103 protein-coding genes, 2 tRNA genes and 1 riboswitch (2 of these 106 cut by a window edge) are annotated in these 115,343 nt (G+C 56.3%); of the genes, 47 read left to right on the forward strand and 58 right to left on the reverse strand.

From position 1 onward, the window contains the following. The 6 genes from CRO33_RS13210 to CRO33_RS13235 form a co-directional block, all read left to right on the forward strand. Positions 1-124 carry the end of a FadR/GntR family transcriptional regulator gene (locus CRO33_RS13210; RefSeq protein ID WP_034829999.1) on the forward strand. 575 nt of this gene lie to the left of the window's left edge, so only the last 124 of its 699 coding nucleotides appear in the window; its start codon lies off the left edge, out of view; the stop codon is at positions 122-124. Then, complete coding sequence (locus CRO33_RS13215; RefSeq protein ID WP_097118429.1) at positions 121-996, forward strand: 2-dehydro-3-deoxygalactonokinase; 876 nt, start codon at positions 121-123, stop codon at positions 994-996. Before CRO33_RS13210 ends, CRO33_RS13215 begins: the two co-directional genes overlap by 4 nt. Then, positions 980-1,597 (forward strand): 2-dehydro-3-deoxy-6-phosphogalactonate aldolase, encoded by a 618-nt coding sequence (locus tag CRO33_RS13220; RefSeq protein WP_045833469.1) that lies wholly within the window; start codon positions 980-982, stop codon positions 1,595-1,597. The genes CRO33_RS13215 and CRO33_RS13220 overlap by 17 nt, the downstream gene beginning before the upstream one ends. Further along, complete coding sequence (dgoD, locus tag CRO33_RS13225; RefSeq protein WP_034829995.1) at positions 1,594-2,742, forward strand: galactonate dehydratase; 1,149 nt, start codon at positions 1,594-1,596, stop codon at positions 2,740-2,742. Before CRO33_RS13220 ends, dgoD begins: the two co-directional genes overlap by 4 nt. Positions 2,743-3,039: 297 nt before the next feature. After that, on the forward strand, positions 3,040-4,332 hold the full coding sequence (locus CRO33_RS13230; protein ID WP_097118430.1) for an MFS transporter: 1,293 nt from the start codon (positions 3,040-3,042) through the stop codon (positions 4,330-4,332). 272 nt (positions 4,333-4,604) lie between these two features. Then, on the forward strand, positions 4,605-5,867 hold the full coding sequence (locus tag CRO33_RS13235) for a DUF3748 domain-containing protein (protein WP_097118431.1): 1,263 nt from the start codon (positions 4,605-4,607) through the stop codon (positions 5,865-5,867). On the opposite strand, the gene CRO33_RS13240 is transcribed toward CRO33_RS13235, so the two are convergent. Further along, complete coding sequence (locus CRO33_RS13240; RefSeq protein WP_097118432.1) at positions 5,845-6,192, reverse strand: YceK/YidQ family lipoprotein; 348 nt, start codon at positions 6,190-6,192, stop codon at positions 5,845-5,847. The two genes, CRO33_RS13235 and CRO33_RS13240, sit on opposite strands and share 23 nt — an antisense overlap. Positions 6,193-6,469: 277 nt before the next feature. On the opposite strand from CRO33_RS13240, the gene ibpA reads away from it, so the two are divergent. Then, on the forward strand, positions 6,470-6,886 hold the full coding sequence (gene ibpA, locus CRO33_RS13245; RefSeq protein WP_034830093.1) for a small heat shock chaperone IbpA: 417 nt from the start codon (positions 6,470-6,472) through the stop codon (positions 6,884-6,886). Between the two features lie 56 nt (positions 6,887-6,942). Here the strand turns inward: ibpA and CRO33_RS13250 are convergent, their stop codons facing one another. The 6 genes from CRO33_RS13250 to CRO33_RS13275 are packed head-to-tail and all read right to left on the reverse strand — an operon-like array spanning position 6,943 to position 12,665. Beyond that, the gene (locus tag CRO33_RS13250; RefSeq protein ID WP_097118433.1) at positions 6,943-7,848 is read right to left on the reverse strand and encodes an EamA family transporter; all 906 of its coding nucleotides are present in this window, start codon (positions 7,846-7,848) and stop codon (positions 6,943-6,945) included. A gap of 23 nt (positions 7,849-7,871) precedes the next feature. Continuing rightward, positions 7,872-8,372 carry a YbaK/EbsC family protein gene (locus CRO33_RS13255; protein WP_097118434.1) on the reverse strand — a complete coding sequence of 167 codons (501 nt, stop codon included), beginning with the start codon at positions 8,370-8,372 and terminating at the stop codon, positions 7,872-7,874. Positions 8,373-8,399: 27 nt separating this feature from the next. Then, the gene (locus tag CRO33_RS13260) at positions 8,400-9,200 is read right to left on the reverse strand and encodes a 2OG-Fe(II)-dependent halogenase WelO5 family protein (protein ID WP_097118435.1); all 801 of its coding nucleotides are present in this window, start codon (positions 9,198-9,200) and stop codon (positions 8,400-8,402) included. Positions 9,201-9,205: 5 nt separating this feature from the next. Then, positions 9,206-9,916 (reverse strand): class II glutamine amidotransferase, encoded by a 711-nt coding sequence (locus CRO33_RS13265; RefSeq protein ID WP_097118436.1) that lies wholly within the window; start codon positions 9,914-9,916, stop codon positions 9,206-9,208. Next, complete coding sequence (locus CRO33_RS13270; protein WP_097118437.1) at positions 9,904-11,181, reverse strand: ATP-grasp domain-containing protein; 1,278 nt, start codon at positions 11,179-11,181, stop codon at positions 9,904-9,906. The genes CRO33_RS13265 and CRO33_RS13270 overlap by 13 nt, the downstream gene beginning before the upstream one ends. Positions 11,182-11,198: 17 nt before the next feature. Then, a complete protein-coding gene (locus CRO33_RS13275) occupies positions 11,199-12,665 on the reverse strand; it encodes a hypothetical protein (protein ID WP_097118438.1) in 1,467 nt (488 codons plus the stop codon). Positions 12,666-12,847: 182 nt separating this feature from the next. Here CRO33_RS13275 and CRO33_RS13280 point away from each other — a divergent pair, with 182 nt between their 5' ends. Continuing rightward, positions 12,848-14,299: an aminotransferase-like domain-containing protein gene (locus tag CRO33_RS13280; protein WP_058961173.1), complete on the forward strand. Its 1,452-nt coding sequence runs from the start codon at positions 12,848-12,850 to the stop codon at positions 14,297-14,299. 408 nt (positions 14,300-14,707) lie between these two features. On the opposite strand, the gene CRO33_RS13290 is transcribed toward CRO33_RS13280, so the two are convergent. The 9 genes from CRO33_RS13290 to CRO33_RS13330 all read right to left on the reverse strand — a co-directional run bounded on the left by CRO33_RS13290 (position 14,708) and on the right by CRO33_RS13330 (position 23,931). After that, the gene (locus tag CRO33_RS13290) at positions 14,708-15,949 is read right to left on the reverse strand and encodes a valine--pyruvate transaminase (RefSeq protein WP_097118439.1); all 1,242 of its coding nucleotides are present in this window, start codon (positions 15,947-15,949) and stop codon (positions 14,708-14,710) included. 82 nt (positions 15,950-16,031) lie between these two features. Next, positions 16,032-17,006, reverse strand: coding sequence for a glyoxylate/hydroxypyruvate reductase GhrB (gene ghrB / locus CRO33_RS13295; RefSeq protein WP_097118440.1), 975 nt, complete (start codon positions 17,004-17,006; stop codon positions 16,032-16,034). 66 nt (positions 17,007-17,072) lie between these two features. Continuing rightward, positions 17,073-18,353, reverse strand: a complete 1,281-nt coding sequence (locus tag CRO33_RS13300; protein ID WP_097118441.1) for an MFS transporter — start codon at positions 18,351-18,353, stop codon at positions 17,073-17,075. A gap of 140 nt (positions 18,354-18,493) precedes the next feature. Next, a complete protein-coding gene (locus CRO33_RS13305; protein ID WP_034829978.1) occupies positions 18,494-19,435 on the reverse strand; it encodes a sugar kinase in 942 nt (313 codons plus the stop codon). A gap of 7 nt (positions 19,436-19,442) precedes the next feature. Next, a complete protein-coding gene (locus tag CRO33_RS13310) occupies positions 19,443-20,192 on the reverse strand; it encodes a sugar phosphate isomerase/epimerase family protein (protein WP_097118442.1) in 750 nt (249 codons plus the stop codon). Positions 20,193-20,347: 155 nt separating this feature from the next. Then, positions 20,348-21,373, reverse strand: a complete 1,026-nt coding sequence (locus tag CRO33_RS13315) for a LacI family DNA-binding transcriptional regulator (protein ID WP_097118443.1) — start codon at positions 21,371-21,373, stop codon at positions 20,348-20,350. A gap of 58 nt (positions 21,374-21,431) precedes the next feature. Further along, positions 21,432-22,436: a LacI family DNA-binding transcriptional regulator gene (locus tag CRO33_RS13320; RefSeq protein WP_097118444.1), complete on the reverse strand. Its 1,005-nt coding sequence runs from the start codon at positions 22,434-22,436 to the stop codon at positions 21,432-21,434. A gap of 161 nt (positions 22,437-22,597) precedes the next feature. Next, positions 22,598-23,260: an OmpA family lipoprotein gene (locus CRO33_RS13325; RefSeq protein ID WP_045815063.1), complete on the reverse strand. Its 663-nt coding sequence runs from the start codon at positions 23,258-23,260 to the stop codon at positions 22,598-22,600. Between the two features lie 110 nt (positions 23,261-23,370). Beyond that, the gene (locus CRO33_RS13330) at positions 23,371-23,931 is read right to left on the reverse strand and encodes a DNA-3-methyladenine glycosylase I (protein ID WP_097118445.1); all 561 of its coding nucleotides are present in this window, start codon (positions 23,929-23,931) and stop codon (positions 23,371-23,373) included. Between the two features lie 142 nt (positions 23,932-24,073). Between CRO33_RS13330 and CRO33_RS13335 the strand changes: the two genes are divergently transcribed. The 4 genes from CRO33_RS13335 to CRO33_RS13350 all read left to right on the forward strand — a co-directional run bounded on the left by CRO33_RS13335 (position 24,074) and on the right by CRO33_RS13350 (position 27,285). Beyond that, complete coding sequence (locus CRO33_RS13335) at positions 24,074-24,766, forward strand: autotransporter domain-containing protein (RefSeq protein ID WP_097118446.1); 693 nt, start codon at positions 24,074-24,076, stop codon at positions 24,764-24,766. 92 nt (positions 24,767-24,858) lie between these two features. Further along, positions 24,859-25,395, forward strand: a complete 537-nt coding sequence (gene dnaT / locus CRO33_RS13340) for a primosomal protein DnaT (RefSeq protein ID WP_097118447.1) — start codon at positions 24,859-24,861, stop codon at positions 25,393-25,395. Next, positions 25,395-26,135, forward strand: a complete 741-nt coding sequence (gene dnaC / locus CRO33_RS13345) for a DNA replication protein DnaC (RefSeq protein WP_097118448.1) — start codon at positions 25,395-25,397, stop codon at positions 26,133-26,135. Before dnaT ends, dnaC begins: the two co-directional genes overlap by 1 nt. Before the next feature lie 16 nt (positions 26,136-26,151). Beyond that, positions 26,152-27,285: an ROK family protein gene (locus CRO33_RS13350; protein WP_058961153.1), complete on the forward strand. Its 1,134-nt coding sequence runs from the start codon at positions 26,152-26,154 to the stop codon at positions 27,283-27,285. A gap of 15 nt (positions 27,286-27,300) precedes the next feature. On the opposite strand, the gene CRO33_RS13355 is transcribed toward CRO33_RS13350, so the two are convergent. Next, on the reverse strand, positions 27,301-28,764 hold the full coding sequence (locus CRO33_RS13355) for a sugar porter family MFS transporter (RefSeq protein ID WP_097118449.1): 1,464 nt from the start codon (positions 28,762-28,764) through the stop codon (positions 27,301-27,303). A gap of 403 nt (positions 28,765-29,167) precedes the next feature. Between CRO33_RS13355 and CRO33_RS13360 the strand changes: the two genes are divergently transcribed. Both CRO33_RS13360 and CRO33_RS13365 read left to right on the forward strand, forming a co-directional pair. Next, on the forward strand, positions 29,168-30,160 hold the full coding sequence (locus CRO33_RS13360) for a LacI family DNA-binding transcriptional regulator (protein WP_034829964.1): 993 nt from the start codon (positions 29,168-29,170) through the stop codon (positions 30,158-30,160). 67 nt (positions 30,161-30,227) lie between these two features. Further along, the gene (locus CRO33_RS13365) at positions 30,228-30,692 is read left to right on the forward strand and encodes an Rrf2 family transcriptional regulator (RefSeq protein ID WP_034829963.1); all 465 of its coding nucleotides are present in this window, start codon (positions 30,228-30,230) and stop codon (positions 30,690-30,692) included. 2 nt (positions 30,693-30,694) lie between these two features. On the opposite strand, the gene CRO33_RS13370 is transcribed toward CRO33_RS13365, so the two are convergent. Further along, positions 30,695-31,072, reverse strand: a complete 378-nt coding sequence (locus CRO33_RS13370) for a DUF1360 domain-containing protein (RefSeq protein WP_176505772.1) — start codon at positions 31,070-31,072, stop codon at positions 30,695-30,697. Between the two features lie 192 nt (positions 31,073-31,264). On the opposite strand from CRO33_RS13370, the gene CRO33_RS13375 reads away from it, so the two are divergent. Continuing rightward, on the forward strand, positions 31,265-31,663 hold the full coding sequence (locus tag CRO33_RS13375) for a helix-turn-helix domain-containing protein (protein WP_097118450.1): 399 nt from the start codon (positions 31,265-31,267) through the stop codon (positions 31,661-31,663). On the opposite strand, the gene CRO33_RS13380 is transcribed toward CRO33_RS13375, so the two are convergent. After that, positions 31,617-32,468 carry a helix-turn-helix domain-containing protein gene (locus CRO33_RS13380; RefSeq protein ID WP_097118539.1) on the reverse strand — a complete coding sequence of 284 codons (852 nt, stop codon included), beginning with the start codon at positions 32,466-32,468 and terminating at the stop codon, positions 31,617-31,619. The genes CRO33_RS13375 and CRO33_RS13380 overlap by 47 nt on opposite strands. A gap of 263 nt (positions 32,469-32,731) precedes the next feature. After that, a tRNA-Sec gene (locus CRO33_RS13385) sits at positions 32,732-32,826 on the reverse strand. Positions 32,827-32,993: 167 nt separating this feature from the next. Here CRO33_RS13385 and xylB point away from each other — a divergent pair. Together xylB and CRO33_RS13395 are read left to right on the forward strand one after the other, a co-directional pair. After that, positions 32,994-34,436 (forward strand): xylulokinase, encoded by a 1,443-nt coding sequence (gene xylB, locus CRO33_RS13390; RefSeq protein WP_097118540.1) that lies wholly within the window; start codon positions 32,994-32,996, stop codon positions 34,434-34,436. A 227-nt stretch (positions 34,437-34,663) separates the two neighbouring features. Continuing rightward, positions 34,664-35,596, forward strand: coding sequence for a GlxA family transcriptional regulator (locus tag CRO33_RS13395; RefSeq protein ID WP_097118451.1), 933 nt, complete (start codon positions 34,664-34,666; stop codon positions 35,594-35,596). Here the strand turns inward: CRO33_RS13395 and CRO33_RS13400 are convergent. The 10 genes from CRO33_RS13400 to CRO33_RS13445 all read right to left on the reverse strand — a co-directional run bounded on the left by CRO33_RS13400 (position 35,581) and on the right by CRO33_RS13445 (position 46,095). Then, positions 35,581-36,576: an acyltransferase gene (locus CRO33_RS13400; RefSeq protein WP_097118452.1), complete on the reverse strand. Its 996-nt coding sequence runs from the start codon at positions 36,574-36,576 to the stop codon at positions 35,581-35,583. The genes CRO33_RS13395 and CRO33_RS13400 overlap by 16 nt on opposite strands. Before the next feature lie 315 nt (positions 36,577-36,891). Then, positions 36,892-38,007, reverse strand: coding sequence for a mandelate racemase/muconate lactonizing enzyme family protein (locus tag CRO33_RS13405; protein ID WP_097118453.1), 1,116 nt, complete (start codon positions 38,005-38,007; stop codon positions 36,892-36,894). A 36-nt stretch (positions 38,008-38,043) separates the two neighbouring features. Then, positions 38,044-38,805 (reverse strand): GntR family transcriptional regulator, encoded by a 762-nt coding sequence (locus tag CRO33_RS13410; RefSeq protein WP_097118454.1) that lies wholly within the window; start codon positions 38,803-38,805, stop codon positions 38,044-38,046. 14 nt (positions 38,806-38,819) lie between these two features. Further along, positions 38,820-40,196: a dihydroorotase gene (locus CRO33_RS13415; RefSeq protein ID WP_097118455.1), complete on the reverse strand. Its 1,377-nt coding sequence runs from the start codon at positions 40,194-40,196 to the stop codon at positions 38,820-38,822. Continuing rightward, positions 40,196-41,122, reverse strand: a complete 927-nt coding sequence (locus tag CRO33_RS13420) for an ABC transporter substrate-binding protein (RefSeq protein ID WP_369682976.1) — start codon at positions 41,120-41,122, stop codon at positions 40,196-40,198. The genes CRO33_RS13415 and CRO33_RS13420 overlap by 1 nt, the downstream gene beginning before the upstream one ends. Then, positions 41,119-42,159: an alpha-hydroxy acid oxidase gene (locus tag CRO33_RS13425; protein ID WP_097118456.1), complete on the reverse strand. Its 1,041-nt coding sequence runs from the start codon at positions 42,157-42,159 to the stop codon at positions 41,119-41,121. The genes CRO33_RS13420 and CRO33_RS13425 overlap by 4 nt, the downstream gene beginning before the upstream one ends. After that, positions 42,146-43,672, reverse strand: a complete 1,527-nt coding sequence (locus CRO33_RS13430) for an amino acid ABC transporter permease/ATP-binding protein (RefSeq protein ID WP_097118457.1) — start codon at positions 43,670-43,672, stop codon at positions 42,146-42,148. The genes CRO33_RS13425 and CRO33_RS13430 overlap by 14 nt, the downstream gene beginning before the upstream one ends. Positions 43,673-43,748: 76 nt before the next feature. Next, positions 43,749-44,645, reverse strand: coding sequence for a transporter substrate-binding domain-containing protein (locus CRO33_RS13435; RefSeq protein WP_097118458.1), 897 nt, complete (start codon positions 44,643-44,645; stop codon positions 43,749-43,751). Positions 44,646-44,731: 86 nt separating this feature from the next. After that, complete coding sequence (locus tag CRO33_RS13440; RefSeq protein WP_097118459.1) at positions 44,732-45,703, reverse strand: D-2-hydroxyacid dehydrogenase; 972 nt, start codon at positions 45,701-45,703, stop codon at positions 44,732-44,734. Then, entirely contained in the window at positions 45,703-46,095 is a 393-nt protein-coding gene (locus CRO33_RS13445) for a RidA family protein (RefSeq protein WP_038643895.1), read from the reverse strand. The genes CRO33_RS13440 and CRO33_RS13445 overlap by 1 nt, the downstream gene beginning before the upstream one ends. Positions 46,096-46,437: 342 nt before the next feature. On the opposite strand from CRO33_RS13445, the gene glyQ reads away from it, so the two are divergent. Together glyQ and glyS are read left to right on the forward strand one after the other, a co-directional pair. After that, complete coding sequence (glyQ, locus tag CRO33_RS13450) at positions 46,438-47,349, forward strand: glycine--tRNA ligase subunit alpha (RefSeq protein ID WP_034827699.1); 912 nt, start codon at positions 46,438-46,440, stop codon at positions 47,347-47,349. A 9-nt stretch (positions 47,350-47,358) separates the two neighbouring features. Further along, the gene (gene glyS / locus CRO33_RS13455) at positions 47,359-49,428 is read left to right on the forward strand and encodes a glycine--tRNA ligase subunit beta (protein ID WP_097118460.1); all 2,070 of its coding nucleotides are present in this window, start codon (positions 47,359-47,361) and stop codon (positions 49,426-49,428) included. A 50-nt stretch (positions 49,429-49,478) separates the two neighbouring features. On the opposite strand, the gene CRO33_RS13460 is transcribed toward glyS, so the two are convergent. The 9 genes from CRO33_RS13460 to fdnG form a co-directional block, all read right to left on the reverse strand. Then, entirely contained in the window at positions 49,479-49,769 is a 291-nt protein-coding gene (locus CRO33_RS13460; RefSeq protein WP_097118461.1) for a type II toxin-antitoxin system RelE/ParE family toxin, read from the reverse strand. Beyond that, complete coding sequence (locus CRO33_RS13465) at positions 49,735-50,019, reverse strand: type II toxin-antitoxin system ParD family antitoxin (RefSeq protein WP_097118542.1); 285 nt, start codon at positions 50,017-50,019, stop codon at positions 49,735-49,737. Before CRO33_RS13465 ends, CRO33_RS13460 begins: the two co-directional genes overlap by 35 nt. Before the next feature lie 109 nt (positions 50,020-50,128). Then, positions 50,129-51,979, reverse strand: coding sequence for a selenocysteine-specific translation elongation factor (gene selB, locus CRO33_RS13470; protein ID WP_097118462.1), 1,851 nt, complete (start codon positions 51,977-51,979; stop codon positions 50,129-50,131). Next, positions 51,976-53,355 carry an L-seryl-tRNA(Sec) selenium transferase gene (selA, locus tag CRO33_RS13475; protein ID WP_097118463.1) on the reverse strand — a complete coding sequence of 460 codons (1,380 nt, stop codon included), beginning with the start codon at positions 53,353-53,355 and terminating at the stop codon, positions 51,976-51,978. Before selA ends, selB begins: the two co-directional genes overlap by 4 nt. A 13-nt stretch (positions 53,356-53,368) precedes the next feature. After that, positions 53,369-53,980: a glutathione S-transferase gene (locus CRO33_RS13480; RefSeq protein ID WP_034827706.1), complete on the reverse strand. Its 612-nt coding sequence runs from the start codon at positions 53,978-53,980 to the stop codon at positions 53,369-53,371. Positions 53,981-54,109: 129 nt separating this feature from the next. Then, entirely contained in the window at positions 54,110-55,036 is a 927-nt protein-coding gene (fdhE, locus tag CRO33_RS13485) for a formate dehydrogenase accessory protein FdhE (RefSeq protein ID WP_034827709.1), read from the reverse strand. Continuing rightward, the gene (gene fdoI, locus CRO33_RS13490) at positions 55,036-55,677 is read right to left on the reverse strand and encodes a formate dehydrogenase cytochrome b556 subunit (protein WP_097118543.1); all 642 of its coding nucleotides are present in this window, start codon (positions 55,675-55,677) and stop codon (positions 55,036-55,038) included. The genes fdhE and fdoI overlap by 1 nt, the downstream gene beginning before the upstream one ends. Continuing rightward, on the reverse strand, positions 55,677-56,576 hold the full coding sequence (gene fdxH, locus CRO33_RS13495; RefSeq protein WP_097118464.1) for a formate dehydrogenase subunit beta: 900 nt from the start codon (positions 56,574-56,576) through the stop codon (positions 55,677-55,679). The genes fdoI and fdxH overlap by 1 nt, the downstream gene beginning before the upstream one ends. Before the next feature lie 10 nt (positions 56,577-56,586). Beyond that, on the reverse strand, positions 56,587-59,634 hold the full coding sequence (gene fdnG, locus CRO33_RS13500) for a formate dehydrogenase-N subunit alpha (RefSeq protein ID WP_097118465.1): 3,048 nt from the start codon (positions 59,632-59,634) through the stop codon (positions 56,587-56,589). A 304-nt stretch (positions 59,635-59,938) separates the two neighbouring features. On the opposite strand from fdnG, the gene fdhD reads away from it, so the two are divergent. Beyond that, positions 59,939-60,721 (forward strand): formate dehydrogenase accessory sulfurtransferase FdhD, encoded by a 783-nt coding sequence (fdhD, locus tag CRO33_RS13505; protein WP_255253273.1) that lies wholly within the window; start codon positions 59,939-59,941, stop codon positions 60,719-60,721. Here the strand turns inward: fdhD and CRO33_RS13510 are convergent. Beyond that, a complete protein-coding gene (locus CRO33_RS13510) occupies positions 60,718-61,494 on the reverse strand; it encodes a DeoR/GlpR family DNA-binding transcription regulator (RefSeq protein ID WP_097118467.1) in 777 nt (258 codons plus the stop codon). The two genes, fdhD and CRO33_RS13510, sit on opposite strands and share 4 nt — an antisense overlap. 172 nt (positions 61,495-61,666) lie before the next feature. On the opposite strand from CRO33_RS13510, the gene CRO33_RS13515 reads away from it, so the two are divergent. Continuing rightward, positions 61,667-63,007 (forward strand): aspartate aminotransferase family protein, encoded by a 1,341-nt coding sequence (locus tag CRO33_RS13515; protein WP_034827718.1) that lies wholly within the window; start codon positions 61,667-61,669, stop codon positions 63,005-63,007. A gap of 119 nt (positions 63,008-63,126) precedes the next feature. Here CRO33_RS13515 and alsE read toward each other — a convergent pair whose 3' ends face one another. From alsE to CRO33_RS13535, 4 genes are read right to left on the reverse strand one after another with little or no spacing between them, the layout of a single operon-like run. Further along, complete coding sequence (alsE, locus tag CRO33_RS13520; protein WP_097118468.1) at positions 63,127-63,807, reverse strand: D-allulose 6-phosphate 3-epimerase; 681 nt, start codon at positions 63,805-63,807, stop codon at positions 63,127-63,129. A 50-nt stretch (positions 63,808-63,857) separates the two neighbouring features. Continuing rightward, positions 63,858-65,120, reverse strand: coding sequence for a PTS ascorbate transporter subunit IIC (locus CRO33_RS13525; RefSeq protein WP_034827723.1), 1,263 nt, complete (start codon positions 65,118-65,120; stop codon positions 63,858-63,860). Between the two features lie 29 nt (positions 65,121-65,149). Further along, positions 65,150-65,416: a PTS sugar transporter subunit IIB gene (locus CRO33_RS13530; RefSeq protein ID WP_097118469.1), complete on the reverse strand. Its 267-nt coding sequence runs from the start codon at positions 65,414-65,416 to the stop codon at positions 65,150-65,152. An 18-nt stretch (positions 65,417-65,434) separates the two neighbouring features. Then, on the reverse strand, positions 65,435-65,875 hold the full coding sequence (locus CRO33_RS13535; RefSeq protein WP_034827726.1) for a PTS sugar transporter subunit IIA: 441 nt from the start codon (positions 65,873-65,875) through the stop codon (positions 65,435-65,437). Positions 65,876-66,169: 294 nt separating this feature from the next. Between CRO33_RS13535 and CRO33_RS13540 the strand changes: the two genes are divergently transcribed. From CRO33_RS13540 to CRO33_RS13550, 3 genes are all read left to right on the forward strand, one after another. Then, positions 66,170-67,195 carry a LacI family DNA-binding transcriptional regulator gene (locus CRO33_RS13540; RefSeq protein WP_097118470.1) on the forward strand — a complete coding sequence of 342 codons (1,026 nt, stop codon included), beginning with the start codon at positions 66,170-66,172 and terminating at the stop codon, positions 67,193-67,195. A 187-nt stretch (positions 67,196-67,382) separates the two neighbouring features. Beyond that, positions 67,383-68,000, forward strand: coding sequence for a superoxide dismutase [Mn] (sodA, locus tag CRO33_RS13545; RefSeq protein ID WP_034827730.1), 618 nt, complete (start codon positions 67,383-67,385; stop codon positions 67,998-68,000). A gap of 191 nt (positions 68,001-68,191) precedes the next feature. Next, positions 68,192-69,196, forward strand: a complete 1,005-nt coding sequence (locus tag CRO33_RS13550; RefSeq protein ID WP_097118471.1) for a VirK/YbjX family protein — start codon at positions 68,192-68,194, stop codon at positions 69,194-69,196. Positions 69,197-69,203: 7 nt separating this feature from the next. On the opposite strand, the gene CRO33_RS13555 is transcribed toward CRO33_RS13550, so the two are convergent. From CRO33_RS13555 to CRO33_RS13610, 12 genes are all read right to left on the reverse strand, one after another. Then, positions 69,204-69,566 (reverse strand): YibL family ribosome-associated protein, encoded by a 363-nt coding sequence (locus CRO33_RS13555; RefSeq protein WP_097118472.1) that lies wholly within the window; start codon positions 69,564-69,566, stop codon positions 69,204-69,206. A gap of 88 nt (positions 69,567-69,654) precedes the next feature. Further along, positions 69,655-70,188: an MltR family transcriptional regulator gene (locus CRO33_RS13560; RefSeq protein ID WP_034827734.1), complete on the reverse strand. Its 534-nt coding sequence runs from the start codon at positions 70,186-70,188 to the stop codon at positions 69,655-69,657. 76 nt (positions 70,189-70,264) lie between these two features. Beyond that, positions 70,265-71,413, reverse strand: a complete 1,149-nt coding sequence (mtlD, locus tag CRO33_RS13565) for a mannitol-1-phosphate 5-dehydrogenase (RefSeq protein WP_034827736.1) — start codon at positions 71,411-71,413, stop codon at positions 70,265-70,267. A gap of 94 nt (positions 71,414-71,507) precedes the next feature. Then, positions 71,508-73,442, reverse strand: coding sequence for a PTS mannitol transporter subunit IICBA (locus tag CRO33_RS13570; protein WP_097118473.1), 1,935 nt, complete (start codon positions 73,440-73,442; stop codon positions 71,508-71,510). Positions 73,443-73,921: 479 nt separating this feature from the next. After that, positions 73,922-74,635, reverse strand: a complete 714-nt coding sequence (locus CRO33_RS13575; protein WP_097118474.1) for a DUF3053 domain-containing protein — start codon at positions 74,633-74,635, stop codon at positions 73,922-73,924. Positions 74,636-74,908: 273 nt separating this feature from the next. Continuing rightward, the gene (locus CRO33_RS13580; protein ID WP_097118475.1) at positions 74,909-76,507 is read right to left on the reverse strand and encodes a gamma-glutamyltransferase family protein; all 1,599 of its coding nucleotides are present in this window, start codon (positions 76,505-76,507) and stop codon (positions 74,909-74,911) included. 9 nt (positions 76,508-76,516) lie between these two features. After that, complete coding sequence (locus CRO33_RS13585; RefSeq protein ID WP_097118476.1) at positions 76,517-77,398, reverse strand: ABC transporter permease; 882 nt, start codon at positions 77,396-77,398, stop codon at positions 76,517-76,519. A gap of 2 nt (positions 77,399-77,400) precedes the next feature. Further along, on the reverse strand, positions 77,401-78,342 hold the full coding sequence (locus CRO33_RS13590; protein WP_034827746.1) for an ABC transporter permease: 942 nt from the start codon (positions 78,340-78,342) through the stop codon (positions 77,401-77,403). Between the two features lie 17 nt (positions 78,343-78,359). Then, on the reverse strand, positions 78,360-79,877 hold the full coding sequence (locus CRO33_RS13595) for an ABC transporter substrate-binding protein (RefSeq protein WP_097118477.1): 1,518 nt from the start codon (positions 79,875-79,877) through the stop codon (positions 78,360-78,362). A gap of 18 nt (positions 79,878-79,895) precedes the next feature. After that, positions 79,896-80,957 (reverse strand): ABC transporter ATP-binding protein, encoded by a 1,062-nt coding sequence (locus tag CRO33_RS13600; protein WP_058961107.1) that lies wholly within the window; start codon positions 80,955-80,957, stop codon positions 79,896-79,898. Then, a complete protein-coding gene (locus CRO33_RS13605; protein WP_097118478.1) occupies positions 80,954-81,949 on the reverse strand; it encodes an ABC transporter ATP-binding protein in 996 nt (331 codons plus the stop codon). Before CRO33_RS13605 ends, CRO33_RS13600 begins: the two co-directional genes overlap by 4 nt. Further along, positions 81,946-82,668, reverse strand: a complete 723-nt coding sequence (locus tag CRO33_RS13610) for a FadR/GntR family transcriptional regulator (protein WP_097118479.1) — start codon at positions 82,666-82,668, stop codon at positions 81,946-81,948. Before CRO33_RS13610 ends, CRO33_RS13605 begins: the two co-directional genes overlap by 4 nt. Before the next feature lie 408 nt (positions 82,669-83,076). Beyond that, a riboswitch (guanidine-I (ykkC/yxkD leader) is annotated at positions 83,077-83,171 on the forward strand. A 63-nt stretch (positions 83,172-83,234) separates the two neighbouring features. Here CRO33_RS13610 and CRO33_RS13615 point away from each other — a divergent pair. From CRO33_RS13615 to CRO33_RS13645, 7 genes are all read left to right on the forward strand, one after another. Continuing rightward, positions 83,235-84,293: a putative urea ABC transporter substrate-binding protein gene (locus CRO33_RS13615; protein WP_058961101.1), complete on the forward strand. Its 1,059-nt coding sequence runs from the start codon at positions 83,235-83,237 to the stop codon at positions 84,291-84,293. A 14-nt stretch (positions 84,294-84,307) separates the two neighbouring features. Then, a complete protein-coding gene (locus CRO33_RS13620; protein WP_097118544.1) occupies positions 84,308-85,120 on the forward strand; it encodes an ABC transporter permease in 813 nt (270 codons plus the stop codon). A 14-nt stretch (positions 85,121-85,134) separates the two neighbouring features. Then, a complete protein-coding gene (locus CRO33_RS13625; protein WP_097118480.1) occupies positions 85,135-85,896 on the forward strand; it encodes an ABC transporter ATP-binding protein in 762 nt (253 codons plus the stop codon). Between the two features lie 11 nt (positions 85,897-85,907). After that, entirely contained in the window at positions 85,908-86,615 is a 708-nt protein-coding gene (locus tag CRO33_RS13630) for an urea amidolyase associated protein UAAP1 (protein WP_097118481.1), read from the forward strand. Next, positions 86,615-87,250, forward strand: a complete 636-nt coding sequence (locus tag CRO33_RS13635) for an urea amidolyase associated protein UAAP2 (protein WP_097118482.1) — start codon at positions 86,615-86,617, stop codon at positions 87,248-87,250. Before CRO33_RS13630 ends, CRO33_RS13635 begins: the two co-directional genes overlap by 1 nt. A gap of 81 nt (positions 87,251-87,331) precedes the next feature. Continuing rightward, a complete protein-coding gene (gene uca, locus CRO33_RS13640) occupies positions 87,332-90,931 on the forward strand; it encodes an urea carboxylase (RefSeq protein ID WP_097118483.1) in 3,600 nt (1,199 codons plus the stop codon). A 249-nt stretch (positions 90,932-91,180) separates the two neighbouring features. Beyond that, a complete protein-coding gene (locus tag CRO33_RS13645) occupies positions 91,181-91,477 on the forward strand; it encodes an HTH-type transcriptional regulator (RefSeq protein ID WP_034827767.1) in 297 nt (98 codons plus the stop codon). Between the two features lie 43 nt (positions 91,478-91,520). Here the strand turns inward: CRO33_RS13645 and CRO33_RS13650 are convergent, their stop codons facing one another. Next, entirely contained in the window at positions 91,521-92,114 is a 594-nt protein-coding gene (locus tag CRO33_RS13650) for an HD domain-containing protein (protein WP_045815024.1), read from the reverse strand. Between the two features lie 61 nt (positions 92,115-92,175). Between CRO33_RS13650 and CRO33_RS13655 the strand changes: the two genes are divergently transcribed. From CRO33_RS13655 to CRO33_RS13730, 16 genes are all read left to right on the forward strand, one after another. Further along, positions 92,176-92,640 (forward strand): MarR family winged helix-turn-helix transcriptional regulator, encoded by a 465-nt coding sequence (locus CRO33_RS13655; protein WP_097118484.1) that lies wholly within the window; start codon positions 92,176-92,178, stop codon positions 92,638-92,640. Positions 92,641-92,738: 98 nt separating this feature from the next. After that, entirely contained in the window at positions 92,739-93,167 is a 429-nt protein-coding gene (locus tag CRO33_RS13660; protein ID WP_097118485.1) for an organic hydroperoxide resistance protein, read from the forward strand. Between the two features lie 258 nt (positions 93,168-93,425). Then, positions 93,426-95,117, forward strand: coding sequence for a kdo(2)-lipid A phosphoethanolamine 7''-transferase (gene eptB / locus CRO33_RS13665; protein WP_097118486.1), 1,692 nt, complete (start codon positions 93,426-93,428; stop codon positions 95,115-95,117). A gap of 125 nt (positions 95,118-95,242) precedes the next feature. Next, positions 95,243-95,319 (forward strand) — tRNA-Pro (locus CRO33_RS13670). A 1,460-nt stretch (positions 95,320-96,779) separates the two neighbouring features. Next, positions 96,780-98,390 carry a dipeptide ABC transporter periplasmic-binding protein DppA gene (dppA, locus tag CRO33_RS13675; protein WP_034827775.1) on the forward strand — a complete coding sequence of 537 codons (1,611 nt, stop codon included), beginning with the start codon at positions 96,780-96,782 and terminating at the stop codon, positions 98,388-98,390. 198 nt (positions 98,391-98,588) lie between these two features. Beyond that, complete coding sequence (gene dppB, locus CRO33_RS13680; RefSeq protein WP_034827777.1) at positions 98,589-99,608, forward strand: dipeptide ABC transporter permease DppB; 1,020 nt, start codon at positions 98,589-98,591, stop codon at positions 99,606-99,608. Positions 99,609-99,617: 9 nt separating this feature from the next. Then, positions 99,618-100,520 (forward strand): dipeptide ABC transporter permease DppC, encoded by a 903-nt coding sequence (gene dppC, locus CRO33_RS13685; RefSeq protein ID WP_034827779.1) that lies wholly within the window; start codon positions 99,618-99,620, stop codon positions 100,518-100,520. A 12-nt stretch (positions 100,521-100,532) separates the two neighbouring features. Further along, positions 100,533-101,519: a dipeptide ABC transporter ATP-binding protein gene (gene dppD / locus CRO33_RS13690; RefSeq protein ID WP_038643846.1), complete on the forward strand. Its 987-nt coding sequence runs from the start codon at positions 100,533-100,535 to the stop codon at positions 101,517-101,519. Next, positions 101,509-102,516: a dipeptide ABC transporter ATP-binding subunit DppF gene (gene dppF, locus CRO33_RS13695; protein WP_097118487.1), complete on the forward strand. Its 1,008-nt coding sequence runs from the start codon at positions 101,509-101,511 to the stop codon at positions 102,514-102,516. Before dppD ends, dppF begins: the two co-directional genes overlap by 11 nt. A 475-nt stretch (positions 102,517-102,991) precedes the next feature. Next, positions 102,992-103,768, forward strand: coding sequence for a cellulose biosynthesis protein BcsO (bcsO, locus tag CRO33_RS13700; RefSeq protein ID WP_097118488.1), 777 nt, complete (start codon positions 102,992-102,994; stop codon positions 103,766-103,768). Beyond that, on the forward strand, positions 103,759-104,559 hold the full coding sequence (bcsQ, locus tag CRO33_RS13705) for a cellulose biosynthesis protein BcsQ (protein WP_034827788.1): 801 nt from the start codon (positions 103,759-103,761) through the stop codon (positions 104,557-104,559). Before bcsO ends, bcsQ begins: the two co-directional genes overlap by 10 nt. A gap of 62 nt (positions 104,560-104,621) precedes the next feature. Beyond that, a complete protein-coding gene (bcsA, locus tag CRO33_RS13710; protein WP_097118489.1) occupies positions 104,622-106,727 on the forward strand; it encodes a UDP-forming cellulose synthase catalytic subunit in 2,106 nt (701 codons plus the stop codon). Next, positions 106,724-109,267: a cellulose biosynthesis cyclic di-GMP-binding regulatory protein BcsB gene (bcsB, locus tag CRO33_RS13715; RefSeq protein WP_097118490.1), complete on the forward strand. Its 2,544-nt coding sequence runs from the start codon at positions 106,724-106,726 to the stop codon at positions 109,265-109,267. The genes bcsA and bcsB overlap by 4 nt, the downstream gene beginning before the upstream one ends. 11 nt (positions 109,268-109,278) lie before the next feature. Continuing rightward, positions 109,279-113,082, forward strand: a complete 3,804-nt coding sequence (locus tag CRO33_RS13720) for a cellulose biosynthesis protein BcsC (RefSeq protein WP_097118491.1) — start codon at positions 109,279-109,281, stop codon at positions 113,080-113,082. Further along, the gene (gene bcsD / locus CRO33_RS13725; RefSeq protein ID WP_097118492.1) at positions 113,083-113,529 is read left to right on the forward strand and encodes a cellulose biosynthesis protein BcsD; all 447 of its coding nucleotides are present in this window, start codon (positions 113,083-113,085) and stop codon (positions 113,527-113,529) included. Positions 113,530-113,538: 9 nt separating this feature from the next. Then, positions 113,539-114,543 carry a glycosyl hydrolase family 8 gene (locus CRO33_RS13730; RefSeq protein WP_097118493.1) on the forward strand — a complete coding sequence of 335 codons (1,005 nt, stop codon included), beginning with the start codon at positions 113,539-113,541 and terminating at the stop codon, positions 114,541-114,543. A gap of 107 nt (positions 114,544-114,650) precedes the next feature. Here CRO33_RS13730 and bcsC read toward each other — a convergent pair whose 3' ends face one another. Next, positions 114,651-115,343 carry the 3' end of a cellulose synthase complex outer membrane protein BcsC gene (gene bcsC / locus CRO33_RS13735; protein WP_097118494.1) on the reverse strand. It continues 2,781 nt past the right edge of the window, so 693 of the gene's 3,474 nt are visible here — the last part of the coding sequence; its start codon lies off the right edge, out of view; its stop codon occupies positions 114,651-114,653.

Raw genomic sequence — 115,343 nt, forward strand, 5'->3', positions numbered from 1 at the left:
GCGCACCTTAGCCGAACACAAGGCGCTGTTTGATGCCATCCGACATCAGGATGGTGATGCGGCGGAGCAGGCGGCAAAAGCGATGATCGCCAGCTCCACCGCCCGACTCAAGGAGATTATGTGACCAGCTATATCGCGATTGATTGGGGTTCAACCAATCTGCGTGCCTGGCATTATCAGCAGGGTAACTGCGTTGATGAGCGCCGGTCAGAAGCGGGCGTCACGCGTCTTGGCGGACGCACGCCTGCAGAGGTCTTTGCCAGTGTGACAGACGGCTGGCCAGTGAATGATGTGCCGGTGGTGATGGCGGGCATGGTCGGTAGCAATGCAGGCTGGCTTACGGTGCCTTATCTGGCCTGTCCTGTGGCACTGGATCAACTCAGCAGCCGCCTGACCCGCGTTGAAGATAAAGCGTGGATCGTGCCGGGATTGAGCGTCGAACGTGCTGACAACTACAACGTGATGCGCGGTGAAGAGACACAGTTGCTAGGTGCCTCCGCGCTGCAACCCGCTATGCAGTATGTGATGCCTGGCACGCATGCCAAATGGGTGCAGGTGGAGCAGCAGCGTGTGCAGGATTTCCGCACGGTGATGACGGGCGAACTGCATCATCTGCTGCTGAAACAGTCGCTAATCGGTGCGGGTTTACCCGAACAGGAAGAGAATGCCGCCGCTTTCCGTGAGGGCTTAGCGGTCGGCAGCCACGACGCATCGATCCTTTCCCGGCTGTTTGAAGTGCGTGCTTCTCATGTATTGGGCGCACGCGATCGCCGCCATATCAGCGATTTCCTATCCGGCCTGCTGATTGGTCATGAAGTGGCGCTGATGACGCAACACGCGGATCGCCGCCAACCGATCATCATTATTGCTGGAAATGCGCTGGCGCAGCGTTATCAGCAGGCGCTGCAATTTATCGGCATGGATTCAGTCACCCTGGAAGGCGACCGCGCGTTCCAGCATGGAATAAGGAGTATTGCAGATGACCTGGCACACTAAATTGCCATTGATCGCCATCCTGCGTGGCATCACGCCAGACGAGGCCGAAGCGCACGTGGGTGCCCTAATCGAAGCGGGTTTCGATGCCATTGAGATCCCGCTGAATTCCCCGGAATGGGCCAAAAGCATCGGCGCGATGGTGCAGACTTTCGGCGATAAAGCGCTGATCGGTGCGGGCACCGTGTTGCATCCGGCACAGGTCGATGAACTGGCCACGCTTAACAGCAAGCTGGTGGTGACGCCGAATACCGATGCGGCAGTCATCCGTCAGGCCGTGGCGAAAGGGATGATTGTTGCAGCGGGTTGCGCCACCGCCACCGAAGCCTTCACCGCACTGCAAGCGGGCGCCCAGGCGCTGAAAATCTTCCCATCGTCGGCGTTTGGTCCGGGCTACATCAAGGCCTTGAAAGCGGTGCTGCCGCCGGAAGTGCCGGTGTTTGCGGTGGGCGGCGTGACGCCAGAAAACCTGCATGAATTTTTGGCCGCGGGCTGCATTGGCGCAGGTTTGGGCAGCGATCTCTATCGCGCTGGCCAGCCGCTGTCGCGCACTGTGGAGAAAGCTCGCGCATTTATTGCTGCTTATAAGGATGCTGTACGATGAAAATTACCAAACTGACCACTTATCGCCTGCCGCCGCGCTGGATGTTCCTGAAAATCGAAACCGACGAAGGCATCGTTGGCTGGGGCGAACCGGTGATTGAAGGGCGCGCGCGCAGCGTCGAAGCGGCTGTGCATGAGCTGTCGGAATATCTGATTGGTCAGGACCCGGCACGCATCAACGATTTGTGGCAGGTGATGTATCGCGGTGGATTCTATCGCGGTGGTCCGATTTTGATGAGCGCCATCGCCGGTATCGATCAGGCATTGTGGGATATCAAAGGCAAAGCGCTGGGCGTGCCGGTGTATCAACTGCTTGGCGGTCTGGTGCGTGACAGCATCAAGGCTTACAGCTGGGTGGGGGGCGATCGTCCGGAAGAAGTGGTCGACGGCATCAAGAAACTGCGCAAGATTGGCTTCGACACCTTCAAGCTGAATGGATGCGAAGAGATGGGCATTATCGACAACTCGCGCAAAGTGGATGCAGCGGTGAATACCGTGGCACAGATTCGCGAAGCCTTTGGCAAAGAGATTGAGTTCGGCCTCGATTTCCATGGCCGCGTCAGTGCGCCAATGGCGAAAGTGCTGATCAAAGAGCTGGAGCCTTATCGTCCGCTGTTCATTGAAGAGCCGGTGCTGGCGGAACAGGCGGAATATTATCCGCGTCTGGCGGCGCAAACTCATATTCCGATTGCCGCAGGCGAACGTATGTTCTCGCGCTTCGAGTTCAAACGCGTGCTGGAAGCGGGTGGCCTGGCGATTCTGCAACCGGATCTGTCGCATGCGGGCGGTATCACTGAGTGCTACAAAATTGCCGCGATGGCAGAGTCTTACGATGTAGCGCTGGCACCACACTGTCCGCTCGGCCCAATCGCGCTGGCTGCCTGCCTGCATGTCGATTTCGTTTCACGCAACGCGGTGTTCCAGGAGCAGAGCATGGGCATTCACTATAATCAGGGTGCTGAACTGCTGGATTACGTCATCAATAAAGATGATTTCAAAATGGATGATGGTCACTTCTATCCACTGAATAAACCGGGTCTCGGCGTGGAAATTAACGAAGAGCTGGTGATTGAAAGAAGTAAGAATGCACCAGACTGGCGTAATCCATTATGGCGTTTCCCAGACGGAACGGTCGCTGAGTGGTAATACTCGTCATAATTTAAGCGACAGATGCGTTGGCTGTGCTTACTCACCTTAAGTAAGCTCTTGGGAGTGTATTCCCATGCCACCATTCTGCACGTCGAATTATTTAGGGTATAAGAATTTATAAAATCTTTTAGATAAAGATATGCCGGTGAAATAAGGCATAGGGCCTCGCTCAGCCTTTTTCCCGGCAAATGACATTTACCGCCTGTGCGGTTTTACCTTCACTATCCTTACCCTGCATTTGTAGCGGCGGGCATCTTCGCGCCTCAACTACAAATATGATTACGGAGACACACCATGGATCTCTCTGCTGTTCAGGCCAAACCCACCCGGCGTCGTTATATTACGCTGCTGATGATCTTTATTACGGTGGTGATTTGCTATGTCGACCGCGCTAATTTAGCGGTGGCCTCTGCGCATATTCAGGAAGAGTTCGGCATCAGTAAAGCGGAGATGGGATATGTCTTCTCTGCCTTTGCCTGGTTATATACGCTATGCCAGATTCCCGGCGGCTGGTTCCTCGATCGCGTCGGTTCCCGCCTGACCTATTTTATTGCCATCTTCGGCTGGTCGGTCGCCACGTTATTCCAGGGTTTTGCCAGCGGATTATTATCGCTGATTGGCTTGCGTGCCATCACCGGCATCTTTGAAGCACCCGCGTTCCCGACCAACAATCGTCTGGTCACCAGCTGGTTCCCGGAGCAGGAGCGTGCCTCTGCCGTGGGCTTTTATACCTCGGGTCAGTTTGTCGGTCTCGCTTTTCTCACACCGTTGCTGATCTGGATTCAGGAACTGTTGAGCTGGCACTGGGTGTTCATCATCACAGGCGGCATCGGCATCATCTGGTCGCTGGTGTGGATCAAGTTCTATCAAGCCCCAAGCCAGAGCAAAGGTATCAACCAGGCGGAACTGGACTATATCCGTGAAGGGGGGGCGATGGTGGACGGCGATGCTCCCGCGGCAAAAAAAACGTGCATCAAACTCACCGCCGCCGACTGGAAACTGGTGTTCCATCGCAAGCTGTGCGGCGTGTACCTTGGGCAGTTCGCTGTTACCTCTACGCTGTGGTTCTTCCTGACCTGGTTCCCGAACTATCTGACGCAGGAAAAACACATCTCCGCGCTGACAGCAGGCTTTATGACCACCGTGCCGTTCCTCGCCGCCTTCTTTGGTGTGATTCTTTCTGGCATCGTGGCCGATCGTCTGGTGCGCAGCGGGCGTTCCCTTGGTTTTGCGCGTAAGACGCCGATTATCTGTGGATTGCTGATCTCTACCTGCATCATGGGTGCCAACTACACCAACGATCCGGTGTGGATTATGACGCTGATGGCCATCGCGTTCTTCGGCAACGGCTTCGCCTCTATTACCTGGTCGCTGGTGTCGTCGCTGGCGCCGGTTCGCCTGATCGGTTTAACCGGTGGAATGTTTAACTTTATCGGTGGATTGGGCGGCATCACGGTACCGCTGGTGGTGGGCTATCTGGCACAGGATTACGGCTTTGCCCCGGCGCTGGTGTATATCTCCGCCGTGGCATTGGTTGGTGCGCTCTCCTATATCCTGCTGGTGGGGGATGTGAAGCGGGTTGGGTGATCGATAACGTGCGATAAATGGCACCGCTACAACGCCCTGCGATGCGTAGCGGCGCCATTCATTGCGTGTCTGTTCACGATTTATCACGCAATCTGTCAGCCATTCATTGCGCGATCTGTTCATGATTAATCGCGCAATCTATCACTCATTCCTGACGTGATCGATTCGTATTGAATTGCGCCAACTGTTCGCAAATTATTGCGCTGTGACTGCTGCACCTCACCCCATAATCGCGTACTTTGTTCGGCAACTGTTGGATGTAAGGTTGCCTCATGTCAGAAAAACAACTCACCTTTGCACAGCGTCATCATCAGCTCACCAATATCAACGTCTGGACCGCGGACAGCCAGTGGCTGGCGTTTGATGTTCGTCCGTCGGGCGCGTCCTTTACCAGCCTGACCATCGAACGCGTCAACGTCGCGAGCGGTGCGGTCGAGGTGCTGTATCAGGCACGCGACGGTGCGCATGTCGGCGTGGTGACCGTCAGCCCGGATCTGCCGCCGCGCTATGTGTGCATTCATGGCCCTGAGCATCCCGATGCACACTGGCATTATGATTTCCATCATCGTCGCGGCGTCATTATGCAGCAGGGCAATGCGGAAAATCTCGATGCCTGTGACATTACCGCACCTTATACGCCCGGCGCATTGCGCGGCGGCTCGCATGTGCATGTATTCAGTCCAGACGGATCGCGCCTCAGCTATACCTATAACGACCATGTGATGCATGAAAAAGATGCGCGTGAGGATCTGCGTAATGTCGGTGTAGCCGTACCGCTGCATCCGGTGTGTCCACCTAAACAGCATCCCCGTGAATACGATGGCAGCCATTACTGCGTGCTGGTGAGCCAAACCACGCGCGATCCCCAGCCGGGCAGCGATCAGATTGACCGCGCTTATGAAGAGGGCTGGATTGGCGAGCGCGGATATCAAAAACCAGATGGCAGCTGGCAGCGTTGGGCGCTGGCGTTTATCGGTGATACGCGTGCTGCCAACGGCGATAAAGTGCCGGAAGTGTTTGTGGTGGATTTGCCCGAGGCGCTGAGTGATTACGCCAAACCCGGTGCATCACCGTTACAGGGCACGGCGGATAAACTGCCTGCACCGCCTGCCGGTGTGCAGCAGCGCCGCATCACGCACAGTAAAGGGTTAGCATTGCAGCCACGTCACTGGCTGCGCGCGTCACCGGACGGCAGCACCATCGCTTTCCTGATGGCGGATGAGCAGGGCGTTGTACAGCTGTGGCGTGTGTCGCCTAACGGTGGTTCACCGCGTCAAATCACGCGGCTCAGCAGCACTATTCAGTCGGCATTCAGCTGGCAGCCGTCAGGCGAGGCGATCGCCTTTATTTGCGATAACAGCGTGATGCGCTGTGATGTGGCGACCGGGCACTGCACGCGCTTAACCAAACGCAGCGAGCAGCCGCCTTCCGGTGATGCGGTAGTGTGGTCACCGGACGGCAAACAGATCGCTTATTTGCGGGAAATTGAGGGCTGGCGCCAGCTGTTTTGCGTCAGTGCGACGTCGATAGCATAGCGGCGGCAGTCGCCAGGCTGGCGTCAGTGCCAGCCAATTTTTCGCTTTGCAGCACACGGTCATGCGCCGAATCTTTGTCAGTGCGGAAGTAATCCCACGGCAACAGAATCGTATCCAGTACGGCGGAGAAGGGCAGATCGATCACCGCCAGCGGCTTTATCGCCCAGCTGGTATTGTCATCGGCAATCATATCTGCGCTGGCGCGAGTGCCGGGATAATAACCCTGGCTGGCGCCAGTGTGAGACATGACGCTGGAGCAACCCGAAGTAGTCAAAACGCCGCAGACCAGCAGGCCGGTGAGCGGAAAGCTTTTCATCATTTTCATTTCATCATCCCTACAGCCATCACTTCTGGCTGGAGTGTGTCTCCTGCTGCAGCAAAGCTCTGTGGCGATGTCATGCAATGCAGGCGAAGAATTTCTGAGTGTATGCTATTTCGTCAAAATTGCTGTAAAAAAATACGCATTGCCCTTGAAAGCGATCAAAGCGCACCCATTTTTACTTCACGGTCGCGTTGCTGTTGCCGACAGGGACAGCAGCGGGCCGCACAACCTGTCCATGGTGGAAGGTTGCCAAAACTTGCTGATTTTCAGGAGTCTTTTTATGCGTAACTTTGATCTCACTCCGCTTTATCGTTCTGCTATTGGTTTCGACCGTCTGTTTAGTCTGCTTGAGTCCAATCAGAACCAGGCCAATGGTGGCTATCCTCCGTACAACGTTGAGCTGGTGGATGAAAACCACTATCGCATCACCATTGCCGTTGCGGGCTTTGCCCAGAGCGAGTTAGATATTACCTCACACGACAATGTGCTGATTATTCGCGGTGCGCACCCCGAAGAGCAACCGGAGCGCAAATACCTGTATCAGGGTATCGCCGAACGTAACTTTGAGCGCAAATTCCAGCTGGCCGATCACATCGTGGTGCGCGATGCGCGTCTCGAACTGGGCCTGCTGAGCATCGATCTGGAACGCATTGTTCCTGAAGAAGCGAAACCGCGCCGCATTGAAATCCTGAATTAAGGATATTGTGTTGAGAAGAAAACGCCGCAGAAATGCGGCGTTTTTGTTTCTGCGGATCAGGTGCGCACCCATAATCGCTGACTCACCATCCCGCCGAACACGTTCACCAGCAGGCCGAGAATAATCACTGACGCACCGAGAATTTCCTGCGCTGACAGGGTTTCGTCGAGTACCAGCGCAGCGCTAAGAATGCCCACCACGGGCACCAGCAGTGACAGCGGCGCCACGCGCCAGGTCTCATAGCGTCCGAGCAAATTGCCCCAGATCGCGTAGCCGACAATAGTGGCTATAAACGCGAGGTAAATCAGCGCCAGCACCGTCTGCAACGAGATATTCAGCAGGCTGGTGACGATTGCTGCTTCGCCATCAAACCACCATGAGCAGGCGAAAAACGGCACTACCGGCACCAGTGCACTCCACACCACCAGCGACATCACCGGCACCTTACGATTACGCAAAATGATCTTGTTGGTGATATTGCCCAGTCCCCATGACAGCGCCGCCGCCAGCGTCAGCATCATGGTGGTGAGCGTAATCCCAGCGGTGGTTTGGCCCTGCATGCCCGCCGTTGCCAGCATAAACATGCCAAGTGTCGCCACCAAAATTCCGGCGATGTGGTTCCAGCGCAGTTTTTCCGCCAGCAATAAAGCCCCCAGCAGCAGCGTAAAGAATGCCTGCGCCTGTAACACCAGTGAGGCCAGTCCTGCTGGCATGCCGAGTTTGATCGCCAGAAACAGGAAAGCGAACTGACCAAAGCTGATAGTCATGCCGTACACGATCAGCCAGCGCAAAGGGATCTGCGGCCGCTTCACAAAGAAGATAGCCGGGAACGCCACCAGTGCAAAACGCAATCCCGCCAGCAGAAACGGCGGCATATCGTGCATACCCAGTTTGATCACCACAAAATTCACGCCCCACGCCACCACTACGCACAGGGCTAACATCATATCTTTTACTGACATACTCGTTCCTTACTACAGCCGTTTCAGGCAGTCGCCGTCATCGGAGTGGCAATGTCTGCACAACAGTCATCGCCGATAACACGAAAAAAATCATCCACATTCAGCGCCATGGAACGCTCCAGCGCGCCGGCGTTAAACCACAGCGTGCCGACATCACGCAGGCGCGCATCGACGCGCAGCGCCAGTCGGTCATCAAAACTAAAGGGCGGCACCGCGCCCATCACACACTGCGTCAGTTCCTGTGCTTTCTCTGGCGCGGCAAAGCTCGACTTCTTGCCACCAATGGCGCGTGCGGCACTTTTGAAGTTGATCTTGCAGTCGCCCGGCACTATCGCCAGCAGGTAACGCGCATCGGCACCGTCAGGCATCGTCACTTCCAGCACCATCGCTTTGGCCGCCTGATTGAGATCGTTGCCGCGAATGCCGCTGATCACATCGGTCTGACCGATGGCCTCATGCTCCATCACGCGATAGTCTGCGTGGTGTTGATCCAGCAGGGCGGTGATTTTTTCATAGGTATTCATCTTCATCTCCTCGTCGAAGGCCCGGTATTAACTCCAGGCAATGGCGTGCTTCATTTTTTTGTCGGTCAGGCCAAAGAAAAAGCCCATGGTGATGCGCGTGTCGCCTTCCACGCGATCAATCTCGTGATAAAAAGCCGGATTAAACAGGTAGATGTCGCCGCTGCGTGGGGAGAACTCACACGCCTCGCTTTGCTCAATCACGCCAGTCTGATAGCCGAGTTCACCTGGCGTTTTGAAGCGCTCATCCACCGGATGCCACTTCTTGTTGAATATCCGCAGTTCCCCGCCCGCGTGACACTCCTGCAAACAGACCACACAGCTCAGTTGATGCAGGATGTGGGTGACGGCCAAACCACTGCCCGCGGCATCGCGTACGATGTTGTCGTTATGCAGTGGATTGGCGACGCCATTGGCATGAAAGCGCACAATCGAACCCGCGTAATCGCCCAACTCCGGCTCGCGGGCAGTGTGCAGACTCTCCAGACGCAATGAGTGCTTCACCCAGTTGTAAACCTGATCGCGCAGGCAGTGCAGTGACGCTGGCAGTGCTGGCTGGATGTCGCGCAGCTCGGTGAAGTAATTTTCGGGTGCGCGAGTGTGTTTAGCCAGATAGGGGCCGAGCGTGGTCAGTGCGCCATTTGGATAGCGCGAGACGCGCACCTGATCGCGGCACTGTTGCAGATCGTCCACCACCGCTTCGCGCACTTCAGGCGTCAGGAAATTGCGCAGCACCAACAGCGGCACGCGCGCGGTCACGATGTCATCCAGCCAGGTGCTTTCGACGAACATTTTTGGATGGATAACGCGTATCTGATTGAAAATGGCCATGCTGATCACTCCCCAAGTGGAAATTCATGAAGTTCATGGTTGTTCATGCGACGCCAGTCAGACGCCGTGCCCAGTGCAGCAATAGGTTCAGAAGAGATAAAAGTGGTGCTGTTATTTTGATAATGATGCAACGTGAAATAGTCAGGATAAGGGGTGTCATCGGGATGCCACTGCCACGCCCAGGCTTTATCCCGGGTGACAAAAATCGCATTAGCCGCACTGCCACCCGGTGACACGCGCGCCATCTTGCTGCGCAGGTAGTCACAGGTAAAATCGGCAGGCGTCACCTGATCGACGATATATTCAAGGTATTCGGCGGAGTCAAAGCGCGATTCCGCCATGCCCAGTTGCGCATAGACCGTGGGTAAAAAGCCGTTGTGCATCATGTACCACTGTGTCGCGCCGCTGGTGCGCCACAGCGGATGGGAAAACTCGATGCCGTGATTTTTGCTCAGCGTGGCGTGGCGTACATGTACCGCCAGAAAACGACTGTGACGCAATGCATCAACATCAATACCGGGCAGCGCATCAGCAAAGGTGCCAGTGCCATGCAGGGTGCGAATCTTTCCCTGATCCAGCCACAAACAGCCCCAGCCATTAGGGTGCTGTTTGATCGGGCCGTCATGCGTGGCGGTTTCGCCACAGCTCATGGCGCGTGCGGCGTCCAGTACCGCTGCCGCATCAAACTGACCGCTTGCCAGAATCATTCTGCACATAGAAGATCTCTCCGGGGGGCTAAGGACGGAACGTCGAGAATCTGCTGGAACACCGCTAACACATCGTCACGGCTGTCTGCGGCAAGACGGAAGGTGGCGAGGATACCAGCATGACGGGTGAGGTCGGCGTAGAGCGAGGATCGCGGCGAGACGGCCAGCGCGGGCAGATTGAGCGGTGGCAATAGTTGACCGCGCTGATGTTGGGCGATCCAGCGTTCCGCTGCGTCATATTGCAGGCGCTGACGCAGGCGCAGGCGACCAATGGCCTGGGCTTGCTTAGGGAAGTGCAGCACCGGCAAACCCCGTCCGGCTTCAATCTGAAACGCTACCTCCGCCCAGTTAATGCCGGTGACTTCCTCGACCAGATTCACCACGCCCATGCCCGATAAGCGGAAGCCCATTTCGAGGAAGTGCGGTTCACCGTTCACCATAATAAAATCGATGTGGAAGGCGCCCTGGCGATAGCCAAAGGTCTCACAGCAAAAGCTCATCAAACTGGCAAAGGCCGCAGGCAGCTGTTGTGCAGCCATCGCCACATGGCCGGATTCGTAAAAGCTGATACAGCCTTCTGCATCGATGTGGTGCTCGATCACCTTTTGACAGCAGGTCAGCGCCACCGCGTGTCCGTTATCCACCACACCTTGTAGTGAATACTCGTCGCCCGGCAGCCAGCTTTCGACAATAAAGCCGCTAAAGCCGCGCCCGCCGTAGTTCATGGTCTCCACCAGCTTGCCGATCACCGCATCGAGCTGGCTGGCCTCTTCCACCAGCCAGATCCCTAATCCGCCGCCGCCATCCACCGGTTTGATCACGCAGGGATACAGCAGTGCATCACGCGCGTCACGAATGCTCAGCGGTGAGGCAAAGAAGCGAAACTCTGGCTGTGGAAAGCGTGGCCAGGCTTTACGCAAGGCCATGCGCTGTGCGTACTTATCCGGCGGAATAAAGCAAGGTCCGGCATCCGGCCCGGCCAGCAGTTCGCGTACGCGACCGGCGCTGGCGTTGTAGGCTTCAAAGCCTGCCAGCACTACCTGAGGATGTTCCAGTAAGCCCGCGCGCAGACAGGCCTGTAACACATCCCACGGATTTTCCGGGCGATCGAGACGCACAATCAGATCGAACGGCAGCTGAATGCTCAAGCTTTGATAGTCGACAAAGTCGCCCATCTCCGCCAGCACGGTAAAATAGCCTTCGCGTTTTGCCACTGCGCAGTACGGATTTTGCCCGTCACGCGTGGCGCCAATCTGCAGGAAAATCTTTCTCATCGCGTCGCCTTACCGGGTTAACGCCCGGAGATCACTTCAGTGACGATGTCTTGCAAGGCACCGTTGTTGACCTGAATCACTGCTTTGTGGGGATCGAAACGCAGCACGCGTGAGAGCGCATCGCCGCGCGTGCCATCCAGCAGCGTATTGACCTGTGCACTGCGCCAGCACTGGCGCATCTGTGCAATCGTCAGGCCGGAGAGCTGCTCCAGCTGCTGTGCCAGCAGCAAATCATCGCTATCGCCGCATAGCAGTGCCCGCACCGCCTGTTCATCAGGCGCCTGATCGAGCTGTTGTAGCCAGACATTGAGCTGTTGGCCTTGCGCGATAAACGGCGAATAGATCATGCACACCAGCTGGGTTTCGTTGAGGCCAAACGCCTGTTCGGCAAACTGCGCTGCACGCTGGCGAGCGCGTTCAATCGCCGCATCGTCCTGATAACGCGCCGCCATTTCCGCAATCAGTTGCGGCGGGAAATCTTTCTTCTCCATCAGGCCGAGCGCAAAGCGCACATATTCGCGAATGCCTTCGGCGTAGCTACGCTGCATCAGCGTCTCCGCTCGCAGACCGCGAATATGTGCCATTAACGTCGGGTTGCCGCAGTCCGATTCAGAGAAGCTGAACATCAGCTCATCAAAGCGGAAGTGCATGAACTCGGTGAGTAGCGACCAGTGCGCACCCGCTTCATAGGCGGTGTCCTGATAGATGTTGAAGAACAGCGGATCGCGTGCCAGCTGCCAGGTGATGCGATGGGCCGGGGTAACCTGCTCGGCGCCGTAAATGTCGGCGAAATAGCGTTCTGCCACGCCATCCAGGGTTTGCAGGAAGCCGCTAAAGCCGCGTGATTTGTCGGCAACGGGCGCATCAAACAGGCGTGAAAGATGACGAGCCCAGGCGAGGTAAGCGGTCTGCTCCTGCGGCGAATCACCGGTGATGATCACATCCACGCCGCCCTCGTAGTGCGCGGCAAGGCCAAACGAGTTCACCATGCTGAGGTTGCAGGCGTTACAGAAAGTGGAGCGCGCATCGGCACGAAAGCGATGGCCATTCATCAGCACATCGTTGCGATTCTGCTGGCGCACGCTGTCGGGCATCGGCAGATGACGTTCAAAGTGGCGGATTTGCAAGCCATCAGTCACCAGGCATTCGGTAAAGTCATCACCCGGAATGTGCAGTGCACGATATACACGGTCGATATTTTCCATCACGCTGTCGTTCATCGCCGCATGACGATTGGTGCTGATGCGCAGCTGGAAGGTGCTGCCCTGCTGCTGCCAAATCAGCCCCTGAATGTAGCGCACATACGCCACCATGTAGCTGCTGTCTTTCCCGCCGCCATAGGCGAGTAGCACGCGATTGTTAGCGGGATTGTCGCTATCGGGTAGGTCGGCAAGTAAGCGTTGAGAACAGCGTTGAGCAGAATCGATAATCGCGGGCGTGAGATAACCTTCAATTTCTCTCATCATGGTGGACAGATTATTCATTTTTCACTTCATCCTTTGGCTAATAAAATCGCCGTTACCGTGCTGGCGGTAACGGGCAGGAAAAGGGGCCACGAAGTTGCAACGGAATGAATGTCTGAGGCTGAATTAACAGATGCAGCCTAAAGTACTTTGAATGTAATCTGATGGATACGCACAGATCAGCACGATATAGGGTGGAACAGATGGCGGATGGAACGGGTGAACAGGAGAGCCAGAGTAGTCGTTACCGTCAGATTGCAGAGCAGATAAAACAAGCCATTCACAGCGGATCGCTGCCGCCTGATAGCCGTTTACCGTCGGTGCGCACGCTGGCGACGCAGTACAGCGTCAGCATGACCACTGCGCTGAAAACATTACGCACGCTGGAGGATGAGCACTATGCCGTTGCGCGTCCTAAGTCCGGCTTTTTTGTGGCGCCCCGTCAGGTTCCCAGGGGGTTACCCGCTGCCATCCACAGCGAACAGCCGCGTGAAGTCGCCCCGCTGGATGAACAAACCGAGCTGCATCTGGCCATGCTGGGCTCCGATTGTCGTGTGCGGCTGGATCTGGCCAATGGCGATATCTCGCTCTATCCGGTCAAGAAAATTGGATTGCTGATGCGCCAGATGGGCTACAGCAAACCGGCACTGCTCGGCAACACGGTGAAGGGCACCGGCTATGCGCCGCTGAAAGCCGAGATTGCACGCCGCGCGGTGGATTATGGCTGCAATATCAGCGCTGATGACATCCTGATCACCAACGGTTGTATCGAAGCTATCTCACTGGCTTTGCGCGCCACCACCCGCCCCGGCGATATCGTGGCAGTGGAATCGCCGTGCTACTTCGTGCTGTTGCAGATGCTGCATAATCTCAATCTGCGCGTGATTGAAGTGGAAGCCGGGCCGGAAGGTTATGTTAACGTCAGTAAACTTACCGCGCTGTTTCAGCGTAAAGCGGTGCAGGCCTATCTCACCATCAACAACATCAATAATCCGCTGGGGAAAAGCATTCCCAACGAGCAGAAAGCCTATATTGCGCGTCAGGCCGATGAGAATGATGTGGTGATTATTGAGGATGATATTTTCGGTGATACGGCGTTTGGCAATCGCCGTCCGTTCCCGATGCGCGCCTTTAGCCCGAATGCCATTCTTTGCAGCGGCTTCTCGAAAACGGTGGCGCCCGGTATCCGCATTGGCTGGGTGCACAGCAGTAATTACATGCGCAAAATCGCCTCGCTGAAATACACCACCAGCATGGGCACCTCGGTGTTGTCACAGGCAGCGATTGCTGAACTGCTGCGCAGCGGCGGCTACGATGCGCATCTGCGCAAATTGCGTCGTGAGTTGAAGAATCAAATCCACCATATGCGCCAGGCGGTGTTGCGTTATTTCCCTGCGGGCACGCGTGTATCGGATCCTGAAGGCGGCTATGTGTTGTGGGTGGAAATGCCCATTCAGTCGTTAAACGTGCGCGCGCTGTTTCTTAAAGCGCGTAACGCGGGCATCGGTATCGCGCCGGGACATATCTTCGCCACCGATCACCGTTACGATCACTGTTTCCGACTGAACGCCGGTTTTGGCTGGAATGCGGAAGTGGAGGAGGCAATCAAGCAGCTGGCGCAATGGTGCCAGCTATCGCTGGTGGCGGATAAATAGAGATTATTTGGAAGTAGTTCACAAATTTAAATAAACATTGGCTGCTGTGTTTATTATTCACTACCAGTTAATGGAATCACTAATTTATTCTTGTTTCACATGGTTTATATTCCAGGCCAACGTGTAGATGACAAGGATTAGTGATGAAAATTTTGGGGTGGGATTATCCTAAGCGTAAACTCATTAAAGATATACTTTGGTGCATTACTTTTGTTCTGCTATCAAGTGAATCTTTACCATTTAGCCCAATCCACATACCAGGATTTCTCGGGACTGTAATTTGGATATTTATGGTAATGGGAATTTACACCTTTTATTCAAGCCTGTTCCGCTTTTACGACTGGTACAATAATAATTAATCAATAAACGCCTCTCGATCTTATTCGAGAGGCGTATTAAGAGATCGGTTTAGCCAATCTTCTCCAGCTCTTCCGCCAGAATCTGCACCGCGCGTTCAATCTTCTCCGCATCCGGTACATAGTTCATGCGCATACATTGATGTGTATGCGGCCATTCCTGTTCCAGACCAGGGAAGAAGAAGTGGCCCGGCACCATCAGCACGCCGCGCGCTTTCAGGCGCTGATACAAGGCTTCGGTGCTGATCGGCAGATCGCGGAACCACAGCCAGAGGAAAATTGCCCCTTCGGGTTTGTGGATCAGGCAGCGATCTTCCGGCAGATAGCGGCGCAGAATGGCAATCGTCTCGCTCACCTTGTCCTGATAGAACGGCTTGATCACCTCTTCCGACAGACGCAGCAAATCGCCACGCACGATCATCTCAGTCGCAATCGCCGGGCCGATACTGCCTGGCGCTAAGCTGATAATCCCATTCATGTTACCAATCGCGCTAATCGTGCTCTCATCGGCGACGATAATGCCGCAACGTGCACCCGGCAGGCCGAGTTTCGACAGGCTCATGCACAGAATGGTATTTGGGTTCCACAGCGGACGGGCTTCGCTGAAGATAATGCCGGGGAAGGGCACACCGTAGGCGTTATCGATCAGTAATGGCACGCCGTGCTGCTGTGCCAGCGCATCCAGCTGCATCAGCTCGTCATCGGTGATCACGTTACCGGTCGGGTTGGTTGGGCGCGACACGCAGATCAGGCCCACGTCCTCATTCAGCGGCAGGTGGTCGAAATCGACGTGATACTTGAACTGACCTTCTGGCAGCAGCTCAATGTTCGGCCTGGCGGAAACAAACAGATCTTCTTCCAGTCCGGCATCGGCGTAACCGAGATACTCCGGTGCCAGCGGGAACAGCACGCGTTTTTTACTGCCGTCGGCGCGACGACCCGCGAACAGGTTAAACAGATAGAAGAACGCGCTCTGGCTGCCGTTGGTCAGCGCAATATTTTGTGCGGTAATCGGCCAGCCCAGCTCTTCACGCAGCATGTTCGCCAGCGCATCCAGCAGCAGCGTTTTACCACGCGGACCGTCGTAATTGCACAGCGCTTCGCTCAGTTTTCCGTCCTGATGCATCTGCAGCAGCAGCTGGTTGAAGTAGTCATTAATGGCCGGGATCTGCGCCGGGTTGCCGCCGCCAAGCATAATGGTGCCGGGCGTGCGCAGGCCTTCACCCATGTCTTCCATCAGACGTGAGATGCCGGAATGTTGAGTAAATTTGTCGCCGAACTGAGAAAAGGACATAGGAAGTTAAAACATTGTAATCGGGAATGGGCAACCACCATAGCGCCCGCCACGGGCAGGCGCAATGGCTAAAGCAGCAAGCTTAGGCCTGGATTTGCGGGTTAACGCAGTTTTTCTCGACTTTGCCGCTCAGCGCAGCAATCAGGTTATCCACCGCATCACGTGCCATACCGTAACGCGTTTCATGGGTAGCTGAGCCGATGTGCGGCAGCGCTACCACGTTCGGCAACTTAAGGATATCCGCATCGGCAGGCACCGGCTCCACTTCAAACACATCCAGACCGGCTGCGTGAATCGTGCCGTCCTTCAATGCCGCCGTCAGCGCTTGCTCATCAACCACCGGGCCGCGACCTGCATTTATCAGGATGGCGCTGGGTTTCATCATCTTGAGCTGTGCAGCGCCAATCATATGATGTGTCTGCTCAGTCAATGGCAGGCTGATACAGACAAAATCACTCTCTTTCAGCAGCGTTTCAAGATCACAGGCACGTGCACCGAAGCGGGTTTCCGCCTCTTCATGCTGACGGCGTGCGTTATAGAGAATGTTCATGCCAAAGCCGAAGTGCGCACGCTGCGCCAGCGCCAGGCCGATACGGCCCATGCCAAGAATCCCCAAGGTTTTGTGATGCACGTCGATGCCGAAATGTTCTGGTCCGATGCTTTTCTTCCATTCACCGGCCTTAACCCATTGATCCAACTCGGTGACGCGACGGGCGGTGCTCAGCACCAGCGCCATCATGGTATCGGCCACGGTTTCGGTCAAAACGGTTGGCGTGTGCATCAGCAGTACATTGCGCTGATTTAAGGCTTCGACATCAAAGTTGTCGTAACCCACAGACACGGTAGAACAAGCGCGTAAGGCGGGCATCTTCGCCAGCAGATCACCATTTACTTTACCGCCTGAGCCGAGCAAACCCTCGGCTTGCGCAAACTGTGCGGCATGCTGTTGCACGGTTTCGGGGGAGACGTCATGCACTTCGGTGACGGTAAAATGGGCATCCAGTTTAGCGCGCAGATCGTCTGGCAGGCTCTTATAAAGAATCACAGCAGGTTTCATCATTTGCTCCCTGTAGAACGTGTGACGGGCGACCTGAGCCGCCCGGAAAAGTCATTTCTTACGCTTTCAGGCGTGCTTCGCCCCATGAATCGGTGCTGTCTTGTTCTCCGCGGGCTTGACGATTAACGTCAGCCACACCGAGACCAGCAGCGCGGCACCCATAAAGATATAAGAGGCAGCAGGACTGCCGGTTGCGCCATTAAGATAGCCTACAATCCACGATCCGATGAAGGAGCCGAGTGCGCCCATGCTGTTAATCAGCGCCATGGCACCGCCAGCAACGTTGCGTGGCAGCATCTCAGTAATCAGGGCAAAGAACGGGCCGTAAGGGGCATACATCGCGCCTCCGGCAATCACCAGCAGCGCATACGACAGCCAGAAGTGGCTGGAACCGACCAGATAGGAGCCAAGGAACGCCAGCGCCCCAATCAGCAGCAGCGGCCAGACAAACAGCTTACGGTTTTGCTTTTTGTCAGACGCCCATGACACCACGACCATCGCAATGGTCGCCACCAGATAAGGCACTGCTGAAAGCCAACCCGCCTCGACCATACCCATCTGTGTGCCGTTACGCAGAATCGAAGGCAGCCACAGTACGAAACCGTACACGCCAATGCTCCAGGCAAAATATTGCATGCACAGAATGATCACGTTGCGATTGCGGAAGGCCTCACCGTAGTTGCGTACCGCTTTGATACCTTCCTGCTCTTTCTGCAACTGCGCCTGCAGGGCGGATTTCTCTTCATCGCTCATCCATTTGGCCTGAGCCGGCTTATCCTGCACCAGGAACCACCAGGCTACGGCCCAGATCACCGCCGGAATCCCTTCGATGATAAACATTTCACGCCAGCCGAAAGCATTAATCAGATAGCCGGACACCACCGACATCCACAGCACCGTGACCGGATTGCCGAGGATCAGGAAAGTATTGGCGCGCGAACGTTCCGACTTAGTGAACCAGTTACTGATGTAAATCAGCATCGCCGGCATCACCGCCGCTTCCACCACGCCGAGCACGAAACGAATCGCTGCCAGCATCGGAATGTTGCTTACCACGCCGGTTAATGAGGCACAGCCGCCCCACAGAATCAGGCACCAGAAAATCAGCTTCTTCACGCTGCGGCGTTCGGCATACACCGCGCCGGGGATCTGGAAGAAGAAATAGCCAAGGAAGAACAGGGCACCCAACAGCGATGACATGCCTTTGGTGATGCCGAGATCGTCATTAATCCCTGCGGCAGAGGCGAAGCTAAAGTTCGCCCGGTCCAGATACGCCAGACTGTAGGTGATAAACACGATGGGCATGATAAACCACCAGCGTTTTGGCGCGATTGTCTGCGATTTCATGGGTGACTCCTCTGTTTTGAGGCGGGCACATTCAATGGATGCGCCTCGAAATAATCGGGTTGTGTAGAGACAGACGGATTAACCAGGTACACCTGAATGCGTACCCTCCTGCAGGGTCACCGATTAAGGCAACCGCTTAATTAAAAATCGCCCAGCGCCGCGCGCGTCGGCAGGCCTTCACTGTCGCCGGCGACCTGAATCGCCAGCGAACCAATCTTGTTACCGCGCAGAATCGCCTGTGGCAGCGATTTGCCCTCCAGCAGTGCGCTGATCAGGCCCACGGCAAAACCATCGCCCGCGCCGACGGTATCCACCACGTTATCGACGAGAATCGGTGCGACATTGCCCTTTTCACCATCGGCGGTTTTATACCAGGCGCCGTCGCAGCCGGTTTTGATCACCACAGCCCGTACACCTTTATCCAGATAGAAATCGGCGATGGCTTCTGGCTGACGATAGCCGGTCAGAATGAACCCTTCTTTCTCACCCGGCAGCACCCAGTCTGCGTACTCTGCCAGCAGATTCAGCTGCTTACGCATTTCCTCCTCGCTGCGCCATAACACCGGGCGCAAATTCGGATCGAAGGAGATGGTTTTGCCGCGCGAACGCATCTCTTTGGCCGCATGTTTGGTCAACTCAAGCGAGCTGTCAGAGATCGCCGCCGCCACACCGCTCAGGTGCAGGTGACGCGCGCCGCCAAAATAATCCGCATTAAAATCGTCAGGTGACAGATGGCTGGCGGCGGAGCCGGCGCGGAAATATTCCACTTCAGGATCGGAACCGTCATCGACGCGCGACTTGAGCTGAAAACCGGTGCGATAGCGGGTATCGGTGGTCACACAGTGATGATCGACCTTCTCTTTCGCCAGCTGCTGCAGCGTAAAACGGCCGAAACTGTCATCGCCGACGCGGCTGACCCAGCCGACCTGTAAACCAAGGCGCGCCAGGCCGATGGCTACATTCAGTTCGGCACCGGCAATACGTTTGACGAAGCCCTCTGCGGCGGCGAGATCCCCGCTTTGCTGAGCGATAAACATCGCCATCGCTTCGCCAATCGTGACCACATCCAGTTGCTTCATCATCGACTCCTTACAGCGCACGCAGCAATTCAACGTAATGGCGTGTCACGGCCAGCAGATCTTCGCCTTCGAGTGGGAACTCGATGCCGCGCGGCGCATCAGCAGGCAGTGCGTTAAGCAATGTGCGCCAGCTGCCGTCGGTTTCGTCCAGCGCCACCGCACGGAAGCTCTCGCCATGTGGCACCGCGGCTTTCACGTGAATGTAGCTGACGTAACGGCTGAGCTGCGCTGCGGCCTGCAAAGCGTCTTCGCCGGTCCACTGCCAGTTGCCCATGTCGAAGGTCATATCCAGCGGCAGGGCGGCATCGCAGGCACGATGGAAGAAGGTCTGCATCGGGGCCAGTTTGCTGTCTGGCGTTTGATCGTTTTCCACCACCACGGTTACTGGCGATGCTGCCAGTACCTCAACCAGCGCAGCGTCGGAGAGATCGACAAAATGGCCGAGGGCGATTTTCAAACGCTTAGCGCCAATCTGTTCGGCTTCCAGCAGGAACTGCCCCAGACGAGGGTTGAGCGAGCCATCTTCCAGCCACAACGCTTCCGGCACCGAGTAGCTGGCACTCAGCTGTTGTTGAGCAATTGCCTCGTTGAGCGAGTGCAATCTCAGCAGATCGTCTTCGCTGAAAAGCTCACGACGGATTTCTACGCCATCCGCGCCAGCGGCTTTGATCAGCGGCAGCAGGGCGGTTTGACCACCCAATTCAGCGACTTTGTGCGTGCCGTAGGCGGCGGTGACCACGATGATTTCCGGATGTGCCATGTTGCCTCTCCATTGAACTCGGAAGGATGCGGTCTGAGCCGCCCGTTGTTTTAAATCGATGTCTTAAAAAAAACCTAAATGGAACCGGTTCCAAATGAAAGAAAGAGAGTGTGGAATTATGATCCTGCTCACGAAGTGAGCCGGAGAAAGGGGGATTAACGCAGCGGCTGGCTGGAGCCGCGCACAATGAGCTCACCGGGGAAAACCTGCTCATTGATCGGCTGCTCATTACCGTCAATGCGTGAGATCACCTGTTCCAGCGCCGCATAGCCAATTTGCCAGGTGGGCTGTTTCAGGGTGGTGATGCCCACGCCCGCCAGTGCGGCCCACTCCAGCTCATCAAAACCAAGCAGGCCAATGGTTTCACCCCAGCGCTGTTCGAGCCGCTGCAAGGCGCGCGCCACCTGCAAGGTCAGGGCTCCGTTGGCGGCCATCACCGCGCAGCGTTTGTCACTGTGGCGTTGCTGGAATGTCCGCAGCACCTGCTCCAACTGTTCTGGCTGATGCAGGGGGACTTCGGCGTTTTCCGCCATCACGCCGGCGTGGGCTTTACAGGTGTCATAGAACGCGCCGAGTCGTTCACGGCGGGTGTTAACGCTACCCAAGGGTTCGCTGAGGAACAGCAGGGCATCGTAACCGTTGTCCAGCAGATGCTGGGTGGCAATTTGCGCGGCTTCGGGGTTATTCAGGCCAACCACATCACAGGCGAAGTCAGGAATTTTACGGTCAATCAGCACCATCGGCAGCATCGACTGCTGCAGGCGCTTCAGCACCTCTTCGTGCATCCCGACCGCGTTCACCACGATGCCCTCAACCTGATAGCTGCTCAGCAGTTGCAGATAATACTGCTCGCGATCGACTTCGTTGTTGGTGTTACACATCAGCAGCGTAAAGCCCTGCGCACGGCAGGCCGCTTCGATACCGCTCAGCACATCCACGGAATAGGGATTGGTAATATCCGCGATAATCAGGCCAATCAGCCGCGTGCGGCCACGCTTCAGGCCGCGTGCCATCTGGCTGGGACGATAATCGAGGTCGGCAATCGCCTGTTCAATACGGGCTTTGAGATCGGGCGAGAGCAGATTCACTTCGCCATTAAGATAGCGGGAAACGCTGGTTTTACCGGTTTTTGCCGTGCGGGCAACGTCACTGATTGTGGCTCGTGGCGGCCTGGTCTTCATCGCGTACACCTGAATAATAAAATCAGGCGAAGACTATCACAGCGCGGCGCGCACGCAATCATTGTGCATCAGAAGTGAGGCGCAACATCGGTTGCCACAGCGTCTGGAGCTCCTCAAGCGGTGCACCTTCCAGCAGTTGCAGCACCATTTCGGCCACGCGTTCGCCAATGCGCTGCTGCGATAGCTGCAAAATCGCGTTCACCGGATGATCGATAATGGAGTCATGCGGCAAGCCATCGTAGACATAGAGGGGGATCGCCCGCGCGCCGCTTAAACGGTCGGCCTGCTGCAACGCGATGGCCGCGCCTTCACCCAGCGGCGCACAATCCGTGATGATGGCTTGAGGCGCGATATCCTGCGCCAGCCAGCGCTGTGTTTGCTGGTAACCGGCACGACGTGTTACCGGCAGCGCGGCCAGCATCGTTGGCGCGATAGGTGGTTGATGCTGTGTGAGGGCATCGATAAAGCCGTGGCGACGATCGAGGATATACGTGCAGGGCTCGCTGCCGCCAAGATAGGCAAGCCTTGTCAGCCCTTGTTGCAGGCAGTGTTCAGCGGCCAGCAAGGTGCCTGCATGATTATCGTAATCAAACCAGGCATAAGGTTGCGGCAGCTGGCTGCGGCCCAGCGTGAGAAAGCGATAGCCTTTCTGCTGCAAACGCTGCAGACGGATATCATGCGGTTGGGTATGGGTGAGAATCAGCGCATCCAGCGCGCCACTGCGCAGCAAGCGCATCAGCGTGCGGTGCTTATCCTGCGGTTTATCCGGCAGGATCATCAGATCAATGTCATGCTGAGCAAGGCGTTGATCCAGCGTCAACAGCATTTCACTGTAATAACTGTCATTCAAAGAGGCGGTGCTGACCGGGAAAACCAGCCCGACGGCATTGGCGCGCCCGGTCTTCAGACGGCGCGCGGCATCATTCGGACGATAGCCGCGTGAAGTGGCTTCTTCTTCAATACGTTTACGCGTGGCGGCCGCAACATCGTCATAGCCATTTAGCGCACGACTCACGGTGGTAACAGAGAGGCCGAGGGCAGCGGCAATGGCTTTGAGCGACATGATGACGTTTTCCACCGATCAAATTTTGATCACGCTAGCATAAAGTATTTCACGGCTCTATTGGTTGACGATTATAGAGCGTTATCTGATACAAAAAGCGTCAATTGCGGTGTAAAAACGTGCGGAAAAGCCGATCTGCAGAAACAGATCGGCGAGCGGGATTAACCCAGTGGACTCAGCGTGATCTCGACGCGGCGGTTTTGTGCTTTACCCGCTTCGGTGCTATTGCTGGCCACCGGATTATCCGGGCCCATGCCCTGCGTGCGCAGACGGTTCTGGGCTACGCCTTGCAGAATCAGGCCGCTGGCCACGCTATCCGCACGCTGTTGCGACAGGCGCATATTCAGCGCGCGCGTACCGGTGCTGTCGGTGAAGCCCACCACATTGACGGCGGTTTTAGGATACTCTTTCAGCACCATCGCGACACCTGTTAAGGTGTTAGCACCTGCGGGTTTCAGGTTGCTGCTGTTAGAGTCAAAGGTGACGTTATTCGGCATATTCAGCACGATGTTATCGCCCTGACGCGTCACGCTGACGCCAGTACCGCGCATTTTATCGCGCAGCTTCGCTTCCTGCACATCCATGTAATAGCCGACGCCACCGCCCAGCGCCGCACCGGATGCGGCACCAATCAGCGCGCCTTTGCCGCGATCTTTCTTCGACGATGACAACACGCCAACGCCTGCACCCAGCACGGCACCTAAGCCCGCGCCGATGCCGGATTTCCCGGCCTGCGATTCGCCGGTATAAGGATTGGTGGTACAACCGGACAGCACAACGCTGCCGCTGAGTAACAAGGCCAGCGTCAAACTACGCTTTTTCATTGAAAATCCCTCACAAAGTCACACGGGGAAAATGCCCCAAAACGGCACTATTATGCCGTTCAATAATGGGGAAATGCGTGAGGGTCAGTCTTAAAGTGTAAAGTTTTGCGTTAAAGATTATCAGGATGGCAGAAACAGCTGGTTTGATGATCGTTAATCAGCCCACACGCCTGTATAAATGAATGGCAGGTTGTGGGACCGACGAGTTTAAAACCACGCTTCTTTAACGCCTTAGAGAGCGCAATGGCAGGCTCGGAGGTGGTGGGCGCCAGCTTGTAATCGGCGAAACGGTGCAAAATCGGCTGATTATCGACGAATGACCAGATAAAGCGTGAAAAGTCTTCGCCTTCCGCTTCCAGCGCCAGCATGGCTTTGGCGTTATTGATGATCGCCTCCAGCTTGCCGCGATGACGAATTAATCCGCTGTCTTGCAGCAAGCGCAGCATGTCTGCCTCATCCATCAACGCCACGGCCTGAGGATCAAATTCGTGGAACGCGCGACGATAGTTCTCACGTTTCTTGAGCACGGTGATCCACGACAAACCCGCCTGTTGTCCCTCAAGGCAGATCATTTCAAATAAGGCCCGCTTATCAGTTTGCGGCACGCCCCACTCATTATCGTGGTACGCCAGATAGAGTGGATCCTGTGTTACCCAGCCACAACGTTGCATATTACTCTCCCTAAGCATGAGGAAAATACAGTTAATCCCTTGACGTATTACAGAATCGATTAATAGTTAATCAATGGGTGCCGATAATCAATAAACCTGAATCTTAACGCCCGTATCCTTTCTGGCTCGTCAGGAGTCTTTCATGTTGCAGAAAAGTGAGTGGACAGGCCAGCACAATCTCATGCTGGCTTTAGGCAGTGTGTGGCTGTTATTTGCGGCGCTGCCGGCTTACGCATGGGATGAATCGGGCGCGGATTATGTGCCGGATTACAATGCGATACTTGCTGAAAAGATTTCCAGTCATCACCTGATGTTGACAGAAGATCGTGACACCAGCCTGATGGATGCCGCGCTTAATTCACCGGATGAGAGCGCGATGGTGCTGCACAGTGAAAAAGCCAGCGTGGGGAATGCCCCCTTTGCTAACCGCTATTCGGCAGGCTGGCAGATGCCGATGAGTGCGACGCTGCGCACCGGTCCGGTGGCGCAATTCGCGGTGGATGATTCGCGAGTGAGTTGCCCGAAGTGTGAATTTGTCGATGGCAATCACGCCGGACATATTGCCTCACTGGGCTGGCGCGCTGATTCCACCCTTGACTGGATTTCACCCTGGGCACAGGTTAGCTACAGCCATCAATTGAGTGATGAAAATGCGTCATCGCTGCGCGATCGCCCCGAGGAGATCGGCCATGAAAGCAACTGGGTGGATGTCAGCGTGGGGGCCAATGTGCCGTTTGGGCAAAATATGGCGGCTTTCGCCTCCTTCTCGCAAACCGGGGCGGTGGTCAGCGGTGAGCAGTTTATTTACAGCCTTGGCGTCAGCGCCAGCTTCTAAATCCTGCGCGATCCATCGCGTTAAAACAGGTACACTGACCACTTAGCGCTAAACCTATCGGCGCTCCGGGTTGGTCAACGTCAGGTTTCTTCATGTCAGTTAAAATCTTATCTTCAACGCTGGTGGGGCTGGATGGCTTTTGCCAGGATCCGCTTGCCGTGTTGCAGCAGGCCGATAACGGCGTACTGGCGGTGCTGCACAACAATGCGCCCGCTTTTTATGCGCTGACACCGCAGCGTCTGGCACAGTTGCTGGCGCTGGAAGCCGCAGCGCAGCAGCCAAATGATGTCACGCTGGATGACAGCCTGTTCCATACCTATGCGGCACCGATTGCCACACCGGTAGGCAAGTTTGCCATGTACGCGGGCTGGCAGCCGGATCACGATTTTCAGCGGCAGGCCGCCATCTGGGGTGTGGCGCTGAATGAACCGGTCACCGCAGCCGAACTGGCTACCTTTGTGGCTTACTGGCAGGCCGAAGGCCGACTGTTCCATCATGTGCAGTGGCAGCAGAAACTGGCGCGCAGCGTACAAATGAACCGCGCTGCTAATGGCGGTCAGCCCAAGCGCGATATCACCCAGATCAGCAATACTCAATATGATATTCCCGATGGATTCCGAGGTGAGTGATGAAAACGCCGAACGATCTTTTCAGTCGCCTGAAAAAATTTATGCCTGCGGATGTGCAGCCGAAATTTAAAAACGGTGAAGAGCTGCTGGCGTGGAATCAGGAGCAAGGCCGTCTGCGCTCTGAAGCCATCGTGCGCGAAAACCGCGCCATGAAAATGCAGCGTATCATGGGGCGTTCCGGTATCCGTGAGCTGCACATGAACTGCTCGTTTGATAACTATCGTGTCGAGAATGATGGTCAGCGCAAAGCACTCGCGCTGGCGCGGGAGTATGCCGCCGGGTTCGACAACAGCATCGCCAGCTTCGTGTTTTCTGGCCGCCCTGGCACCGGAAAAAACCATCTGGCCGCCGCCATTGGTAACGACCTCATTCTGCGTGGCAAAAGCGTATTGATTGTCACCGTGGCCGATTTGATGTCGAGCATGAAAGGTACCTTCAGCGGTGGCAGCGACATCACCGAAGAGCGCTTGCTGCAGGATCTCAGCCATGTGGATCTGCTGGTGATCGATGAGATCGGCATGCAGAGCGAATCCCGCTACGAAAAAGTGATCATCAATCAGATTGTCGATCGTCGCTCATCGTCAAAACGCCCAACCGGCATGTTGTCGAATCTGGACCCGGCGGGAATGAACAGTTTACTAGGTGAGCGCGTGATGGATCGTATGCGTCTCGGCACCAGTTTGTGGGTGCGTTTCGATTGGGAAAGCTATCGCAGCCGTGTACGCGGTGATGAGTATTGAGTCAGGTGGGCGCGCGATGAAAGCAGCCGGTAAAGGCCCCGCATTACTTCGATTAAACAACCTTAAGCGCGTGATGACGCAACTGCGTAGCACACGTATTACTTCCCGGCAGGATATCGCGCTGGCGCTGCAGTTGAGTAAAAACACCGTATCCCTGATTGTGGATGATTTGCTGGCGCAGGGCCTGATTCACGAACTCGGCCCGGTGAGCGTGGCAGCGGCTGGACGCCCAAAAATCGAAATTTCGCTACGCGCGGAAAAGCTAAAAAGCGCCGGCATCATGGTGGAGCGCAACGCCATTCACTGGCGCGTCTGTGATTATTTCTCGCAGGTGATTGCGGAACAGACCTGGCAAACGGCGACCGCCGATCCTGAGCAGCTGCTGCGTGAGCTGGAGGAAGTGTGCCAGACCTTGCACGCCGCGCATCCTGAACTGCTGGGCATCGCCGTAGGCTTTCCCGGCATTATCGATCCACAGCGCGGCAGGGTGCATTTTTCCGCCCATCTTGGCTGGCAGGATGTCGATGTTTTGACGCCGCTGGTCAGCGCCTGCCGTTTGCCGCTGCGCATTATGCATAACGTCAAAGCCGCTGCGCTGCTCTCGGTGGAGCAACTCGATCTGGATAGAGCACAAAGCCATTTTTATCTGCGTATCGGTGAAGGGGTTGGCGGTGCGCTGGTGGAACAGGGCGAAGTGTTTGTCGGCAGCAGCTGGACCGCCGGGGAGATTGGTCATTTGCAGGTGCAACCGAAAGGGCTGCGTTGTAGCTGTGGACGTTCAGGCTGCCTGGAAACGCTGATCAGTCAGCCCGCAATTCAACAGCAGTTGGGGCAGCGTAAAACAGGACTGCGCTGGCAGAATGCCGCCAGTGAACCGCAGATCGTGAGTGAAGTGATGGCGTTAACCGGTCAACATTTGGGCCACGCCCTGAGCCATGTGATGCAGCTGGTGAACCCGGCGAGCATCATTATTGATGGGCCGTGGAATACGCATCCTGCCTTTATCCAGGCGGTTGAAGAAACGGCGCAGGCCAGCACGCTGGCCTTTACCTTCTCCCACACGCAGCTGCATTTCCTGCCGCAGCGTATTGATCCTGCCAACGGTTTGGCGCTGGCGGTGATTGAGCAATATGAGCGCGCCATCTCTTAGGCGCGCTTCATCACATTAATGCCGTGGAATATCAAATGACTCGCTGGATTTGGTCGTTGAGGTGCTCTGTGGCAAATCAGCCTCAACGTTAAACTTCTCCAGCACCAGCCCATGAATTTTCTCCAGCGACACGCCCGCGGTCTCTGGCAGGTAGCGGAAGGTAAAGAAGTACATTCCCAGAGAGAAAATCGCGAACAGCAGCAGCGGGAAGCCACCGTGGAACAGATCCAGCAGCATCGGGCTGCTGTTCATGATCGGGAAAGTACTGCTGATCACAAAGTTCGCCAGCGACATGGCACAGATGGAAATCCCGACGCAGATCGAACGAATTTCGGTAGGGAAGATTTCGCCCAGCACGGTCCAGACAATCTGGCCCCAGGTCATGCCAAAGAAAATCATATAGGCAAACAGACCCACCACCGCCAGCATACCCGGCAGGTGATAATAGAACGCGATGAACGAGTAAGCGAGGCAGATGCAGGAGGTGATGGCCCCCAGCAGCAGCAGCTTACGGCGGCCAATTTTATCAATCACCATCATGCCCGCCAGCACGCCAATAAACTGACAAATCGACAGCCAGAAGGTCTGCAGCAACGCCGAATCGGTGCTGCCCGCCACGTTCTTCAGCAATGTCGGACCGAAGTACTGAATGACGTTAATGCCGCTGATCTGGTTACCGACCGCCAGACCGATACCGATGATCAACAGCGGAATGGTGGTTTTATCCAGGCGCAGGCGCGATTTATGTTGGTGAGCGGTTTTGTCTGAGAACGAGTGTTTGATTTCATTGAACACGCTCTCGGCATGCTCGCGGTTGGAAATTTTGGTCAGCGTATCCAGCGCTTCATCGTATTTGCCCTTGAGCACATTCCAGCGCGGAGATTCCGGGATAAAGGCGATGAAGAAGATGAACAGTGCACAAGGCACCAGTGCAGTAGCCAGAATATAACGCCAGCCCATGTTAATCATCACCTCGGGCAGCGTCGATTTGGTGATGAAGTAGTTGGTCAGTAACACCACCGATTGTCCACCGACACAGCATACCGCATAGAGTGCAGTGGTACGGCCGCGAAACTTCGAGGGCGACAGTTCCGCGAGGTAAATCGGCGAAATCACCGAGGCGAGGCCAATCGCCAGCCCACCAATGATGCGGAACAGCACAAACACCGTGAAGTTGTGGGCGATGGCGGTGCCGATCACCGAAACGGTGAACAGCAACGCGGTAATGGCGAGCGATTTTTTGCGTCCGAGTTTGTCGCTCAGTCGCGGGGCAATAAAGCAGCCCACTAAGCTTCCCAGCAGAATGTTGGAAACGGCCCAGCCGGTTTCTGCGGGGGTTAACTGGAAATATTCACTTAAAGGTTCGATTGCACCGGAGATAATTGAAGAGTCATAGCCCATTAGCAGTCCGCCAAATGCCGCGACGGTACAGCAGAGTATGACGTACTTCATGTTGTAGCGTTTTTGCCTGGTATCCATTGTTATAGCCCCTTGTCTCTACGGCCTGAACGTTACGTGTTCAGAAAGAGGAGTGGTGTAGGTTATCGATGTTCAGCGTTTTTCACTCAAGGTCATCGCGTTGGAATATATGTTCTAAATGATGGTTTTTGGATAATTTTCTCCAGAAAGTGTGAACGACGTTGCGAAAATTGCTGATGGCAATATTCACGGTAGGGCCATATTTGGCTGAAATGATAGGTTTTTTATCAGAGGCGAGAGGCGTGATATGACTATTCTTGTTTTTTCTTGCAACGGTGTGAAATTTTTATTCTGTAATGTGACGCTGATTTCTCTCTCTGAGGGAGGTTAAGCGTAGGTTTCATTTTTTTCCGGGCAACGGGCATAATACGTTGATTGACAGGCCATCTTTGCGGACGTCGCAATGAAAACGCAGCGCATCACTCTGGACGATATTGCTACCCTGGCGGGCGTCACCAAAATGACGGTAAGCCGTTATTTACGTACCCCGGAAAAGGTTAAAACGGAAACGGCGGAGAAAATCGCCAGCGTCATGGCTGAAATCGGCTACGTCCCCGATAGCGACAACACCACCGCAACCAAACAGAGTCAGCCGCGTATTGGCGTGCTGGTTCCTTCGTTTAACAACCAAATCTTTGCCGATCTGCTGGCGGGCATTGAGTCGGTCACCAGTGCGCACGGCTATCAGACGCTGGTGGTCAATTACGACTACAACGCCCAGCGTGAAGAGGAGCAGATCGCCACCGTGCTGGCGTTTAACATCAAAGGGCTGATCCTCACCGAATCCGTGCACACGGTGCGCGCCGAGAAATACCTCAATGCCGCCAATATTCCGGTGGCGGAAGTGATGGGGCTGACGGAAGCCAGCGGGCGGATCAACGTCGGTTTTGATAACTATCGCGCCGGTTACGATATGACATCGATGCTGCTGGCCAGCGGCAAACAGCGCGTCATCTATTTTGGTTCGATGTCCGATCGCCGCGATGAGCAGCGCTATGCGGGTTATCGTGATGCGGTAGAAGCGGCGGGCTTCCCGGCGGGAAGAATTGTGCCGAACAAGGTCTCTTCAGTATCGATTGGTACGGGCATGATGACGCTGGCACGCCAGCTCTATCCGGAAATGGACGCGATTCTCTGCACCAATGATGATTTAGCTGTCGGCGTATTGCAGGAGTGTCAGGCAGCCGGAATTGCCGTGCCGCAGACGATGGCGATTGCCGGTTTTCACGGGCTGGAGATTGGCCAGGCCACCACGCCGCGTTTAGCCAGCGTGATCACGCCACGTTTTGAGATGGGTAAAGTCGCCACCGAGATTGTGCTGAAGAAGATTAACCAGCAGCCGACTATTGAACAGGTCAATCTGCATTATCGACTCTCGATGGGAGCGACTATCTAGACGACCGGATAAATTGTTGCTATCGGGCGGCTTTGCTACAGTGTCGTGAACTTTAGAGGAATGATCCATGCCCCGCGACAACCGAATGTCCCGCTCACTGCACGCCTTAATTCATCTTGATCGGCACGTTAAACGCGCCACTTCGGAAGCGATGGCGAAGATGTTGGGCACCAATCCGGTGGTGGTACGCCGCATGATGTCTGGCCTGCGCGAAAAAGGCTATGTGGTCTCGGAGAAGGGGCACGGCGGCGGTTGGGAGCTGCGGGTGGAACTCAGCGCGATTACGCTACTGGATGTGTATCAGGCGATTGGGTCGCCAGCGCTGTTCAGTATCGGGCCTGCTGCCGATCCTTCGCCGTGTTTAGTTGAACATGCGGTCGATGAGCGTCTGGATCAGGCGCTCCATGAAGCGGAAGTGCTGCTGCTTCAACGCTTTAGCCACATCACCGTGGCTGATATTGCCGATGATTACCTCAAGAAAATGGCAAAACTGGGGCTGGAATCTGAGCCCCATCCGCTGTGCAGTGAATAACCTCAATCCTGCTTCTGCAAAGTGATCTGCGCATTGTGCTTCATCACATGCGTGGTGACTGCTGCCTGGAACACTTTGAACATCAAACCGTTGATAAAGGTGGTCAGGGTTAAGGTAATGAACGCTGTCATCACCCAATCAATGAGTGCCATATCGCTGTGCAATAGCGCAGGGCGATAAATCACCATGCCCGCGAGCACCGTCCAATGGCTCATGCAGTAAAAGCAGTGGAACAGATGGCCGAGCAGCGCGTGCTTTTTGGCGGTCCACGCGCGTAAGCCAGCAAACAACTCGGTTTGCGTGAGGGTCATCGCGATACTGGCCGCTGCCAGAGCTATCGCGACACAAGTTCCCACGTCTGAAGTCATCCAACTATTCATACATCCTCCTGTCAGGCATTTGTCATGTAACTTACAATATTACATGATAGTGTAAGCTGCAAGCGTCGGGTCAGAACGACAGCCATTAAAGTTTGGCGAGATATCGTTATTTATTGGCTTTAACGCTAAACATAGCCAGCTGAGGCTTTTTTATAATGTTGCTGACTTTTTAATCCGCCATCAGGAGGAAAGATGGATATTCAGGCAGCTTGTATGCATCAACTGATGCTCTGGATCGAAGACAATATTGAACAGCGACTGACGCTGGAGACGGTCGCGCGTCGTGCGGGCTATTCGCAGTGGCATCTGCAACGCATGTTCCGCCACCATACTGGTATCGCGCTAGGCAGCTATATTCGCGAACGTAAACTCACGGCATCGGCGATTGCGTTGATGAACGGTCATATGCCGCTGATGGAGATTGCGATTAAGTATGGCTTTGAGTCGCAGCAGACATGGTGCCGCACTTTCCGCCGCATGTACGATCTGCCGCCCGGCGCGTTTCGTCGTAAATATCATCACAGCCTGCCAGCGATCGATGGGCCTATGAGTCTTCTGATACTGCAACCGCAGACGCGTCAGGCGGCGTAAAGTATTTGCCGGGCGTGGAACCAAAGGCGCTGCGGAAGGCGCTGATGTAACTGCTCACGCTATCAAAACCGACCTGCCACGCTACCTGCTGCACACTTTTGCCGTCGGCCAGTCCTTCCAGTGATTTCAACAGTCGCGACACCTGGCGATAGCGCGAGAGGCTCATGCCCACTGCGCTGGCCCAGTGACGGCTCAGGCTACGTGGACTCAACCCCGCCCACTGTGCCAGTTCGGGGCCGGTGCGGGTATCCGCCGGATTATCCATCAACAAGCGCGCAATCTGCCGCAGGCGTGGCTCTTCGGGGAGTGGCAGCGTCAGCGCATGCTCGGTGGATTCATACAGCTCATCAAGAAACACATCGCATAATCGGTTGTAACGATCGCTGCCCCAGCTATCCGGCGACAAACTTGCCAGCCGCTCAGCCAGCGGTTCCAGCACCGAAGGGCAGGAGAGTAGCACCGGATGTTTTGGCAGCGGTGCCGTCAGCGCTTCATCCACCAACACCGTCCAGCCGAGCACGCGACCTGGCCCGATAATCGCGTGTTCGAAGTGTGGCGGAATCCACCCGACCAGGCGCGGCGGATTGGCGAAGATACCCGAGGGCGTGTTGACCGTCATCATCCCTTGCTTCAGACAGTAAAGTTGTCCGGCGGCATGTCTGTGGGTGCGGCTTTCTCGATCAAGCTGTTTCGATAATGCCGCCGCAATCACTTTAGGTGCATTGGGTTGCAGCAGTTTTTTGCGCAGCTCATCCGCACGCGGATCGCCGGAGAAGGTCAGGTTGTCGGTGGGTTGGATGAGCATGGGTGATTCCGCAATAGCCAGCGTGAAAGACATTATAGAATCATGAACAAGCTGATTTTTAAACAGAGCTCAGTTGTTCGGTTTTACCGAATAACTGCATTGTGCAGGCGAGGTAAAAAGATTGGAACAAGTGGCGGAGGATAGTGCAGAAGTAAAGTGCCAACCTTGCTCTACATCCTCAGGCTGAAATTTTCCAACTTGTAATGATGACTTACAGGTTGCCTAAGCCAATCATTTAGAAATGAGTAACAGTAAGAGGAAGGTGGCGGAAGATCACAGGAGTCGAACCTGCCCGGGACCGCTGGCGGCCCCAACCGGATTTGAAATCCGGCCGCCTCACCGGAGACGACGATCTTCCTTTGAAGATGCCGCGCAATTATAGCGACATCCCAGCGCGAAATCTTGATCTTAGCCGTGCGCTACAGCACGTTCTCACGCTCTGATATGAAGCGTCGCCGCGCAGAGGTGATTAAACTCTCCACCGAAGGCTACAGTTATGATTTCTCACTGCATCAGGAGCTGAACATGGTTATCGGGATCGATTTAGGCACCTCTGGCGTCAAAGTGGTGTTGCTGGATGCGCAAGGGCTGGTCATCGCGGTGGAGACCGCACCGTTGCAGGTGTCGCGTCCGCAGCCGTTGTGGAGTGAGCAGGATCCCGAAAGCTGGTGGAGTGCTACAGACAAGGCGATGCAGGCGCTGGCGCAGCAGCACGATCTCAGCGGCGTGAAGGCCATTGGTCTGAGCGGTCAGATGCACGGCGCCACGCTATTGGACGCTGAGCACCAGATACTGCGTCCGGCGATTCTGTGGAACGACGGGCGCAGCAGTGAGCAGTGTCGGGAACTGGAGCAGCGCGTGCCCGATTCGCGCCAGATTACCGGCAACCTGATGATGCCCGGTTTCACTGCACCCAAATTGTTATGGGTGCAGCAGCACGAACCCGGTGTGTTTAAACGAGTGGCGAAAGTCCTGCTGCCCAAAGATTACCTGCGCTGGCGGATGAGCGGTGACTTCGCCAGCGACATGTCCGATGCAGCCGGCACGATGTGGCTGGATGTGGCACAGCGTGACTGGAGTGATGCCCTGCTCAGCGCCTGCGATCTCAACCGCAGCCAGATGCCTGCGCTTTATGAAGGCGATCAGATCACTGGAACCTTATCGCCTGACGTTGCCGCACGCTGGAAGATGAACGCGGTGCCGATCGTGGCGGGCGGCGGAGATAACGCGGCGGGCGCGGTGGGTGTCGGCATGGTGGCGCCGGGTCAGGGAATGTTGTCGCTTGGCACATCAGGCGTTTACTTCCTGGTCAGCGACGGCTATCTCAGCAATCCGCAGCAAGCGGTGCACAGTTTTTGCCATGCGCTGCCCAATCGCTGGCATTTGATGTCGGTGATGCTGAGTGCCGCATCCTGCCTTGACTGGGCAGCCACCTTAACTGGCTGTAAAGACGTGCCTGAGCTGCTGGCGGAAGCGGAAAAAGCCAGCGGTGAAGCCGCACCGATTTTATTTTTGCCATATCTGTCCGGTGAGCGCACCCCGCACAACAATCCGCAGGCGCAGGGCGTATTTTTTGGTTTAACTCATCAGCATGGACGTCCTGAGCTGGCGCGCGCGGTGCTGGAAGGCGTGGGCTTTGCGCTGGCAGAAGGCATGGACGCGGTGCATGAGTGCGGGGTGCAGCCGCAAACCGTGATGCTGATCGGCGGCGGCGCGCGCAGTGCGCACTGGCGGCAAATGCTGGCGGATATCAGTGGATTAACGCTGGATTATTGCCACGGCGGTGAGGTAGGGCCAGCTCTTGGTGCTGCACGTCTGGCGCAATGGGCGATTGATCCGCAGAGCGAGTGGCCCGCGCCAGAGTTGGTGCAGCGGCATCAGCCTGATGCGTCTCATCATCAGGCTTATCAGCCGCAACGTGAGAAGTTTGCGCAGTTGTATCAGCATCTCAAACCGCTGATGTCCTGATTCGGTTAAGTGATGGCCGGATTGGGTCGTGGTTTTTATATTTATTTCGTTATGATGGGCAAATCAGGTTAGTTTCTTATGGCCTGATTTGTCCTTAGCACGCTCCCGTCAACCGGAGGGAAAGACATCCAGAGAGGCTGAGGCAGCAGCAATGTTACGTTAACCCTCGAACAGTTCTCTGCAACGCAGAGGCTGAGGGAAACACATCACCTACCCTGGAGCCTTTAATGCCGCAGCCCGTCTATTTTCTGGTTCTTCCTGGCGTGATGGCGCTCGATCTCACTGGTCCGGCGGAAACGCTGCAACTGGCGGATGGCTTTTTTGCTCTGCACTACATTGGCCCGCAAGCCAGCGTGCGCTGCTCCACCGGCATGACGATCGCGGATATTGCGCCACTTCCCGAGCAGCTACCCGATAACAGCCTGCTGGTGGTGCCCGGCGTGTATGACTCCAAAGTCTGGTTCGATACGGCACCTGCCGCCGCCGCGCGCGACTGGCTCCGCTCGCAGCAGTCCGCCATCCAGTCTAAACGCATCACATTAGTCTGCATCTGTTCCGGTGCACTGCTCTCGGCGCAGGCCGGATTGCTAAATGGTGTGCAATGCACCACTCACCACGATGTGTTACCGCGCCTGAAAGCCGCCGCACCGGAAGCGTTAGTGAAGGATAACCGCGTGTTTGTGGAAGATCATGGCATATGGACCAGCGCGGGTATCACGGCGGGCATCGATCTGGCGCTGCATTTGATCAACCGGCTTTGCGGCGCACCGCAGGCGCTGAAGGTGGCGCGGGAAATGGTGGTGTGGTTCCGGCGTTCGGGTGACGATCCCCAGCTCTCGCCGTGGCTGCGCTATCGCAATCACCTGCATCCGGCGATTCACCGGGCGCAGGACGTGATGATCGCCCATCCCGAGCATGACTGGTCACTGACCGCGCTGGCCGAGCGCGCGCATGTCAGCGAGCGTCATCTCACGCGCCTGTTCCGCCAGCATCTCGGCATCAGCGTGCGGGAATACCATGAACAGCTGCGTTTGGTGATTGCACGCCAGCGCCAGCAACAGGGCGAAGCGGCGGAGAAAGCTGCTCTGGCGGCCGGGTTCTCCTCGGCACGCCAGTTGCGTCGCGCGCATCAGCGCTGGGACGATCAGCTCACCAGATGATGTTTATCTACGCGTTTGAGCAGCATCGCTAGCAGCAAACTGCCGATCAGCGTGATGCCAAATACCCACGGCAGATCGAGCCACGGACGTGACATATCGTCGTAATGGTTGGTGCGCAGATAGTGGATAAACAGCGCGTGAAAGCCATATATCGGCAGTGAATAGCGCGAAATCGTCGCCAGTATCGGCAGTGTGCGGCTGCTCAGCACATTCTTGAACAGCACCAGCAAGCTGATGGCGGCGATAAACACCAGCGGACCGCAGTAAAGATACCAGGTGTCGTTGAATGCGCCGTTGATTTTTAGCATCTGTTTGGTGCCGAGCGTAATGCCAATCCAGCAGGCGATAAAGCCCAATCCCGCCAGCCAGCTGATGCCGCGCTTATCGGTGTCCATGCAACCAATCGCCCGCCCCAGCAGCGCGTACAGCAGGTAGTAAATGCTGTCGCCGCTGACGTAAAGATTCACCGGCAACCAATGAAACGGCCCCAGCGACTGGCTCACGGTGTTGGGATTGGCCAGCACCGCCAGCACCACGACCAGCAATGCGACGTAGCGCGGCTGCACGCTTTTCACCTGAATCAATGGCGACAGCAGGTAGATGCCGATAATGGCGAAGAAAAACCACAGGTGATAGAACACCGGTTTTTGCAGCAGTTTTAGCAGCGAACGACCTTCGCTAATCGGCGTCAGCCAGGTGATGTAGGCCAGCGCCACCGCGCTGTAGAACAATAAACACAGTACGATGCGCAGCAGATGTCGCCCTTGCGCGCTGCGTTCGCCAAAGAACAGATAGCCTGAAATCATAAAGAACAGCGGCACACAGACGCGCGACGCGGAGTTGAGCAGGTTCGCCACATCCCAGCTAATACCCGTGACGGCCATCGGGCCGGTGATATACCAGGTGGTGGTGTGAATGACGATCACCATCAGGCAGGCAACCGCACGTAAGTTGTCGATCCAGTGTATTTTTTGCGACATGGCTTCCTCGTCGGCGATACGTCCGTGCGAAGAAGGGTAGTCACAGCGTGATGCGTCAACAACCTTTGGGACTGAAATTCGGATCACTCTGTTACGGGTGACACTGCCTGGTCGCAGCGTGAGAACAGCCCGACAATAGCCGTGGTGCTCTGGTCTGCACGCCGGCATTCTCACCCAAACGAATAAAGCGACCACGTTTCACCGTGGCCGCTTTGGCGAATAAAACGGATGAGCCTCAGGCGATAAATCGCGTCGCAACCGAGTGTGTGCTGAACAATGGATTAATCACGCATCCGGTGTTTGCCTGGCGGTGGCTTAATCGCGGACGAGGAACTTCTCGATTACCGCTTCGTTCGGCTCTACGCCCAGACCTGGCTCACTCGGTAACCAGGCGTATCCGTCGGCGATGCCCACCGGGTTTTTCGCCAGCGAGCGACTGATCTCACCCGGCTCCACGCAATACTCCATCACCAGCGCATTCTCAATCGCACACAGGAAATGCAGCGAGGCGGCGGTGTTGATGTCGGTGGTGAAGTTATGGTTACACACTTTACGGCCACGGCTGTGCGCGTAGCTGGCGATCTCCATCGCCTGAGTAAAGCCGGTGCGTGTCAGATCGATCTGCACGATGTCGATACCGCCTTCATCAATCAGGCGCTGGAAGCCAACCACCGAACACTCTTGCTCACCGGCGGCGATGTGCTGCTGGCAGGCGGCAGACACCTGGCCGTAACCGGCGTAGTTATCCGGGTGCAGCGGCTCTTCGATCCAGAACAGGTTGAGATGTTCATAACGCTGGCTGCGGCGCACGGTGGTCTTCGCATCCCAGACGTGGCCGACATCCAGCATCAGATCCACGCTGTCACCCATCGCGGTGCGCAGCGCTTCCAGATAGCGCAGATCCAGCGCTTCATCGGTGCCAAACGGCTCCCAGCCAAACTTCACGCCAGTGTGGCCAGTATCGATGGCGTGCTGCGCGCGCGCCACCGTCTCTTCGACGCTGTACTGGAACATGTTGGAGGAGTAAACGCGCATCTTGTCGCGCATTGCACCGCCCAGCAGTTCAACAATCGGTTTGCCCAGCGCTTTGCCTTTGATGTCCCACAGGGCGATATCAATGCCCGCCATCGCCTGCAGCACGGCACCGTTGCGTCCGTAATAGATGGTGGCTTTGTGCATCTTCTTCCACAAACGGCCGGTCTCCAGCGGGTTCTCGCCGATCAGCAGCGATTTCAGTCCGGTGACCATGGTGTGCGAATAGGGTGCTTCGATAATGGCTTTGGTGACATACGGGCTGCCATCCACTTCACCCCAACCGGTGATGCCCGCATCGGTGGTGATTTTGATAAGCAGTGCATCCTGCGAGCTATCGGTGCGCTGCTCAATAACCGGCAGACGCAGATAAAACGCTTCAACGTTGGTGATCTTCATCGTGGTTTTCCTGGTGTAAAGGCAATCAATAAAGCATCAGCCCACAGCGGCACGCTGCTGTCGGCGCTGCGTAATCAAGGTCTCGTAATCCACATCCAGTGCCTGAATGCGGATGTGGTTTTCAATTTCATCGGTCATCTGCGCGATATCGCCCTCGGCGAACACGTTGATCAGTCGCTGGTGCTCTTCAATGATGTCGCTCATCGATTTGCCCATGGTGGAGAGGCCAAAAATCACCGTCAGCTGGCGCGCAATTGACTCCCACAAATTGCTCAATACCGGGTTGTGGGCGAAGCTGCACAGCGTGCGATGGAAATCGGTGTCCGCCGAGGCAAAGCCATACACATCATCGTTTTGCATCATGGTTTGCATCTGTGCCACGCCCTGATACAGCAGAGTGAGCTGTTCAGCGCCGTTGCGTCCGGCTTCAATCGCACGGCGACAGGCCAATGTTTCCAGTGGGATGCGCACATCAATAATCTGCTCCAGCCGCTGATGGGAAATCTCCATCAAACGGATGCCTTTATACGGCTCGCTGGTGACGATGCCCTGGCTTTCAAGAATGCGCAGCGCTTCACGGATCGGCACGCGGCTCATGCCGAGTTTTGCCACCAGATCCGGTTCGGCAATACGGTCGCCGGGTAAAATCAATCCGCGCGAGGCGGCGCTGAGAATCGCATCGACGGCGTGATCGACCAGCGTGCGCGGACGCGCAGCTTGCCAGTTGCCGTCTGAAGCGGCTTCCTGCGCCAGCGGTGCGCTGCTTTTACGGCTTGGGGTGGATGATTTTCCTGCCATGGTGATTGTCCTGTTTATACCTGCCGGGTCACGAACTGACCAAAGCCGGGTTCAACCTGCATCTGGTCATCCTGGAATACCGTGACACCACGAATAAGTGTGCGCACCACTTTACCCTGACAGCGGATGCCTTCAAATGCGCTCCACTTGCCGAGTCCCTGGAATTTTTCCCCCTCCACGATCCAGCTCTGCTGCGCATCGATAAACACCAAGTCGGCATCGAAGCCGGGTGCAATAGCGCCTTTTTTGCCCCACAGCTGGAAGGCTTTAGCCGGGCCGCTGGCGGTCATGCGGGCAAATTCCGTAAGGGCCAGACCACGATCGATATGCGCCGCGCTGAAGAACATCGGGCTTAATGTCTCAACACCGGTTAGCCCCATACCGGCGTCCCAGATGCTGGCTTCACCGGCTTGTTTCTGTGCCGGGGTGTAGGGGCAGTGGTCAGAGGCGATCATGTCGACGTCGCCGCGCAGCAGCACCTGCCAGAGCGCATCCACCACCGGACGTGGGCGGATCGGCGGGCCACAGCGCGCATTCGGACCGATGCGTACCAGATCGTCTTCATCCAGAATCAGATAGTGCGGACAGGTTTCGAAACTGGCGCGCACCTTACTTTTGGCGGCGACGATGGTTTCGGCGGCACGCGCGGAGCTGACGTGCACGATGTGGCAGCGCGCGCCGGTCTCTTCCGCCACCGCCAAAACGCGACCCACGGCTTCGATTTCGGCGATTTCTGGCCCGGCCAGCGCATGCGCGCGGGTATCTTTGCGTCCAGCGCGGCGTAGTTCGCTGCCGGCACCGATCAGAATGTCGTGGTTCTCAGCGTGGACGCCAATCAAACCGTCAAAGGTGGCCAGTTCACGCATCGCACGCAGCAAGCCATCATCGTCGAGGCGCGGTAAGCCTTTCTCGTCAGTGGCTTCACCATTGGGCGCGCCGCTACACAGGAACGCTTTGAACGCCAGTGCGCCCGCCTGATCCAGCGCCGCTAACTCGTGCACATTGCGGCCATCCAGTCCGGCCCACATGGCGTAATCCACCGAGCAGTTGTCCGCCAGCCAGCGCTGCTTGGCGGTGAAGTTAGCGAGGCTGGTGGCGGGCGGCAGTGAGTGCGGCATCTCAACGATGGTGGTGACGCCGTGCGCAGCCGCACCACGCGTGCCTTCGCGCAGCTCCTGTTCAGGGAAATCGTGCGAGCCGGTGAAATGGGTATGCACATCAATCGCGCCGGGTACGATGATTAGCCCCTGCGCATCAATGATCTCATCGACGCCGTCAGCGAGGGCACCCGGCATCAGCAGGCCGCTGATTTTGCCATTCTCAATCAGCACATCGGCGGGCGCGGCGCGGGTTTCTGTCACTACCAGGCCGTTGATAATTAATTGTTTCATCACTCTGCTCCTGCTTGCGTCACCAGTGCGCGATAGGGCACGGGTTGAGAAGGATCCAGCCAGCCGATGTCGCTCAGCAGTTGGCTGAAGTGGTTAAATTCATCGGCTGGAATCAGGCCGCTGGGTGCGAAGACGTGGGATTGCTGATACGCGGCTAAACCGGTGATCAGCGCATCAAGCGGATAATCGGGGTAATAGCGTTGCACGCTCGCCGCCAGTGTTTCGGCGTCATGGGTGGCGATCCACGCCAGTGCCTGTTTGATGGCGCGTGAGAAGGCAGCAAACGCAGCGGCTTTCTCCGTGAGGACATCGGCGCGTGCAATATAGGCGCTCCACGGCACCTTGCCACACAGTGAGGCGAGGCTGCTGATGCTGCTTAATTGCCCGGCGGCAATCGCTGGTGCCAGCATATGCATGGCGTGCAGCGCGTAATCAGCTTCACCGTTAGCCACAGCCGCGAAGTCGCGGGCCTGATCGCCGCTACCGGCAATCAGCTCCACCTGATCCAGCAAACCGTGCTCTGCCAGCAGCCAGCGGAAGGTCAGCGTGGCGGTGCCGACATTACCGACATCCAGCACGCGTTTACCGCGCAAATCATTCAGCTGAAAATCGGGCTGAGTCTTTGCTGCCGCCAGAAACCACGGATTAGCGGCGACCGAGGCGCAAAAGCACTGCAACTCAGCGCCGTGCTGCTGGTAATGCTTCATCACCACCATCGGTCCGCCCAGCGTGAGATCCGCTTCGCGGTTGAGCACCGCAGGCACTTGTCCGCCCTGCACGGTGTGCCCGCCCGATGCGCTGGTGGTGAAGGTGACCTGCAACTGCTCGGCGGCGAACAAGCCGAGGCTGTCGGCCAAATAGTGGGCGCAGTAATAGATGCGGGATTCGCTGGCATCGCCCTGATTGAAGATTAACGTCTGCATCATCCGCGCACCTCCGTAACAAAACTGCCGTTGAGCGCAGCCATGTCGCTGACACCGCACCAGTGGCTGATAGCCGTGATCTCATTGATCCAGCCGGAGAGCAAATCGAACACCGCGCTTTCGCCACCGGCGACCAGGGCGCTGATGATCGGTCGCACACTGAGCGACAGCGATGCCCCCAGGCAGCGCGCCACTACCGCGTCACTGCCGCAGCGTACGCCGCCATCCAGCAGCAGCGGCAGACGAGTGACCGCCTGTAAATCGGCGAGCTGATCGACCGGTGTGGCCCAGCGCGCGCTTTGGCGCAGGCCAATATTCGAGGCGATGATGCCGCTCACACCGTGCTGTGCCGCCGGTGCCGCATCGTCATGATGCAAAATGCCTTTTAGCCACAGCGGCAGTTGACGCGCAGCGCAGTGTGCGGCCACCTCGTCAATTTCCTGCCAGCGCCACACCGGAAAGGCCGGCAAGGGTTCAACGCCTGGTTGCGTGCCGCCGACGGTGTGCCAGCCGCGCTGTTTGAGCGCTTCACCAATTGAGAAGCCGCCTGGCTGTAATCCCGGCACCGGATGCACCGGTGCCAGCACGGTGAGAACGATATTTTTGAATCCGGCTTGTGCAGCCTGATCGATCAAATCTTTGATACGCCCAACATCACCTGCCGCGCGTAGCTGAAGCCAGCAGCGGTCGTACTCCGCGCCAATCTGTTCCAGCGGCGTGACCGTCTCTTCGGAGATCACCAGCGGCAGTTGCAGACGTTTACAGGCGCGGGCAATCGGCAGCAATCCCTCTTCATGGAAGATGCGATCACCCGCAAAGGCACCGACGCCGAGCGGAGCAGACCAGCTTTGATTGAGGATGGTGGTCTGGGTGCTGATCGCCTCATTGCCCTGCAGTACACGCGGCAGCAAGCGAAAACGGCGCAGCGCCTGCTGGTTAGCATCCGGTTCGTCAGCGATCGCATCGGCGGGCTGCCCCTGCATATAGCGGAACAGCGCATCGCCAAGACGTTCACGCGCCGCAAGATCATGCATTGGCATGCTGGGCCTCCGTGGCATTTTCATGTTCGAGGAAGGTGGCAAAAGCCGGCGTTTTGGGATTCTGCAAAATCGCCGGTGGCCCTTCTTCAATCAGCGCCCCGTTCTGCAGGAACACCACGCGATCGGCCACGCCCGCCGCGAAGGCAATGTCATGGGTACTGATAATCATGGTAATGCCGGTTTGCGCCAGGCTGCGCATGGTCTGGTTCACTTCACGCACCAGCTCAGGGTCGAGCGCTGAGGTCGGCTCATCGAACAGCAGGATTTGCGGTTCTGCTGCCAGCGCACGGGCGATGCCGACACGCTGTTTCTGCCCGCCTGATAGCTCATGCGGCAGCGAGGCGGCGAAATCCTGTAATCCCACCATCTTCAGGGCACGCATTGCTTTAGCGCGGGCGATTTCGGGTTGGGCACCCTGCACGCGCAGCAGAATACTCATCACGTTTTCCAGCGCGGTGAGGTGATCGAACAGCGCGAAGTGCTGGAACACGATACCGATGCCGGATTTGGCGCGGTTAGCCGGCAGATGGCGGGCAGCCAGTGGGCGGCCGTTTTCATCGCTGCCCATAAAGTGGCCTTCGGTCTGAATGGTGCCGCTACTGCGTGGCGTCAGCGCCAGAATCGATTTCAGTAGGGTACTTTTACCGGAGCCGGAACGACCGAGCAGCACCACGACTTCGCCACGGCGTACAGTCAGCGACAGGGATTTCAGTACCGCTTTACCGGCGTATTCGACGCACAGGTTGTCCACTTCCAGCACCGGTGCGGCCGTTTGCGTATCCCAGCGACGTTTCGGCAACTGCATCGCCATCACGTCCGCTTCCGGTGGCAGTTTTGCCAACCGCGCACAGGCACGGCGGGCACGCTCATCAAGGTTATAAAACTTCTCCAGCCACCACTGACCGCCTGCCAGCAGCGTAGAGAGAATCAGGTAAATGCCGCCCGAAGCGACCAGCACCGGAATAAACAGGAAGTTCTGCGATACGATGGCCTGGCCACGCATCGTCAACTCATTCACACCCACTACAGAAGCCAGCGAAGTGGATTTCAGCAGGCCGACGGTTTCATTGCCCATGGTCGGCAGAATGGCGCGCAGTGCCTGCGGAATCACCACGTGGATCATCTCTTTGGTGCGCGAATAGCCAAAGGCCTGCGCTGCCATGCTCTGATCGCGATCGGTGGCCATAATGCCGCCGCGAATAATTTCGGCGCAGAAGGCGGTTTCGTTGATCATCAACGCCAACAGGGCGCTGGTGAACGGGCTGAAACGCAGGCCGAACTCTGGCAGTACGTTGTAGAGCAGAATCAGTTGCAGCAGCACCGGCGTGCCGCGCAGCAGATAGATGTACGTTTTCACCGGCACACGGATAAACCAGTGCTTTGAGGTGCTGGCCAACGCCAGGAAAAAGCCAATCAGGATGCCGCCCGCTAATGCGCCTACCAGCAGCTGAACAGCGATGACGGCCCCTTCCCACAGGTAAGGGAAGGTCAGGTACTTAAGAAAATCATCCAAGGCGTTATCTCCCTCAATGCGATCGCTTGGGTTGCCCGTGATGCAGCAACCCAATTGATCCGACTGAGTTTATGCATTAACCACGTGCAACAACCGGGCGTTCAGCCGCGCTGCCCTGACCCCAGTAATCCAGCAATTTCTTCTGCGCACCGCTCTCCTGAATCACCTTCATTGCATCCATCACTGCACTGCGCAGCGTGGTGTTGTCTTTGGCGATGGGGAAGCCAACCATGATCGGCAGGTCAACGGTAAAGCCGCTTTCCAGCGTTTTGTCAGCTTTGGCGATGGCGATGGCGGATCCGGCTTCATTCAGATAGATGTCGGCGCGACCGCTTTTCACCGCCTGAATACTGTTGTCAGTGTTCTGCACCATCAGCATGCTGACTTCTGGCTTACCAGCGGCGGTGCATTTGGCGCTCTGCTCGGGCACTAACTTGTTGACTTCGTAAGAACCGGCAGCGGCGGCCACGGTTTTGCCGCACAGGTCATCCACGGTGGTGATTTTCTTTGGATTGCCCTTCGCCAGAATCGAGCCATCCTGCACCTGCATGGAGGCGACAAAAGCGATCTGCTTCAGACGTTCATCGGTGACATACAGCATCGGACCGATATCGGCACGACCGCTGGAGATGGAGGTCAGCAGCACGTTGAACGAACCGGTCTGATAACTGTGTTTTGCCCCAAGGCAGCTGCTGATACGTTCGAACAGCGAAGGATCGAGACCTTCAATAATGCTTGGGTCTTTTTCGGAAGGGGCTTCGAAGCCTTTGGTGTAGCCACCCAGGCCTACCACCAGATCTTTGCCTTTGAGTGACGGGTATTTGGTCTGCAGCGCCTTGCACTGCGCCATCGCCGCAAAATCGCTGGCGGTTGGCGTAATCGGGTCGGTGCTGGCGGCATGGGCGCTGGAAAGGCCCGCTAACAGCGTGCCGGTGATGCCAGAGATCAGTAATGCGATGCGTGCAAATTTCATAATAAGGTTCCCCTGGTGCTGGTGAATGTGTAAGCGATGACCTTGTGTTTTATGAACGTCTTACGGCTTTTATCGGTACTGCGACTTCAATAACCTCTTGCAACATCAACCTGGTTGCGCAGCGGATGGCCACTGCGGAAACGCACCAGGTTATCGATAAACACCTCAAGGCAGCCCTCAAGGTAGGCACTGTGATCGTCCAGACTGCAGTGCGGTGTCATCACCACGCCCGGCGTGCTCCACAGCGCATCGTCTACTGGCAGCGGCTCTTGCGGATAAACATCCAGAACCGCACCGGCCAGTTCACCGGCGCACAGTTTTTCGCGCATCGCGGTGTAGTCGAACACGGCGGCACGGCCGACAATCACGATGCCGGCGCGGGCAGGCAGCAGATCGAGACGGCGACGGTCAAACAACTTGTCTGTCTGGGGCGTGAGCGGCAGCGTTGAGACCAGGACATCCACCTGCGGCAGAACATCGTCCATCGCATCAATGCGAATACAACGCGCCACGTCGGCATCACACTGGCCGCTGCGCGTCACACCAATCACACGGTAGCCCTGCGCGGTCAGCCGTTTCGCCGCTGCGGCACCGATACCGCCGACGCCGAGCAGCAAGACCGTTTTGCCATGCACGCAGCCGCCGAAGGTGGGGCGCCACAGGCGCTGAGCCTGATCCTGCAGAAAACCCGGAATGCCAAAGTTGAACATCAACGCCGCCATCAGAATGAACTCGGCGCCTTTATCGCCGTGCACGCCGGACGCATTGGTCAGCGTCACGCCCTCCGGCAGATGTGCCAGCCACTGCTCGACGCCGGCGGACATCACCTGCACCCAGCCGAGACGTGGTGCGCTGAAGGTATCGAGCGCCAGCTTGCGTCCGCTCCACAAAATGTCGCTGGTGGCGAGGAAATCTGCGGTATGCGCGGCCTGGCTGTTTTCGCTCAGGGTAAAGTGACCGCGCAGTTGCGCATGGGCATCCAACAGCTGTTGCAGGTGCTGCGGGGTCAGATGTAATGCCTGCGGGGCGCTGGCGTCGTTTTCGATATGAATATGCATCAGCGCATCGCCGTGACTTCCATCTCGACCAGCAGGTCAGGATGGTTGAGTTGAATACCGACGGTGGCGCGCGCCGGGAAGGGGAACTGGAAGAACTCGCTATACGCCGCGTTCATCTCACTGAAGGTGCTGAGGTCGGTGAGATAGATCGTCACGCGCACCACGTTATCGAAGGTCATCTGCGCTTCGCTCAATAGATCGCCGACGTTTTTCAATACCTGGCGCGTCTGGCTGGCGATGTCATTGCCCTTGATCTCACCGCTGTAGGGGTCAATCGCCACCTGGCCGGAGATAAACAGCATCGGTTCGTGCAGTACGGCGGCGGAAAGCGGAGCCGGGCCCATTGGGCGGTCACTGGCATTCATTCCTGGATAAGCAATCGCGGTCTTCATGGTGAAATTCCAAGCAAAACTGTTTCACCGCAATTTCGTATACGATTATACAAGTGTCAATGCGCGATTTTTGACCATCGGGTCGAAAAGGTGATGCCTGTCACGTAATAGGATTTGATTTTAGCGTGGTTAATTTTATGAAAAATAAGGGTTAAGTGAGGGTGTGACGCGCTCGCGGAGGTGTTGGATTGAATCGTATACGATTTTCTTATCTCAAGGTTTTAGCCGGTTAAACCGTGGCAAAACCACTCCCCGGCGCGCCAGGATTTCCGGCTGCACAATCCGCGGTCAAAGGGTATACTGTCGCACTCTTTTTTAATCGACCCTTATCGCGTACTCAACATGCAAAAGTTTGATACCAAGACCTTTCAGGGCCTGATCCTGACCTTGCAGGATTACTGGGCGCGTCAGGGCTGCACCATCGTCCAGCCGCTGGACATGGAAGTGGGCGCTGGCACTTCACACCCAATGACCTGCCTGCGCGCCATTGGCCCAGAGCCGATGGCTACCGCCTATGTGCAGCCTTCACGCCGTCCTACCGATGGTCGCTACGGTGAAAACCCGAACCGTTTACAGCACTACTATCAGTTCCAGGTGATGATCAAACCTAACCCGGACAATCTGCAGGAGCTGTATCTGGGTTCACTGCAAGAGCTGGGCCTGGATCCGACCGTACACGATATTCGCTTCGTGGAAGATAACTGGGAAAACCCAACGCTGGGTGCCTGGGGACTGGGTTGGGAAGTGTGGCTCAACGGCATGGAAGTGACGCAGTTCACTTACTTCCAGCAGGTGGGCGGCATGGAGTGTAAGCCAGTGACGGGTGAGATCACTTACGGACTTGAGCGCCTGGCGATGTATATCCAGGGCGTCGACAGTGTTTACGATCTGGTGTGGAGCGACGGCCCATTTGGCCAAACCACCTACGGTGAAGTGTTCCACCAGAACGAAGTGGAACAGTCGACCTACAACTTTGAGTACGCGGATGTGGACTTCCTGTTCTCCTGCTTCGAGCAGTATGAGAAAGAAGCGCAACAGCTGCTGGCGCTGGAAAAACCCCTGCCGTTGCCAGCTTATGAGCGCATCCTGAAAGCGGCACACAGCTTTAACCTGCTGGATGCACGCAAGGCGATCTCGGTAACCGAGCGTCAGCGCTATATCCTGCGTATCCGCACCCTGACGAAAGCCGTGGCGGAAGCCTATTACGCGTCTCGTGAGGCGCTCGGTTTCCCCATGTGCAATAAAAACAAGTAAGAGGCAGCCATGACCGATAAAACTTTCCTGGTGGAAATTGGCACCGAAGAGTTGCCTCCGAAAGCCCTGCGTAGCCTGGCAGAAGCCTTTGCTGCGCACTTTACCGCAGAACTGGACAGCGCCGGTTTAGCACATGGCGAGGTGAGCTGGTTTGCCTCTCCACGCCGTCTGGCGCTGAAGGTGGCCCAATTGGCCACAGCGCAGGCCGATCGTGAAGTGGAAAAACGTGGCCCAGCGATTGCTGCTGCGTTTGATGCCGATGGCAATGCCACCAAAGCAGCCGAAGGTTGGGCGCGCGGTAACGGCATCACCGTGGATCAGGCTGAGCGTCTGAGCACGGATAAAGGCGAATGGCTGGTGCATCGCGCTTCAGTGAAAGGCGAGAGTGCTCAGGCACTGCTGCCCGCGATGGTGGCAACCGCACTAAGCAAGCTGCCGATTCCAAAACTGATGCGCTGGGGCGCAAGCGACGTGCAGTTTGTCCGTCCGGTACATACTGTGACGCTGCTGTTGGGCGATGAGCTGATCCCGGCGACGATTCTCGGTATTCAGTCCGATCGCGTGATTCGCGGCCACCGCTTTATGGGCGAGTCAGAGTTCACACTCGACAACGCCGATCAGTATCCGCAATTGCTGCTGGAGCGCGGCAAAGTGGTGGCTGATTTTGCGACCCGTAAAGCCAAAATCAAAGCCGATGCGGAAGCGGCGGCGCAGCAGTTGGGCGGTATCGCCGATCTGAGCGACAGCTTGCTGGAAGAAGTGGCCTCGCTGGTGGAGTGGCCAGTGGTGCTCACCGCGAAATTCGAAGAGAAGTTCCTCGCGGTGCCTGCTGAAGCGCTGGTTTACACCATGAAGGGTGACCAGAAGTACTTCCCGGTGTACTCCGCTGACGGTAAATTGCTGCCAAACTTTATCTTCGTCACCAACATCGAATCCAAAGACCCGCAGCAAATCATCTCCGGTAACGAAAAGGTCGTGCGCCCGCGTCTGGCCGATGCCGAGTTCTTCTTCAACACTGACCGTAAAAAGCGTCTTGAAGATAACCTGCCGCGTCTCGAGACCGTACTGTTCCAGAAAGAGCTGGGTACGCTGCGTGATAAAACGGACCGCATTCAGGCGCTGGCGGGCTGGATTGCCGCTCAGATTGGTGCCGATGTGAACCACGCCACCCGCGCGGGCCTGCTGTCGAAGTGTGACCTGATGACCAACATGGTCTTCGAGTTCACCGATACGCAGGGCGTGATGGGCATGCACTATGCACGTCATGATGGCGAAGCCGAAGATGTCGCGGTGGCGCTGAACGAGCAGTATCAGCCGCGCTTTGCCGGTGATGCACTGCCATCGAACCTCGTGGCTTGTGCTGTCGCGATTGCCGACAAGATGGATACCCTTGCGGGCATCTTCGGCATTGGTCAGCATCCAAAAGGCGATAAAGACCCGTTCGCACTGCGCCGTGCTGCGCTGGGCGTGCTGCGTATTATCGTTGAGAAGAACCTGCCACTCGATCTGCAAACGCTGACCGAAGAAGCGGTGCGTCTCTACGGCAGCAAGCTGAGCAACGGCAAAGTGGTGGATGAAGTGATCGACTTCATGCTGGGTCGTTTCCGTACCTGGTATCAGGAAGAGGGCCACAGCGTCGACACCATTCAGGCCGTGCTGGCACGTCGTCCAACCCGCCCGGCGGACTTCGATGCGCGCATGAAAGCGGTTTCCCATTTCCGTACGCTGGAAGCGGCATCGTCGCTGGCTGCGGCCAACAAGCGTGTGTCCAACATCCTGGCGAAAGCCACCGAAACCCTCAACGACAGCGTGCAGGCATCGTTGCTGAAAGAGAACGCCGAGATCCAGCTGGCGACTTTCGTGACGGCACTAGGCGACAAGTTGCAGCCGTACTTCGCGGAAGGCCGTTATCAGGATGCGCTGGTGGAACTGGCGCAGCTGCGCGAAGCGGTCGATAACTTCTTCGACAACGTGATGGTTAACGCCGATGAAGCGGAAGTGCGTATTAACCGCCTGACACTGCTGGCGCAACTGCGCGCACTGTTCCTGCAGGTCGCGGATATCTCTCTGCTGCAGTAAGCGATGTGTTGAAGTGAACCGAAGGGACGAGAAATCGTCCCTTTTTGTTTTTAAAATTCGGCGCTGACTTCCTGGGAGTGGTGCAAGATGCACCCAATAAAGATCTCATCAACCTCAGCACGGTAAATCACAATGTGCTGACCGAAGGAAAGTGAATAGATTTGATAACCTAAATCAGGCCGTTTTCGCCCTAAATCGAACAGGGCAATTTTATCGAAGAGCTGGGAAAATTTAAGGTTGTAAGCGTCTGCGAGTTGCTCCCCAAAATTCCAGTATCCGTAAATCCAGATTTTCATCAAATCGGCATCAGCTTCCGGTTTTATCGTGATCATCCTTTTCATAAATGCCCACCCTGGCTTTTGCTCGTCTCAGAAAATCTTCATGGTCCCACTCTTTACCAGGACCGCTCTCGAATCCTTGTCTTACCAATTCTTTTAGCGCCTCCAGCTTCGACGCCGCCTGCTTCTCACGCAGTAAACGCAGCGAGTCGCGCACCACCTCGCTTTGAGTACGGTAATCACCGGAAGCCACCAGAGATTCAACAAACTCGCGCAGTTCATCACCTAAATCGATTGTCATGGTACGTGCCATCATCGTGCCCCAATGTAAGAAATATTCTTACATCCTGGCACATTTTTGAGCAATGCGGAATCGGCGTTGCAGCGCAGTTACAGCGACAACTGCGAAGCAACGCGAAGGATTAAGCGCTGGTGTCGAACAGGCGGGCATCGCGCAGCAGGTGATCGTTGCCACGACGGCGGGTGAAACCGCTGCGGTCGAAGAATTCCAGAATCTGTACCGCGATTTTACGCCCGGTACCGAGCTGATTGCGGAAATCGGCGGCGCTGGTGCTGCCACCGTTGGCGTCACGCTGGCGAATCAGATCGGCGAAGATCTGGATCTGGTCACTGCGGTAATAGCGATCGCGCACGATCGCCGTGATATGACCGAGACGCGCGGCGGAGAGCAGCAGGCTGCGAATGGTTTCTTCATCTTGCTGGGTGGCCAGTGCGATATCGCGTACCCATAGCGGCTGGTCACCAAACAGCGGACCAACCTGCTGCCACAGTGCTTCTTCCTTGGGATTGAAGCGCGGTTCGAAATCCGGCAAATGCAACCAGCCTTGCCGGTGCTGCAACTGGCCTTGTGAAAGCAGCCGATCGATCAATGCGATAACCTGTTCCGGCGGCTGGTGGGGGAGAGCCACGCGACGCAAGCGATCGCGACCAATGCCCGGCACTTCAGGGTGCTGCTGATGAAACGCGGTGAGCGCTTCCAGCAGTCGCTGCTGCCAGTCATTGGCCTGTTCCACAGCCATGATGGCGCTGCCGAGTCGCACGGGCGCCACCTTGTCCAGCAGGTTGTTGAGTGCATCGTCACTCAGCTGGCGTGCCCAACTCAGCTCGGCCATGTCGATGGGTTGCTGAGCCAGGTGCGACTGCAGACTCTCTTCATCGGCTTCCGCCGCCGCCAGCTGTTGCAGCCAGTCAAGATAATCAGGATGGCGCTTGCCGCGTTTCTTGCTGTTCAGCAGCAGCACTCGTCCGCCACCGAGCGTGAGTTGTGCATTGCTGTCGCGGATAATCAGCCGATCGTTTTCCGCCAGCCACAGCGGCTCGTTGAGCACCAGCTCCGCCAGTTCGCCCGCAATCAGGTTAAGTCGGCCAGTCACATGACTGGCGGCATGGTGAAGATGTACCGGCTGCGAGGGATTTCTTAACGGCTGTAGCAAACGCAGCGCCACGATCAGTCGCTGGGTGCCCGAAGGTTGCGGTTGTGCCAGCAGCCAGTCACCGCGCGCAATCTGGTCTTTCTCCACATCGCCGACGATATTCAGCGCGATACGTTCTCCAGCCTGCGCACGCGTTACCGACTGATTCTGCGCATGCAGCGAACGCACGCGCACGGGCAAATTGAGGCGGCTGAGCCACAACGTATCACCCACGCTGACTTCACCCGCCAGGGCGGTGCCGGTGACCACTAATCCGCTGCCTTTGAGGGTAAACGCGCGGTCAATGGCGAGGCGGAAGCGGCGACCCATATCGACATCCGGTGCGCGTAGTTCACTCAAGTGCTGGCGCAGCGCGTCGATGCCTTGCTGGGTGGTACTGCTGGTGACAAATTGCGGTACTGCCAGCCAGCCCAGTTGCTGCGTCAACTCCGCCACCTGATGCTGCACTTCAGCGATACGGACGGCGTCGACGCGATCCGCTTTGGTCAACGCCACGCTAAGCGGGGGTTGCCCGACCAGGCTTAGCAGTTGCAGATGCTCACGCGTTTGCGGCATCACACCGTCGTCGCACGCTACCACCAGCAGTGCATGATGAATACCGCCGATGCCCGCCAGCATATTGGCGAGGAATTTCTCGTGTCCTGGCACATCGATAAAGCCCACAACGCGGCCATCCGGTTGCGGCCAGTAGGCATAGCCAAGATCGATGGTCATGCCGCGCCGTTTCTCCTCAGGCAGGCGATCGGCATCGACACCGGTTAACGCCTGTAGCAGTGCGGTTTTACCGTGATCGACGTGTCCAGCGGTGGCGATAATCATGTGGTTAAGGTCCGTATCAGCGCCGCTTCATCTTCAAGGCAGCGTAAATCCAGCCACAGTCTTCCTTCCTGGATGCGGCCAATCACCGGTTGTGATAATGCACGCCAGCGCTGCGCCAGTGCATCCAGCGAGCTGCCGTGAGATTCACGTGGGCTAAACGTGATGGCAAAACTCGGTAAGCGTTCAACGGGTAATGAACCGCTGCCGATTTGCGACGAGCAGGCGGCGATATTAAGGGAAAAATCAGCGCCATAGGCGTGTTCCAGCGCAGGCATCAGCCGTTCGGCCTGCTGCAAAATCTCGTGTGACGATCGCGTCAACAAGCGCAGGGTGGGCAGCGCTTCGCGCAATGTTTCCGGCTGGCGATAAAGCTGCAAAGTGGCTTCCAGCGCAGCCAGCGTCATTTTATCCACGCGCAAAGCACGCTTGAGCGGATGCTGTTGCAGCCGATCGATAAGCGCCTGTTTGCCGACGATAATCCCCGCTTGCGGGCCGCCCAGCAGTTTATCGCCGGAAAAACTCACCAGATCCACACCGGCGGCAATCAGCTGTTGCGGCATCGGCTCGGCGGGCAAATTAAAAGCGGTCATGTCGATGAGCGAACCGCTGCCTAAATCAGTGATCACCGGCAGCTGATGTTGCGCCGCCAACGCCACCAGCTCGGCTTCCGCTACCGCATGGGTGAAGCCCTGAATCTGGTAGTTGCTGGTATGCACCTTCATCAACAAACCGGTGTTGTCGCTGATGCCAGCACGATAATCTTTCAGATGGGTACGATTAGTGGTGCCGACTTCAACCAGCTGGCAGCCCGCCTGGCGCATCACATCGGGGATGCGGAATGCGCCGCCGATTTCGACCAGCTCACCGCGTGAGACAATCACTTCGCGACCTGGCGCCAGTGCTGCCAGCATCAGCAACACGGCGGCGGCATTGTTATTCACAATACAGGCCGCTTCAGCCCCCGTCAGTTCACACAGCAGCGCACTCACCGCACGATCGCGATGGCCACGTGACGCATCATCCAGCGCATATTCCAGCGTGACCGGCTGGCGCAAGCAGGCAGTGACCGCCTCAATCGCGCGCGTGCTTAACTGCGCACGGCCCAGGTTGGTGTGCAGCACCGTGCCGGTGAGATTGAACACCGGACGCAGCGCGCTTTGTTGCTGCTGTTGCGCGCGGCGCTGCGCTTCCTCTGGCCAGTTAAGATGCCAGCCGGGTAAAGTTTGATGCTGTTGAATATGCGTGCGTGCTTCTTGCTGCATGGCGCGCAGCTGGCGGGTGGTAAACGCGGTGCCCGTCTGCAGCAGCAGCGGCTGCATCGCGGGATCGCGCAGCAGGCTGTCGATAGCAGGCAGTTGTGAATACAGTGTTTTCATCGGGTGGCTTAGCTTAGCTGGAAGGCGGAACGGTGCGGGCAAAACTCTCCCGCGCAAACAACGTATCGGCCAGCTTGATCAATGCCGGGCGGTTCACGCACCAGTTAGGCAGCACCCGGCGGAAGTTGAGATAACCAATCATGCAGCCAGTGGCGATGTCGGCCAGATTGAGCGTACCGCTGTTCAAGAGTTCACCCTGGGCCGCCGCCGTTTCCAGCGCATCCAACCCACGCAAAATTTTCTCGCGATTACGCATTAGCACTTCTTCGGATTGTTGATCGCCGGGGCGCATCTGTTCGCGCACAATCATCACGGCGGCATCGTTGATGCCATCGGCGAGCTTTTCCAGCTGACGTACCTGCAGAGCGAGCAGGGCGTCATCCGGCAACAGAGCAGGGGCATCACCGCGTAGCTCAATGACCTGGGCGATAATCGAAGAATCAAACCAGGTGAGATGGTTATCGTCTACCAGTGCAGGCACTTTGCCCAGCGGGTTATAGTGCGGCACGTGGCTGTCTTCCACCCAAGGCGACTGGTTAACAAATTCGAACACCAGGCCTTTTTCCAACAGGATCACTGAAATTTTGCGGACAAAAGGGCTGGTGTAGCTGCCAATCAGTTTCATCAGGTGTTTCCTTTGCGACAGAGATAGGTACACAAATTGTAGCGGCGCGATTTATTACACGTTGTTGTCTGGCTCAAAAACAGCGCGATAAATCGTGCCGCGACAGTTCGTAGGAAAGCGGCAATTTGCTCAATCCCCAGGAAACATAAATGGATTCAGGCTGCTGCGCGCAAAGCCTTCCTGCTCCATACGCGCATCCAGCACCAGTGAGGCCAGGTCATCGGCCACCGGTTCCACCGCCGGATCCTTCTCCTGATACAACATCTTCAGATAGGTGCCGCAGTCACCACAGCTTTCGGCTTTCACTGCGGCTCTTTCGCTGTCGAGTGACCAATAGTGCAGGTCGCGCGTTTGCTCGCAGTTGGAGCACTTACTGCGCACCACATACCATTCACTTTCACACAGATTACAGTGTAGATAACGCAGCCCCTGCTGGCCCACATCCATATGCACCACGCTGGTCACCGGCACGCTGGCGCACACCGGGCAGAACTGGCGATGCTCGCCGTATTCTGCGCGGGCTTTGCCTGGGATCAGCGCTGCCATCTGCGCCCAATAGATCGAAAGCGCTGCCCAAATAAACGGGGCTTTATCGCTGCTGACCTGCGCAAAATCACCCTCCAGTAGCGCACTGGCCAGGCCTTCCAGCTCGGAAGAGGAGGCTTTTTCCAGGTTCTCCAGCACCGCCAATGCCTGGCCGCTCATCTCGGGCTTCAGCTCGGCAATCAGCGAATGCAGCAGACGCTGCCAGTGGGCATCGCGGGGATAGGTGTGAATATCGAGCGGCGGCTTGCCCTGTTCGGCGCTTTCGGCCAAACGCTGGCGCAAATCGAGTTGCAGCGGATGATCGTACAGCACGATGTCTTGCGCCTGCGCGATCACGGCAGCAAAGCGCAGATAATCGCCCAGCGGATTCTTCGCTGCCAGCTCACGTAAACGCGCTGCACGGCGGCTGTACAGATTTTTCAGCCGAGGGAAAAGCAGCGGCGGAACCTGTTCCGCCGTGTTTTTTTCGCCTTTCTCCAGCTGGTCCTGCGGGATAATGCGAATACTCATCAGGGACGTTTTTCCTGTTGTGTTTGGCGTTGGCGCTGCTCACGATACCAGCGTGGATGATGTTTCTTTGCCCACGCGGCCGGCACCCAGCCCTCAACCATGGCGGTAATGGTACCTTTGACCCACAGGGCCGCATAAATGTGCACCATAATCACCACGATCAATGCCACAGCTGAGACCGAATGCACCACCAAAGCGGCGCGAATCAGCGGAATCGCAAAGGCGCCTGCAAAGTAAGGACGCCAGATAACCACTCCGCTCGCCAGCAGCAAGACTAAGCTGATGATAGCAGCCCAGAACACACACTTCTGCCCGAAGTTGTATTTGCCGGTATCACCCACCTCTTCATTGCGTACGATCTTATTGATGTTTTTCGCCCAGAGCAGGTCTTCGCGATTGATCAGATTCTGTTTCCAGTAGCGCAAAAACATGATCAGAAAAGCAGCAAACATCACCACGCCGACAAAGGGATGTAGGATGCGCGCCAGTTGTGGCGTGCCCAAAACGTGCATCAGCCAGTTAAAGGAGGGAAAGAAGAAACCCAGCCCGCTCAGGGCTGCCAGAACAAAACAGAACGCTACAATCCAGTGATTGATGCGTTCCGGTGCGCTGTAGCGCACCAGACGATCGCGCTTTTTCATCATTCGCGCTCCTCTTTTTCGTGCAGGTTCTCGTCCTCATCCTCTTCCACCCGGTTCGGCCCGACGCCGACATAGTGGAATACCGAGGCAGCGAAGGTGGCGGCGAAACCGATGGCCGCCAGCGGTTTCCAGATACCTTTCCAGAAGGTGACCGCCGGACTGATGCTCGGGTTTTCTGGCAAACCATGATACAGCTGCGGTTTATCAGCATGATGCAGCACGTACATGACATGCGTGCCGCCGACGCCTTCCGGATCGTACAAGCCCGCATTGTCATAGCCGCGCGTATTCAGCTCCGCCACGCGTTCTGCCGCCAGCGCCTGCATATCGGTTTTACTGCCGAAATGAATCGCGCCGGTCGGGCAGGTTTTGACGCACGCCGGTTCCTGGCCAACATTGACACGATCGACACACAGCGTGCATTTATACACGCGGTTGTCGTCTTTATTCAGGCGCGGCACGTCGAACGGACAGCCGGCAATGCAGTAGCCGCAGCCAATGCACTGCTCGGACTGAAAATCGACGATGCCGTTGGCGTACTGAATAATCGCACCTTCGGACGGACAGGCTTTTAGGCAGCCGGGATCGGCGCAGTGCATGCACCCATCCTTGCGGATAAGCCACTCTAACTTGCCATTCTCCTCCACTTCTGAGAAGCGCATCACCGTCCAGGATTTGGCGGTCAGATCCGCTGGGTTGTCATACACCCCAACGTTATGCCCAACCTCATCGCGGATGTCGTTCCACTCTGAACACGCCACCTGGCAGGCTTTGCAACCGATGCAGGTGGTGACGTCGATCAGCTTCGCCACCTCCTGCTGATGATTACGCGCCTGCGGGGCAGGCGTGAAACCATTGGTGGCGGAGCGGCGGATAATGTCTTGTGATTGATAAGCCATCTACGTTCTCCTACACCTTCTCAACGTTAACCAGGAACGCCTTAAACTCGGGCGTTTGCGTGTTGGCATCACCGACAAACGGCGTCAGGGTATTGGCGATAAAGCCTTTCTTCGCAATGCCTTGATAGCCCCAGTGAATCGGAATGCCGACGGTATCGACGGTTTTGCCATCCACATCAAGTGGGCGCAGGCGTTTGGTGACCACCGCTTTGGCTTTGATGTAACCGCGATTGGAGCTCACTTTCACCGTATCGCCCTGCACGATGCCCAGCTTGTTGGCCAGCTTCTCACCAATCTCCACAAACTGCTCCGGCTGCGCGATGGCATTGAGTAACGCGTGTTTGGTCCAGTAGTGGAAATGCTCGGTGAGACGATACGTGGTGCCGACATACGGGAAGTGCTCGGCTTTACCCATCGCCGCCAGATCGTCTTTGAACACGCGTGCTGCCGGGTTCGAAATGACGTTCGGATGCAGTGGATTCGTGCCGAGTGGCGTTTCAAACGGCTCGTAGTGTTCCGGGAACGGACCTTCAGCCATTTTGTCGAGCGCGAACAGGCGGCCCATGCCTTCTGGCTGCATGATAAACGGCCCCACATTGCTACCCGGTGCGGCGGCGCTGTAGTCCGGAATATCCATGCCGCCCCATTTACTGCCATCCCACTTGAGGATTTGCCGTTTCGGATCCCACGGATTGCCCTGTGGATCGGCCGATGCGCGGTTGTAGAGGATGCGACGGTTGAGCGGCCATGCCCAACTCCAGTTCAGCGTATTGCCCAATCCACTCGGATCGGTGTTATCACGCCGCGCCATCTGGTTGCCATCTGGCGTCCAGCTGCCCGCAAAAATCCAGCAGCCGCTGCTGGTGCTGCCGTCATCTTTCAACTGCGCAAAGCTGCTGAGCTGCTGGCCTTTTTTCACCAGCAACGTGCCTTTGTCATCGAACACATCCGCCAGCGCTTTGCCGTTGCTCTCCATCGCCACTTCTTCCGAAGCCGGGTTATCAGGCGTCTGGTAGTTCCACGTCATGTTCAGCACCTGTTCGGGCAAGGCACCGCCCTCACTGGCGTACATTTTTCGCAGACGGCTGTAAATGCCGGAGAGAATTTCGCCATCGTTCAGCGCTTCGCCTGGCGCATCCTGACCTTTGAAGTGCCACTGCAGCCAGCGTCCGGAGTTGACGATGGAGCCATTCTCTTCCGCGAAGCAGGTGGAGGGCAGGCGGAACACTTCGGTCTGAATCTTCGCCGGATCGACATCGTTAAACTCACCGTGGTTTTGCCAGAAGGTCGAGGTTTCGGTGTTGAGCGGGTCGATGGTCACCAGGAACTTGAGCTTCGACAGTGAATCGATCACTTTGCGTTTGTTCGGGAATGAGGCCACCGGGTTAAAGCCCTGGCAAAGATAGCCATTCACTTTGCCCTGCGACATCATCTCGAAGTACTGCAAAACGTCGTAGCCTTTGTCCCACTTCGGCAACCAGTCGAATCCCCAGCTGTTCTCTGCTTGCGCTTTGTCTCCAAAAAAGGCCTTCATCATGCTGACAAAGAATTTCGGGTAGTTACCCCAGTAGTTCACCTGGCCGGGTAGCGTCGGTTTCGGCGTGTTGGCCGCGAGATAGCTTTGCAGATCGGTCTGTTTCTCCGACGGCAATGTCATATAACCTGGCAAACTTTGCGACAGCAGGCCGAGATCGGTGAGCCCCTGAATGTTGGAGTGACCGCGCAGGGCGTTGACGCCGCCGCCGGCCATGCCCATGTTGCCGAGCAGCAGCTGGATCATCGCCATAGTGCGGATGTTTTGCGCACCGACAGAATGCTGTGTCCAGCCGAGCGCATACAGGAATGAGGTGGTGCGATCGCGCGCGCTGGTCTCACCGATCAGCTCGCAGACGTGCAGGAAGTCCTCTTTCGGCGTGCCGCAGATGCGTGACACCATTTCTGGTGTGTAGCGGCTGACGTGCTGTTTCAGCAGATTCCACACACAGCGTGGATGTTGCAGGCTGTCATCACGTTTGGCAAAGCCGTCATCGCCCAGCTCATAGTTCCAGCTGGTTTTGTCATACTTGCGATTGGCTTCGTCGTAGCCGCTGAACAGGCCGTCATCAAAATGATAGTCTTCGCGCACTATCAGGCTGGCGTTGGTGTACGCCTGCACATATTCATGCTGAATTTTGTCATTTTGCAGCAGCCACAGCAGCACGCCCGACAGGAAAGCAATGTCGGTGCCGGAACGAATCGGCGTGTAAAAGTCTGCCACCGATGCCGTACGCGTGAAGCGAGGATCGATAACAATCAATTTGGCTTTGTTGTGAATCTTGGCTTCCATCGCCCAGCGGAATCCCACAGGATGCGCTTCAGCGGCGTTGCCACCCATCACAACGATCAGATTGGCATTACGGATGTCGACCCAGTGGTTGGTCATCGCACCGCGACCAAATGTTGGAGCAAGACTTGCTACCGTTGGTCCGTGTCAAACGCGTGCCTGGTTGTCGACCGCTAACATGCCGAGCGATCGGGTAAATTTTTGGGTTAAATAGCCAGTTTCATTGCTGGATGCGGATGCACACAGCATGCCTGATGAGAGCCAGCGGTTGACGGTAACACCTGCGGCGTTTTGCGCGATAAAGTTGGCGTCGCGGTCGGCTTTCAGCAGTTTCGCGATACGGTCAAAGGCATCGTCCCAGCTGATGCGCTGCCATTTATCGGAGCCTGGCGCGCGGTATTCGGGGTAGTGCAGGCGGCTTTCACTGTGGACAAAATCCAGCAGGCCAGCGCCTTTGGGGCACAATGCACCACGACTCACCGGATGATCCGGATCGCCTTCAATGTGGAAAATGGTCTCTTTGGCGTTTTTCGCGCCGTCACCGAGGCTATACATTAATAAGCCACAGCCCACTGAGCAGTAAGTGCAGGTGTTGCGGGTTTCGCGGGCACGCAGCAGCTTGTACTGTCGCGTTTCCGCCAGCGCCACCTCTGGCGTAAAGCCGAGGAGTGCTGCCGATGTCCCTGCCATACCGCCAGCACAGATTTTGAAGAATTTTCTTCGGCTGACGTTCATGAATAATCCTTGAGTCGACATTGCTACAATTTGCCTGCGTCGTACAAATGGTCGCTATATGACCTTCACCCATTCGTTTCTGTCGCTTACGGGTGTAAGCTCCCGGTTTGAAGGGGCTTGCTGCCTTGCCACCATCCGCATGACGGGCAAAAATTTTTTGTGATGCGTTGGGCCGAGATTCACAATGACCCAACTAACAGTGTGAGAATAGCAGTAGAATAATACCACTGCTTTAATAGGGTTGTTGTCCGAGGCGAGCAAAGTGAAAGTCAAAGCACAGGAAAGTCATCAGAGTGTGATTGAGATCTCAGGCGCAGTGCAGGCGCCGGTACGTCAGCGGCGTGATATCAGCACGTCTGAAACCGACTGGCTGGCACAAGAGGTGCCGATCGCGCTGGTGTATAACGGCATTTCCCATGTGGTGATGATGGCCACGCCCAACGATCTTGAGGCGTTTGCGCTCGGTTTCTCACTCTCAGAAGGCATTATTGAGAAGCCTGATGAGATTTTCGGCATGGATGTGGTGCCCGGCTGCAACGGTATTGAAGTGCAGATCGAACTCTCCAGCCGACGCTTTATGGCGCTAAAAGAGCAGCGCCGTGCCATGGCGGGCAGAACCGGCTGTGGCGTGTGCGGCGTGGAACAACTCGACCAGATTGGTAAACCGCTGCAGCCGTTGCCGTTTACCCAAACCTTCGATCTGGCAAACCTCGATAGCGGGCTGGCGCAACTGCGCAATTACCAACCCATCGGCAATCTCACCGGATGCACGCACGCGGCGGCATGGATGTCGCCGCAGGGGGAATTGCTCGGTGGCTGCGAAGACGTGGGTCGCCATGTGGCGCTGGATAAACTGCTGGGGCATCGTAGCCAGCAGCCGTGGCAGCAGGGCGCGGTGCTGGTCTCCAGTCGCGCCAGCTATGAGATGGTGCAAAAGTCCGCGATGTGCGGCGTGGAGATTTTATTTGCGGTATCCGCTGCGACCCAGCTCGCCGTTGAGGTCGCCGAGCGTTGTCATTTAACGCTGATAGGGTTTAGTAAGCCGGGACGCGCCACGGTGTACAGCCATCCGCAGCGCCTGGTTTAAACCACCTGTACCTGTGGCAGCGCCTGCTGGAGCGCAGCTAATGCGCCTGCTTTGGCGGGGCCGCTGTCGCAAATAAGCAAATCCACTTCTCCAATCGGCGCGTACACCGTGCGGCTGATCACCCCCAGCTTGCTGTGATCTGCCAGTAAGAAGGTGCGCGCAGCCTGCTGCACCATGGCGCGGGCAATCGCCGCTTCGTGTGGATGGAAACTGCTGGCGCCGTTTTTAGCATCAATGCCAACCGGCGACAGCAGGGCAACGTCGGCGCGATAGCGGTAAATCTCGCTGACCGTGATTTCGCCGCGCGTCTGCTGTGCACCTGCCATCATCATCCCACCGAGCAAAATCACCTGATTATTCAGCGTTTCATGTTCTTCGGCGGCGCTTAGCGCCTGTGCAGCCTGCAAACTGTTAGTGATAATGGTTAAGCCGGCCATGCTGCGCAGCTGCTCCGCCAGCATGGTGGTGGTGGTGCCGGCATCCAGAAACAGCGTCTGGCCCGGCTGCAAGTGCTGTGCGGCCGCCACGGAAATCGCACGTTTCTCTTTGGCTTGAGCACTGCGGCGCACTTGCAGCGGTGCTTCCGTCTGGCTATCTACCGCGACTAAACCGCCGTGCACCCGTCGTGCTAAACCCTGCGCTTCCAGCTCAATAATGTCTCGCCGTGCCGTTTCCCGTGAAATACCCAGCTCATTGATAATGCGCTCGGTGCTGACCTGATGCTGCGTGGTCAGCAGGGCTCGAATGCGGTGTAAGCGGGTTTCCTGCAGCATGACTTTTCCCTGTAGCGTAATAATCTGAGCCTAAGCTTACCTGAGTGTCATCACGGCGTCATGTGTATTTGGTTGTATTTGTGTATTTGGTTGCATTTCTCGTTAAAGCAGGCATGATGGTGACAACGGTCACACATCATGCACCCCTTTCACCTTCGCAACGGGAGTTACCATGGCTACACGTTCCACCATCATGGACACCAACAGTTTTCGTGCTGAGCACGCCGACGGTCTGGATGCAGCAACCCGCCAGCTGACGGACAAGCGCAGCAAAGTGTTGGGCGAGTCGTATCGCCTGTTTTATCGTAAGCCGGTGCATCTGGTACGCGGTGAAGGGCAGTATCTGTGGGATGCTGCAGGTAACAAATATCTCGATGTGTACAACAATGTGGCCAGTATTGGCCACTGCCATCCGGCGGTGATCGAAGCGGTGAATCAGCAGATGAAGATGCTGAACACCCACACCCGTTATCTGCACGAACGCATTCTCGATTACACCGAAGAGCTGCTGGCAACCACGCCAGACGCCATCGACCGTGCCATGTATATGTGCACCGGGTCGGAAGCTAACGATTTGGCGATCCGTGTGGCGCGTGCTTTCAGCGGCGGCACGGGCATTATCGTGTCGCAGGAGGCCTATCACGGCACCAGCGATCTCACGTCTGGCGTCTCCCCGGCACTAGGCAGCGGTCAGCCACTGGCGGCCACCACGCGTTTGGTTTCGCCACCCGATGCTTACCGCGTCAACGCACCGGATCTCGGCGAATGGTTTGCCAACGAAATTCAGAAACAGATCGATGACATGAAAGCACACGGCATTAAATTTGCTGGCTTCCTCGCGGATTCGATCTTCTCTTCCGATGGTGTGTTACCGAATCCACGCGGCTTCCTGCAGAAAGCGGTGGATGTGGTGCACGCTAATGGCGGTATCTTCATTGCGGATGAAGTGCAGCCTGGCTTTGGTCGTACTGGCGATGCGTTCTGGGGCTTTGCCCGTCACGGCGTGGTGCCGGATGTGGTGACCACGGGTAAGCCGATGGGTAACGGCATTCCGGTTTCCGGCCTGCTGGCGAAGAGTGATGTGCTGGCGGCGTTTAGTGACGATATCCCTTACTTCAACACCTTTGGCGGTAACCCGGTTGCTATGGCGGCGGCGCAGGCGGTCCTGACGGTGATTAAAGAAGAGGGCTTGCAAGAGCACAGTCGCGTGGTGGGTGCCAAACTGCTCGCCGAGTTGCAGAAGTTAATGGATCGCCATGAAAGCATTGGCGATGTGCGCGGAGCGGGGCTGTTTATCGGCTTCGAACTGGTGCAGGACCGCACCAGCAAAACGCCGGATAAAGCGCTTGCGCTGGATCTCACCGAGAAGCTGCGCGATCACCATGTGCTGACGTCGGTGGCCGGTCCGTACGGCAACGTGCTGAAGCTGCGTCCACCATTGGCGTTCCAGGAATCGGATATTGATTGGCTGGTGGGTGCGCTGGATAAGTCACTGACCGAGCTGGGTCGGTAAAAGGCTAAGGTTGCCCCAAAGCAGTATCAGGAAGATGAAGCGGGTCGCCATTCCTGGCGACCCGGCTGAGAATCTGCACGTTTCACTCAATGTGCACGTGGATGCGCACCTGGAAAGGATTACGCGGCTGCCGTTTCCTCGGCAAAAATACTTTCCATCTTCTGCCACGCCTGCGCCACATCGTCATCCAGATTGAACAAACCTGACGTGCCAACGATAAACACATCCACACCAGAAGCTGCAATCTGCTTAAAGGTGCGCGCATTGCAGGAACCATCAATCTCGGTCAGATAGTGATAACCGTGCTCTTCGCGCATGGCAATCAGCTGGCGAATCTTGTTCAGCGTCTCCGGAATAAATTTCTGCCCCGCAAAGCCAGGATCCACCGACATCACCGTAACCTTATCCAGCAGATGTGCATACTCACGAATGCTCTCGGCAGGTGTCGCCGGGTTTAATACCACGCCGCAGCGACGGCCCGCTTCTTTGATTTGAGTCAGCAGGCGGAATATTTTGTTATTTGCGGTTTCGGGATGGAAGCTAATAATATCCGCCCCCGCCTCAATGCACATTGGAATAATATCTTCCGGGTGATTGACCATTAAATGCACATCAATTGGCACATCGGTGATTTTACGCAGGTTCTCAATAAAGAACGGCGATAACGTAATATTTTTAACGTAGCTGCCATCCATAATATCGACATGATAAAAAGCCGCAGTACTATTCATCGCTTCGATCTGTTCACGAAAGCGGGTGAGATCCATACACATTAATGACGGTGAAAATTGAGCGTTCATGGTTTTTTCCTCATTACATAAACAGCGCCCGCAGGCGCTGTGTTATGACATCAATGGAAGAACGAAATAATGTGGCCGAGTACGATGCCGACAATACCGAAGTCCGCGTCGCCGAAGGTGGTCGAGGCAAAGCCCAGGTCGCCCATCAGCGGCAGCAGAATCGCCGGCAGGAAGGAGATCAGCAGCCCTTGTACAAAGGAGCCGACTACCGCGCCACGACGTCCACCCGTGATGTTGCCGTATACACCCGCGGTGGCACCGCAGAAGAAGTGGGGCACCAGACCAGGAACAATCACGCTCAGACCAAACAATGGGCACAGGAACATGCTGATCAGACCGGCGGAGAAACTGCACAGGAAGCCGATGATCACGGCATTCGGCGCGAACGGGAACACGGTTGGGCAGTCCAACGCCGGTTTGGCGTTCGGTACTAACTTATCTGCGATGCCTTTAAAGGCCGGCACGATCTCGGCAATCACCATACGCACACCGGCGAGGATGATATAAACGCCCGCCGCAAAGGTGATGGACTGAATAATCGCGAACACGATGAAGTTCTGACCGCCGCTCACCTGGCTTTCGGTGAACTCTTTACCCGCCACCAACACCAGCGCGATAAACAGAATCATCATGGTCAGCGAAATCGCGACCGAGGAATCACGCAGGAAGTTGAGGGTTTTCGGCACCTTCAACTCTTCGGTGGATGGACTGCCTTTGCCCACTGCTTTACCGACCAGCGCAGACAGCAGATAACCGGTTGAGCCAAAGTGGCCGAGCGCCAGATCGTCCGAATTGGTGATTTTACGTGTGAACGGCTGCAGAATCGCCGGGCACACCACCATCATGGTGCCGAGAATCAGTGAACCGATTAGCACCAGCCAGAAGCCATGTACGCCGCCGACGGAAAGAATCACCGCCAGCATCGCCGACATATACAGCGTGTGATGACCGGTCAGGAAGATGTACTTCAGCGGGGTGATACGCGCCAGCAGGATGTTCACCAGCATACCGAACACCATGATCATCGCGGTTTCAGTACCGTAACTCTTCTGCGCTAGCGCGGCCATCGCATCAGTATTTGGCACGACACCCTGAATATTAAACGAGTGCTCAAACAGCTGGCTGAAAATGGTCAGTGTTGCCGCAATCAGGTTGGCCCCTGCGATGAGAATCACAAAGCCCATGATGGTTTTCAGCGTGCCAGAAATCACATCCGACACCGGTTTCTTTTGCAGTAATAAACCAATCAGGGAAAAAAGGCCGACAAGTATTGCGGGTGTTCCGAGAACATCCTTGATGATAAATTGCAGCATAATTACTCCATGTGAGTAAAATCGGGCTATTACAGATTTTCCGCCAGGATTTCTTTAATTTTGGCGTTATCTAATAAATTCGTCAGACCAAATACCTGCGCGCTATGCCCGGATAACTGATCGGCAATATCTTTGGCGCTGATAATAAGGTCGGCCTGTTCAGATTTCGCCGTGGTTAAATCGGTATGGCCCACTTCGGCCTCTTTCCCTAATTCCACCACAATTTTCTTCACGTTCATTTCCACAATAAAGCTGCTGCCTAAACCATTACCGCACACAATCAGGACTTTTTTCATAATAGGATTCTCTGGTGGTTAATTTGTAATAACAGCTTCAATCGCTGGTAGGGTTGCCGCCGTCAGCAATTGCTGCAGGCGAGATTCGTCACTGAATACTTCGGCTAATGCTGTGATCATCTGGATATGATCGTCGCCGGAAACGGCGCACAGCATAATCACCACATGCACCGGATCGTTTTCATCCGCTGCAAAGCTCACACCGTTCTTCACATGCAGCAACGACAAGCCATTCTTACGCGCACCCTGTTCCGGACGGGCATGCGGCATCGCCAGGCCGGGTGCCAGTACGTAGTAAGGTCCCAGTTCGGCATGCGAAGTAAAGATGGCATCGAGGTAAGCCGGGGTGATCGCCCCTTCGGCCAGCAGCGGCTCAGCGGATAAACGTACCGCGTCCTGCCAGTCGCTGACCTGTTCTACGATGCGGATATGTTGCGGTGTCAGCCATTGAGTGAGCATCAGTAATTCCTGGTTATTCGTCGATGGAGTGCACTTTAGGTGATTTTCTCAACGCTTTTCTGTGATGATTGTCGCAAAAGTTAGCGCTAACACAGGTGTTGTTAAAAACTGTGTTATCGCTAACATTTTTGTGCAGTCCGTTTGTCATCGTTGCAAGCACCTGACATGCTCCGAGAATCTGAAAATCCTCAGCAGGTGAGGTGTGCCCGAATCTGTGGTGATTAACGTGGCACGTTGACGCATTTGGTTTTAAGCTGCTTGCGGGCATTTGTAGCGAGTCAGTTAGGAGAAGGCATGGCAGAAAAAAAACGGCGCGGTACCGGCAAAAGCACACTGGCCGATGTTGCCCGTTTGGTCGGCGTGAGCACCATGACGGCATCACGTGCGTTGCGCATGCCGGAGAAAGTCTCACCTGAAATTCGCACCAAAATTGATGCGGCCGTCACCGAGTTGGCCTATGTGCCGAACATCCAGGCGCGTAATCTGGCGTCGGCATCGTCGAAGCTAGTCACCATGGTGGTGCCTTCTTTCGCCACGCCGGGCAGCGCGATTGTGTCGGAAGCGCTGCAGGAGATCTTGCGTCCGCAGGGCTACAACATGATGCTGGCGGAAGCTAACCACTCGGCGGCGGAAGAGAGCGAATTAATTGAGATGTTGCTCTCTTACAATCCGGCCGCCATGGTGCATTTCAACTTCGACAATGCCGCCGAAGCCCACCGTTTGCTGAGTAATTCCGGCCTGCCGGTGATGGATATCGGCGGGGTGCATCAGGAATCTGCGGGTATTAGCATTGGTGTCGATTACGCTAAAGCGATTCGCCAGCTGGTGCAGAGTTTGGTGGAACGCGGCTATCGCCATCTCGGCTTGCTATGCACGCAAACCAATACCACGATTTTCCGCCAACTGCTGAATGGCTGGCACAGCGGCATGCTGGCATCTAATCAGGCGCCGCACCGCGTGGTGACCTCGCCGAAAATGCCGACCTTTGCCGCAGGACATAGCCTGCTGGCGGAGATCCGGCTGACCTGGCCGGAACTGGATGTGCTGATTTGTACCAGCGATGAAGTGGCGTGCGGTGCCATCATGGCTTGCCACGCCGCAGGTATCTCAATTCCCAGCCAGCTGGCGATTGCCAGCATCGGTGGCGGCCCATTGGCAGCAGTCTGCTCACCGCCGCTCACCAGCGTTGTCCTGCCTTATGAAGAGATGGGGCGCACGGCGGGCAAGCGCTTACTCTCCGCATTGAAGGGCGATGAGCCACCTGCCATCAACGAACTGCCGGTACAGCTCAAGCTGCGTGCCAGCACGCACAAGATGTAATCCTGCGGCATCGTGTGCTTGAGATGTGACTCTGCGTGCGGTGCTTTTCCCAGATTCATCAAATCCTTATCATTACTAAGGCATTGATAACCCTTTTACCGATCATGATTTTAACTATAATGATCCGACTGCTTACGCGGCACCCTGATATGGTGATGCTGCAAAACACTAAATGGAGAGGAAGAACATGAGTTATTCACTGCCATCCCTGCCTTACGCGTACGACGCACTGGAACCACACTTCGACAAGCAGACGATGGAAATCCATCACTCTAAACACCACCAGGCTTACGTTAACAACGCCAATGCAGCGCTGGAAGGTACCGAATTCGCTAACCTGCCGGTTGAAGAACTGATCGCTAAACTGGATCAGCTGCCAGCAGACAAAAAAGGCCCACTGCGTAACAACGCTGGCGGCCACGCTAACCACAGCTTCTTCTGGAAAGGCCTGAAACTGGGCACCAGCCTGCAAGGCGAACTGAAAGCCGCTATCGAAAAAGATTTCGGCAGCGTTGAAGCTTTCCAGGCTGAGTTCGAGAAAGCCGCTACCACCCGTTTCGGTTCAGGCTGGGCGTGGCTGGTGAAAAAGGGCGACAAGCTGGCTGTGGTTTCAACCGCAAACCAGGACAGCCCACTGATGGGCGAAGCCATTTCTGGCGCATCCGGTGAGCCAATCATTGGTCTGGATGTGTGGGAACACGCTTACTACCTGAAGTATCAGAACAAACGTCCTGACTACATCAAAGCGTTCTGGAACGTGGTGAACTGGGACGAAGCAGCTGCACGTTTCGCTGCTGCTAAGTAAGTTCAGGCGATAGCCAACGCACAGAACCGGTGAAGCTGCTTCACCGGTTTTTTTCTTTACGAAAGCTAAACACTTCTTAAACCACTTCGAGATTACCTCTGCTGACAATACCGTTACGTTCGTTATTAACCTGCCGTTGATAATTTGGGGCATACAGTAGCCGCAGTTGATCACACGAAAGTAAAATAACTATGTCTACTATCACTACCCCTGTGGCGAATAAAGATTCGTCGGCATCTCTGTTTTTGCCGTTAATTAGCGGCAACGTCAGACCTGATAAGTTATGGAATAGCAGTATGTTCCGCTTTAAATTTGCTTTAAGGTCTTTCATCTTTCCGGTTACGACATTTAATTACCTTAACGCATTAGCGAAACTGCCGTTTCTGCCGCAACTGCTGAAAATGCAGGGTTTGCTGCCGGCTAAACCGCATCGCCCTTACCTGCGCGCAGGCTTTAGCGTGGCACAACGTGCGCAGGCACTGCTTGACCATTACACGCTGATGGATCAACTGGATAATGCCAAACTGCGCCAGTTACTGCTGAGTCCGGTGTTAAATGTGATTGCCACTTTTAACGGAAAAAATGATGAGGTGTTTGCTATTAATTGCTGCCCAGGACATTTTGACCGTGAAGGTGAAATAACTCTGACACTGCATTATCAAACCATGAATATTGCCTCGCTCTCTTTTTCCATTATTCAGGAAAAGGGCAAGCGCACATTATTGATTGGTGGATTGCAGGGGCCGCGCAAACACATCTCAAATGATGTTATCCGCGATGCAACCAAAGCCGCACATGGCGTATTCCCGAAACGTCTGTTAATGGAAGCGGTATTTATTCTGGCGCAACAATGTGGCGTGCAAGCGATTTGCGCAGTAGGAGATACCACGCATGTGTTCCGCAGCATGCGTTATCGCCACAGTAAAGGTGATAAGTTCTTTGCCAGCTACAGCGAGTTCTGGCTGTCACTGGGCGGTGAAGCCCGTGCCGACGACCTGTTTACGTTGCCGCTGCAGATGGAAAGGAAAGCACTGGAAGAGATCGCCAGTAAGAAACGTGCGGAGTATCGTCGTCGCTATGCACTGTTGGATGCGTTAAACACCCAGGTATTGCTGGCAGCAGGGGTTGAACCCGTGGCAGGGGTTGAAGCAGTGCAGGAACAGAGCGTGGAACGCGACGTATCACACGCCGCGTAATCGGGTATCAGAACGGCTGCTTCGCGTAGCCGGTCATCACCTTCAGCCCCATCTCACGTCCCAGCGCGGTCATTGGATGCACCACCACCAGGCCGCGCACGCTCTTCTTAAATGCGCCCATGTTGGCTTGTTCTTTCCTGGTGATCTCACGGCTGAAACCCAGCTTCAGCAGCTGTTGCGCTTCTTTACTCAGTTTCTCATCGCGAACACTGCGCAGACGTTCAATTTCCTGCACCAGCTTCTCTTTTTCACGCAGCAGCTCGCCGAGTTTTTCGGCATCGCCAGATTCCAGCAGCTGGGGTTCTTTGCGATTCAATGCGTCCAGTTGATCACTGAGCAGTTTGATCTCGGCTTTTTCTTGTTCTTTCATCAGGGGAAACTCGTTAAGGAAAACAGGCAAAGGATACATCAAAACGGGGCGATTTTGCAGCGGGGCGGATTCGACCGCGACAGTGCCCCTAAACGGCCGGCTTCTTGAAGGCTTGCTTGTGGGAGATGCGCGATATCAGCTCGGTGAGCGACAGCACCATGGTGGATCGCACCATTTGCAGATAGCGCTGCTGCTGCATACTGCGTAATGCTTCGTCATCCCGGGTGAAGTCAGGTTGTGGCGGCCACGCTACAACGCAGTGCAGTTCACCAAATGGCCCCAGAATCTCATCGTCAGTAAAGCGGTAGTCGCTGGTGTCGTGATTGAGTTCTTCACGCAGCGCCAGCAGCAGCTCACAATCTTCATATTCATGGCGATTAATCACGCCCAAACCGTAAATCAGTTTCAAACGCACCGATAGCTCGCCCAGCGGACCGTCACCGAGCAGCAGCGGTTCAACCGCGTACTTTACGGCATAATCGTCTTTACGGAAAACCTGCAACACAAGCAGGTTGACCGCTTCAGCCAATAGCTCAACGGCGGCGATCAGGAAGCTTCTCACCGATCGACCGGCGTTCAGGCGCTCAAGCACCCGGTTTTCAAAAGCTTGCTTCTCTTCCATTATTGCCTGCATCGTTCCGCTACCGCCGACGGGCACGGTTGGCACCGCGCCCGAGTGAGCTATTAAAAGGCGCGCATTATGCCATAGCGTTGTAAGCACTCACCACTGAGGTGACCACTTCGCTATTGGCTTCCAGTCCAGAGATCTCGGCCAGCGTTGCCTGCGGGCCTTTTTCAGCCAGCAGGGCAGCCAGTTCCTGCGCCTGCGGATCGGCTTCGCTGCGGTAGTGCATCGCGGCAGCAATACCCTGCACCAGGTTGGCGTGTGGCAGGTGGTACTCAAGGGTGCCGAGCGTGGGTTTGATCAGACGATCGCCCGCGCTGAGTTTACGCAGCGGCTGGCGGCCAACACGTTCAACATCATCTTTCAGGTACGGATTTTCGAAACGAGTGAGGATTTTCTGGATGTAAGCGGCGTGCTTGTCGGCATCAAAGCCATAGCGCTTGATCAGCACCTCGCCGCTCTCCTGCATCGCACCCTGCACCACGGCACGCACTTTTTCATCCAGAATCGCATCACGGATGGTGGCGTGGCCAGCTAACTGGCCAAGATACGCGGTGATGGCATGGCCGGTATTCAGCGTGAAGAGTTTGCGCTCGACAAATGCCATCAGGTTATCAGTCAGCTCCATGCCAGGAATGTTTGGCAATTCACCTTTGAACTGCGTTTTATCGACAATCCATTCGCTGAAGGTTTCGACTGTCACTTCCAGCGGATCGTTGCTGCCGGCCTCAGATGGCGGCACGATGCGGTCAACGGCGGAGTCGACGAAGCCAACGTGCTCTTCAACCCACGCGTGATACTGTTCTGGCAGCGCTTTCAGAACGTGCTGCTTCAACTGACTGGTGCCGCGCACCATGTTTTCACAGGCGATGATATTCAGCGGACGGACATTACCGTTGTCGCTGCGTTTGGCCAGCCCCTTCGCCACACCGCCCGCGATGCGCTCCAGAATCTGCGGACCAACCGCCGTGGTAACGATATCAACCTCAGCAATCAGCGTGACGATGTCGTCGCTGGTGCTGTTCACTGCGCTAACGCCGGTAACGATTTCGACTTTTGCCTGCTCGCCAACCACATGAACCGGATACTCATGACGGGCGTTAAGGGCATCCAGAACCACCTGATTCACATCCGCGAAGACCAGTTCGATACCGGCATCAGCCAGTAACTTACCGATAAAACCGCGACCGATGTTACCTGCTCCAAAATGTAACGCTTTCATAAATTTGACCCATATCAAATGACGAAAGGGCGGGCAAATCCGCCCCGGAAATGTGGGACGGGCTTGCCCGCCCCAGGGAAATTAAAACGTGGTATTACGCTTTCACGGTGTTACCTGACAGCAGATCCAGCACATCCTGCACGCTGGTGGTGTTCGCCAGCTTCTCAATCACGCTGTCATCATCCAGCGCGTTGGTCAGGCTGGTAATCACCTGAATGTGTTCGTTATTGCGAGCCGCAATACCAATCACCAGGCGCGCCACGTCATCGGCTTCTTCGCCAAACAATACGCCCGAAGGGTACTGGCAGAACACCACGCCAGTTTTCAGCACGCGATCTTTGGCTTCCACGGTGCCGTGTGGCACGGCGATAGACTCACCGAGATAGGTCGGGGTCAGCTTTTCACGTTCCAGCATCGCTTCAACGTACTCTGGCTGGACATAACCGCCTTTCACCAACTGCTCACCAGCAAAGCGAATCGCCTGCTCTTTGTTGCTGGCGCTCAAGCCCAGGAACACGTTGTCCGCGCCCAATTTAAACAAGTTAGCACTGCCATCGTCGTAGCTGTCTGCCAGCGTGGTCTGCACGGTTTCACGATGTGCTTCACTGCGGTTAGCGGCGATCAGACGTTCAGTCAGATTGCTGTACAGCGCGCTATCGAGGAAGTTGTTCAGCGAAATATGCTGCGCCTGCGGTGCCTGGCGCATCGCACGCTCGGTCAGATCGCGGTGAGTAATCACCAGATCCACATCGCCCGGCAGTGAGTTAATCGCGCTGTTGGTCACCGAGATATTGCTCAGGCCGGCATCCTGCACTTTCTTACGCAGCACACCTGCACCCATGGCGCTGGAACCCATACCGGCATCACAGGCCACGATGATTTTACGCACGTGGCTCACATCAACACTGTTGGCATCGGCGATAACCGGAGAACCGGCAACGGCCTGACCTTTCGACTGCGCTTTCATATCACGCATACGCTGAGTCGCAGCTTCGATGTCGTCATCTTCTTTTACTTTGCTGGTTTTCAGCAGGATAGAAGAGACCACGAAGGAGACGGCAAACGCCGCGATGATGGCCGCGATGTTGGCGAAGTATGCGCCTTTTGGCGTCATCGCCAGTACTGCGAGAATAGAACCCGGAGACGCTGGAGACACCAGACCGCCGTTCAGTACGGTCAGGGTGAACACGCCTGTCATACCACCGAGGATCACTGCCAGCAGCAGACGTGGCGCCATCAGCACGTACGGGAAGTAAATTTCGTGGATACCACCGAGGAAGTGGATGATTGCCGCACCGCCTGCAGACTGCTTAGCGCTACCGCGACCAAAAATCATGTAGGCAACCAGTACACCCATACCTGGGCCTGGGTTCGCTTCAATCAGGAAGAAGATGGATTTACCGGCTTCGCTAGCCTGCTGGATACCCAGTGGCGAGAAGATACCGTGGTTGATGGCGTTGTTGAGGAACAGGATTTTCGCCGGTTCAACAAAGATAGAAGTCAGTGGCAGAAGGTTGTTCTGCACCATCAGGTTTACGCCCGCCGCAAGAATGTGTGACAGACCTTCAACCAATGGACCGATGCCGATGAACGCCAGCAGCGCCAACAGCATACCGATGATACCGGCTGAGAAGTTGTTAACCAGCATCTCAAAGCCGCTTTTGATTTTACCATCAACCATACGGTCAAAGGTTTTGATCGCCCAGCCGCCCAGTGGACCGGCAATCATCGCGCCGAGGAACATCGGCATATCTGCACCGACAATCACACCCATGGTGGTAATGGCACCGACCACGCCACCGCGATCGCCGCCCACCAGACGTCCACCGGTGAAACCGATCAACAATGGCAGCAGGTAAGTGATCATTGGGCCGACGAGTTTCGCCAGCGTTGCGTTTGGAATCCATCCGGTTGGGATGAACAGTGCTGTGATGATACCCCAGGCGATAAACGCACCGATGTTTGGCATCACCATGTTACTCAGAAAGCGACCAAAGCTCTGGACCTTGACCTTCGCTGATGAGGACATAAACCCACCCCTTATTGAGACGCGCTGCAATAAGAGCGCGGTTGTTTTTGTTAAGACTTTTATTGAGCCGTTCCGGCGCGGGCCGTGGCATCACTGTATGCACGCGGACTCTAGCACTAGTTTATTACGCTGCGTAGCATCCGGGATAAGTGTGATGCAGATCACTCAAAATTGGGGTGGTCAGGGTGCTATAAGGTGATGAAGATCACATAAATAGAGTGTAAGAAAAGTACGAAGGCGAAATTTTAAGCAAAACAACGGGATAAATGTGACTTAAGTCACCTTTGCAGCTCTCAGGTTTGTTTCATAAGTGTGATTGAGATCACAAACTATTTTTGGTTGAAAATGCGTCAGATCACACAATAGCGATGCTGATAAGTAAGGTGTAAGGAAGTGACGAAAAATCTGAAAGATGCAATGAAAAGTATGTCAGGAAAAGGGCGACCTGTTAGTCGCCCCTGAACGCATTCAAAGCGAGGTTACAAACCACCCTGCACAGCATTCTGTGCCTGAGTCAGGGCTTGAGCATTGCTGGAAAGGTTGCTCATCAGGGTATTGTACTGCGTGGCCTGATCCTGCGTTGGGAACTGAACGCCACCGTCATTGAAGGTCACACGCGTGCCCTGCGACTGCAGATAATCACCGGTTTGCACCGCCGCCTGGCTCAACGCCTGAAGCTGAGGCAGTAGCGGAATCAGTGTACCCGCTGGCTGCGTCACCACTTTGGCGTAGACGCTGTCATACACTTTCTTCAGATCGTCAGGCTGCTTCAGCGTGGCTTTGCTGCTGTCGGCCTGCATTTTGGCACTCTGAATCTGCTGTGACAGCACACTGAGGTTGCCGCTCGCCTGACGCAGACTATCGCGACGGGTCAGATAATCTTGTGGCACACGAATCGCAGCCAGTTCATCAACCACAGGGCGCATGCCTTGCTCAACCGCCTGATTGGCCTGCTGTGAGAAGCCATACAAAATGGCGTAGTCGCCCGCGTAGTTGCCAAAAGTCTGCTTCTGGTTTTCGCTCAGGCTGGGCAGATGCTCGCCGCTGCGCATTGCGGTGTTCTGCAGGAAGTCTGTGAAGGCTTTACGTTGATCGCCTTCTTTATCGCCACAGGCGGTAAGTTGCAGCACAACCAGTGCGCTGATCATAAGCATGCCGGTACGCATCCAGATGCGGGATAATCCTGACGCCATGTTGAACTCCTGTTATGGCTAATTTCGATTCGGTGGGAATGGTCCTAAAGGATAGTGCAATGGCCTGGCGTGTACAACGGGTTGAGGCGCGGCAAACTGTGGGAAAAGGCGCACTCTGGCGCGCCGGATTAAGGTCATGAAAGAAATGTGCGGGTGGTCGACCCTGGAGGTTGTACTCCATCGACACCAACGAAAGCAGGCAAAAACCGAACCCAAAGGCTGAAATCACCTGGCGGCATCTGGCAGTCCGCACTGATGCCGCCAGATTGTGATTTAAAACACCAGCGCCTGCCCATCCTTCCGGCTTTCAGTGGCGGCAATGTAGAAGCCCTGCGGGTCACGCACAATCGCCTGCGCACCGCCAAAGTTGTAGCTCTGTAATGGATCCTCCACCGTAATCTGGTGACCCATTTCGCGCAGTTTCGCCAGCACATTACGGTCGATACCCGGTTCCACCACCACCGCACGGCCTTGCTCAACACGCCAGCGCGGCGCATCAATCGCTGCCTGCGGGTTTTGCTTGTGCTGCATGATGCGCAACGCCAGCTGTAAGTGCCCCTGCGCCTGCATCGGGCCGCCCATCACGCCAAACGACATCAATGGCTGTCCCGCCGCATCCAGCGCAAACGCCGGAATAATAGTGTGGAAAGGACGTTTGCTACCGGCCACTACGTTCGGATGCTGCGGATCGAGCGAGAAGCCGCAACCGCGATTCTGCAAGCTGATGCCGGTGCCCGGCACCACCACGCCTGAACCAAAGCCCATATAGTTGGACTGAATAAAGGACACCATCATGCCGCTAGCATCGGCAGTCGACAGATACACGGTGCCGCTCTGCTGCGGGGAGCCGAAGGTAAAATCCCCGGCCTGGTCAGGATTGATGAGCTGAGCGCGCTGCTTGAGGTAGCTGTCACTCAGCAGCAACTCTGCCGGGAATTCCAGATGGTCGTAATCGGTGACGTAACGATCCAGATCGACCAGCGCCAGCTTCATCGCTTCAATCGACAAGTGCAGCCACGGCACGGAATCAGGCGTGTAGCTGCCGATGTCCCACTGCTCCAGAATGCCGAGCGCAATTAGAGTGGCGATGCCCTGACCGTTGGGCGGTAATTCCTGCACCGAGCCATCGGCAAACGGGCGTGACAACAGATCCACCCAATCGGCGCGATGGTTGTTGAGATCGGCCATGCTCAGTGCCGCGCCGTGCTGCCCGGCAAATGCCACCATTTTTTCCGCCAGATCGCCCCGATAGAAGGCTTCCCCCCTGGTTTCGGCGATTTTCTGCAGTGTGGCGGCCTGCGCCGGGTTACGGAAAAGCTCACCAGCACGCGGCGGTCGGCCATCTGGCGCAAAACACTCAACAAAACCCGGCTGAGACTTCAGTTTGTTGTAGCCGCGCTGCCACAGATGGGCGATCAGCGGCGAAACCGGGAAGCCGTCGCGGGCGTACTCGATCGCCGGTTGTGCCAGTGTGGTCAGCGGCAGCGTGGCAAAGCGCTCGGCCAGCGTGACCCAGGCAGAAACCGCGCCCGGTACGGTCACGGCTTCCCAACCGGTTTCCGGCATGGTGCTCTGTCCGGCAAAGCGTTCTGCATTCCAGCTGGCGGGGGAGCGACCGGAGGCATTTAAGCCATGCAGCGCTTTCCCATCCCAGATAATGGCAAACGCATCGCTGCCAATGCCGTTGCCGGTGGGTTCCAGTACGGTGAGCGCCATCGCGCTGGCAATCGCCGCATCTACCGCATTACCGCCCTGTTGCAACATGCGCATCCCCGCCTGTGCCGCCAGCGGCTGTGAGGTGGCGACTGCATTGCGGCCCATCATTGGGGCGCGGTGCGAGACATAACTAACGTTGAAATCCAAATCGCTCATAACGGTTCCTTAATGTGAGTCATTGCGCGGATCAAGTGCGTCGCGCAGTCCGTCACCCAGCAGATTGAAGCCCTGCACAGTGAGAAAAATGGCCAATCCAGGGAAAATCGACATCCAGGGTGCCTGCTCAAGATAGCCTTTTGCGGTGTTCAGCATCGCGCCCCAGGAAGGTGACGGCGGCTGCTGGCCAAGGCCGAGAAATGACAAGCTGGCTTCCGTGATGATCGCCGAGGCAATCGCCAGCGTGGCCTGTACCAGAATCGGCGACAGCACGTTGGGCAGCACATAACGCAGGATGATCCAGCGGTCCGGTAAACCGATGGCGCGCGCCCCGTCGATATACTCTTCATGGCGGATGGCAATCACCTGGCCGCGCGTCAAACGGGCAAAGATCGGCATGGCGGAAAGCCCAATGGCGATCATCGCATTGGATAAACTCGGCCCAAGAAAAGCACCCAACGCAATCGCCAGAATCAGAAACGGGCAGGCGAGCAGCGCTTCGATAAAGCGCGAGATAATGCCATCGCACCACCCCCGCCAGTAACCGGCAATTAAGCCCAGCGGCACGCCAATCAAAATGGCGATCATCACGGAAATACAGCCCGCCAGCAGAGAGGTGCGCGCCCCCCAAATCAGACGCGACAGAATATCGCGGCCCAGTTCATCCGTGCCCAACCAGAACAGCGCGGAAGGGGCTTTGCGCACGGCAAGGAAGTTTGCCTTGATCGGATCGGCCGGTGCCAGCCAGGGCGCCAGCAGCGCCACGGCTACAAACAGCAGCACGATCACCGCGCCGATCAGCGCACTCTTATTACGCAGAAATTTCTTCAGCACCCGGCGGTTGGGCTTTGCAACCGCAGGCACTGCGCCTGCTGTTAACACCTCGCTCATGGTTAGCCTCGCATTTTCGGATTGATTAACAGATAGAGCACATCGGCCAGCAGATTCAGCAGCAGAAAGCCGATCGCCACCACCAGCACCACACCTTGTACCACCGCGTAATCACGGTTAAACACCGCATCGACAATCATCTTGCCGAAACCGGGTAGGGTGAAAACCTGCTCGGTTAACACCGCACCGCCCAGCAGCTCACCAAACAGCAAGGTGGTGAGCGTGACGATCGGCATCAGTGCGTTACGGAAGGCATGTTTCAGCACCACTTTGGGGGCCAGCAGACCTTTGGCGCGCGCGGTGCGGATGTAATCGGCCTTTAGCACGCTGATCATCGATGCTCGTGTATGGCGCATCAGTGTGGCGGCGAGGCCAGTCCCCAGCACTAAAGCGGGCAGCAGCAGCGTTTTCAGGTTCTGCGCCACATCTTCACTGATGGGGACAAAGCCTGAGGCTGGCAGCCATTGCAGATGCACGGAAAACAGCAGGATCAGCAGAATCCCCAGCCAGAAATGCGGCACCGATATGCCGGAGAGCGCGACAAAATTGGTGGTGTGATCGACCCAGGTGTCTTTGCGCACCGCCGCGATAATGCCCATGCTGATGCCAATCCCCAGCGCAATCACCATCGCCAGCAGGGACAGCTCCAGCGTTACCGGCAACTTACTGGCGATCAGCGAGGTCACCGGCTCTTTGGTGCGCAGTGACATGCCCAGATCACCCTTCAGCGCATTGCCGATCCACGAGAAATACTGCGTGGGAATCGGATCATCCAGGTGATATTCCGCCCGCAGCTGTGCGATGACCGCAGGATCGCGCTCCTCACCCGCCATCGCCAGCACCGGATCGCCCGGCAGCAGCTTTTGCAGCGCAAACACCATGATGCTCACCAGCAGCAGCGTGGGGATCGCCAGCAGTAAGCGTTTAACTATCAGTTCCAGCATCATCGCTCCTCAGCGGTTTACTGCGCCATGCTCACACCCGCGAGGCGTACTAAGCCATCAGGCCAGGCTTTAAAGCCCTGCAGTTTTTTCGTCATGCCGAAGATGCGCGGCTCGAAATAGAGATAGGCGATTGGCATATCGGTTTGCAGCTGATTCACCACCTTGGTGTACAACGCCTGGCGCTGCGCCTGATCGTTGGTAAGACGTGCGGCGTTCAGCCACTCATCAACCTGGGGATTGCTGTAGCGGCCGTCGTTGAGCGTGCCTTTGCTGTTGATAAACGAGTAGATGCTGCCATCGGGATCGGGACGGCCGGACCAGCCAGATAAGCTGAGCTGGTAATCGCCGCGCTGCTGACGATCCAACAAGCTGGCGAACTCACTCATCTGCAAGTTGAGGTTAATGCCCGCTTCACCGACCATCGCCTGAATCACCTGGCCGACCTGCTGTGCGGTTGGATTGTTGGTGACCAGCAGCGTCAGATTGAGCGGCGTGGTGACACCCGCCGTCTTCAGCAACGCTTTGGCTTTCTCCACATCGCGTGTACTGATTGGGGTGTTGACGTGATAGGCACTGACCGGCGAGAAGGCTTGGTTGGATGGGGTATATAAGCCTTCAAACGCCACCTGATTCAGCGCATCGCGATCGATCGCCAGCGAGAAGGCCTCACGTACGCGCGGATCTTTTAGCGGGCTGTTGGCGTCAACCTTGCCGTTATTGATGTTGAAGGTGATGCCCTGATAACCGAGGCCGGTGACTTTGGCCAGCGCCAGCTTGCTGTCGCCTTCAACCGTTTTCACATCGCTGGCCGCCACGCCTTCTGTCAGGTCGAGATCGCCTGCGCGCAGGTTGGCGAGACGCACTGAGGCATCCGGGATCGGCAGGAAAATCACTTTATCGAAGTGGTATGCGCTTTTGTTCCAGTAGTTTTCAAAGCGCGTCAACACGATACGGTCCTGCTGCACGCGGCTGGCAAACTGATACGGGCCGGAGCAGACTGGATGGGTCGCGAAGTCCGGTTTTTTAGCGGCTTCCGGTGCCAGCATCGCGCCAGCGCGGTCGGTGAGCTGGCTGAGCAGCGCCGCATCCGGTGTTTTCAGGTGGAATTTCACCTGCATCGGCCCGCTGACTTCCACGCTGTCGATGGAAGAGATTTCGCTTTTACGCAGCGAACCCGGCAGCGTCAGCGCACGCTCAATATTAAACTTCACCGCGTTGGCATCAAACTTCTCGCCATCCTGGAAGGTCACGCCCTCGCGCAGGTTCATAGTCAGGGTTTTACCGTCATCACTCCACGCCCAATCGGTTGCCAGGCCGGGCACCACTTTCAGGTTCTCATCCACATCCACCAAGCGGTCGCACATAGCCGCAAACACGAAACGTCCGTAATAGGTGCGCGCCAGATGCGGATCGAGCATGTCCGGGTCGGCACCCAGACCAATGCGAATCACACTTTTCGCCTGGCTGTGTGCACTGGCACCGAGCAAGAGCAGGCCGCTTACGGCCGTGAGTAAGGTTAATCGAGCTTTCTTCACAGGCGAATCTCCAGAGGGTTAGGCTTGTTGCTTGGCCGCCTGCTCAAACAGCGCGCGGCGACGTAAAAAGGCGGCAGAAGGGGGGGCAATCACGATGACGCTGCGATCGCGGTTAATCTCTTGCCAGCGATGACAGGCAATCTGGCGGCCACCGCTCAGCACCTGGTTAATCGGTTCAAACTGACGGCAATCCGATGTCGCCCATGGGCAGCGTGTGTGAAAACGACAGCCACTGGGCGGATTGGCTGGATTGGGCAGATCGCCCTGCAACATCGGAATCTGGCGGCTGACACCCGGTTGCATCTGCGGCGCGGAGGCGATCAGCGCTTGGGTATAGGGGTGCAGCGGCGCGTCAAAAATCTCGTCCACGGTGGCGACTTCAACAATCTGGCCGAGATACATCACCGCCACGCGATCGCTCATATGGCGAATCACCGCCAGACCGTGCGCCACGATGATCATCGTCAGGCCAAACTGCTGTTTCAGGCTTTCCAGCAGATTCACCACCTGCGCCTGCACGGAAACGTCTAAGGCGGAAACCGGCTCATCGCCCAGCAGCAATTTGGGTTGGGAGGCGAGGGCACGGGCGATGCCGATACGCTGACGCTGACCGCCGGAAAATTCGTGCGGATAACGCTCTGCCCAGGCAGCCGGTAAACCCACGGTGCGCAGTAACTCAGCGACGCGCGCATGGCGCGCCTCTCGGCTCAGTTTTTCATGCAGCCACAGCGGCTCGCCGACAATCTGTTGCACCGTCATACGCGGATTTAGTGAGGCAAAGGGGTCCTGAAAGATGATTTGCAGTTCGCGGCGCAGTTGATTCAGGCGTGCGCCGCTGGCATCGGTAATACTTTCGCCCTGATAAAACACGTCTCCGGTACTGGCCGCCAGCAGACGTAGCAGCAAACGACCGAGGGTCGATTTACCCGACCCCGATTCGCCGACAATCGCCAGCGTCTCACCCGGCATCACCTGTAACGACACGCGATCAACCGCGGTGACGCCGCGATTGCGTTTGAACAGGCGGTTGGGTCCGGCAAAGGTTTTGCTTAAATCGCGGCACTCTAAAATCGGCTTCATGCGATCTCTCCCAACGAGACGTACTGTTCCAGCGGCGCGCGGAAACAGGCGACCTGATGATCGGTAGCCAGCGCACGCAGCATCGGGCGGTTATGCTGGCAGCGGAGTTCGGCAAAGGGGCAACGGTTGGCAAAACGACACCCTGCGGGCATGTTTTCCGGTAATGGAACCTGGCCAGGAATGGTGGCCAGTGTGCCGCTGCGTGCGCTCAGGCTGGGAATCGATCCCATCAGGCCAATGGTGTACGGATGCTGGGGATCGTTAAAAATCGCTTCCACGCTGCCGGTTTCTACCACCTGACCGGCGTACATCACCGCCACACGCTGCGCGACTTCCGCCACCACGCCCAGGTCATGAGTAATCATCAATACGGCGGTGCCGGTTTCCTGCTTCAGGGTATTCAGCAGCGCAAGAATCTGTGCCTGAATGGTGACATCGAGTGCGGTGGTTGGCTCATCGGCAATCAGCAGCTTTGGATTGTTAATCAATGCCATGGCGATCATCACACGCTGACGCATGCCGCCAGAGAGCTGATGGGGATAGGCTTTGAGCCGCATTTCCGGGGCGGGAATCTGCACTTTTTGCAGGATGGTCAGCGCGGCTTCCATCGCCGTGCGGCGATTGACGCGGCGATGACGCATCACCGCTTCACTGAGCTGATCGCCGAGGGTGAAGGCCGGATTGAGCGAGGTCATCGGCTCCTGGAAAATCATCGCCAGCTGATTGCCGCGCAGGCTGGCGTAATCGCTGGCACTAAGATCGCGCAGGCTGCGCCCGTCGAACTGCATCTCGCCTTGTAAAATCTCAGCACTGGCGGGTTGCAGGCCCATCAATGTGAGTGAGGTGATGCTTTTGCCGCAGCCCGATTCCCCAACCAGTGCCAGCGTTTCACCCGCGTGCAGCGTCAGAGAGATATCGTCCAATACCGTAACGGGCGAACCGCGAAACTGCACGCTCAGGTTGCGAACGCTAAGCACCGGGTGATCGTTCATGGCGTCTCCTCCTGATGGTTGTAAAGCGCTTCAAGCAGCGCCTGTTGCAGTGCCAGTAAGTGTTCGCGCATCGCGGCAGCGGCTTCATGCGGCTGGCGTTGCGCGATGTGATTCACCAGGCGCTGATGATGGTCGTCATAGTTGTTGAGGCGGGCGGGGGTGCGTGCCTGTACGCGCAGATGCTGCCAACCTGGATCGCGGCGCACGGCATCCACGGCGTCGAACAGGCCCAGCATCAAGCGATTACCGGCGGCTTCCGCGATAGCGCGATGAAAGGCGCTGTCCCACAGTTCGTGCTGGTCGCCATCCTCCGGTGCCGTGATGCCATTCATGCGTTCCAGCAGGCGCTTCATCAGTGCAATCTGCTCTTTACTGGCGCGCAGGGCGGCCAGTCGCGCTAACTCTGGCTCCAGTTGCAAGCGCGCTTCCATCACTTCCAGCAGATTCGACTGCTGCGGCAGGTCGTGCAGTGCCAGCGGCTGCACCGGTGCAGCAGGACCAACAAAGGTGCCTTTACCCTGTTTGCGCCAGATGCGTCCCTCCTCTTCCAGCACATCTAGAGCACGGCGGATCTCACGGCGTCCGACGCCAAAACGCTCTGCCAGTTCACGTTCCGTGGGCAGCGCGCGGTCGGGCTGCTGCTCCTGTTGCTGGATCAGTTGACGCAGTTGCTCCAGAGCAGAACTGGAGTTGCGGGCGCTATCTGACGTGTGACTCATGATTGGTTCGCCTGTTTAAGCATCAGAAAAAGATCGGTAATCCCGGATTAACCAGCACTTTTACTGATGAAAGGCTGAGCAATCGGATTTATCAGCTTAGGCAAGAAGCGAACCAATATTGGATTGGTTCAAAGATGACAGGTACGTGACAGGAATAACCCTTTGAACAGTAAGTAAAAGTTTTTTCGGGCTTCGTTTAAAACTGCGAGGTGCATCAATATTCATGGTGGAAGTTGCGCTTCATGTTGGTGCGCTCACGCTGCATTGCTGTGCACGAGGCGAACCGTTCGAACTGGAAATAACGTGAATGATGTTGTTTTTCAATGAATTGAAATATTGGCACTTTTTTTGAATGTGTTTATGCAGATGCAGGAGCGATAGCGGGCAACCGATGTCGCCAGACAATTTGCAATGGGTCACTAGGGTTCCGGTCGAAAGATGCTGGTCCGAGAGTGACCGACCGTCCTCTGACGGTTACACGGCGGGACAAAAGCCCGGGAGGAAAGCGAGATCGTTGCTCGCCGCCTCCTGCTTTTATTTCGCCCGTTAACGCCAGAGGAACCATCATGATCAAAGCCTGCCTTCGCTTGCTGTTGCTTTGCACCGTCGCACTGTTCAGCGTCAATACGCTGGCCGCCGACAAACCCTCCTTCAAGATCTGTTGGTCCATTTACGCGGGCTGGATGCCATGGGATTTCGCCCAGCAGAGCGGCATCGTGAAAAAATGGGCCGATAAATACGGCATCGACATCCAGTTTGTGCAGGTCAATGACTACATCGAATCGGTGAATCAGTACACCGCCGGCGGCTTTGACGGCTGCACCATGACCAACATGGATGCCCTGACCATTCCTGCCACCGGCGGCGTGGACAGCACGGCGCTGATCGTCGGCGACTACTCCAACGGCAATGACGGTATTTTGCTGAAGGGCAAAGGCAACATTGCCTCGCTCAAAGGCAAGCCGATCAATCTGGTCGAACTCTCGGTCTCTCACTATCTGCTGGCGCGTGCGCTAGAGAAATCGGGCATGAGCGAGAAGGATGTCAAAGTGGTGAACACCGCGGATGCCGATCTGGTGGCGGCGTTCGGCACGTCTGACGTGCATTCCATCGTCACGTGGAACCCGCTGCTGGCCGAAGCGGAAAAGCAGCCAGACAGTCATTTAATCTTCTCTTCAGCACAAATCCCCGGCGAAATCCTTGATCTGCTGGTGGTGAATACCGCCACGCTGAAAAAGTATCCGCAGTTGGGCAAGGCGCTGACCGGTGCCTGGTATGAAACGCTGAAAACCATGTCCGGCGCGAGTGACAGCGCCAAAGCTGCGCGCACGCAAATGGCGCAGGCTTCCGGCACCGATCTGGCGGGCTTCGATCAGCAGTTGGCCGCCACTCACTTGTTCAGCGATGCCAAAACCACCCTCGATTTTGTCGACAGCCCGCAGTTGAAAGCCACCATGCAGCTGGTCGCAGAGTTCTCCTTCAAGCACGGTTTACTGGGTGAAGGCGCACCGAGTGCTGATGTGGTGGGCGTGGAAACGCCAGCAGGCAATTGGGGCGATACCAACAACCTGAAACTGCGCTTCACCGATGAGTTCACCAAACTGGCCGCTGCGGGTCAGCTTTAAGCGAGACGATGCCGATGCGTAAATTGATCAACTACCAACCGCTGCTGCTCGGTCGCCTGCTGCTAGGCATCCTGCCGCTGCTGGCGCTGCTGCTGGTCTATCTGTTCGCGTCGGATGCGCGTCTCAGCCTGAACGCCGCAGACAAACTGTTGCCAGGGTTTAACGCGATGGGGGACGCCATCAGTCGCATGGCGTTTCAGCCCAGCCCGCGCACCGGGGAATACCTGCTGTGGACCGACACCGCCGCCAGCCTGATGCGCCTGCTGAGCGGGGTGGCGATCAGCGCACTGCTGGCGCTGGCGATTGGCCTGTTCACCGGCGCGCTGCCGGTGGTGCGGGCAGTGCTGGCACCGCTGGTGACGGTAGTCGCGCTGGTGCCGCCGCTGGCAATTCTGCCGATTCTGTTTATCTGCTTTGGCCTCGGCGAAGTGTCGAAAGTGGTGCTGATCGTGATCGGCATTACTCCGCTGATTGCGCGCGATTTGCAGCTGCAGGTGGAGAAAATCCCGCGCGAGCAGCTGGTGAAAGCGCAGACGCTCGGTGGGCACAGCGCGCAGATTTTGTGGCGCGTGATTCTGCCGCAGATGATGCCGCGTCTGCTGGATGCGGTGCGTCTGTCGCTGGCGTCAGCGTGGTTGTTCCTGATTGCTGCTGAAGCGATTGCCGCCACTGAAGGGCTGGGGTATCGCATCTTCCTGATGCGCCGTTATCTGGCGATGGATGTGATTTTGCCGTACGTGGCGTGGATTGCGCTGCTGGCCTTTGTGCTCGACCTGCTGCTGCGGCTGATCAGCCGTCGCTGCTGGCCGTGGTATCACGCGAAATGATTCAGGAGCGAACCATGCCATTACTGCAACTGAAAAACCTCGAAAAGCATTACGGCGATCAGGTGGTGCTGGAACGTCTCAACATCAACGTCGAGCAGGGCGAGTTTGTGGCGATTGTCGGGGCGTCAGGCTGTGGCAAAACCACTTTCCTCAACATGCTACTTGGCACCGAATCGCCGACCAAAGGCCAACTGCTGCTGGACGGTGAACCCATCCCCGACGAACCCGATGCCCATCGCGGCGTGGTATTCCAGCGCTATTCGGTGTTTCCCCATCTGACGGTGCTCGGCAACGTGATGCTGGCGGAAGAGTTCAGCAGCGCCCGCTGGCTGGGACGTGTGTGGGGCAAAAAGCGGCAGGCGATTCGTCAGCGTGCGCAGGCAATGCTGGCGCAGGTTGGCCTGGAGCATGCGCAAAACAAATACCCGCACCAGCTCTCGGGCGGCATGCAGCAACGCCTGGCGCTGGCACAGGCGCTGATGAAACAGCCGCGCATCCTGCTGCTTGATGAGCCGTTTGGTGCGCTCGATCCCGGTATCCGCAGTGAAATGCACCAGCTGATTACCCGCCTGTGGCAGCAGCACAACCTGACCATTTTTATGATCACGCATGACCTGAAAGAGGGCTTCAGCCTGGCTTCACGCCTGCTGGTGTTCGACAAACTGCGTCATGACCCGCACGCGCCGCAAGCCTGGGGCGCGACTATCACTTACGACCTGCCGCTGGATCGCACACAGCCTGATGTTGCGCTGCCATCTGAGCCGCAGGTGGCTTAAAGGAGCAATACATGAATGCTTATCAAACCCTGTTACCGGCGGGATCGCACTGGTCGCTGGTGATGCGCAGCGGTACGGCGCTGACACTGACCGATATTGAAGGCGGTGCCAACGTCGGCATGCTGTTCTACAACCCGGAAAATCTGCTGGAGCGCTACAACGCGCCCGATACGCTGAAGTGCCAGCACACTTTCCGCCTGACGGCCGGGCACTGCCTTTACTCCGATATGGGACGCATTTTCTGCGGCATCGAAGAAGACAGCTTCGGCTGGCATGAGAGCGTCTGCGGCACCTTAAATGCTGAGCACACTGCCGCACGCTTCGGCGCCAGCGACTATCAGCAGGCGCGCAATCTGCGCCATCAAAACGGCTACGACAGTTTCCTCGTCGAGCTGGCGAAATACGGCCTCGGCCAGCGTGATATGGCCTCTTGCCTCAACCTGTTTGCCAGGGTGCGCGCCGATGATAACGGCACGCTGCAACTGGAGCAGCAGGGTGCACCTGGCGCACAGGTGCGGCTGCGCTTCGCCATGGACACGCTGGTGATCCTACACACCTGCCCGCATCCGCTGAATGTAAGCAGCGAATATCCGCGCCAGCCGGTGCAGATCGCACTGGACGCCCAGCGCGCGCCGCTGCCGGACATTTGCCTGGCGCGTGCCGAAAACCAGCGCGGACTGCGCAACAACGCACTCTATCAGCTGCAAGGAGAAATCTGATGATCACTGAAAGCTTACTCAATTCCGCCGAAGCGCCATTCCAGCAGCAGGTGAACGCCGGTGATTACTGGCTGCAGCGCATCGAAGCGGGCCAGACCTTGCGTATCACCGATCTGGAAGGGAATCAGGCTGCCGATACCCTGTTCTTCAACGGCGACGACACTGCCGAGCGTTACAGCATGAGCGATACGCTGCGCGGGCAAAAGAATGTGTTCCTCAGTGCGGGCAGCGTGCTGCGTTCCAACTTGGATCGCCCGATGCTGACGATTACCGCTGATACCTGTGGTCGCCACGATACGTTGGGCGGCGCCTGCTCCTGTGAAAGCAACACCGTGCGCTACGACCAGGAGAAGCGCCATATGCATTCCTGCCGTGACAGCTGGATGCTGGCGGTGGCCGAGAAGCCAGAATTTGGCCTGACGCGTCGCGATATCGCCCACAACATCAACTTCTTTATGAACGTGCCGGTGACGCACGACGGGGGTTTGACCTTCGCCGATGGCATTTCTGCACCGGGTAAATACGTCGAGATGGTGGCGGAGATGAATATCCTGGTGCTGATCTCCAACTGCCCGCAGCTCAACAATCCCTGTAACGGTTACAACCCGACGCCGATCTTAGTCAGCGTGTGGTGAATCTTTGACGCAACGGGACGACCCGTTTTTAAGCCGTCATTGTCCCTGCAGGACGACCTGCCGTAATAAGAGATTTCACTCATGATTGATCGCGTATTGATTGCCAACCGTGGCGCGATTGCTGTGCGCATCATCCGTACCTTGCAAGCGATGAACATCCGCGCGATTGCGGTGTATGCCGAAGCCGACCGCCACGCGCGCCATGTGCGACTGGCCGATGAAGCCTGGTCGCTGGGCGAGGGGCAGGTGCGAGACACTTATCTTAATCAGCAAAAAATACTGGAAATTGCCGCACAGAGCGGGGCGCAGGCAGTGCATCCCGGTTACGGATTCCTCAGCGAAAATCCCGAGTTTGTGACGCGCTGTGAAGCGGCCGGCGTGCAGTTCCTCGGGCCGAGTGCCGGGCAGATGGCCGCGTTCGGTTTAAAACATCGTGCGCGTGCGCTGGCACAGGAGAATCAGGTGCCGCTGCTGCCGGGCAGTGGTTTGCTGACTTCGCTGGACGAAGCGCGAGTGATGGCGGAGAAGATTGGCTACCCGGTAATGCTGAAAAGCACCGCCGGTGGCGGCGGTATTGGCATGCAGCGTTGTGATGATGCCGAACAGCTCAATGCGGCGTTTACGCGTGTTAAACGACTGGCAGGCAATAATTTCGCCGACGATGGCGTATTTTTAGAGAAGTTTATCGCCCGCGCGCGCCACATTGAGGTGCAGATCTTTGGCGATGGTGCTGGCAATGTGATTGCCCTTGGCGAGCGTGACTGTTCTGCTCAGCGCCGCAACCAAAAAGTGCTGGAAGAGACGCCCGCACCGGGATTGAGTGCGGCGGTTCGCGCTGAGCTACAAGCAACTGCGGTGCGACTGGCGCGTGCGGTCAACTACCGCAGCGCGGGCACCGTGGAGTATGTCTACGATGATGCCAGCCAACAGTTCTGGTTTCTTGAAGTGAACACCCGTTTGCAGGTGGAGCACGGCGTCACTGAAATGGTGTATGGCGTGGATTTGGTACGCTGGATGGTGGAGCTGGCACAACAAACGTTACCGCCGCTGCACACCTTATCGACCGAAGCGCAAGGCCATGCGATTCAGGTGCGCCTGTACGCTGAAGACCCGGCCAAACAGTTCCAGCCCAGTGCCGGTTTGCTCAGTCACGTCCAGTTCCCGACGGAAAGTGAGGACGCCACGCTGCGCATTGACAGCAGCGTGGAAACCGGCATGGAAGTATCGCCGTTCTACGATCCGATGCTGGCGAAAGTGATTGTGCATGCGGCCAGCCGTGAGGTGGCATTGCGCAGTCTGGCACAGGTGCTGGACGCCACCGAGCTGTACGGTATCGAAACCAATCTGCTGTGGTTGCGCCATCTCTGTTCCCTGCCGGAAGTGCAGCAGTGCCGCATCATCACCGCCACGTTGGGCGGCGTGCAGTGGCAACCGCCCACGCTGGATATCCTCAGCGGCGGCACCTTGACCACGGTGCAGGATGCGCCTGGCCGTGTCGGTTACTGGCATGTCGGTGTGCCGCCGTCTGGCCCGTTTGACAGCCGCGCGTTCCAGTTGGGTAATCGCTTATTGAATAACGACGCGCAGGCGGCGGGGCTGGAGATTACCTTGCGCGGTCCCACGCTGCGTTTTAATCAGGCGTGCAGTTTTGTTCTGACCGGCGCACCGATTGCCGCGCAGCTGGATCTGCAGCCGTTAACGATGCATCAGATTGTCACCGCGCAGGCCGGGCAAACCCTGACGCTGGGCGATGTGAGAGAAGGGTGCCGCAGCTATCTGCTGCTGGCGGGCGGCTTGAATACGCCGCGCTATCTTGGCAGCCGCAGCACCTTTACGCTCGGCAAGTTTGGCGGTCACGCCGGGCGGGCTTTGCGGGCGGGCGATGTATTGCATCTTGCCGAACCGCAGGTGCTGACAACGGCAGACTTGCCTCGCGAGTTGGTGCCGGAACTCAACGGCGAATGGCAGCTGCGGGTGATTTACGGCCCGCACGGCGCACCGACCTTCTTTACCGATGATGACATCGAGGCGTTCTTTGCCGCTGAGTGGCAGGTGCATTATAACTCCAGCCGTACCGGCATTCGCCTGATCGGACCGAAACCGACCTGGGCGCGCAGCGACGGCGGTGAAGCGGGCATGCATCCTTCCAATATTCACGACAACGCCTATGCCTTTGGCACGGTGGATTTTACCGGTGATATGCCGGTGATCCTCGGCCCGGACGGTCCTTCGCTCGGTGGCTTTGTCTGCCCGGCCACGGTGATCGAAGCCGATCTGTGGAAGCTCGGACAGCTCAAAGCAGGGGATCGCTTGCGCTTCCTGCCGATCGATCTCAGCAGTGCGGATCAACTGGCGCAGGCAGAGCGTGAAGCGATCATCAAACTGCAATCAGTACCGCTTACAGTGAACGCTGCGCTGCCCCTTATTGATCCACTATTGCACCATCAGGCGGCAGAAAATGGCCGCCCATCGCTCAGTGTGCGTGCAGCAGGTGACCGTTTTCTGCTGGTAGAGTATGGCGATTTGATGCTGGATATCGCCCTGCGTTTCCGCGTGCACGCGCTGATGCAACAGCTGGAAGCCCATTCTCTGCCGGGTCAGCTGGAATTAACGCCGGGCATCCGTTCGCTACAGGTGCATTACGACGCACAACACTGTGTGAGAAGTGAGCTGTTGGCGCAAATTTTGCACATTGATCATGCGCTAGGCGACCTCAGCGAGGCCGCTGTGCCCTCGCGTACTGTGTGGTTACCGCTCAGCTGGGACGATGCGGCCTGCCGTGAGGCGATAACCCGCTACAGTCAGTCGGTACGCCCCAATGCGCCGTGGTGCCCTAGCAATATAGAATTTATCCGCCGCATCAATGGTCTGGCCAGCATTGATGAGGTGAAGGAGATCGTGTTCAGCGCCGCCTATCTGGTGATGGGGCTGGGCGATGTCTATCTCGGTGCGCCCGTGGCGACGCCGCTCGACCCGCGTCATCGCCTGGTGACCACGAAGTACAATCCGGCGCGCACCTGGACAGCAGAAAACTCGGTAGGTATTGGCGGCGCTTACATGTGCGTCTATGGCATGGAAGGGCCGGGCGGTTATCAGTTTGTCGGGCGCACCATGCAGATGTGGAACCGCGATCGACAAACCTCGGCCTTCACACAGCCGTGGCTGCTGCGCTTCTTTGATCAAATCCGTTTTTATCCGGTCAGCGCCGAGGAATTGCTCAGCATTCGCGAGCGTTTCCCGTGGGGTGACTATCCGCTGCGGAGCGAAGAGGGCGAATTCCGCCTTGCAGATTATCAGGCGATGCTGGTGGAGCAGGCGGAGGAAATCGACGCCTTCCAGCAGCAACGTCAGCAGGCTTTTGACTGTGAACTGGCGTGCTGGCGAGCAGAAGGGCAATTCACCTTCGACAGTCAGCTGCAGGAACAGAGTATTGAAGAGATTACGGTGCCTGCAGGGTGTAGCCCGGTAGAGAGCCAGGTGGCGGGCAGCGTGTGGCAATGGTTGGTTGACGAAGGCAGTGAGATTGAAGCGGGTGCCACGGTAGGCATTCTCGAATCTATGAAGATGGAAATCCCGATCGTGGCGCCAGTCAGTGGAAAAATCCATAGTTTCTATCGGCAGGCTGGGCAGCAAGTGCAGGCGGGTCAGTTACTTATGGTGATCGATCCTTCTGCGGCATAAGTAAGAATAAAAAATAATCAGTAATCAGGCAGCAAAGCCGGGGATTTGACCCATAATTAGTAACCCGGCTGATTGTTGCATTGCCATGACATCTTTTCGCAGTGTGCAACAGGCTGTGTCCCGTAACGGTTTAATAAAAAATCGAAAAGACCGCTGCGGGATACAGCCTGACTTGGCCGGGTTTCAGCGCCTGGTGGCGCTTACCTCTCTACTTTCACGTGCTTCATAGTGAGTTTTAAGGAGTTCTCTATGGAAATAAAAGATCCAATGGTCGAGTTATTGAGTAGCCTTGAGCAGATTGTTTTGACACGTGATGCACAGCCTTCCGTATCAGAAATTACACTCAACGCAGTATCCGTTCCCGAGCCACAGCGTTTACGCGAAATGACCGGCATGCAGGTGGATGAGTTCGCCCGCGTGATGGGGGTGAGCGTTTCATCTGTAAAAAGTTGGGAGGCGCAACGCACGCGCCCATCCGCTACGGCACGTAAACTGATGAAACTGCTGCAAGCGAATCCCTACCTGGGGCGGCAGTTGCTCGAGTAAAAAGACTATCGGTTCTCTGACCCGCCTGCACGGCGGGTTTTTTTTAGCTCAATCCGCCGTATTTCGCCGCCTGTTTCACAAACCAACTCTCTGGCACGCTGTGTGGTGGCTGCGCCAGCTGATCAATGCCTTGCTGAATGATCTGCTCTGCCTGCTGCCACAATTGCGGATCGCCTTGATTCAACAACTGAATCTGGATCTGTTTTTCAATCAGGTAGATACGTGCAAAGTCGGGATCGAAATGCACAATGGCGCGGGTGTTGTCGATGATATCGGCCAGCTTGATGGTTTGCGCATCGGGACAGGCTTCGGCGGTATGGCGGAAGTGCGCCAGTTTGCGGGCGGCGCGGTTTTTCGCCTCGGGCTGCGCGCTGTCAGTCAGCATGTCGACCAACTGCGCGACGCGCTGTCCAAAATGGCTCTCAATGTCCTGTAACGTGCTCGGGGTATCTTCCACGGTGTCATGCAGCCAGGCGGCGGCAATCATCTGTTCATCATCGGTGACGCTGCGCACCAGTTCGGCCACCGCAGCTGGGTGCACTATGTAAGGCTCATCGGTGTATTTGCGACGCTGACCCGCAGCAGCATGTGCCTGCGTGGCATAACGGCGCGCTTGCTCTTCCAGTGAATCACGCATCTTTAACACTCCGGAATAAAGTTGCTTGCAATTATCTAGCGCGCTATCTATATTGAATCGCATGAACAGTAATCAAGATGACAAAAAAGTGCAGCAGACGCCACTCCAGGTTGATCAACACCTCTGCTTCGCGCTCTATTCGGCGAATCTGGCGATGCACAAAGTCTATCGCCAGCTGCTGGCTGAGCTGGAGATTACCTATCCGCAATACCTGGTGATGCTGGTGCTGTGGAATCAGGATGATGTGACCGTAACGGAGATTGGCGAGCAGCTTTTCCTTGATTCAGCCACGCTGACGCCGCTGCTGAAACGCTTAGAAGCCGCGGGTTTGTTACGCCGTCAGCGTTCGCGTCGCGATGAGCGCCAGGTGGTGGTGACCCTGACAGATGAAGGTCGTGCGCTGCGTGAACGAGCACAAAGCATTCCCGAGGCGGTACGCTGTGCCACCGCCTGTGACGATGACACCTTGATTGCTTTGAAAAATCAGCTGGACGATTTGCGCACCAATCTTAACCGCGCCAAATAAAGCATTTTGGATGTCGCCAATGCGGCATCCTGGATATCAACGTCAAAACTGCGCATAGATATATAGTGCGCGATTATATAGCGAATAGTGAGGTTAATATGTCTTTAGATAAAGTTGTTTATACCGCAAAAGCCAAAGCCACCGGCGGCCGTGATGGTCGTGCGACTTCGTCTGACAACGTGCTGGATGTGAAACTGGGCGTGCCAAAAGAGATGGGCGGCGCAGGCGGCGAAGTCACTAACCCAGAGCAGCTGTTCGCCGCGGGTTACTCAGCGTGCTTCCTCGGTGCGATGAAGTTTGTGGCTGGCCGTGACAAAATCACCATGCCAAAAGATGCGTGGATTGAAGGCGAAGTCGGTATCGGCCCAATTCCAACCGGTTTTGGTATCGAAGCTAAACTGAACATCCACCTGCCAGAGATGGATGCAGCCGAAGCGCAGAAACTGGTGGATGCGGCACACATTGTTTGCCCGTACTCTAACGCCACGCGCGGCAACATTGATGTGACTCTGAATATCCTCAACTAAGGTCGCTGCCAGTCCAAAGAGAGGCTCCATCAGGGGCCTTTTATCATTTTATGGGGTCAGATCAATTATTGTCTGGTCTTACCATTGGTTAAATGTTCTACTGCTGCGCTGCATGCGCCTTCATTGCCGTTCCGGTTCAGATTCGTCCCGTTCCTGCTCGTTGCTTGCGCTTTTCTCGCTCACGGACGAACTCTATTGACTTTAAATAGTCCCATTTAAGGTTGGTTTATTGACACCGGGTCAGGAATGAATAAGTAAATGAATTATATCAAAACGTTAACGCAGCAAAAGCTGTCGCTGTTGCTTGCGCTCTATCTCGGCATCTTGTTGAATTTGCCAATTTTTTATCGCCGATTTGACGGCTTCCTAACGAAATCCACCCTCTCTAACTGGCTTTCTGCGGTCGCAGAAGTGACCGCTGCGGTGCTGCTGACGTTTTTCCTGATGCGTCTGCTATCGCTGGGCGGTAAGTGGGTTTATCGCATCCTTGCCACGTTAACCGTGGTAATTTCCGTGGCTGCCGCCTATTACATGGCTTTCTTTAATGTGGTGATCGGCTACGGCATCGTGGCCTCAGTGATGACCACTGATGTCGATCTCTCTAAAGAAGTGGTCGGCATGCGCTTTGTGCTGTGGATGGTGCTGGTCAGCGCGCTGCCGCTGCTGCTGATTTGGCGTAATAACCTTAGCCAGACCTTGATTGAGCAATTGAAAACGCCGGGCCAGCGTCTGAAGCCTGCGCTGATCATGCTGTTGAGCGTAGCGCTGGTGTGGTTGCCGATTCGCTACTTCGACAAACTGCAAAAAGTGAATGAAGAGATCACCAATATCGACCTGCCAAGTTACGGCGGGGTGGTGGCGCACTCGTATTTGCCTTCTAACTGGATTGCGGCGCTAGGTCTGTTTGCCTGGACCAAAGTCGATGAAGAGATGGATGGGGCGGAACTGCTCGATCCAGCGAAGAAGTTTACTTACGTGGCACCGCCGGGCATTGATGATACCTATGTGGTGTTTGTGATTGGCGAGACCACGCGCTGGGACCACATGGGTTTGCTGGGCTATGACCGCGATACCACGCCGAAGCTTTCTAAAGAGAAAAACCTGGTGGCGTTCCGCGGTGAGTCTTGCGATACCGCCACTAAGCTGTCGCTGCGCTGCATGTTCGTGCGCGAGGGCGGCACCATGGATAATCCTGGCCGCACGCTGAAAGAGCAGAACGTTTTTGCGGTGATGAAGGAGCTGGGCTTTACCTCTGAGCTGTTCGCCATGCAGAGTGAAGTGTGGTTCTACGATAACGCCGATGTGAATAATTTCTCGTTCCGTGAGCAGATTGGTTCTGAGAAGCGTAATCAGGGTAAAGCGGTGGATGACATGCTGCTGGTGCCAGAACTGCAGGCCTCGCTGCAACGTTTCCCGAAAGGTAAGCATCTGGTGGTGTTGCACACTAAGGGTTCGCATTATCTGTATTCACAGCGCTATCCGCGCAGCTTCGCCCGTTATCAGCCGGAATGTATGGGCGTGGATGAGACCTGTAGTAAAGCGCAGTTGATCAATGCTTATGACAACTCGATTCTTTACGTCGATACCATGCTGGATAGCGTGCTCGATCAGTTGCGTGATAAGAAGGCGATTGTGTTTTATGCCGCCGATCATGGTGAGTCGATCAGCGATAATATGCACTTACACGGCACGCCGCGTGAGATGGCGCCGCCGGAGCAGTTCCGCGTGCCGATGATGGTTTGGGCCTCTGATAAATATCTCGAAGATCCCACCAACCGCAGTAACTTCGAGCGTTTGCAGGCGCAGCAGCGCGTAGGGAAAACCCATCGTCATGTTGAGTTGTTCGATACCATTTTAGGCTGCCTGGGCTACAGTTCGCCGGATGGCGGGATTAAAGCGGCGAATAACTGGTGTCAGGCACCAGCGGCGACGCCTGCTAAAGCGTTGTAAGGGTTTTCTGGAAGGTGTTGAGCGGCTGGGCTTTTTGCGGCGCTGTTTGCTTTCCAGGCGATCGGGCGGATTTTACGGAAAAGGGATTGACGCTCCCAAGGGGGAGCAGTAATATTCGCCCCCATCGGCGAGTAGCGCAGCTTGGTAGCGCAACTGGTTTGGGACCAGTGGGTCGGAGGTTCGAATCCTCTCTCGCCGACCATATTTGAAGAAACCTGCTTGAAAAAGCAGGTTTTTTTTCGTCTGTCGATCGCGGAGTCGGTGCAGCCAGGAGTGAATACGGGGCCGCTGCGTAAAGTCGCTGCCTCGTCCCTGATCGCTCGACACACGCCATCCATGGCGTGTAACGCTTTACTCCGCGGCCCCGCATTCCCTCCTTCATTTGATTCTGTGCGCGCTTTTGGAAGTGAACATTTTGCTTTGTGTTTGTTGCCAGGGGCGGAGTTGTTAAGTTTGTGCGAGGTTTTAAAAGCGGAGCTGGTGCAGTCAGGAGTAAATACGGGGCCGCTGCGTAAAGTCGCTGTCTCGTCCCTGATCGCTCGACACACGCCATCCCTGGCGTGTAACGCTTTACTCCGCGGCCCCGCATTCCCTCCTTCATCTGATTCTGTGCGCGCTTTTGGAAGTGAACATTTGGCTTTGTGTTTGTTGCCAGGGGCGGAGTTGTTAAGTTTGTGCGGGGTTTTAAAAGCGGAGCTGGTGCAGCCAGGAGTGAATACGGGGCCGCTGCGTAAAGTCGCTGTCTCGTCCCTGATCGCTCGACACACGCCATCCATGGCGTGTAACGCTTTACTCCGCGGCCCCGCATTCCCTCCTTCGTTTGATTCTGTGCTTGCTTTAGGAAGCGAACATTCGGCTTTGTGCGTGCTGTCATAAAGAAAACATGCTGTTGCTTAGATGCGTGCTGCTTTTCAAAACAGCAGCATCAATGCTGATGAGCGATGGGAAGGGGGCTCGGGGAGCAAAGCGTTCGCCGCAGGGATGCGGCGACCGAGGCTACAGGGATGTATTTACGCCGTCTTTGCGATCGAGCCGCCTTCCCTGAGCAGCGCACCATTTAAAAGCGATGTTGTTTGCACCTAACCTTGTAATTCACCTATCCCATCCGACAAATCACATTTACCCGCTATTATTCCAACTTTACCGACTCGACCCCTCACGCAATCAACCCTGCACGCTTAATTCGCGACACATTCTTCTTATGACCGATTATTGCTTTTTGCTGATTTCTTATGCCATTACCCCAGCATATTTCGCTGCCTGAACGTCATAACGCACGACGAATCGTTCAGTTATTCGACGTTTACCAATAACTTTTGTGTGTTTTTTAGCGGTGATAATCACTGTCATTTGACTGTATAGCCAGACAATCACGCGGCATTGCGCGCTTTATCACCTTTTTAAATTTTGGCTCAGCGCAATAACCCTGTTTTTTATCGTTGCTTGCACTTACTCACACTCTGTGTAAATAACCCCACCTTGTATTGACGTTCTTTGCAACTGTTGACAAATTGATGCGTCAATAACATGCAGAGTAGGGCGATTCTGAGGAGCCATTGGCTATCGGATGACAAAAAAAACCACTCGCATGCTGCCCGAACCGCATAAAAAAATTCAGAGGTCGGGCGACGCACACAACATCACATCACAATGGAGCAAAACATGATCAACTCCCTGGCTAAATCCAGGATGCTGAAGGTCGGTCTTAGCCTGATTGCTATGACTGTTGCCGCGGGTGTCCAGGCGAAAACCCTTGTATATTGTTCAGAAGGTTCGCCGGAAGGCTTCAACCCACAGCTCTTCACATCGGGTACCACTTACGATGCCAGCTCCGTGCCGATCTACAACCGTCTGGTTGAGTTCAAAACCGGTACTACCGAGCTGCAGCCTGGCCTGGCTGAAAAATGGGACGTTAGCGAAGATGGTAAAACCTATACCTTCCATCTGCGTAAAGGCGTGAAGTGGCAAACCACCAAAGACTTTAAGCCAACGCGTACCTTCAACGCTGACGACGTCGTGTTCTCCTTCGAGCGCCAGCTCGACAAAAACAACAAGTACCACGGTGTATCGGGCGGCAGCTACGAATACTTTGAAGGTATGGATATGCCGAAGCTGATCGAGAAAATCGAGAAAGTTGACGACTACACCGTACGCTTCACCCTGAGCCGTCCTGAAGCACCGTTCATTGCTGACCTCGGCATGGACTTCGCCTCGATCCTGTCAAAAGAGTATGCGGACAACATGCTAAAAGCCGGCACGCCAGAGAAGCTGGACCTCAATCCAGTGGGCACCGGTCCATTCGTGCTGCAGCAGTATCAGAAAGATTCTCGCATTCTGTATAAAGCCAACCCGGACTTCTGGGGCACCAAGCCGAAGATTGATCGTCTGGTGTTCTCTATCACGCCTGATGCGTCTGTGCGTTACGCCAAACTGCAGAAGGGTGAGTGCCAGGTGATGCCGTACCCGAACCCGGCTGACATCGCCAGCATGAAGAAAGATGACAAAATTAACCTGATGGAGCAGCCTGGTCTGAACGTCGGTTACCTGTCATTCAACACCGAGAAAAAACCGCTGGATAACGTGAAAGTGCGTCAGGCACTGACCATGGCGGTGAACAAACAAGCCATCATCGACGCTGTGTATCAGGGCGCTGGCCAGGCCGCGAAAAACCTGATCCCACCAACAATGTGGGGCTACAACGACGATGTGAAAGATTACGCTTACGATCCTGCCAAAGCGAAAGAGCTGCTGAAAGAAGCCGGCATGCCGGATGGTTTCTCTATCGACCTGTGGGCGATGCCGGTACAGCGTCCTTACAACCCGAACGCCCGTCGTATGGCGGAAATGGTTCAGGCTGACTGGGCGAAAATTGGCGTGAAAGCCAAGATCGTCACCTTCGAGTGGGGCGAGTACCTGAAACGCGCCAAAGCCGGTGAACACCAGACTGTCATGATGGGCTGGACCGGTGACAATGGGGATCCGGACAACTTCTTCGCCACCCTGTTTAGCTGTGCCGCCGCCAAAGACGGCTCTAACTACTCACGCTGGTGCTACAAGCCGTTTGAAGATCTGATTCAGCCTGCACGTGCTGAAGCCGATCACAACAAACGTATTGAGCTCTACAAACAGGCTCAGGTAGTGATGCATGACCAGGCTCCGGCGCTGATTATTGCTCACTCCACCGTGTATGAGCCGGTGAGCAAGAAAGTGACTGGCTATGTGGTTGATCCATTAGGTAAACATCACTTCGAAAACGTCGATATCCAGGAATAACCTTTCGGATTATCGCGGTCTGGGCCAGCGCTGCTGGCCCTCGGGCGGCACCTTTGCCGCCCGGTCTCCGCACTTTTTTTCCGGCTAATTTCTTATATTGAAGCGCTTCTTGCGTCGCGTCCGGCATTGTCGGCTGCGTGTTGTGAGCAATGTAGTCCCTGGCGGCAACGCCACGGGAAATGACTGAGAATCCGGCTTATGCTGCAATTCATACTCCGACGTCTGGGCCTTGTCATCCCAACGTTCATCGGTATTACCTTACTGACCTTTGCGTTTGTCCATCTGATCCCCGGTGACCCGGTGCTGATCATGGCTGGCGAACGCGGTATCTCTCCCGAGCGTCACGCCCAGCTGATGGCCCAATTTGGCCTCGACCAGCCGATGTGGAAACAGTACATCACCTACATTAATGGTGTGCTGCACGGCGATCTCGGCATCTCGCTGAAAAGCCGCATCCCGGTATGGGATGAGTTCGTCCCTCGTTTCAAAGCCACGCTGGAACTCGGCATCTGCGCGATGCTCTTCGCGATTGCGGTGGGCATTCCGGTTGGCGTGCTGGCGGCGGTAAAACGCGGTTCGGTGTTTGACCACACTGCAGTGGGCATCTCCCTGACCGGTTACTCCATGCCGATTTTCTGGTGGGGCATCATGCTGATCATGCTGGTATCGGTGCAGCTCAACCTGACACCGGTATCCGGGCGTGTCAGTGACACGATTTTCCTTGATGACAGCCACCCACTCACCGGTTTTATGCTGATTGATACGCTGCTGTGGGGTGAAGAGGGCGATTTCAAAGATGCGGTGATGCACATGATTTTGCCGGCCATTGTGCTGGGCACTATCCCGCTGGCGGTGATCGTGCGTATGACGCGTTCTTCAATGCTGGAAGTGCTGGGTGAAGATTATATCCGCACTGCGCGCGCTAAAGGCCTGACGCGTATGCGCGTCATCGTAGTGCATGCACTGCGCAACGCGATGCTGCCGGTGGTAACGGTTATCGGTTTACAGGTCGGCACCCTGCTGGCCGGTGCGATTCTGACAGAAACCATCTTCTCGTGGCCGGGACTGGGTCGCTGGCTAATCGAAGCATTGCAGCGCCGTGACTATCCGGTGGTGCAGGGCGGCGTATTGCTGGTGGCAATTCTGATCATCGTGGTCAACCTGCTGGTTGATCTGTTGTACGGCGTGGTCAATCCGCGCATTCGACATAAGAAATAAGGGGGCATCATGACAACTGTTGATCCCGCAAGCGTAAGCGCTGCACCCAAGCCGATGACCCCGATTCAGGAATTCTGGCACTACTTCAAACGCAATAAAGGCGCGGTGATTGGCCTGGTTTACATCATTCTGATGCTGCTGATCGCCATCTTCGCTGATGTGCTGGCGCCGCATGCGCCGTCAGAGCAGTTCCGTGATGCGCTGCTGCATCCGCCGGTGTGGCAGGAAGGCGGCAGCTGGAAATTTATCTTTGGCACCGATGACGTGGGCCGTGATGTGCTGTCACGCCTGATGTTCGGCGCACGTTTATCGCTGCTGGTTGGCTGTCTGGTGGTAGTGCTGTCGCTGATCCTTGGCGTGGTGTTTGGTCTGATGGCAGGTTACCTCGGCGGCGTCGTCGACGCGGTGATCATGCGTCTGGTGGATATCATGCTGGCGCTGCCAAGCCTGCTGCTGGCATTGGTGCTGGTGGCGATTTTTGGTCCGTCGATTGTCAACGCCTCGCTGGCGATCACCTTCGTCGCGCTGCCGCACTATATCCGTCTTACGCGTGCTGCGGTGCTGGTGGAAGTAAACCGCGATTACGTCACCGCCTCCAGCGTGGCGGGTGCCGGTACGCTGCGCCAGATGTTCGTCAATATTCTGCCTAACTGCCTGGCACCGCTGATCGTGCAGGCGTCATTAGGTTTCTCCAACGCCATCCTCGATATGGCGGCGTTGGGCTTTCTCGGAATGGGGGCGCAACCGCCAACGCCGGAGTGGGGCACCATGCTCTCCGACGTGTTGCAGTATGCGCAAAGTGCCTGGTGGGTGGTGACGTTCCCTGGTGTCGTCATCCTGCTCACCGTGCTGGCATTCAACCTCATGGGCGATGGTTTGCGTGATGCACTCGACCCGAAACTCAAGCAGTAAAGAGGCACCGAGATGGCACTATTAAATGTAGAAAAACTGTCGGTGCACTTCGGCGACGAAAAAACACCGTTCCGTGCAGTAGACCGTATCAGCTACCAGGTTGAACAAGGCCAGGTGGTGGGGATTGTGGGTGAATCCGGCTCGGGTAAGTCGGTCAGCTCGCTGGCGATTATGGGCCTGATTGATTATCCCGGTCGTGTGATGGCGGAAAAGCTGGAGTTCAACCAGCGCGACTTGCAGAAGATCTCTGAAAAAGAGCGCCGCCAGTTGGTGGGCGCAGAAGTGGCGATGATCTTCCAGGACCCGATGACCAGCCTCAACCCGTGCTACACCGTGGGCTTCCAGATCATGGAAGCGCTGAAGGTGCATCAGGGCGGCAGCAAAAGCACGCGCCGTCAGCGTGCTATCGACCTGCTGGATCAGGTCGGTATTCCCGATCCGGCCTCTCGTCTTGATGTTTATCCGCATCAGTTGTCGGGCGGTATGAGCCAGCGCGTGATGATCGCGATGGCGATCGCCTGCAAACCCAAGCTGCTGATTGCTGATGAACCGACAACTGCACTGGATGTGACCATTCAGGCGCAAATCATCGAACTGCTGCTGGAGTTGCAGAAGCAGGAGAACATGGCGCTGATCCTGATTACCCACGATTTGGCGCTGGTGGCAGAAGCCGCGCAGCACATCATCGTGATGTACGCCGGACAGGTGGTGGAAAGCGGGAAAGCGGTGGATATCTTCAAAGCCCCGCGTCATCCCTACACCCAAGCGCTGCTGCGCGCGTTGCCGGAGTTTGCCGCAGATAAAGCGCGTCTGGCTTCGCTGCCGGGTGTGGTGCCGGGCAAATATGATCGTCCTACCGGCTGTCTGCTCAATCCGCGCTGTCCGTATGTGACCGAACGCTGCCGTCGTGAAGAACCTGAACTGCGTGACATTCCGGGTCGCCAGTCTAAATGCCATTTCCCACTGGATGATGCCGGGAGACCGACTTATGAGTCTTGATAACACTAAGCAGGATTACCTGCTGCAGGCGATCGACCTGAAAAAACACTACCCGGTGAAGAAAGGGCTGTTTGGCCAGGAGCGTCTGGTGAAAGCGCTGGATGGCGTCTCGTTCAACCTTGAACGCGGCAAAACGCTGGCGGTGGTCGGTGAGTCGGGCTGTGGTAAATCCACACTTGGTCGCTTGCTGACCATGATTGAAACGCCAACCGAGGGCCAGCTCTACTGGCATGGTCAGGATTTGCTGAAACACGATCCACAGGCGCAAAAACTGCGTCGTCAGAAGATCCAGATCGTGTTCCAGAACCCGTACGGCTCGCTTAATCCGCGCAAAAAAATCAGCCAGATTCTCGAAGAACCGCTGGTGATTAACACCTCTCTGACTAAAGCGGAACGTCGCGAGAAAACGCTGGAGATGATGGCGAAGGTGGGCCTGAAAACCGAGCATTACGATCGCTATCCGCATATGTTTTCCGGTGGCCAGCGTCAGCGTATCGCCATCGCGCGCGGGCTGATGCTCGATCCGGACGTGCTGATTGCTGATGAGCCGGTATCCGCGCTCGACGTTTCCGTGCGTGCGCAGGTGCTCAACCTGATGATGGATTTGCAGCAGGATTTGGGTTTGTCCTATGTGTTCATTTCTCATGATTTGTCGGTGGTGGAGCATATCGCAGACGAAGTGATGGTGATGTATTTAGGTCGTTGCGTTGAGCGCGGCAGTAAAGAGGCCATTTTCAGCAATCCGCGTCATCCTTATACGCAGGCCTTGTTGTCAGCCACGCCACGTTTGAATCCAGATGAGCGTCGTGAAAGGATTAAATTGACCGGCGAACTGCCAAGTCCACTCAATCCGCCGCCGGGCTGTGCGTTTAACGCGCGCTGCCGCCGCCGCTTTGGTACCTGCGTCCAGTTGCAGCCCAAACTTAAGCAATATGGCGAGCAGCAAATTGCCTGTTTCGCGGTGGATCAGGACGAGAATCAGCCAGTGGGCGTGTAATTAACAACGCCAAAAATGAATAAAGGCTCCTGCGGGAGCCTTTATTTTTTCCTGCGTTATACTTCAGGGATGCTAACAAGAGAAATGTTTCTGCCAGAAGCGTCTGGAAATGTATTACTCCAGTGCATCAGTAATCGATTGGTCCTGATTAGGGGTTAAATCGTTAAGGCAAATTCTGAATAGCGTCAGGATTATGTGAGCATAATCACGCACCTGTTAAATCCGCAACTTGAACCACTTCTGCTTCATATCAGTAGCTTAGGTGAATGTTTTTGTCGTTATTATTTCAGTTAATCGATATTAATAAATCTCCGGCCTTAATATCTGCACGCTTTTTGCATTGCCAGAATTTCAATCATATTGATAAAAGTCTTTTGTTGAATACGCCGTTTTTGTAATCAGAATTCCCTCACTCTCTTTTAATGTGTGTGATATATTCGCGGAAAATTCCCTCCCGCTTTTACAGGCTCTGATCATGAAGAATTACGACGATCTGCAGCGTTTTAAAGAAAAGACCAAAACGCTCGATATCGCTTTTAAGGATATGTCTGGGCAATCGCAGGAAGCGGATCACAGCCAGTGGGCGATCATTCGCCAATTAGCGACCGATAATGAGCCTGAGTTAGGCAGCGGCCAGCGTATTGACCTGCCACAGCCGCAGCCGATTCGCGGTGATGAGTTCAGCGCACCCGCTGCTGCACCGGCGGCAATTTCACCTGCGGCCAGCACTTCACGCGGTTCGATTCTCGACAGCCTGGCGGCCACTGCGCCTGCAGAACCTGTGCCAGCCACGTCGCCTGCGGGAGTCTCGTCTCTCTTCCCGCCTGCACCCGCGGCTAAACCGGCGCCTTCTGTGATCTCACAGGCACCGAAAGCGACCCATGTTGAGCGTCAGGCCACGACGTCGCTGTTTCCACCGCCGCCAGCGAAACCGGCGGCTGCACCTTTATCTGCATCCGCACCTATCGCTGCGGTACCTACAGTGACGCCGGCTCCCGCACCTGTAGCGAACCCTGCTCCAGCGCCTTTAGCCTCACCGATTGCCGCGACATCGGCTGAAGCGCCGCAGGCTTCAACAACGTTCAGTGCGCCCGCGTCTACCTTTACCGCTCCGGTTGAACCGGCGCGTCCGGCAGCTTCTGCACCCTCACGTTTTGGTGCTCTGTTCCGCTCGCGTGCGACGGAACCTGCTCATCTTTCAAAAGAAACACCCTTAAAACCGCTATTGGAGAAGATTGCGCTATGCCGTTAGTTTGTGTGTGCTCGCCAAAAGGGGGAGTAGGGAAAACCACCATGGCGGCCAACCTTGCATGGAGCCTGGCTCGCGCTGGCAGCAAGGTGTTGGCAATCGATTTCGATGTCCAGAACGCATTGCGCCTGCATTTTGGTGTGCCACTGCACGATGGTCGCGGCTTTGTTGCGCGCTCTGAAGAGCAGGCTGACTGGAGCCAATCCATCCTCACCACCGGCGGTAATATTTTCGTCATGCCTTATGGCGATGTGACCGAAGATCAGCGTGAGCGTTTTGAAGAGAACCTGATTAAAGATCCGCATTTCCTGCGCCGCGGTCTGGACACGGTTTTAAATTATCCGGGACTGGTCATTATTGCCGATTTCCCGCCAGGCCCAGGTCCGGCACTTAAAGCCATGGCCGCTTTGGCCGATATGCATTTAGTGGTGATGCTGGCAGATACCGCCTCGGTCTCTTTACTGCCGCAAATTGAAAATGACCGCATGATAGGTCAGCCACTCAATAATAAGCGTGGTCATTATTTCGTGCTTAACCAAAGTGACAATCGCCGCAATATTAGCCGTGAAGTCACTGGCTTTATGCAGCAGCGTTTGGGCGAGAATTTATTAGGCGTGGTGCATCGTGATGAAAGCGTCGCGGAAGCCAATGCTTCACAACAATCAGTTTATGATTTCAGCCCGGCATCCGCGGCAGCGTTTGATATCGAACTGGTGGCGAAGCGCGTAGCCAATATCCTGAATATTACCGTGGGTAACGGTGAAGTTCAGGCACCTATCCGCAGCCATTATTAATCGCCAGGCATTTGCCTGGCGGTATTAGCAATAATAACAACACAGCTTCTTTAGGGTGAATCATGAGTAAACTCGGGTTTTACCTGCTGCTGCTGGTGCTTGCACCTGTGGCCGCGGTAATCGTCATCACGCCTATGGACAGCCAAAAACAATATATTTTTGGCTTAATCAGCATCGGGATGATGTTTTTACTGGGCTTCAGCAAAAGCCGCAAAATAACTGTCATCATGGTTATCCTTTCTGCGCTGATGTCGACCCGATATATCAGGTGGCGCACCACGGAGACGCTGCAGTTTAATTCCGAGATTGAAGCGATTCTCGGCATCGGCTTATATCTGGCCGAACTGTATGTCTGGCTGATTCTGATTCTCGGCTTCCTGCAAACCACCTGGCCATTAAAACGCACCATTGAACCGTTGCCGGACGATACCAGCCTGTGGCCTACCGTTGACGTCTATGTCCCGACCTATAACGAAAGCCTCGACGTAGTGCGTGATACCGTGCTGGCGGCGCAGTGCATCGATTATCCGCGTGACAAGCTCAAGGTCTATCTGCTGGATGACGGCAAGCGCAGCGAGTTTGCGGTTTTTGCCGCCGATGTAGGGGTGGGCTATATCACCCGTGACGACAACAGTCATGCGAAAGCCGGTAACCTCAACCATGCGATGAAAATCACCAAGGGTGAGCTGATCTGCATCTTTGACTGTGACCACGTCGCCACCCGTACTTTCCTGCAGGCGACCGTCGGTCCGTTCCTGAACGATCCCAAGCTGGCGCTGTTGCAGACGCCACACTATTTCTATTCACCGGACCCGTTTGAACGTAACCTGCGTGCAGCGCGTACCATTCCGAACGAAGGCGCGCTGTTCTACGGCCCGGTTCAGCAGGGTAACGACAACTGGAACGCCACCTTCTTCTGCGGTTCCTGTGCGGTGATTCGCCGTAGCGCGCTGGAAGAGATTGGTGGATTTGCGGTGGAAACCGTGACCGAAGATGCGCACACCGCATTGAAAATGCAGCGCCTGGGTTGGGGGTCTGCCTTCCTGGCGATTCCGCTGGCTGCGGGTCTGGCCACCGAGCGTCTCGGTTTGCACGTGGTTCAGCGTAACCGCTGGGCGCGTGGCATGACGCAGATCTTCCGTGTGGATAATCCGCTGTTTGGCCGTGGTCTGAAATGGCAGCAGCGTCTCTGCTACCTCAACGCCATGCTGCACTTCCAGTTCGGTCTGCCGCGCGTGGCATTCCTGACCGCGCCGCTGGCGTACCTGCTGTTCAACCTGAACATTATCCACTCGTCGGCGTCGCTGATCTTCGCCTACGTATTGCCGCATCTGGTGATGTCGCTGTACGTCAACTCCCGCATGAACGGCAAGTTCCGTTACACCTTCTGGGGTGAAATCTACGAAACCGTGATGTGCTTCCACCTCGTGATCCCGACGTTGCTGACCATGCTGGCACCAAAGCGCGGTAAATTTAACGTAACGGATAAGGGGGGCCTGCTGGACCAGGGCTTCTTCGATTTCCACATCGTCCGCCCCCATGTGATTGTCGCGGTACTGCTGACCATTGGTATCGTCGCGGGTGTGGTGCGTGCAACAGCACATGATTACTTCGGTGTTGATCCCTATGTTATCGCCCTCAACGTCGGCTGGGCGGTGTTCAGCCTGATCATCCTGATGGCGGCGATTGCCGTGGCGCGCGAAACCAAACAGGTGCGTAAAACCATTCGTATCGAAGTGCAGATTCCGGCGGTGATTCACTACGCCAGCGGTATCTCATCACGCACCCAAACCAGCGACCTGTCGATGGGCGGCGCGCAACTGGATGCACCGGACAACCGTCATGAGCATGATGAAATTGAAGAGATTGATCTGCTGCTGAAATCCGGTGCCATCACTATTCCGGTGAGCAAAATCTCCGGCGATGAAGAGACCATTCGTCTGCGCTTTGGTGATATGCCGCTATCGCGTCGTCGTGAGCTGGTGCGTGTGGTACTGGCGCGCGCCGATGCGTGGATCCAGCCCGAGTATAAGCAGGACAACCCGCTGGTATCGCTGGGCACCATTATTCGTACCGTATTTGAGCTGTTCTGGCTGACCTGGAAAGATCGCCGTGAGAAGCATAAGCGTGAAAACCAGTCGGCAGTGAAAGAGGACAGCGCAGTATGAAGAATTTGACGCAAACGTTGCTGGCAAGCTCGCTGGCGACGGCGCTGATGCTCGCCCCGGCCTGGGCAGAAACCCCTGCGGTAACGCAGGATAGTTCGGCCTTGTCCAACGTGCCGCCACCGCAAGGCATCCAGAGTGAAGCGGATGCCCAGTTGCAGCAGGCGGCGGGTGCAACACCTTATGCGCCCACTGAAAATGCACCAGCAACTGAAAATACTGCCCCGGCTGCGACGGATATGCCAGCAGCCAACGCCACGAACTCGGCTGCACCACAGACGGAGCCGCCTGCTACCACGCCAGCGCCAGAGATGGTGCTGCCTGATGTGGCACCTGCGGCATCAGTCGCCGCACCCGTGGTTTCCGCTTCTGCGATGCTCAATCAACCTATCAGCAGCACCATTTCCGTGGCGCAGATGGGCCAGCCGCAGGGCATCACCTTAACGGGCGGTCAGCTGCAATCCGGTATCGTGTTTACTCTGCCGAGCGATGAAGTGATCACCAACGCGCGTCTGAATTTGTCGCTGCGCGTTTCAGCAGCACTGGCGGCGCGTAATACCTCGTTGCAGCTGATGCTGAATGGTCAGCCGCTGGGCACTTTGCCGCTGGGTTCAAGCGACAGCGATGTCAGCGACTATCAGCTGGATATTCCAGCGGCGATGGTGGTCTCAAGCAACAACCTCAGCTTCAAAATTAACGATGCCGACAAACTGCTGTGCGAAAAAGAGAGTGCACAGCAGTATCAAGTGTCGATTCTGCCTAAAACCACGCTAAGCCTCGAAGGCCAGCAGTTGAATATCGGCACCAGCCTGCGCAACTTCCCGCGTCCGTTTATGGATGCGCAGCGTATGACGCCCGCCAGCGTGACTTTTGGCTTTGCCGCCAATGCCACGCCGGACAGCATCAGCGCGGCGGCGTTAGTGGCATCATGGATGGGTATTCAATCGGACTATCGCGGCATTCGTTTCCCGGTGGTGCGTGGCGATCTGCCTGAGCACAACGGCATTTTGATTGGTCATCCCGGTGAGAAGATCGGTTCTGTGACTTTACCTGCCACCAACGGTCCGCTGTTGCAGGTGATTGATAACCCGAACAACCCGGTTTACAAACTGCTGTTAGTTGTCGGTGCGGATGATGCTCAGCTGCGTCAGGCGGCAAACCGTTTGACCACGCAACCGCTGGCGACCGATGCCAGCAGCCTGAACGTGCAGCCGCAGCCGATTGGCCTGCGTAAGCCGTATGACGCGCCGCGCTGGATCAATACCACTCGTCCGGTGCGGTTGAGCGAGCTGCTGCGTAAAGATCAGAGTCTGACCACCACCGGCATCTGGCACGATGCGCTGAGCGTGAACTTCCGCGCTGCGCCGGACCTGTTCATGTGGGATGGCGACACCATTCCGGTCGAGCTGCACTACCGCTTCCCGTCGGAAAGCTGGATTGATGAGAACAAATCGTTCCTCAACGTGATGCTTAACGGCACCTTCCTGCGCAACCTGACCGTAAACAAAGTCGGCTTGCTGGAGAGCGCCTGGCATCGTCTGGGCGGCGACGCCCGTCAGGAGCACTACACCCTGAAGCTGGAGCCGTATCTGATTTACGGTGATAACCAGCTGGCGTTGTACTTCAACATCAAACCGAAAGCGGACGCGCCATGTGGTGTGTTGCTCAACAACAACATCAAGAGCCGCATCGAAGATGATTCGTGGATCGATCTGAGCCACACGCGTCACTTCACCATGCTGCCGAACCTGTCGTACTTCGTTGGCGCATCATTCCCGTTCTCGCGTCTGGCGGACTTCTCGCAGACCACCTTGCTGCTGCCAGAAAAACCGACCGATGCAGAGATCTCCACGCTGCTGGATATGTCTTCACGTGCGGGTAACGCGACCGGTGTACCGCTGGTGCAGAACCAGGTGCTGTTTGGTTTGCCAAATGGTGGCACTAACCTGACACGCCTGCAGGACAGTGATCTGTTGGCGGTGAGCACCACACAGAACAGTGAATTCAATCAGCAGATGCTGGCTAACACGCCTTATCAGACCAGCGGTAATACGTTGGGCGTGAAAGATCCGACGACCTGGGACAAGCTGCGTGGCTGGCTGACCGGCGACTGGAACCTTCAGCAGCTGGATGCCGATCGTTACTTCTCCTCCAACGAAGCGTGGCGTGGCTTTGTCAGCTACCGCTCGCCGTGGAATGCCGATCGCCTGGTGGTGATGACGGTGGCAACCAGCGATCAACAGCTGCTGCGTTTGCATGAAGATCTCAACTCGGCGCGCATTAACGCGGGCATTCGTGGCGATACCGCCATCATCACTGATGAAAACGGTATTCGCAGTTTCCGCGTCGGCCCACAGTTCCCGAGTGGCGAAATGCCGTGGTACATGATGGTGGTGTGGTATGCCAACCAGCATTCGGTGCTGATGGCGCTGGCCGCTCTGGTGCTGGCAACGCTGGTCGGCGGTAGCGCATGGGCGATGCTGAAGCGTCATGCATGGCGACGCCTCAACCCGAAAGCTGATAGCAAGTCCGGCAAGAAGTAAGGATAAAAACAATGAAAAAAAATCTGTTGAGTGCCGGTATTCGTCATGCCCTGATTCTGGGTGGGGCACTGGCGTTCTCTCAGCCGCTGCTGGCGGCGGAGAGCACCAATCCTGCGTTACAAGCGTTGTTTGATCAGGCGGCTTACTGGCATCAGAAAGCGCATGACGATTTGGCCAAATCTTCGCTGCAAAAAGTGTTGATGGTTGAACCCAACAACACTCAGGCGCTGTATTTGCTGGCGCTCTATTCCCAGCAGAGCGGCAGCAGCGCGGAAGCGGCGCAGTGGCGCGCGCGACTGAGTGCCGCATCGCCGAACGATCCGCACCTCACCGAGCTGGACAATGCGCGTCAGCTGCAAACCATCCCACAAGCGCAGCTGTCGTTAGCGCGCCAGCAGGCCCGCAGCGGCAATATTGCAGCTTCGCTGCAAACCTGGCGCAATACCTTTAATGGTAATGAGCCACCACCGAGCGTGGCGGCGGAATATTACCTGACCATGGCCGGAGACCGCTCGCTGCTGCCGCAGGCGGTCGAAGCGCTGCGTCAATTCGCGGCCGATCATCCACAAGATACCGGCGCGAAGCTGGCACTCGGCAAAGCACTGACCTATCAGGAATCGACCCGTCGTCAGGGTATTGATCTGCTGGGCACGCTGGCGGATGGCAACAAAGATGCTGACCGTTCACTGCGTCAGGCGCTGCTGTGGCTCGGCCCGCAGGCGTCCGATGCCTCGCTATACCAAACCTGGCAGCAGCGTCATCCGCAAGACAATGCGGTGATGGATTACTACCGTAAAAATGTTGGCGGCGCTGAGAAGGGTGCTGGCTTCACCGCACTGAACAGTGGTGACGTCAGCAACGCGCAGAACAACTTTGAGAAAGTGCTGCAGGCGAACCCGCAGGATGCCGATGCACTGGCAGGGATGGGCTATGTGGCTCAGCGTGCCGGGCGCTATGCCGAAGCGGCTGATTATCTGACGCGCGCCGCGCAGATGGGCGGCGATCAGAGCGAGACGCGCCAAAAGCAGGCAGCCGATGCGCGCTTCTATGCTCAACTGGCGACCGCGCAGCAGGCGCTGAAAAACGGTGACAGCGCGCAGGCATTAGCCTTGAGTGAACCCCTGGCGCAGGCCGATGGCGAGAAAGGCGTTTCCGCTAAGCTGTTCCGCGCGGACGTGCAGCGTCGCAGCAATCAACTCGACCAGGCAGAACAAACTTATCGCTCTATCCTGCAAGCCGATCCGAACAACCGTAACGCCAAAGAAGGCCTGTTCTACGTGCTGCGTCAGCAGAATCGCAGTGCCGAAGCCAACACGCTGCTGGCTTCTCTGCCGGATAGCGTGCGCCAGAGCGTGGCCCCGCGCGGCAGCAGCACCGATCCGATTCGTGCGCAGGCTAAGCGTGAGCTGGCGGCGGGCAACAACAGTGCGGCGATTGCCACCTTGAACAGCGGTATTCAGCGCTTCCCAAATGATGGCTGGTTACGCCTCGACCTGGCGCGTATTTATCGCGCACAGGGCGATAATATGATGGCCGCCAATATCATGCAGCCGTCGATGCGCAGCGGCGCCAGCACGTCAGAGCTGTATGCTGGCGCATTGAACGCCAGCGAGAGCGGTGCCTGGCAGCAGGCGAGTTTACTGCTGTCACGCATACCGAACGGCAGCAAGAGCAGCGATATGCGCGAGCTGGCGCAGCGTGTGAACTTCAACCTGCAGATGACCACCGCCGATCAGTATCTGGCGCAGGGCTCGAATGCTGCAGCGGCGAATACCCTGCGTGCGCTGGCCTCGTCACCTCCGTCCAACCCGGTGGATGCCGGTAACCTGGCACAGAAGCTGGCGAAAGCGGGCGATCTCACCACCGCTGTCTCTGTGGTGCGCAGCAATATGCAGCGCGGCATTCAGGGGAATGCCGGTGATTACGCTGCACAGGTTGCGGTGCTCAACCAGGCGGGTCTGAATACCGAAGCGCAGAGCTTCCTCAGCAGCCCGGAGTTGCAGGCGCGCAGTACACCAACGCAGCTGGCGGGTATTCGCAACGGTTACGTGATCAACGAAGTGGATCGTCTGCGTGAGCAGAAGCAGTACGCCGCGGCTTACGACAAGCTGGTGGGCGCACTGCAGCACGATCCACAGAACCGCGATCTGATGTTCGCCATGGCGCGACTGTATCAGTCCGGCAAGATGAACAAAGAAGCGGGTGTGGTGTATGACTACCTGATGACCCAGGATACGCCAACGCAAGATGCGCGTACCGGTGCCATCAACGTGGCACTGGCGAACAATGACGTCAATAAAGCCAATACCCTGACACGTGGCCTGAACAATGAGCAGTCACCGGATCGCCAGCTGTTACTGGCGCGCGTGGCTGAAGCCAACGGCAATCACAGCCAGGCCATGAGCTATCTGCGCAGCGCGCGCGGGCAGTTGATTGGTCTGCAGGGTGCCACCAACGGTGATACGCCAAGCGTGGGTGGTCTGGCATTGGCGGATAACCCGTTCATCAACCGGGGTACTTCGCCGGTGGGACGTTCTCCGTCTGCTTATGGCGCGGTGATGCCATGGCAATCGGCACCGGATGTCACCAGCAGCGCAACGGGGACCACGCTGGCCAGCAATACACCGGCAATCCAGCAGAGCCAGACGCTGCGCCAGATCGACAGTATGATGGACGATCTACAAGAGAAAACCGGCACCTGGATTCAGGGTGGCATGCAGGTACGTGGTCGTGACGGCGAATCGGGTCTGAGCAAACTGACCGAAGCCAAAGCGCCACTGACTTTCTCCACCGTCCCGTTTGGCGAATCGCGCTTTGACTTTACTATGACACCTGTCTCGCTCACGGCGGGCAGTGCGGCGGGCGACGCGTGGCGTCGTTTCGGCACCAATGCCCTGGTGCAGGGTAATGTGGTGGCGTCTGGCGATGCCAAAATTGACGATGTCCCGTCTTCATCCACTGATTCGCAGAAAGCCACCGGTGTTGAGCTGAACCTGGCATTGAAAGGCGACAGCTACAAGATCGACCTCGGCAGTACGCCACTGGGACAGGATTTGAGTACCCTGGTGGGGGGCGTGCAGTGGTCACCGAAACTCACTGACTTCCTGACGCTGATCCTCACCGGTGAACGTCGTGCGATGACCGACAGCCTGCTCTCCTATGTGGGCGTGGAAGATAAAACCAGCGGTAAGCGCTGGGGTCGCGTGACCAAAAACGGCGGTAATGCGTTGCTGAGCTACGATAACGGCGATGCCGGTTTCTACGTCGGCGGCGGCGCTTACAGCTACATTGGTGAAAACGTGGCGAGTAACAACAGCGTGCAGGCGACTGCCGGTGCGTATGTGCGTCCGTTCCACTACGACGATCGCGAGCTGAAGGTGGGCATGAGCCTGTCGTGGATGGATTACTCGAAAAACCTGAGTTACTTCAGCTACGGCCAGGGCGGTTACTTCAGCCCGCAGAACTATGCATCGGTCTCGTTCCCGATTGAGTTCTCCCGCAAGTTCGACGATCTGAAAGTGAACGTGGGCGGTTCGGTGGGTTATCAATCCTACAGCCAGGATAAGAGCGCTTACTTCCCGAACGATCCGACTTACCAGGCACAAATGCAGAGTCTGGCCGATCAGGGTTACGTGAAAAGCGCTTACTACAGCGGCGAGAGCAAGAACGGTATTGGCTACAACTTGCACGCCGGTGCGGATTACAAGATCAACAAAGATGTCACTGTGGGTGGGCAATTAGGCTACGACACCTTTGGCGATTACAACGAGAGCACAGCGAATCTGTACTTCCGTTATCTGTTCGGAGACAACTAAATGAGTGAGCAGGCAACCGCGCGCGTCAGCCATCCGCATCAGCCGGGTTGGTTTGATCTGGTCAGCGTGATGATTGAAGGGATGCTGGACAACGCGGGCGAGGAAGCCGAAGGCTTCCTCAACAATGTGGGCGGATCGCTGGCAGCGCGCTATCCTTTAGCGGAAGCGCGCACCGTGCAGGATCTGGAACGCGAGATGAATCTGCAACTGGCGCGCTTTAGTTGGGGGTTCACCCAGCTTCAGCCGCTGGAAAATGCCATTCTGATTCAGCATCATGCGCTGCCGCAGGGCGACAGCAAGGTGGGTGCAGAGCGCTGGCAGCTGGCGATGAGCGCCGTGCTGGCCGGTGTTTATTCACAGTGGCTGCAGGCACAGGGCGGCAGCGCTGCGGTGCCGGTTACCTTCGAAAAGAATGACGGCAACACGCTGCATTACCGATATCAATAGGATTGTTTGATGAGAGTCATGCGCTTCTGGCGTCAATGGATGCTGTGTTTCATGGTGATGTTTTTCAGCGCCCAGGCTGCTGCAGACGGCTGGAGCACCTTCAAAGGCCGCTTTATGAGCGGCGATGGACGTATCAGTGATACGGCCAACAATAATGTCAGCCATACCGAAGGTCAGGGTTATGGCATGCTGCTGGCCGTCGCGAACGACGACCGCACCACGTTTGATCTGCTGTGGAAGTGGACGCGCACTCATCTGCGTAATCCGCAAAACGATCTGTTCTACTGGCGTTACACGCCGGGTGCTTCAGACCCGATTGCCGACAAGAACAATGCCTCTGATGGTGATGTGCTGATTGCTTGGGCACTGCAGCGCGCAGGCCAAAAGTGGGGCGGTGATTATCAGTCAACTTCTGACCGTATTCAGCGCGCCATCATCAAACAAAACGTAATCACGTTTGGCGGCCACACGTTGATGTTGCCAGGCGCACAGGGCTTCAATAAAAACAGCTATGTGGTGCTGAATCCCTCGTATTTCCTGTTTGCCGCCTGGCAGGAGTTTGCTGACCGCAGTCACCTGCGCGTGTGGAATAACCTGATCGATGACGGCATGGAACTGCTCGGTGATATGCATTTTGGCAAAACCGGTCTGCCGCTCGATTGGGTGGCGCTGAATGCCGATGGTTCAGTGGCTCCGGCAGTGGGTTACTCCAATCGCTTCAGCTACGATGCGATTCGTATCCCGCTCAATATCTGGTGGTATGACCCGCAAAGCCTGCGTCTGGTGCCGTTCCAGCGCGTCTGGCAGGGCTATGGTCGCCAGACGACACCGGCCTGGTTTGATGTGCTCGCCAACACCCCTGCGCCATACAATATGGACGGCGGCTTGCTGGCGATTCGCGATCTGACCCTGAATCAAACCGGTTATCTCAGCGATCGTTTAGCGCCGGATCAGAACTACTTCTCCGCCAGCTTGCAGTTACTGACCTGGCTGGCGTATCAGGAAAAGCGTTAGATATTTCGCGATACATCGCGTTGTCAGCTCATAGCGCAGTTTTTGTAGCAGTGCTACGTGCTACGCAATTGAAAGGGCCGCACTTCATCAGCGAAGTGCGGCTTTTTTTATTTGAAGTCCGCATACGGCTCAAGCGGTTGTGGTGGCATATCCATATCGCCATTCCAGCCGCCCATTGAATAACGCATGTAGATCAAGCCGTGACTCGGGGTGTAATCCTTGGCTTGCTGAATATCCATCGCGAGACCGACTGACCAGTGCGGCGTGATGCGTCGTTCTACCACTGCTTGCAGGGTGTAACCAAAACCGTTGCCGGAACTGCTGTCGGAGGTCGGGTTGGAAGCCAGCGTAAAGCCAGGATTGACCGGATAACGCTGCTGACCGTCGGTTTGCGATTGTGACCAGGAGACCGAGCCGCTCAGATCAAACGACCAGTTATCGGTGCGTTGACGATAAGTGACCGGCACCGCCAGCGAGAAGTACTGCTGCGGACTGTAATAGCCGCCCTGGCCAAAGGTGTAATCGCTCAGGTCTTTCTGGTAATGCCACAGCATGCTGTTAAGGCCCACGGTGGCGCGGCGATTGTCTTCGTTGATCAGCTTGTAGTAGTAACCGGCCATCAGGCGTTCACGGCTGTTGTCCGCCACGTTCTCACCGGTGATTTGATGGGCGCTGATATCGGCCCATACGCCATTCGCGCCGCCCTGATCATAACTCAGTCCCACCGAACCACCGGTTGCCACCACGCCACCCCAGGTTTTGCCGCCATTGGCCGCGGGATCGCGTGCACCGGCATAGGC

It is taken from the genome of Pantoea sp. GL120224-02, from assembly GCF_900215395.1.
Classification (GTDB): domain Bacteria; phylum Pseudomonadota; class Gammaproteobacteria; order Enterobacterales; family Enterobacteriaceae; genus Pantoea; species Pantoea communis.

Coding starts and splice junctions, on each gene's coding strand:
- CRO33_RS13590 (WP_034827746.1), bottom strand. CDS start 78,342: ATGCTGGAACTGATAGTTAAACGCTTACTGCTGGCGATCCCCACGCTG.
- CRO33_RS13630 (WP_097118481.1), top strand. CDS start 85,908: ATGAATGCTTATCAAACCCTGTTACCGGCGGGATCGCACTGGTCGCTG.
- CRO33_RS13415 (WP_097118455.1), bottom strand. CDS start 40,196: ATGAAACAATTAATTATCAACGGCCTGGTAGTGACAGAAACCCGCGCC.
- CRO33_RS13305 (WP_034829978.1), bottom strand. CDS start 19,435: ATGATGAAGCAACTGGATGTGGTCACGATTGGCGAAGCGATGGCGATG.
- CRO33_RS13610 (WP_097118479.1), bottom strand. CDS start 82,668: ATGAGTCACACGTCAGATAGCGCCCGCAACTCCAGTTCTGCTCTGGAG.
- dppC (WP_034827779.1), top strand. CDS start 99,618: ATGACAACTGTTGATCCCGCAAGCGTAAGCGCTGCACCCAAGCCGATG.
- CRO33_RS13615 (WP_058961101.1), top strand. CDS start 83,235: ATGATCAAAGCCTGCCTTCGCTTGCTGTTGCTTTGCACCGTCGCACTG.
- CRO33_RS13440 (WP_097118459.1), bottom strand. CDS start 45,703: ATGCATATTCATATCGAAAACGACGCCAGCGCCCCGCAGGCATTACAT.
- CRO33_RS13290 (WP_097118439.1), bottom strand. CDS start 15,949: ATGTCCTTTTCTCAGTTCGGCGACAAATTTACTCAACATTCCGGCATC.
- CRO33_RS13480 (WP_034827706.1), bottom strand. CDS start 53,980: ATGAAACTGATTGGCAGCTACACCAGCCCTTTTGTCCGCAAAATTTCA.
- fdxH (WP_097118464.1), bottom strand. CDS start 56,576: ATGGCTTATCAATCACAAGACATTATCCGCCGCTCCGCCACCAATGGT.
- CRO33_RS13605 (WP_097118478.1), bottom strand. CDS start 81,949: ATGAACGATCACCCGGTGCTTAGCGTTCGCAACCTGAGCGTGCAGTTT.
- CRO33_RS13325 (WP_045815063.1), bottom strand. CDS start 23,260: ATGAAAAAGCGTAGTTTGACGCTGGCCTTGTTACTCAGCGGCAGCGTT.
- CRO33_RS13380 (WP_097118539.1), bottom strand. CDS start 32,468: ATGCTCATCCAACCCACCGACAACCTGACCTTCTCCGGCGATCCGCGT.
- dnaC (WP_097118448.1), top strand. CDS start 25,395: ATGAAAACGCCGAACGATCTTTTCAGTCGCCTGAAAAAATTTATGCCT.
- CRO33_RS13315 (WP_097118443.1), bottom strand. CDS start 21,373: ATGAAGACCAGGCCGCCACGAGCCACAATCAGTGACGTTGCCCGCACG.
- dppF (WP_097118487.1), top strand. CDS start 101,509: ATGAGTCTTGATAACACTAAGCAGGATTACCTGCTGCAGGCGATCGAC.
- CRO33_RS13620 (WP_097118544.1), top strand. CDS start 84,308: ATGCGTAAATTGATCAACTACCAACCGCTGCTGCTCGGTCGCCTGCTG.
- CRO33_RS13540 (WP_097118470.1), top strand. CDS start 66,170: ATGGCAGAAAAAAAACGGCGCGGTACCGGCAAAAGCACACTGGCCGAT.
- fdhE (WP_034827709.1), bottom strand. CDS start 55,036: ATGAGTATTCGCATTATCCCGCAGGACCAGCTGGAGAAAGGCGAAAAA.
- CRO33_RS13575 (WP_097118474.1), bottom strand. CDS start 74,635: ATGGCGTCAGGATTATCCCGCATCTGGATGCGTACCGGCATGCTTATG.
- bcsB (WP_097118490.1), top strand. CDS start 106,724: ATGAAGAATTTGACGCAAACGTTGCTGGCAAGCTCGCTGGCGACGGCG.
- CRO33_RS13265 (WP_097118436.1), bottom strand. CDS start 9,916: ATGTGCAGAATGATTCTGGCAAGCGGTCAGTTTGATGCGGCAGCGGTA.
- CRO33_RS13625 (WP_097118480.1), top strand. CDS start 85,135: ATGCCATTACTGCAACTGAAAAACCTCGAAAAGCATTACGGCGATCAG.
- selA (WP_097118463.1), bottom strand. CDS start 53,355: ATGAAAACACTGTATTCACAACTGCCTGCTATCGACAGCCTGCTGCGC.
- CRO33_RS13435 (WP_097118458.1), bottom strand. CDS start 44,645: ATGAAATTTGCACGCATCGCATTACTGATCTCTGGCATCACCGGCACG.
- CRO33_RS13515 (WP_034827718.1), top strand. CDS start 61,667: ATGGCTACACGTTCCACCATCATGGACACCAACAGTTTTCGTGCTGAG.
- CRO33_RS13240 (WP_097118432.1), bottom strand. CDS start 6,192: ATGAAAATGATGAAAAGCTTTCCGCTCACCGGCCTGCTGGTCTGCGGC.
- CRO33_RS13365 (WP_034829963.1), top strand. CDS start 30,228: ATGCCCCGCGACAACCGAATGTCCCGCTCACTGCACGCCTTAATTCAT.
- CRO33_RS13730 (WP_097118493.1), top strand. CDS start 113,539: ATGAGAGTCATGCGCTTCTGGCGTCAATGGATGCTGTGTTTCATGGTG.
- CRO33_RS13330 (WP_097118445.1), bottom strand. CDS start 23,931: ATGCAACGTTGTGGCTGGGTAACACAGGATCCACTCTATCTGGCGTAC.
- eptB (WP_097118486.1), top strand. CDS start 93,426: ATGAATTATATCAAAACGTTAACGCAGCAAAAGCTGTCGCTGTTGCTT.
- CRO33_RS13335 (WP_097118446.1), top strand. CDS start 24,074: ATGTTGCAGAAAAGTGAGTGGACAGGCCAGCACAATCTCATGCTGGCT.
- CRO33_RS13260 (WP_097118435.1), bottom strand. CDS start 9,200: ATGGCCATTTTCAATCAGATACGCGTTATCCATCCAAAAATGTTCGTC.
- CRO33_RS13350 (WP_058961153.1), top strand. CDS start 26,152: ATGAAAGCAGCCGGTAAAGGCCCCGCATTACTTCGATTAAACAACCTT.
- dppA (WP_034827775.1), top strand. CDS start 96,780: ATGATCAACTCCCTGGCTAAATCCAGGATGCTGAAGGTCGGTCTTAGC.
- CRO33_RS13465 (WP_097118542.1), bottom strand. CDS start 50,019: ATGGCACGTACCATGACAATCGATTTAGGTGATGAACTGCGCGAGTTT.
- CRO33_RS13530 (WP_097118469.1), bottom strand. CDS start 65,416: ATGAAAAAAGTCCTGATTGTGTGCGGTAATGGTTTAGGCAGCAGCTTT.
- CRO33_RS13445 (WP_038643895.1), bottom strand. CDS start 46,095: ATGAAGACCGCGATTGCTTATCCAGGAATGAATGCCAGTGACCGCCCA.
- CRO33_RS13645 (WP_034827767.1), top strand. CDS start 91,181: ATGGAAATAAAAGATCCAATGGTCGAGTTATTGAGTAGCCTTGAGCAG.
- CRO33_RS13570 (WP_097118473.1), bottom strand. CDS start 73,442: ATGTCCTCATCAGCGAAGGTCAAGGTCCAGAGCTTTGGTCGCTTTCTG.
- CRO33_RS13275 (WP_097118438.1), bottom strand. CDS start 12,665: ATGAATAATCTGTCCACCATGATGAGAGAAATTGAAGGTTATCTCACG.
- CRO33_RS13270 (WP_097118437.1), bottom strand. CDS start 11,181: ATGAGAAAGATTTTCCTGCAGATTGGCGCCACGCGTGACGGGCAAAAT.
- CRO33_RS13560 (WP_034827734.1), bottom strand. CDS start 70,188: ATGGAAGAGAAGCAAGCTTTTGAAAACCGGGTGCTTGAGCGCCTGAAC.
- CRO33_RS13310 (WP_097118442.1), bottom strand. CDS start 20,192: ATGGCACATCCGGAAATCATCGTGGTCACCGCCGCCTACGGCACGCAC.
- CRO33_RS13300 (WP_097118441.1), bottom strand. CDS start 18,353: ATGAAATCGCAGACAATCGCGCCAAAACGCTGGTGGTTTATCATGCCC.
- bcsQ (WP_034827788.1), top strand. CDS start 103,759: ATGCCGTTAGTTTGTGTGTGCTCGCCAAAAGGGGGAGTAGGGAAAACC.
- CRO33_RS13355 (WP_097118449.1), bottom strand. CDS start 28,764: ATGGATACCAGGCAAAAACGCTACAACATGAAGTACGTCATACTCTGC.
- CRO33_RS13410 (WP_097118454.1), bottom strand. CDS start 38,805: ATGGCAGGAAAATCATCCACCCCAAGCCGTAAAAGCAGCGCACCGCTG.
- CRO33_RS13405 (WP_097118453.1), bottom strand. CDS start 38,007: ATGAAGATCACCAACGTTGAAGCGTTTTATCTGCGTCTGCCGGTTATT.
- bcsD (WP_097118492.1), top strand. CDS start 113,083: ATGAGTGAGCAGGCAACCGCGCGCGTCAGCCATCCGCATCAGCCGGGT.
- bcsA (WP_097118489.1), top strand. CDS start 104,622: ATGAGTAAACTCGGGTTTTACCTGCTGCTGCTGGTGCTTGCACCTGTG.
- sodA (WP_034827730.1), top strand. CDS start 67,383: ATGAGTTATTCACTGCCATCCCTGCCTTACGCGTACGACGCACTGGAA.
- CRO33_RS13230 (WP_097118430.1), top strand. CDS start 3,040: ATGGATCTCTCTGCTGTTCAGGCCAAACCCACCCGGCGTCGTTATATT.
- CRO33_RS13420 (WP_369682976.1), bottom strand. CDS start 41,122: ATGATGCAGACGTTAATCTTCAATCAGGGCGATGCCAGCGAATCCCGC.
- CRO33_RS13720 (WP_097118491.1), top strand. CDS start 109,279: ATGAAAAAAAATCTGTTGAGTGCCGGTATTCGTCATGCCCTGATTCTG.
- CRO33_RS13600 (WP_058961107.1), bottom strand. CDS start 80,957: ATGAAGCCGATTTTAGAGTGCCGCGATTTAAGCAAAACCTTTGCCGGA.
- CRO33_RS13650 (WP_045815024.1), bottom strand. CDS start 92,114: ATGCGTGATTCACTGGAAGAGCAAGCGCGCCGTTATGCCACGCAGGCA.
- CRO33_RS13635 (WP_097118482.1), top strand. CDS start 86,615: ATGATCACTGAAAGCTTACTCAATTCCGCCGAAGCGCCATTCCAGCAG.
- selB (WP_097118462.1), bottom strand. CDS start 51,979: ATGATTATCGCCACCGCTGGACACGTCGATCACGGTAAAACCGCACTG.
- CRO33_RS13460 (WP_097118461.1), bottom strand. CDS start 49,769: ATGAAAAGGATGATCACGATAAAACCGGAAGCTGATGCCGATTTGATG.
- dppB (WP_034827777.1), top strand. CDS start 98,589: ATGCTGCAATTCATACTCCGACGTCTGGGCCTTGTCATCCCAACGTTC.
- CRO33_RS13255 (WP_097118434.1), bottom strand. CDS start 8,372: ATGAATACCTATGAAAAAATCACCGCCCTGCTGGATCAACACCACGCA.
- CRO33_RS13320 (WP_097118444.1), bottom strand. CDS start 22,436: ATGTCGCTCAAAGCCATTGCCGCTGCCCTCGGCCTCTCTGTTACCACC.
- CRO33_RS13400 (WP_097118452.1), bottom strand. CDS start 36,576: ATGTCGCAAAAAATACACTGGATCGACAACTTACGTGCGGTTGCCTGC.
- glyQ (WP_034827699.1), top strand. CDS start 46,438: ATGCAAAAGTTTGATACCAAGACCTTTCAGGGCCTGATCCTGACCTTG.
- fdoI (WP_097118543.1), bottom strand. CDS start 55,677: ATGAAAAAGCGCGATCGTCTGGTGCGCTACAGCGCACCGGAACGCATC.
- CRO33_RS13360 (WP_034829964.1), top strand. CDS start 29,168: ATGAAAACGCAGCGCATCACTCTGGACGATATTGCTACCCTGGCGGGC.
- CRO33_RS13220 (WP_045833469.1), top strand. CDS start 980: ATGACCTGGCACACTAAATTGCCATTGATCGCCATCCTGCGTGGCATC.
- CRO33_RS13280 (WP_058961173.1), top strand. CDS start 12,848: ATGGCGGATGGAACGGGTGAACAGGAGAGCCAGAGTAGTCGTTACCGT.
- CRO33_RS13655 (WP_097118484.1), top strand. CDS start 92,176: ATGAACAGTAATCAAGATGACAAAAAAGTGCAGCAGACGCCACTCCAG.
- CRO33_RS13235 (WP_097118431.1), top strand. CDS start 4,605: ATGTCAGAAAAACAACTCACCTTTGCACAGCGTCATCATCAGCTCACC.
- ibpA (WP_034830093.1), top strand. CDS start 6,470: ATGCGTAACTTTGATCTCACTCCGCTTTATCGTTCTGCTATTGGTTTC.
- CRO33_RS13370 (WP_176505772.1), bottom strand. CDS start 31,072: ATGAATAGTTGGATGACTTCAGACGTGGGAACTTGTGTCGCGATAGCT.
- mtlD (WP_034827736.1), bottom strand. CDS start 71,413: ATGAAAGCGTTACATTTTGGAGCAGGTAACATCGGTCGCGGTTTTATC.
- CRO33_RS13660 (WP_097118485.1), top strand. CDS start 92,739: ATGTCTTTAGATAAAGTTGTTTATACCGCAAAAGCCAAAGCCACCGGC.
- CRO33_RS13510 (WP_097118467.1), bottom strand. CDS start 61,494: ATGCTGCAGGAAACCCGCTTACACCGCATTCGAGCCCTGCTGACCACG.
- CRO33_RS13375 (WP_097118450.1), top strand. CDS start 31,265: ATGGATATTCAGGCAGCTTGTATGCATCAACTGATGCTCTGGATCGAA.
- CRO33_RS13550 (WP_097118471.1), top strand. CDS start 68,192: ATGTCTACTATCACTACCCCTGTGGCGAATAAAGATTCGTCGGCATCT.
- bcsO (WP_097118488.1), top strand. CDS start 102,992: ATGAAGAATTACGACGATCTGCAGCGTTTTAAAGAAAAGACCAAAACG.
- xylB (WP_097118540.1), top strand. CDS start 32,994: ATGGTTATCGGGATCGATTTAGGCACCTCTGGCGTCAAAGTGGTGTTG.
- dgoD (WP_034829995.1), top strand. CDS start 1,594: ATGAAAATTACCAAACTGACCACTTATCGCCTGCCGCCGCGCTGGATG.
- dppD (WP_038643846.1), top strand. CDS start 100,533: ATGGCACTATTAAATGTAGAAAAACTGTCGGTGCACTTCGGCGACGAA.
- CRO33_RS13585 (WP_097118476.1), bottom strand. CDS start 77,398: ATGAGCGAGGTGTTAACAGCAGGCGCAGTGCCTGCGGTTGCAAAGCCC.
- glyS (WP_097118460.1), top strand. CDS start 47,359: ATGACCGATAAAACTTTCCTGGTGGAAATTGGCACCGAAGAGTTGCCT.
- CRO33_RS13250 (WP_097118433.1), bottom strand. CDS start 7,848: ATGTCAGTAAAAGATATGATGTTAGCCCTGTGCGTAGTGGTGGCGTGG.
- CRO33_RS13580 (WP_097118475.1), bottom strand. CDS start 76,507: ATGAGCGATTTGGATTTCAACGTTAGTTATGTCTCGCACCGCGCCCCA.
- CRO33_RS13555 (WP_097118472.1), bottom strand. CDS start 69,566: ATGAAAGAACAAGAAAAAGCCGAGATCAAACTGCTCAGTGATCAACTG.
- CRO33_RS13395 (WP_097118451.1), top strand. CDS start 34,664: ATGCCGCAGCCCGTCTATTTTCTGGTTCTTCCTGGCGTGATGGCGCTC.
- CRO33_RS13425 (WP_097118456.1), bottom strand. CDS start 42,159: ATGCCAATGCATGATCTTGCGGCGCGTGAACGTCTTGGCGATGCGCTG.
- dnaT (WP_097118447.1), top strand. CDS start 24,859: ATGTCAGTTAAAATCTTATCTTCAACGCTGGTGGGGCTGGATGGCTTT.
- uca (WP_097118483.1), top strand. CDS start 87,332: ATGATTGATCGCGTATTGATTGCCAACCGTGGCGCGATTGCTGTGCGC.
- CRO33_RS13535 (WP_034827726.1), bottom strand. CDS start 65,875: ATGCTCACTCAATGGCTGACACCGCAACATATCCGCATCGTAGAACAG.
- alsE (WP_097118468.1), bottom strand. CDS start 63,807: ATGAACGCTCAATTTTCACCGTCATTAATGTGTATGGATCTCACCCGC.
- CRO33_RS13525 (WP_034827723.1), bottom strand. CDS start 65,120: ATGCTGCAATTTATCATCAAGGATGTTCTCGGAACACCCGCAATACTT.
- ghrB (WP_097118440.1), bottom strand. CDS start 17,006: ATGAAACCTGCTGTGATTCTTTATAAGAGCCTGCCAGACGATCTGCGC.